The sequence below is a fragment of the Pedococcus sp. 2YAF34 genome, assembly GCF_052114585.1.
Classification (GTDB): domain Bacteria; phylum Actinomycetota; class Actinomycetes; order Actinomycetales; family Dermatophilaceae; genus Pedococcus.
In genome coordinates this window covers 1-82,030 of the sequence record NZ_JBFRFA010000014.1, presented here as the reverse complement: position 1 = coordinate 82,030, position 82,030 = coordinate 1, and the positions used below count along the sequence as shown (strand labels likewise).

Below are 82,030 nucleotides of genomic sequence, written 5' to 3'. Positions count from 1 at the left end.
CCGTGGGGGTCCGCGCCGTCCGCGGCGGCTTGTTGACGGCCGCGACCTCGGCCGGCTCGGCGGCGTGCTCGTCGAGGGCCGGCGGCGGCGGAACCGTGGGCATCCACTGCCCGAGCCGGTCCTTCTCGTGGAGCAGGTCGCGGATGTCGAGCTCGGAGTACTCGAACTCGGGGCTCCAGTGCAGCGCGTCGAACGGGCACACCTCGATGCAGATGCCGCAGTACATGCAGAGGCTGAAGTCGATGGCGAACCGGTCGAGCACGTTGCGCTGCCGGTCGCGGCCACCCGGCGTCGTCGCGGGGATCGTCTCCTTGTGCGAGTCGATGTAGATGCACCAGTCCGGGCACTCGCGGGCGCAGAGCATGCAGGAGGTGCAGTTCTCCTCCAGCAGCGCGATCACGCCGCGGCTGCGCGGAGGCAGGTGCGGCGAGACGTCGGGGTACTCCGCCGTGTGCGTCGGGCGCGCGAGCGTGCGGGCCGTGGTGGCCAGGCCCTTGAGGATGCCCGGTACGGCGCCGCCGCTGCTGCGCCTCGCCGGTCGGGCGTTCGACGACGCGGGGCTGGCTGGCTGGGGCTTGGTGGGCTCGCTCATGCGGTCAGCACCACCCAGACGCCGGTGAGGGCCAGCTGTGCGAGGGCGAGCGGCACGAGGACGAGCCAGGCGAGGCGCTGGAGCTGGTCCTCGCGCAGCCGCGGCCACGCGACCCTCAGCCAGATGACGACAACGGCGATGCAGAACCCCTTGAGCACCGTCCAGAGCCAGCCGAGCTGGTCGCTCAACGGGCCCTGCCACCCGCCGAGGTAGAGCACGGTGAACAGCAGTGACATCACGACGATCCCGGCGTACTCGCTGAGCAGGAAGAACGCGAACCGCAGCCCGGTGTACTCGGTGTAGGCGCCGAACACGATCTCGGAGTCTGCGACGGGCATGTCGAACGGCGGGCGCTGCAGCTCGGCGACGGCGGACACGAGGAACACCACGGCTCCCGGCAGCTGCCACAGCAGCCACCACGGCGACCAGGCGTGGGCGATGCCGGTGAGCGACAGCGTCCCGGCGGCCAGGCACACCGATGCGACGGCGAGGACCATCGGCAGCTCGTAGGACAGCAGCTGGGCGGCAGCACGCATGGCACCGAGCAGCGAGTACTTGTTGGCGCTGGCCCACCCGGCCATCAGGGTGCCGAGGATGCCGACGGCCGTCACCGCGAGGACGAAGACGGCGCCGGCCGGGGCGTCGGCCGCCACCACGTCCGGCGACAGCGGGATGACCGCCATCGCGACGAGGTAGGGCACGAGGGCGACGGCGGGCGCGAACCGGAAGACACCCTTGTCGGCGGCCGCCGGGGTGATGTCCTCCTTCTGCACGAACTTGACCCCGTCGGCGACGAGCTGCGCCCAGCCGTGGAAGCCACCGGCATACATGGGCCCGAGCCGTCCCTGCATGTGGGCCATGACCTTGTGCTCGGTCTGGCCCACGAGCAGCGGCAGCACGAGGAAGGCAGCGAGGACGGCCACCGCGCGGACGACGACCTCGAGGGCGTCGGCGCCGGTCACCGCGGGCCCCACTCGGGGTCGGGCACACCTGGCGCCGAGACCCGACGCCGGCCGGTCGGCTTGCTGTGCTCGCTCTCCCCCGGCTCCTTGGCGCCCGGCCACTGCTTGGACGCACGGGCCGCCAGGACGAACGACTTGCGCAGCGGCGTGCCCTCGAAGCCGTCGGGCAGCAGCAGCGGGCGCAGCCCCCGCCCGGTGCCGTCGTCGAAGCCGTCGAACGCGAGCCCGAACATCTCGTGCGTCTCGCGCTCGTGCCACGCCGCCCCGCGGAAGACCCCGGTGATGCTGCCGAGCACGGCACCGTCGGGCACGCGGGTGCGGATCATCAGCCGCCGCAACGCCGTCGGCGTCGAGGGGTCGAGCAGGTGGCAGACCACGTCGAGGCCCGGGACGTCTGTCGCGTCGGCCTGGTCGACCGCCGTGAGCCAGTCGAAGAAGGTGAAGCCCTCGGCCCTGGCGGCCTCCGCGGCGGCCACCCACTCCCGCGGCTCCACCTCGCGGCGCTGCACGGGTACGGCGTCGCTCACGAGCGTCCCCCGGTGGCCGGACCCTGGGGCGGCTTGACCAGCCCGCGGGTGACCTCACCCGCGGAGGCCGTGCGGTGCGCTGCGTACTTGCCGCGGATCCCCTTGGTGCTCAACGTCTCTGCGGCGATCTTCTCCTGCAGCTTGAGGATGCCTTGGAGGAGCGACTCGGGGCGCGGCGGGCAGCCGGGCACGTAGACGTCGACGGGGATGATCGTGTCGACGCCCTTGGTGACGCTGTAGGAGTCCCAGTAGGGGCCACCGGAGTTGGAGCAGGCACCGAACGAGATGACGTACTTCGGCTCCGGCATCTGGTCGTAGAGGCGGCGCACGGCCGGCGCCATCTTGTCCGTCACGGTGCCGGAGACGACCATGAGGTCGGCCTGGCGCGGTCCGGGCGCGAACGGGATGACGCCGAGGCGGATGAAGTCGTGCCGCGCCATCGACGCGGCGATGAACTCGATCGCACAGCAGGCGAGCCCGAAGTTGAACACCCACAGCGAGTAGCGCCGCCCCCAGTTGAGGACCACCCGGATCGGTTGCGGTGCCAGGTCGGTCGCAGGTCCGACCCGCGGCAGCGGCAGGTCGACCGGCGCCATCAGACCCACCTCAGCAGGCCGCGCCGGGCCGCGTGCACCAGGCCGACGAGCAGCACGCCGATGAACACGCCGATCTCCACCAGCGACGCCGCGCCGAGGTCGGAGGAGCGCACGACCAGCGCCCACGGGAACAGGTAGACCGCGTCGACGGCGAAGATGACGTAGAGGAACGCGTAGACGAAGTAGCGGACCTGGGTCTGCGCCCAGCCCTGCCCGACGGGGTCGACACCCGACTCGTACGTCGTGAGCTTGGCCCGCGTCGGGGCGCTCGGGGCGAGCAGCCGGCGGGCGCCCATGGCGGCGACGAACAGCAGCAGGCCGACCACGACCACTGCGGCGACGACGACGTAGGGCGACACGGTTCGCAGCCTAGTCGGAGGTCCCCCGCGACGGGCTCCACCGAGCTGGGTGCCGCTGACTGTCGCCGGCTGTCGGTGCCGGCCGCACGGGCCTACCGTGGAGGAATGGCGCGGGTCCCGCTCTTCCCCCTCGGCACCGTCCTCGTCCCCGGCGCGACCCTGCCGCTGCAGGTCTTCGAGCCGCGCTACATCGTGCTGCTCAGCGACCTGCTCAACGCGATGGACGTCCCCGAGTTCGGGGTGGTCGCCATCCGGCAGGGCCACGAGGTCGGCGCCGGCTCGGTCCACGACCTGCACGAGGTCGGCTGCCTCGCCCGGGTCGACCAGGCGGCGTCGCTCGGCGACGGCCGCTACCTCGTGGTCTCCACCGGGGTGCGGCGCTTCCACCTCGACACGCTCGAGGCGGGCACCGGCACCGCGTACGCCACCGGGGAGGTGACCGTCCTCGAGGAGCGCACCGGAGACGAGCGGCAGGTGGCCGACCTGGCCGAGCGCCTCCGGCGGGTGCTGCACACCTACGCCACGACGGTCGGCGCGAAGGAGCCGCAGTGGCCGGGCGACCCGGTTGCGCTGTCCTACGAGGTCGGTGGCGCGGTGGGCCTCGACCTCGGCGACCGGCAGCGGCTGCTGGCGGCGGCCGACACCGAGACCCGGCTGCGGCTCGCGCTGCACCTCGTCCGGCGGGAGCTGGGCCTGGCCAGCACCATGGGGCTCGTGCCACCGCCACCGGAGCGGCCCTACAACCTCAACTAACCGGTGGCGCCCGGCGCGCGGTGTGCGACAGGGTCAGGCCCATGACACCGGATGACACCCCGCCCACCTGGGACGAGCGCACCACCCTGCTCACGATGCTGCAGTACACCCGCGACGTCGCCGCCGGGAAGTGCCGTGACCTCGCCGCCCACCACGTCGGCGCCGCGCCCCTGCCGGGTTCGCCCCTGATGAGCATCGGCGGGGTGCTCAACCACCTGCGCTGGGTCGAGCACTCGTGGGTCGAGAACCGGTTCGTCGGCGGCCCCGACCTCGGGCCGTGGACGGCCACGGAGCCGGACAAGGAGTTCAGCGTCGGCGCCGAGGTGCCGATCGCCCAGACGCTCGAGGAGTATGCGGCGCAGGCCGCGCGCACCGACGCCATCGTCGCCGGGCTCGACCTCGACGACCGTTCGGCGACGCCGTTCCGCAGCGGCGAGCGGCCCACCCTGCGCTGGGTGCTGCTGCACCTCATCGAGGAGAACGCCCGGCACAACGGCCACCTCGACCTCCTGCGCGAGCTCGCCGACGGTCGCACCGGCGACTAGTCGTCGAGGCGCTCGAAGGCCGGGGCGTAGCGGAACGGGCCACTCATGCCGTCGCCCCACGCGTGCAGGCGGCGCAGCATGAAGTACTGCGGGCCCCAGTCCTGCGGTGGCGTGATCCCGTGCTCGACGGCCGGCCCGAACCCGAACCGCGGGTAGTACGTGGGGTGCCCGAGCAGGACGACTCCCCGTGCGCCGAGCGCGTCGGCGGCGGCGAGGGCGGCATGCACCAGGGCCGACCCGATCCCGCAGCGCTGGGCCTCGGGGAGGACGCCGACCGGCCCGAGGGCGACGAGCCCGGGCTCACCCCCGACGGTGGCGCGGCTGATGGCGACGTGGCCGGCGACGACGCCGTCGACCTCGACCACCAGGCAGCACTCGGGCACGAGGTCGCCGTCGGCGCGCAGCTCGTCGACGAGGTCCGCCTCGAGGGTGCCCTCGCGAGCCGGCGCCTCGTCGGTGGCCGCCTTGGCAAAGGCCGCGAGGTGCACCGCCCGTACGGCGTCGGCATCGGTGGGCAGCTCGCGGCGGACGATCATGCCCGCGACCCTAGGCGCCGACCCTGCTGGGCCGCCTCCCGTTTACCCGGTCGCGAGGGGTGGGTAGGCCACCGGGCCGGGGTCGTAGCCGGCGGCCGCCACGAGGTACCCGTCGGCATCGAGGGTGACCGGGACCGGGTCGATGATCGCGAACCCGTCCAGGCCCTTCGGCTCCACGTTGCGGAACCCGACCATCGCCCACGACCCGTCACGCCGCTGCACCAGGGGCGCCGCAAACAGGTCGGGCTCGGCCACGAAGGGACGGGCGGCGTCGACGTCCCACGGGCCGAGCGGACCCGGGCCCGGCACCGACCACGTGCAGTACTCCCCGGTGCGGTCGATGCGCTCGGGCGTCATCTCCTGGGGGTGGCAGGTGAACACGAGCACCCAGCGCCCGTCGACCTGCTTGTCCTGCAGCACCTCGAGCTGCCCGAACCCGGCGCCCGGCTCGCACAGCGGCGCGGCCAGGGTCCAGTGCTCGAGGTCGGGGCTGGTGGCGTGGGCGACGACGCCGTCGTCGTTGCGGGCCGCCTCGCGCGCACGGGCCGACAGCAGCAGGTGCCAGCCGTCACCCGCGGCGTCGGGGAAGACCAGCGGGTCGCGCCACGTCTCGCTCGAGCCCTCGAGGTCCGGGCCCTGGGTCGGTGCGGGGGTGTTGGCGAGGTTCTTGTACCAGCGGCCGTCGACGCGCACCGCCGGCTCGGTCGACACCCGCTCCCAGTGGTGCAGGTCGTCGGACACGGCGGACCCGACGCGCTGGTCGTAGACGTGGTGGCCCGCCGTCGAGACCGCGGTGTAGAACATCCGCCACCGGTCGCCGTCGCGCACGACCGAGCCGGTCCAGATCGCGAGGTCGTCGAACCCGGTCCGGGCCGGCCCGAAGCACTCCCCCAAGTAGTCCCACGTCACCAGGTCGGGCGACGTCGCATGCCCCACGGTCGCCGCCGTGTGCCGCTTGCCCGGGTCGACCAGCGACCGGGGAGCCTGCAGGAAGAACAGGTGGTAGAGGTCGCCGTCGTCGGCGATCCAGGAGTCCCAGACCCAGTGGTCCTCGAGCCGCAGCATGCGCCGAGTGTGGCAGCCGCCGCGTCCGCCGGCACGCGGTTGCCCGCAGGTCGGTCAGATGCCGTCGACGGTCCCGCCGGCGCGCCAGTACCGCCCGTCGCGCCGGTCCATGAAGCCCTCCTCGACGAGGTAGCGCCGCAGCGCCGCCACGTCGTCGTGGAACTTCCGCAGCCGGGCGTTGACCTCGGTCTCCTCGTAGACCTCCCCCACCGCGAACTCCTGGGCGATGAGGTCGAGCACGACGAGCCGCTTGCCGATCCGGGTCGGGATCGACGCGAGGCTCCCGTCGCTGCGCACGAACGCCCGCAGCACGGCGTCGCGGTCCTTGAGGGCGTCCTGCAGTGCTGGTCGGTCCATGACCAGCACCCTAGGCAGGACTGCCCAGGCCCGCGCGGCGGCACCTCGACGGGGGTGGTGAAGTACGACGGGGCCAACCGAGGTGCCTCCTCGGTGACCCGTGCCAGCCAGTCCGGCGAGGGGAAGAGACCGGCGATGTCGGCCGGGTCCCACCAGCGCGGCCACGGGGGCAGCACACCGTCCTCCTGCGGGAGGTCCGCCACGAAGGCAGCGAACCCCGGCGGTGCGAGCAGGGTCGTCGCCCCGGGGACGAGCGGGAGCGCGGCGTCGACGAACACGGCGACGTCCACCGGCGCCCGCGCACGCAGGGCCGGCACGCGGTACCCGGCGTTCCTGTGGGCGAGGAGCGCCGAGGGCCGGTGCTCGCGCGCCTGCTCGACGAACGGGGCCAGGACCTCGAGCGGGCCCCAGCGACCGCTGGGCAGGTGCGCGACGCGGGCGGGCGCGCCACGGTCGGTGCGCCGCTGCGAGCGGGTCGTACACCGCCGGCCCGAGGAGCGGGCCCGGCAGGACGAGGACGTCAGTGGCCACCCCGGCACGCTATCCGCCACCTTTTTGACGGAGGAAGCGCCGGGGGCTGCGGCGTAGCGTGGCGAGACCACCACCCCCCAGCGAAGGGAGCACCCCCATGGCCCAGTTCATGGACGTCCACACCAACATGCCGGGGGTCACGGCGCAGGCCCTGCACGAGGCGCACCAGGCGGACCTCGCGATCCAGGGTGAGGAGTCGGTCGAGTTCACCCACGCGTGGGCCGACCCCGAGACGGGCCACGTCTTCTGCCTCTCGGAGGGGCCGAGCAAGGAGGCCATCCAGCGCATCCACGAGCGGGCCGGGCACCCCTACGACGAGATCCACGAGATCACCGTCACCGCCTGACCGCAGTCACCGGTCAGGTCGGCGCGGCCTGCCGATCCATAACGTGGTGTTGGGTGTCTCAAAAGCAGGGTGGCCCATTTGCCCTGACCTGCACCGACGTACGATGGATGGGCAGGCTGCGCCAGGCGCCGTCCGTGCGCCGCGCGGCTCCGGACGACCCGGACGACAGCCCCGAGAACTGTTCGTCCACGACCGTCAGGACCGCATGAGCAGCAAGACCGTCGAGAAGCTGGACCGTGTCGTCATCCGCTTCGCCGGGGACTCCGGTGACGGCATGCAGCTGACCGGTGACCGCTTCACGTCCGAGACCGCGGCCCTCGGCAACGACCTGTCGACGCTGCCCAACTTCCCGGCCGAGATCCGCGCGCCCCAGGGCACCCTGCCGGGCGTCTCGAGCTTCCAGCTGCACTTCGCCGACCACGACGTGCTCACCCCGGGTGACGCCCCCGACGTGCTCGTCGCGATGAACCCCGCCGCCCTCAAGGCCAACCTGCGCGACCTGCCGCGCGGCGCCACGATCATCGCCAACACCGACGAGTTCACCAAGCGCAACCTCGGCAAGGTCGGCTACGCGACCAACCCGCTCGAGGACGGGTCGCTGGAGTCGTGGCACGTGCACCCGGTCGGCCTGACGTCGATCACGGTCGAGGCGCTGGCGGCGTTCGACTCCTTGTCCCGCAAGGACAAGGAGCGCGCGAAGAACATGTTCGCGCTGGGCCTGCTGTCGTGGATGTACCACCGGCCGACCACCGGCACCGAGGCGTTCCTGGCGAAGAAGTTCGGCTCCAAGCCCGACATCCTCGAGGCCAACCTCACCGCCCTGCGCGCCGGCCTCAACTACGGCGAGACGACCGAGGACTTCGCCGTCTCCTACGAGATCGCCCCGGCGGTGATGCCTGCCGGCACCTACCGCAACATCACCGGCAACGCCGCGCTCGCCTACGGCCTGGTCACCGCCGCCCACCGCGCGGGGCGGCCGATGCTGCTGGGCTCCTACCCCATCACCCCGGCCTCCGACATCCTGCACACCCTCTCGGGGCTCAAGCGCTACGGCGTGACGACCCTGCAGGCCGAGGACGAGATCGCGGGCATCGGTGCGGCGCTGGGGGCCTCGTTCGGTGGCTCGATCGGCGTGACGACCACCTCCGGCCCCGGCGTGGCACTCAAGTCCGAGACGATCGGCCTGGCCGTGTCCCTCGAGCTGCCGCTGGTCATCGTCGACGTCCAGCGCGGCGGCCCGTCGACCGGCCTGCCCACCAAGACCGAGCAGTCCGACCTGCTGCAGGCCATGTTCGGGCGCAACGGCGAGTCGCCGGTCCCGATCGTGGCCCCGCAGTCGCCCGCCGACTGCTTCGACGCGGCCCTCGAGGCCGTGCGCATCGCCACCACCTACCGCACGCCCGTCTTCGTGCTCTCCGACGGTTACCTCGCCAACGGCTCCGAGCCGTGGGCGGTCCCGAGCGTCGCCGACCTGCCCGACCTCACCGTGGAGCTCGCGTCCGAGCCCAACGCCACGGACGACAAGGGCGAGCCGGTGTTCCATCCCTACCTGCGCGACGAGCGCACGCTCGCCCGCCCGTGGGCCGTGCCCGGCACCCCCGGCCTCGAGCACCGCATCGGCGGAATCGAGAAGGCCGACGTCACCGGCAACATCTCCTACGACCCCGACAACCACGACCTCATGACCCGGCTGCGGGCGGGCAAGGTCGAGCGGGTCGCCGAGACCATCGGCGACCTCGAGGTCGACGACCCCAGCGGCGAGGCGTCGGTCCTCGTGCTCGGCTGGGGCTCCACCTACGGCCCGATCGCGGCGGCCGTACGCAGCGTGCGCAACACCGGCGCGAAGGTCGCCCGTGCCCACCTGCGCCACCTCAACCCGTTCCCGTCCAACACGGGCGAGGTGCTGCGCCGCTACGACCGCGTGCTCGTCCCCGAGATGAACATGGGCCAGCTCGCGATGCTGCTGCGCGCCAAGTACCTCGTCGACGTCCACTCGTTCACCCAGGTGCGCGGCCTGCCCTTCACGACCGTCGAGCTCGCCGACGCCATCGTGGGCCTCGCCGCCGACGTCACCACCTCCGACGGCGCCGGCTCCGCCCACACGGACCAGCCCGTCACCAGCCAGGGAGGCCACTCATGAGCACCGACCTCGGGATGCCGTCGACCGGAGTGCCCCACGGCACCGCCGGTGTGCCCCACCTCGCCGAGGACGCCACGCGCCAGACGAAGAAGGAGTTCACCTCCGACCAGGAGGTGCGCTGGTGCCCCGGCTGCGGCGACTACGCGATCCTCGCCGCGGTGCAGGGCTTCCTTCCCGACCTCGGGCTCAAGCGCGAGAACATCGTCTTCGTCTCTGGCATCGGCTGCTCCTCGCGCTTCCCCTACTACCTCGACACCTACGGCATGCACTCGATCCACGGCCGCGCGCCGGCGATCGCGACCGGGCTGGCGACGAGCCGTGAGGACCTGTCGGTGTGGGTGGTCACCGGCGACGGCGACGCGCTGTCGATCGGCGGGAACCACCTGATCCACGCGCTGCGCCGCAACGTCAACCTCACGATCCTGTTGTTCAACAACCAGATCTACGGCCTGACCAAGGGCCAGTACTCGCCGACCTCCGAGGTCGGCAAGGTCACCAAGTCCACGCCGATGGGCTCGGTCGACCACCCGTTCAACCCCGTGTCGCTGGCGCTCGGGGCCGAGGCCACCTTCGTCGCCCGGACCATGGACTCCGACCGCAAGCACCTCACCGAGATCCTCAAGGCGGCTGCCGCCCACCGCGGCACGTCGCTGGTGGAGATCTACCAGAACTGCCCGATCTTCAACGACGGCGCCTTCGACCTCATCAAGGACCGCAGCGAGCAGGAGGCACGCATCGTCCACCTCGCCGACGGCGAGCGGGTGCAGGTCGGTCCCGAGGGCGACCGGCAGGTGCTGGTGCGCGGCGAGGGCGGTGTCATGGAGTTCGTGCCCGAGGCCGAGGCGGCCGGGCGCGACGTCGTGGTGCACGACACCCACGCCGGCGACCCGACGCAGGCCTTCGCGCTCTCGCGCCTGGACTCCCCGCAGATGACGCACGTGCCCATGGGCATCTTCCGCGACGTCGTGCGGCCCACCTACGACGACCTCGTGCGCGCCCAGGTCGCGGCGGCGGTCGACACCTCGGGAGGCGTGGCCGGCGACGCCGACCTCGACCAGCTGCTGCGCGGTCGCGACACCTGGACCGTGGCCTGAGCGCCGGGCGGCCGGCGGCCCCTCCGGCCCGTGAGGAGGACCGTCACGGCGCGGCGTACGGGTTGCTCGCCTACGGCATCTGGGGCCTGTTCCCGCTGTACTTCGCGGCGCTGGCCCCCGCCGGCGCGTGGGAGATCCTGTCCCACCGCATCCTGTGGACGCTGCTGCTGTGCGCTGTGGTGCTGCTCGTGCGCCGCGACCTCGGCTGGGCACGGCAGCTGTGGCGGCGCCCGCGGCTCGGGCTCGGCGTGACGGCGGCGGCGCTGCTCATCGCCGTCAACTGGGTCGTCTACGTGGCCGCGGTGCTCGGCGGCCACACGACCGAGGCCGCGCTGGGCTACTTCCTCAACCCCATCGTCACCGTGGCCCTCGGCGTGTTCGTCCTGCGCGAGCGACTGCGCCCGCTCCAGTGGGCGGCGGTCGCCATCGGTGCCGCCGCCGGCGTCTACCTCGGTGTCGCAGCGGGCTCCGTCCCGGTCATCGCCCTCACGCTGGCGATGTCGTTCGGCCTCTACGGGCTGGTCAAGAAGAAGGTGGGGGTGTCGCTGCAGGCGATGCACTCCCTGGCGGCCGAGACGGCCGTGCTGGCGCCGATCGCAGCCGTGATGCTCGTCGTGCTCACCGCGCGCGGGGAGACGACCTTCACCACCGAGGGGGCCGCCCACACGGCCCTGCTCGTCGCTGCGGGTGCGGCCACCGCGGCACCGCTGCTGCTGTTCGCCGGCGCCGCCCGGCGGGTCCCGCTCGTCACCATCGGCCTGCTGCAGTTCATCACCCCGGTGCTGCAGCTGCTGTGCGGCGTGCTGGTGCTCGACGAGCACCTGTCCGGCACGCGCTGGGTCGGGTTCGGCATCGTCTGGCTGGCCCTCGCCCTGCTCACCGTCGACTCGGTGCGCAACCTCCCCGGCCGCACCCGGCCGGAGCTCGTCGACGCGGCCCCCTGACGTCGCGTCCGCGGGCGCTCAGCCCCGCGGCACGTGGTGCCCGGTGCCACCGTCGACGAGCTCGCGCAGGATGTCGGCGTGGCCGGCGTGCCGGACGGTGTCCTCGGCCATGTGGACCAGCACCCACCGCATGCTGACCGTGGCGCCGGCGTAGGACGTGCCGGTGGCGTCGAGCCCGAGCTCGCGCACCGAGGCGTCGGTCGCCGCCCAGGACCGACGGTAGAAGTCGACGACCTCCTGCGTGGTCTCCCCCGGCGCCGCCCGCATGTCGGCCTCGGGATCCTCGGAGATGTCGGTCAACGGCTCGGTGGGTCGCCCGAACGTCTCGCAGAACCAGCCGTACTCCGCGTTGGCGAGGTGCTTGACCAGGCCGAGGAGGTTGGTGCCGCTCGGCACCATCGGCCGACGCTGCTCCTCCTCAGACAGTCCCTCGAGCTTCCACAGCATCACGTCGCGGTGGCTCTGCAGCGCTGCCAGCAGGACCGTGGTCTCGTCACCCGTGCGCGGTTCGTCCCTCATGGCCCGTGAGGCTAGTGCCGCCTGCCGACACCCGGTGCCGGCGTCGCGTCAGTCGCCGAGGACGTGGCGCAGGTGGTCGTTGGTGAAGGTGCGCCCCGGGTCGAGCCGGTCGCGGACGGCGCGGAAGTCCCCGAACCGCGCGTAGAGCTCGCCGAGCCGGTCCGAGCCGAGCGTGTGGAGCTTGCCCCAGTGGGGGCGACCCTCGTGCTCGGCGACGATCGCCTCGAACGCCGCGAACACGCCGCCGTCGTCCATCCGGTGGTACTGGTGCACGGCCACGTAGGCGTTCTCGCGTTCGTACCCGGTCGAGAGCCAGATGTCGTCGGCGCCGGTGAACCGCAGCTCGACGGGGAACGGCAGCGAGACGTCGTGGCGGTCGACCCAGTCGCGCAGCGCCCGCACCACCTCCCCCACGGCCGCCCGCGGCACGGCGTACTCGCTCTCGCGGAAACGCACCTGGCGCGAGGAGCAGAACACCCTCCACGAGTCGTCGGTGTAGTCGCGCGCCGACAGGGTCCGTGAGGTCAGCTGGTTGAGCCGCGGCACGATGCCGGGCCACCGGGTGCTCGCCCGGTTGACCACCTCGAAGAAGCGGTTGGACAGCAGGTCGTCGTCGAGGGTCGCGCGCCACGCGGGCAGCGGCCGTCCGCCGGCGTCCTCCCCCACCCGGTCGTTGTGCTTCACCAGCACCCGGTCGGTGTGCGGGAACCAGTGCATGTCGACATGGTCGTGGCGGGCGACGTCGTCCTGCACCGAGGCGAGCACGTCCTCGAGGTCCGCGCCGTGCTCCTGCGCATGGAGGCGGAACGCGGGCACGCACTGCAGCTCGACCTCGACCACGACGCCCAGGGCGCCGAGCCCGACCCGGGCCGCCGCGAACACCTCGGGCTCCTCGGTCGCCGAGCAGCGCAGCGCGGACCCGTCGGCGAGGACCAGGACCAGGCCGGTCACCGCCGACGCGATGCCCTGGAACCGCGCGCCGGAACCGTGGGTGCCCGTGGCGATGGCACCGCTGATGGTCTGCCGGTCGATGTCACCGAGGTTGGGCAGCGCCAGACCGAGCGCCTGAAGCGCGGGGTTGAGGACGTGCAACGGCGTTCCGGCGCCGACCGTCACCCGTCCGCTCCGGGTGTCGGCGCGCAGGACCCCGACCAGGTGGTCGAGCCGGACCTGCACGCCGTCAGTGGTGGCAACCGGCGTGAACGAGTGCCCGGACCCCACCGCCTTGACCCGTACGCCGCGGGCCGAGGCCTGCGCGACCGTCGCCGCGAGCTCCTCGACGTCACGTGGCACCGCGACCTGCGCGGGGTGGCAGGTCTGGTTGCGGCCCCAGTTGGTCCACGTGGTGCTCACCCGAAGTTCCTCCCCTCGCCGCGGTAGGTGGGCACGGTCTCCACCAGCTCCTCGCCGCGGACCAGGTGCAGCGCGTCGAACCGCTCGCACAGCTCACCGGCCTTGGCGTGGCGGAACCAGACCCGGTCGCCGACGCGAAGGTCGCCGGCCCCGCTCCCTCGCAGGGGCGTCTGGACCTCCCCGGCGCCCTCGCGGCGGACCAGGGACAGGTCCCTGCGCCCGAACACCGAGGGAAGGCGGTTCCACCCAGGTGGGCCCGAAGCGATGTAGCCACCGCCCGACACGGTGGCGAACCCCGGACCCGGGCGGCGGGTGACCGCCAGGGCGAAGGCCGCCGCAGGTCTCGGGCTGAAGTCGTCGTAGCCGTCGAACAGCGTCGGCCCGTAGAGCCCGGAGCCGGCGGCCACCTCGGTCACGACCGGGTCGAGGACGGTGAGGTGGACCGAGCCCGTGCCGCCGCCGTTGACGAACCGCAGGTCGGTCAGCTCGCACACCGCGGCCACGACGGCGGCCCGGCGCTCGAGCAGCGACGCGGCCGAACGACGCTTCACCAGCCGCACCGCGGGTGAGGTGTCGGGCAGCCCGGCGATCTGGGCGTCGTAGAACATCAGGCCGACGACGTCGAGCCCGGCGGCGAGGGCGGCCTGCACCACCGCGGTGGCCTCGGCCGGGGTGCGCACCGGGGAGCGGCGCACCCCGATGTGGACCCGTCCCAGGCGCAGCGAGGCGTCGACGTCGACCGCAACCCGTAGCCCGTGCGGGCGCTCGAGGGAGGCGAGCAGCTCCACGTGCTCGAGGGAGTCGATCGTCAGCGTGACCTGGCGGGCGGCCCACGGGTCCTGGCCCAGCTCGGCGAGGGCCGGCACGTCGACGCTGGGGTAGGCGACGAACACGTCGTCGACCCCGGAGCCGACCAGCCAGCAGGCCTCACGCACGGAGTAGGCCATGACGCCGGCGAAGCCCGGCCGCCCGAGCACCCGGGTGAGCAGCGAGCGGCAGCGCACGGACTTGGACGCGACCCTGATGGGGACACCACCGGCGCGGCGGACCAGGTCGTCGGCGTTCGCCTCGAAGGCGTCGAGGTCGACCACCGCGAGCGGTGCGGGGAGGCCGGAGGTGGCCACGTCCCAGGTGCGGGTCACAGGCGCGACCCTACCTGCGGGCAGCGACGGTCGAGCCTCGTTCGCCCGACCGGACCGGGCCAGGAGGGCGACCGCGCGGCGTTCAGCCGACGCGGGTGACGACGCTGCTCGCCAGCGCGACCAGTGCGGTCCGCGCCTCGCTGTCTGGCAGCGAGTCCAGGGCGGCGACGGCCTCCTCGGCGACGGCGTTGGTCTGCTCCTGGGCGAGGTCCATCGCCGGGTGCACCCGCAGCAGCTCGAGCGCCTCCGCGAGGGACCGCTCGTCGCGCAGGTCGGAGCGCAGGAGCTCCTGCAGCCGGGCGTCGGCCGGGTCGGTGGAGGCCAGCGCGAACAGCACGGGCAGCGTGCGCTTGCCCTCGCGCAGGTCGGTGCCGGGGGTCTTGCCGGTGTCCTCGGAGGCGGACGCGATGTCGATGAGGTCGTCGGCGAGCTGGAACGCCATGCCCAGCCGCTCGCCGTACTCGCGCAGGGTCTCCACGGTCACGGGGTCGCAGCCGGCGAACATCGCGCCGTAGCGCGCCGAGGTGGCGATGAGGACGCCGGTCTTGTCGGCCAGCACCTGAAGGTAGTAGTCGACCGGGTCGACGCCCTCGGGCGCCGGGCGTGCGTCGCGGATCTGGCCCGAGCACAGCCGCACGAACGTCTGCGCCTGGATCTTCACGGCCTCCGGGCCCAGGTCGGCGATGATCGACGAGGCGGTGCCGAACAGCAGGTCGCCCACGAGGATCGCCGTCGAGTTGTCGTAGAGGGCGTTGGCGCTGGGCGCCCCTCGCCGCACGAGCGCCTCGTCCATGACGTCGTCGTGGTAGAGCGAGGCCAGGTGCGTGAGCTCGACGCCGGTGGCCGCAGCCACCACCTCGGGGTTGACGCCGGAGCCCACCTCCGACGCGAGCAGGGTGAGCAGCGGCCGGAACCGCTTGCCGCCCGCCTCGGCGAGGTGGACGTTGGCGCCGGCGATGAACGGGTCGTCGTGGTCGACCTCGCGCCGCAGCAGCGCGTCGACCTCGGCCAGCCCGTCCTGGAGCCTGCCGGCCAGCTCCTCGGAGGTGGCCGGCAGCGCCAGGACCGGCGGGGTGGGGCTCATCTGCGCAGCCCTGCTCACTTCAGCAGGAACTGCGAGGACCGCTCGGCCAGGTCGAGCACCTGCGTCGGCAGCACGCCGAGGACAAGGGTGACGAGGGTGCCGACCGTGATCGCGATCGTCGTGTAGGCCGATGCGGTCTCGGCGACCACGGCCTCACCGGCGGGGGCCTCGGTGAAGTACATGAGCACGATGAGGCGCACGTAGACGAAGGCCGTGATGACGCTGCAGAGCACACCGATGACGACCAGCGCGACACCGGAGGTGCCGCCGAAGGCGACCGCCGGGGAGAACGCCGCGAACTTGGCGGTGAAGCCGGACGTCAGCGGGATGCCCGCGAAGGCCAGCAGCAGGAACGCGAAGACGCCCGCGACCACGGGGTGGTTGCGGCCGAGGCCGGCCCACTGCGACAGGTGCGAGGCCTCGGAGCCGCCCTGGCGCACCATCGAGACGATGGCGAAACCGGCGATGGTCATGAAGCCGTAGGCGACGAGGTAGAACAGCGTGCCCGAGACACCCGTGCGGTCGAAGGACAGCACGGCCACGAGGATGAAGCCCGCGTGGGCGATCGAGGAGTAGGCCAGCAGCCGCTTGACGTCGGTCTGGGTGACCGACAGGACGGCGCCGACGACCATGGTCAGGGCGGCGACGGCGATGATGCCTCCGCGCCAGTCCCAGCGGTTGGCCTCGATGCCGACGTAGACGATGCGCAGGATCGCGCCGAACGCGGCGACCTTGGTGCAGGCAGCCATGAACCCGGTGACCGGGGTCGGGGCGCCCTGGTAGACGTCAGGGGTCCAGGAGTGGAACGGCACGGCGCCGACCTTGAACAGCAGGCCCACCATGACGAACACGACGCCCGGCAGCAGCAGGCCTTCGAGGTTGGCCGAGGCACCCGAGACCGCCGTGGCGATGTCGGCGATGTTGAGCGAGCCGGCGTAGCCGTACATGAGCGCGGCACCGAAGAGGAAGAACGCGGAGCTGAAGGCACCGAGCAGGAAGTACTTGAGGGACGCCTCCTGCGACAGCAGGCGGCGTCGGCGGGCCAGGCCGCACATGAGGTAGAGCGGCAGCGAGAGGACCTCGAGCGCGACGAACATGGTCAGCAGGTCACCGGCGGCCGGGAAGAGCATCATGCCGACCACGGCGAACAGCGTGAGCGGGAAGACCTCGCTGGTGGCGAGGCCGGCGCGCAGGGCGGCCGCCTCGTGCGCCGAGCCGGGGACCGCGGCACCCATCGGGGTGAACGCGTCGGAGCCCTGGCCGCCGAACTTCTCGGCCATGGTGAGGACACCGAGCACCGACATGAGCAGGATCGCGCCCTGCAGGAACAGCGACGGCCCGTCGATGATCACGGCCTGGGCGAGCGTGCCGCCCCGGTTGGTCGCCTTGGTCGACACGGTGACGAGGACGACGAAGGCGGCGACCAGGGTCACCAGGGCCAGCGCCACCTGGGTGGTGTGCCGCACCCGCCGCGGCGCGAACGCCTCGACGAGGACGCCGACGAGCGCACCGGCGACGACGATGAGCATCGGGGCGATGGCGCCGTAGGAGACGTCGGCGGCCTTGAAGGCAGCCGGCACCATGGGCGCGGCCAGGACAGTCACGGCGGGCATTACTTCGTGCTCCCGTCAGCGGAGGTCGGGGTGGGGTCGGAGACTCCGACGTACTGCAGGGTCTTCGACACGGCCGGGTTGAGCATGTCCAGCGCGGGCTTCGGGTAGAAGCCGAGGACCACGAACGCCGCGATGAGCGGGGCGACGACGATCTTCTCGCGCAGGCTGATGTCGCGGACCGGGCCCTCGAGCTCCGGCTTGGGACCGGTCATCATCCGCTTGTACATGAGCAGGATGTAGAGGGCGGCCAGGACGATGCCCGCCGTCGCGACGACCGCCGCGAACTTGTAGCGCTGGAACGTCCCGACGAGCACGAGGAACTCCGAGACGAACGAGCTCAGCCCCGGGAGCGCCAGGCCCGACAGACCGGCCACGAGGAACACGCCGGCGAGGCCGGGCGTGACGCGCTGCCAGCCACCGAAGTCGGGGATGCGCTTGCTGCCGCGCCGGGCCACGAGCATCGCGCCGACGAGGAACAGCGCCGCCGTCGAGAAGCCGTGGTTGAGCATGTAGAGCGTCGAGCCGGCGGCACCGGTCGTGGTGAAGGCGAAGATGCCGAGCACGATGAAGCCGAAGTGGCTGACCGAGGTGTAGGCGATCAGGCGCATGAGGTCGGTCTGCCCGATCGCGAGCAGCGCGCCGTACAGGATCGAGATGACCGCGAGCACGAGCACCACGGGAGTCGCCCAGCGGCTGGCCTCCGGGAAGAGCTGGAGGCAGAAGCGGATCATCCCGAAGGTGCCGACCTTGTCCAGGACGCCGACGAGCAGCACCGCGGTGGCGGGGCGGGCCTCGGTGGAGGCGTCGGGCAGCCAGGTGTGGACCGGCCACATCGGCGCCTTGACCGCGAACGCGAAGAAGAACGCGACGAACATGAGGCGCTCGGGGGTGGTGCCCAGGTGCAGGCCGGTCAGCTTGGAGACGAGGAAGCCGTCGGAGCCGCCGGGGCCGTAGTGGTAGAGCGCCAGGACGCCCACGAGCATGACCAGCCCACCCGCGAGGGAGAACAGCAGGAACTTCACCGCGGCGTACTGCCGGCGCGGGCCGCCGTAGGACCCGATCAGGAAGTAGACCGGGATGAGCATGGCCTCGAAGAAGACGTAGAACAGGAAGACGTCGGTGGCGGCGAACACGCCGACCATGAACGTCTCGAGCGCCAGCATCAGCGCGAAGTAGTTCTTCTCGCGCTTGCCGCCCTCGGGCACGTCGCGCCAGGCGGCGAGGATGCACACCGGCGTGAGGACCAGCGCCATGAGGATCATGACGAGCGCGATGCCGTCGACGCCCACGGCGTAGGAGACGCCGAACTGCGGGATCCACTCGTGCTGCTCGGCGAGCTGGAACTGCGTGCCGGACTTGTTCTCGAACTGCAGCGCAGCCGCGATGCCCATCACGAGCGTCACGACGGAGACACCGAGCGCGATGTGCTTCGCCCGGTCGGTCACCCCTGCCGGGAGGGCGGCCACGACGGCAGCACCGATGAGCGGGATCAACCCGATCACGGTCAGCCAGGGGAAGTTCGTCATCACTGGATCACCCACAGAGCACCGAGGATCACGACGACGCCGGCAAGCATCGTCAGGGCATAGGAACGCGCGAAGCCGTTCTGGAGGCGACGCAGGCGGCTGGACGTGCCACCGACGAGGGCCGCGAGGCCACCGAAGCCACCGTCGACCCCACGGTTGTCCGCGAACACCAGGGCCCGCGTCAGGTGGAGGCCGGGGCGCATGAACACGCCCTCGTTGACGTCGTCCTGGTAGAGGTCGCGACGCGCCGCCCGGGTGGCCAGCGAGCCCGTCGGCTGCGCCACCGGCACCGAGTCGCGCCAGTAGCGCATCCAGGCCAGGGCGATGCCGCCGATCACGAGCACCAGCGTGAGGATCGTGATGACCGGCACGGACAGCACCGGGTGCTCCTCACCGTGGGAGCCGGTGATCGGCTCCAGCCAGTGGGTGAAGGTGCCACCGATGGACAGGACCAGGCCGAGCAGGGCCGACCCGACGGCCAGCACCATCATCGGCACGGTCATCGTCAGGGGCGACTCGTGCGGGTGCACGTCGTCGGTCCAGCGCTTCTTGCCGTGGAAGGTCATGAAGAACAGGCGCGACATGTAGAAGGCGGTGATGCCGGCGCCGATGAGCGCGGTGAGCCCGAAGACCCACGGGCGCCAGCCCTCGCCGATGAACGCGGCCTCGATGATCTTGTCCTTGGACCAGAAGCCCGAGAACGGCGGGACGCCGAGGATCGCGAGCCAGCCGAGCCCGAAGGTCACCCAGGTGATCTTCATGGCGCCCGACAGGCCACCGAACCGGCGCATGTCGACCTGGTCGTTCATGCCGTGCATGACCGAGCCGGCGCCGAGGAACATGCCGGCCTTGAAGAAGCCGTGGGTCAGCAGGTGGAAGATCGCGAACGCCGCACCGACCGGGCCGAGGCCGGCGGCGAGCATCATGTAGCCGATCTGGCTCATCGTGGAGGCGGCCAGCGCCTTCTTGATGTCGTCCTTGGCGCAGCCGACGACGGCACCGAAGAGCAGCGTGATCGCGCCGACGATGACGACGACAAGCTGCGCGTTGGGGGCGCCGTGGAAGATGAAGCCGCTGCGGACCACGAGGTAGACACCGGCGGTGACCATGGTCGCCGCGTGGATGAGCGCGGACACCGGGGTCGGGCCGGCCATGGCGTCGCCGAGCCAGCTCTGGAGCGGGAACTGCGCCGACTTGCCGCAGGCGCCGAGCAGGAGCATGAGGCCGATGGCCGTGAGGACACCCTCCCCCGCACCGCCCTGGGCAGCCTGCTGGACACCGGCGAAGGAGACCGTCCCGAACGCGGCGAACATGATCATGATCGCGACGGACAGCCCGAAGTCACCGACGCGGTTGACCACGAACGCCTTGTTGGCGGCGGTGGCGTACGCGGGGTTGTGGTTCCAGAACCCGATGAGCAGGTAGGACGCCAGGCCCACGCCCTCCCAGCCGACGTAGAGCAGCAGGTAGGAGTCGGCGAGCACCAGCAGGAGCATCGCGGCGACGAAGAGGTTGAGGTAGGCGAAGAAGCGGCGCTTGTCCGGGTCGTGCTCCATGTAGCCCAGGGAGTAGACGTGGATCAGCGAGCCGACGAACGTCACCAGCAGCACGAACGTCACCGAGAGCTGGTCGACGAGCATGCCGGCGTCGACGTTGAACGACCCGGCCGGCACCCAGCTGAACAGGTGCAGCGACGCGGCCCGGGCCCCCGGGTCGCGGCCGACCATCGAGATCCAGATGATCGCGCCGACGACGAACGCCGCCCACGACATCGCGGTGGCGAACAGCGGCCCCCACTTGTCGGTGGCGCGTCCCCCGAGGAGGAGCACGGCGGCACCGAGCATGGGCAGCGCGACGAGCAGCCACGCGTAGGCCGTGATGCCGGTGGCCGCGGTGGCGGCACCGTCGGCGGCGGCGAGAGTTGCGAGGGAAGTCACCTTCGAGGCCCCTTCTACAGCTTCAGGAGGTTGGCGTCGTCGACCGAGGCCGACCGGCGGGCACGGAAGATGGCCATGATGATCGCGAGGCCGACGACCACCTCGGCGGCGGCGACCACCATGACGAACAGGGCGATCACCTGGCCGTCGAGGTTGCCGTTCATCCGCGCGAAGGTCACGAACATGAGGTTGGTGGCGTTGAGCATCAGCTCGACACCCATGAACACGATGATGGCGTTGCGCCGCATGAGGACGGTCGCGCCACCGATCGCGAACAGCAGGGTCGCGAGGTAGATGTAGTTGACGAGGTTCACCGCTGTGAGCCCTCCTCGATCTCGTGCTCGATGTCGTGCTCGGACTCGATGTGGCGGACGGGGGCGACGACCTGCTCGCGGGCGGTGAGCACTCGCGACACCGACAGCTCGCTGGGGGTGCCGTCGGGCAGCAGGGCCGGGGTGTCGACGGCGTTGCTGCGCGCGTAGACACCGGGGGCCGGCAGGCCGGCGACGTTGCGGTTGTCGCGGATGCGCCGCTCGGACCACAGCCGCTGGCTCGGCTTGGCGCCGATGCGCTCACGGTGCGCCAGGACCATCGCGCCGAGGGCGGCGGTGATCAGCAGGGCCGAGGTGATCTCGAAGACCCAGACGTACTTGCCGAAGATCAGCTCGGCGACGCCGGTGACGTTGCCGGTGCTGTCGTTGACCCCGGACAGCCCCTTCATCGGCGCGAACCGGACCCGGCCGACCGCGGTGAAGACCAGGGCGGCGAGCCCGAGGGCCAGCAGGACCGAGGCCCACTTCTGTCCCTTGAGCGTCTCCACGAGGGAGTCGGAGGAGTCGACGCCGACGAGCATCAGGACGAACAGGAACAGCATCATCACGGCGCCGGTGTAGACGAAGATCTGGATGATGCCCAGGAAGTCCGCCTCCTGCGCGATGTAGAAGACGCCGAGGTTGATCATGACCAGGGCCATGCCGAGGGCCGCGTGCACGGCCTTCTTGGCGAAGATGAGGCCGAGCGCCCCGAGGACGCTGATGGGTGCCAGGACCCAGAACATGATCTGCTCACCGAGGCCGGTCATCGGCGCACCGCCTCTCCACTGCTCTCACGGGTGGCCTGCCGGGTGGTCACGGTGTCGACGCCCTCGACGGGGTCGCCGCTCGGGGCCAGCCCGTCCTGGGGCTGGGCGTCGCGCTCGGCCACCCAGGCCTCCTGCTCGGGCGTCGCGCGGGCGACCTTGCCCTGGTAGTAGTCGCGCTCCTCCATGCCGTCCACCATCGGGTGGGGCGCGGGCAGCATGCCCTCGGCCAGCGGCGCGAGGAGCTGCTCCTTGGTGAAGATGAGGTCGCCGCGGTTGTCGTCGGCGAGCTCGTAGAAGTTGGTCATCGTCAGCGCGCGGGTCGGGCACGCCTCGATGCACAGGCCGCAGAAGATGCAGCGCAGGTAGTTGATCTGGTAGACGCGGCCGTAGCGCTCGCCGGGCGAGAACCGCCCGAGGCCGCCGTCGGTGTCGTCGTTCTGCGCGCCCTCGACGAGGATCGCGTCGGCCGGGCAGGCCCACGCGCACAGCTCGCAGCCGACGCACTTCTCGAGGCCGTCGGGGTGCCGGTTGAGCTGGTGGCGCCCATGGAACCGCGGCTGGGTGGGCCGCTTCTCCTCCGGGTACTCCTCCGTCTCGAGCTTGCGGAACATCGTGGCGAAGGTGACCCCGAAGCCACCCACCGGGGCGAAGAGGTCGGCGAGGAACCCGCCCTTCTTCTGCTCGTCAGCCACGGGTGGCCTCCTTCTCGGGTGCGCGTTCGCTGCGGTCGCTGAGGGCCATGCTCGGCTCCTTGAGTCGCTGTCCGGGCAGTGGCGGCACGGGGTAGCCACCCGCGAACGGGTCGACCTCCTCCGGCGCCGGGGCGTTGCGGACGGCCTCGCGCTCGATCTTCTTGTTGTCCCACAGCCAGACCGCGAGCAGCGCGGCGAGCGAGACGATGACGACGAAGATGATGCTGAACAGCGGGAACCGGCGGTTGCCCAGGGTCAGGGCCGCGTCACCGAAGTAGCCGAGCTGGCTGCCGCGGATGAAGGCGACGACCACGACCCAGGCCAGGGTGACGGGGATGAGGAACTTCCAGCCGAACCGCATGAACTGGTCGTAGCGGACACGGGGCAGCGAGCCGCGCAGCCACACGAAGAAGAACATGAACAGCCAGAGCTTGATGACGAACCAGAGCAGGCCCCACCAGCCGTGGTTGAACATGCCGTCGTTGATGGCGGCGATGCCGGGAGGTGCCTGCCAGCCACCGAGAAACATCGTCGTGGCCAGCGCCGAGACGGTGAACATGTTGACGTACTCGCCGAGGAAGAACATCGCGAACTTCAGCGAGGAGTACTCGGTGTGGAAGCCGCCGGTGAGCTCGCCCTCGCCCTCGGCGAGGTCGAACGGCAGCCGGTTGGTCTCGCCGACCATGGTGATGACGTAGACGAAGAAGCTGAAGAACGCCGGGATGATGTACCAGAGGTCCTTCTGCGAGGCGACGATCTGCGAGGTCGACATCGAGCCGGAGTAGAGGAAGACCGCGACGAGCGACAGACCCATGGCGATCTCGTAGGAGATGACCTGGGCGGTCGAGCGCAGGCCACCGAGCAGCGGGTAGGTCGAGCCCGACGACCAGCCGGCCAGCACGATGCCGTAGACGCCGACGCCCGCGACCGCGAGGACCAGCAGCACCGCGACGGGGATGTCGGTGAGCTGCAGCGGGGTGCGGTGGCCGAACATCGAGACCGTCGGCCCGAGCGGGATGATCGCGAACGACACGAACGCCATGGCACCCGCGATGGCCGGCGCCAGCGCGAAGACGACCTTGTCGGCGTTCTTGGGGGTCAGGTCCTCCTTGAGCGCCAGCTTCACGCCGTCGGCCAGCGTCTGCAGCAGGCCGAACGGGCCGGTGCGGTTGGGGCCGGGACGCTGCTGCATCCGCCCGATCACGCGGCGCTCGAACCAGATGACGATCAGCGTGTTGACGAGCAGGAAGACGAAGACCAGCAGCGCCTTGACCAGGTGCAGCCACCACGGGGTGTCGCTGAAGTCGACGCGGGGGTTGTCGGCGAAGGGCACGTTCGCGGCCAGCCCGGCCGTGAGGTGCGGTAGGCCGGTGACGGCCTGCGCGGCGTACGTCACGGTGCTCACTGGGTGACCTCTCGTTCCACGGTGGTGGCAGCGGTGGCGGCCTTCGCCAGGGTCACGAGGGCCCCGGCGCCGGCGCCCAGCGTGGCACGGACGGCGCTGCCCTCGGAGTTGGTGGGCAGCCAGACGACGTGGTCGACCATGTCCTCGACGACCTCCACCGGCACGATGACCGCGCCGGCGCCGGTGGCGACCCGCACGAGGTCGCCGTCGGTGAGGCCGAAGCCCTCCGCGGTAGCGGCCGACACCCGGGCGCGGGCCTCCTTGGCGGTGCCCGCCAGGAACGGCTCGCCGTCCTGCAGGGACCCGCGGTCGAGCAGGTGGTGCCAGGTCGCCAGGACGGCCTGGCCGTCACCGGCGGTCGGCACCGGGCCGACCTCGACGGCCGGCGCGGCGGGGCGCTCGCCCTGCCACGGCCCGAGCGCCTGCATCTCGGAGCGGACCTCGCTGAGGGTGCGCGTGCCGAGGAAGCCGCCCAGCTCGGAGGTGAGCATGTCGAGCACGCGGTAGTCCGACTGGTACTGGGTGTCCAGGGCCGTCGCGAACTGGCGGGTGCGGCCCTCCCAGTCGACGAACGTGCCGCCCTTCTCGGCGTGGGCGGCCACGGGCAGCACCACGTCGGCGACCGCGGTCACCGAGGAGGGACGCAGCTCGAGGGAGACGACGAACGTCTTGGCCAGGGCCTCCTCGGCCTTGGCGTCGGCCAGGTCGGCGGCGTCGACGCCACCGACGACCAGGGCGTTGATCTCCCCCGTCGTCGCGGCGGCGATGATGCCGGCGGTGTCGCGGCCGGGAGCGTCGGGCAGGCCGACGACGTCCCAGGCCTCGGCGACCTGCTGGCGGGCAGCGGGGTCGGAGACCGGTCGGCCGCCGGGCAGCAGGGTCGGGAGGGCGCCGGCCTCGAGCGCACCGCGCTCCGCCGCACGCCGGGGCACCCACGCGAGGCGGGCGCCGGTCGAGGCGGTGAGGGCGACGGCAGCGGACAGGGCACCGGGCACGGTGGCGAGGCGCTCGCCGACGAGGACGACCACGCCCGGCTCCTGCAGCGCCTGGGCCGCCTTGGCCGCGGCACCGTCGCCGGTGACGCCGTCACCGAGCGCGCGCAGCACCTCGGCCTCGGTGCCGGGAGCCGACGGGATGAGCGTGCCGCCGAGCTTGGTGAGCCCGCGGGTGGCGAAGGGCGCGACGGCGTACACGGCGGTCTTGTGCTTGCGGTGCGCCTTGCGCAGCCGCAGGAAGACGATCGGGCTCTCCTCCTCGGGCTCGAACCCGACCAGGACGACGGTCTTGGCGGTCTCGAGCTCGGCGTAGGTCACCGCAGCGCCGTGCGGGCCGGTGCCCACCACGGTGGAGGCGAGGAAGTCGGCCTCCTCCTGCGAGTGCGGACGGGCCCGGAAGTCGACGTCGTTGGTGTCGACGACGGTGCGCGCGAACTTGCCGTAGGCGTAGGCGTCCTCGGCCGACACACGGCCGCCGACGAGCACCCCGACACCCTTGGCGGCACGCAGGCCGGCAGCAGCCGCCTCGAGCGCCTCGGGCCACGACGCGACCTGCAGCTCGCCGAGCTCGTCACGGACCATCGGGAACTGGAAGCGGTCACCGGTGGTGGCGTACTGGAAGGCCCAGCGGCCCTTGTCGCAGTTCCACTCCTCGTTGACGGCCGGGTCGTTGATGGCCATGCGGCGCAGCACCACACCGCGACGGTGGTCGGTGCGGATCGAGCAGCCGGACGCACAGTGTTCGCAGACGCTCGGCGTCGACACGAGGTCGAACGGGCGGCTGCGGAAGCGGTAGGCGGCACCGGTCAGCGCGCCCACCGGGCAGATCTGGACGGTGTTGCCCGAGAAGTAGGACTCGAAGGGCTGCTCCTCGTAGATGCCGACCTGCTGCAGCGCGCCGCGCTCGACCAGCGCGATGAACGGGTCACCGGCGATCTGGTCGGAGAAGCGGGTGCAGCGGGCGCAGAGGACGCAGCGCTCACGGTCGAGCAGCACCTGCGAGGAGATGTTGATCGGCTTGGGGTACGTGCGCTTGACGTCCTCGAACCGGGATACGGCGCGGCCGTTGCTCATCGCCTGGTTCTGCAGGGGGCACTCGCCACCCTTGTCGCAGACCGGGCAGTCGAGCGGGTGGTTGATGAGCAGCATCTCCATCACGCCCTGCTGCGCCTTGTCGGCGACGGGCGAGGTCTGCTGCGTCTTGACCTGCATGCCCTCCGACACCGAGATGGTGCACGACGCCTGCGGCTTGGGCATCGGGCGCAGCGAGCCGTCGGGGCCCGGCGTCGCGACGTCGACGAGGCACTGGCGGCAGGCGCCGACCGGCTCGAGCAGCGGGTGGTCGCAGAACCGCGGGATCTGGACGCCGATCTCCTCGGCGGCACGGATCACCAGCGTGTTCTTCGGCACCGACACGTCGACACCGTCGATGGTCAGCGTGACCAGGTCGACGGCCGGCGGGGTCGAGGCGTCGCCGCCCTTGCTCACGGCGTTGCCGCCCGCACTGGGGCTCGTGGTGACAGTCATGCGGTGGCCTTCTCCTTCGCGAACAGCGACGACTCCCTCGGGTCGAAGGGGCAGCCACCGTTGGTGAGGTGGGCGAGGTACTCCTCGCGGAAGTACTGGATGCTGCTCGTGATCGGGCTGGTCGCGCCGTCGCCGAGGGCGCAGAACGCCCGGCCGAGGATGTTGTCGCAGATGTCGAGGAGCTTCTCGAGGTCCTCCTCGTCGCCCTGCCCGTGCTCGAGCCGGCCGAGGATCTGCTTGAGCCACCAGGTGCCCTCACGGCACGGGGTGCACTTGCCGCAGGACTCGTGCTTGTAGAAGTCGGTCCAGCGGTCGACGGCGCGCACCACGCAGGTGGTCTCGTCGAAGATCTGCAGCGCGCGGGTGCCGAGCATCGAGCCCGCCGCCGCGACCGACTCGAAGTCGAGCGGGACGTCGAGGTGCTCGTCGGTGAAGATCGGCGTCGATGATCCACCCGGGGTCCAGAACTTGAGCTTCTTGTTGGGGTCGCGCATGCCGCCGGCCATGTCGAGCAGCTCGCGCAGCGTGATGCCGAGCGGCGCCTCGTACTGGCCGGGACGCTTGACGTGCCCCGAGAGGCTGAAGATGCCGAAGCCCTGCGACTTCTCGGTGCCCATGCCGGTGAACCAGTCGGCGCCGTGCAGCAGGATCGGCGGGACCGAGGCGATGGACTCGACGTTGTTGACGACGGTCGGGCGCGCGTAGAGGCCCGCGACCGCGGGGAACGGCGGCTTGAGGCGCGGTTGGCCGCGGCGGCCCTCGAGGCTGTCGAGCAGCGCCGTCTCCTCACCGCAGATGTAGGCGCCGGCGCCCGCGTGGACCGTCACGTCGAGGTCGAAGCCGCTGCCCTGGATGTTCTTGCCGAGGTAGCCGGCGGCGTACGCCTCCTCCACCGCGCGCAGCAGGCGGCGGTAGACGTGCACGACCTCGCCGCGCAGGTAGATGAAGGCGTGGTTGCAGCCGATGGCGAACGACGTGATCGCGACGCCCTCGATGAGGAACTGCGGCGCAGCCATCATCAGCGGGATGTCCTTGCACGTGCCCGGCTCGGACTCGTCGGCGTTGACGACGAGGTAGCGGGGGCCGCCGTCCGGCGGGGGCAGGAAGCCCCACTTCATACCGGTCGGGAAGCCTGCGCCACCACGACCGCGCAGGCCGGAGTCCTTGGTCATCTGCACGAGGTCCGCGGGCTTCATGCCGAGCGCCTTCTTCAGCGCCTGGTAGCCCTCGTTCTTCTCGTAGGTCTCCAGCGTCCAGGACTGCGGGTCGTCCCAGAACTTGGTGAGGATCGGGGTGAGCGTGGTGGCCACGGCTGTCACTTCCCCTCGGCGGGCTTGTCGCCCGCCTGCTCGTCGGCGTCGTTGGCGGGTGCGTCGGTGGACGAGCGCAGCCCGGGTGCCAGGTCGTCGGGGTGACCCGCGCCCTGGGCGTCACCCTTGGCGTCGTCGCCCGACGGCGCGGTCCAGTGGTTGTCCTTGGCGACGCGCAGGCCCTCGAGCGAGGAGGGGCCGGCGCCGACGCCCTCGTCGGCGAGGCCGTCGTGGAAGCCGGCGAGGACGCGCGAGACCTGCTTGAAGCTGCAGACGCGCGACGGGCCGCGGGTGGGGGCGACGTCCTTGCCGGAGCGCAGGTCGTCGACGAGCTGCTTGGTCGACTCCGGCGTCTGGTTGTCGAAGAACTCCCAGTTGGCCATGACGACGGGCGCGTAGTCGCACGCGGCGTTGCACTCGACGCGCTCGAGGGTGATCTTGCCGTCGGGAGTCGTCTCGTCGTGGCCGATGCCGAGGTGCTCGGAGACCTCGTCCCAGATCTGGTCGCCGCCCATGATCGCGCAGAGCGTGTTGGTGCAGACGCCGACGGTGTACTCGCCGTTGGGGTGGCGCTTGTACTGCGTGTAGAACGTCGCGACGCCGGAGACCTCGGCGGTGGTCAGGTCGAGGACCTCGGCGCAGAAGTCGATGCCGCGGCCGGTGACGTAGCCGTCGACGCTCTGCACCAGGTGCAGCAGCGGCAGCAGCGCCGAGCGCTTCTGCGGGTAGCGGGCCACGACCTGCTCCGCGTCGGCGTGCAGCTGGGCCAGCACGTCCTCGGCGTAGGGCTCCTTGGACTCGGCCGGCACCGTGAGGTGTCCGGCCGCCGTCTGCAGTCCGTAGTGCTCCATCAGCGGTCCACGCCTCCCATGACGGGGTCGATCGAGGCCACCGCGACGATGACGTCGGCGATCTGGCTGCCTTCGCACATCGCGGCCGTGGCCTGCAGGTTGTTGAACGACGGCTCCCGGAAGTGCACGCGGTAGGGCCGCGTGCCCCCGTCGGACACCGCGTGGCAGCCGAGCTCGCCCTTGGGGCTCTCGACCGCGGCGTACGCCTGGCCCGGCGGGACCCGGAAGCCCTCGGTGACCAGCTTGAAGTGGTGGATGAGCGACTCCATGGAGGTGCCCATGATCTCGCGGATGTGGTCGAGGCTGTTGCCCATGCCGTCGCCGCCGATGGCCAGCTGGGCCGGCCACGCGATCTTCTTGTCCTCGACCATGACCGGGCCGGGCGTCGACGCCAGCCGGTCGATGGCCTGCTCGGCGATCTTCAGCGACTCGTACATCTCGTCGATGCGGATCCGCAGGCGCGAGTAGGCATCGGCCTCGGTGCGGGTGATGACCTCGAAGTCGTAGGTCTCGTAGCCGCAGTAGGGGTCGAGCTTGCGCAGGTCGTGCGGCAGGCCGGTGGAACGCAGGATCGGGCCGGTGATGCCGAGGGCCATGCAGCCGGACAGGTCGAGGTAGCCGACGTCGACGGTGCGGCCCTTGAGGATCGGGTTCTCCACCAGGAGCAGCTCGAGCTCGTGGAGCCCCCTGCGCAGCAACGGGATCGTGTCGCGCACCTTGTCGATGGCGCCCGGCGGCAGGTCCTGCGCGACACCGCCGGGGCGGATGAACGCGTGGTTCATGCGCAGACCCGTGACCATCTCGAGGATCGAGAGGATGCGCTCGCGCTCGCGGAAGCCGACCGTCATGACGGTCGTGGCGCCCATCTCCATGCCACCGGTGGCGAGGGCCACGAGGTGGGAGCCGATGCGGTTGAGCTCCATCATGAGCACGCGGATGACGCTGGCGCGCTCGGGGATCTGGTCGGTGATGCCGAGGAGCTTCTCGACGGAGAGGCAGTAGGCGGCCTCGTTGAACAGCGGCGCGAGGTAGTCCATGCGCGTGCAGAAGGTCACGCCCTGGGTCCAGGTGCGGAACTCCATGTTCTTCTCGATGCCCGTGTGCAGGTAGCCGATGCCCGCGCGGGTCTCGGTCACCGTCTCGCCGTCGATCTCGAGGATCAGGCGGAGCACGCCGTGCGTCGAGGGGTGCTGCGGACCCATGTTGACGACGATGCGCTCCTCGTGGAGGGCTGCGGCCTCGTCGACGAGCTGGTCCCAGTCGCCACCGGTGGAGTTGAAGACGTGCGCGCCCTCGGAGGCGGCCGCGTCGGCGCCGGAGGTCGCGTAGATGTCGGCGGGGCCGGTGCTGTGGGCGCCGGTCGTGCCCGTGGTGCCTGTCGTGGTGCTCATCAGTTGTACGACCTCCGCTGGTCCGGCGGTGGGACCGTCGCGCCCTTGTACTCGACGGGGATGCCGCCGAGGGGGTAGTCCTTGCGCTGGGGGTGGCCCGGCCAGTCGTCGGGCATGAGGATGCGGGTCAGGGCCGGGTGGCCGTCGAACTCGATCCCGAACATGTCCCACGTCTCGCGCTCGTGCCAGTCGTTCGCCGGGTAGGTCTCGACGATCGACGGGATGTGCGGGTCGGCGTCGGGTGCGGTGACCTCGACGCGGACCCGGCGTCCGCCGTGGGTGATCGACAGGAAGTGGTAGACGGCGTGGAGCTCGCGGCCCTCCTCCTGCGGGTAGTGCACACCGGAGACGCCGGTGCAGATCTCGAAGCGCAGGGCCGGGTCGTCGCGCAGCACGCGGGCGACGGCGCGCAGGTGCTCGCGGCGCACGAAGAGCGTCATCTCGCCGCGGTCGACGACCACTCGCTCGACGGCCTCGGCATAGGAGGCGGTACCGCCGACGAGGGAGCGCTCGAGCTGGTCGGCGACCTCGTCGAAGAAGCTGCCGTAGGGCCGCACGGCTGCGGCCGGGAACAGGATCGGGCTGACCATCCCGCCGTAGCCGGTGGTGTCACCGGTGTCGCGCGCGCCGAACATGCCGCGGCGCTCACCGACCACGACCGGGTCGGGGGTGGCGCCGGGGGCGGCGGGGAGGCGCTCGCCCGTCTCGCGGTCGGTCACCGACCCGGGCTGGGTACCGGTCGTCGGGCCGGCCACGACGGGAGCGGGGTCCTCGACGGCGTTGCCCTTGTCGGCAGCGGCGTCCGCGGCCTTGTTGCCGAGGACGTCGCTGTTGGCGGTGGCCTGCGTGGGGTCCTTCTCGGCTCCCTCGGCGCCCTGCTTCGCGTCGTGCTGGGGGTCCTTGGCGTCGCTCACGCGGCACCTCCGTGCGCGCTGCGGTCCTGGCCGACGGCCTGGTGGTGCGCCTTGTCGTGGGTGTGGTCGTGGGTGTGGCCGACGCCGGCGATCGGCAGGCTCGTGCCCGCACCTTGGGCCAGCAGGCCGGTCATCTGGTGGGTCGGGGTGGCCGAGAGCGCAGCGGCCTCGGCGGCACGGGCCGCGGCCACGCGGTTGACGCCGAGCTTGCTGCCCTGGATCTGCTCGTGCAGCGTGAGGATCGCGTTGAGCAGCATCTCCGGGCGCGGCGGGCAGCCGGGCAGGTAGACGTCGACCGGGATGATGTGGTCGACGCCCTGCACGATGGCGTAGTTGTTGAACATGCCGCCGGAGCTGGCGCAGACACCCATCGAGATGACCCACTTGGGCTCGGGCATCTGGTCGTAGACCTGGCGCACGACCGGGGCCATCTTCTGGCTCACGCGGCCGGCGACGATCATGAGGTCGGCCTGGCGCGGCGTGGCGGAGAACCGCTCCATGCCGAAGCGCGCGATGTCGTAGTCAGGCGTGCCGACGGCCATCATCTCGATGGCGCAGCAGGCGAGGCCGAACGTGGCGGGCCACACCGAGCTCTTGCGCATGTAGCCGGCGACCTGCTCGACCGTGGTCAGCAGGAAGCCCGCGGGCAGCTTCTCTTCGATTCCCATGGGTATGTCCTAGATCCTCGTCAGTCCCACTCGAGGCCGCCGCGGCGCCACACGTATGCGTAGGCCACGAAGACGGTCAGGATGAACAGCACCATCTCCACGAGCGCGAAGAGGCCGAGCTGGTTGAAGGCCACCGCGAACGGATAGAGGAACACCGACTCGATGTCGAAGACGATGAACAGCATCGCGGTCAGGTAGTACTTGATCGGCACGCGACCGCCCCCGGCAGCCTGGGGCGTCGGCTCGATACCGCACTCGTAGGCGTCGAGCTTGGCGCGGTTGTAGCGCTTGGGGCCGGCGATCGAGGCGGCGAACACCGAGAACACGGCGAAGCCACCACCGATGGCCAGCAGGAAAAGCAGGGGGACGTAGGGGTTGCTCATCGCCGTGCCACTCCCCTTCCGAAGTCGTCGTCGAGGTGATCTGTGAAGCCAGGGCCGGCGCCGGTCCCGATGCACCGGCCGGCCTCCGCGTGGGACGGGCGGACCGGCCGAGACGTGCGCGCCCCAATCCTAGGGGTGGCCTCGGGGATTGCACGACGGGTCATGCGTCGGGCGCCATCTTGGACAGGGCGGTGATGATGCGGTCGCTCGCGTCGCCCCCACGGGGCTCGGCGAGGTTGGCCATGACCTTCAGCAGGAACCTCATCAGGGTCGTCCGCGGAAGGCCGTACTTGGTCGCGAGGCGCATCACCTCGGGGTTGCCGATCATCTTGGCGAAGTAGCGACCCAGCGTGTAGTAGCCACCGAGCGCGTCGGCCATGACGCCGGGGTAGGACTGCAGCACGCGCTCGCGCTGGGCGGAGTCACCCCGGGCGAACGCCTGCGCGATGACCTCGGCAGCGAGGCGGCCGGACTCCATGGCGTAGGCGATGCCCTCGCCGTTGAACGGGTTGACCATGCCGCCGGCGTCACCGACGAGGAGCAGGCCCTTGTCGTAGTGCGGCTGGCGGTTGAAGCCCATGGGGAGCGCGGCGCCGCGGATCGGGCCGACCATGGTCTCGTCGTTGTAGGTCCAGTCCTCGGGCATGGTCGCGACCCAGCGACGCATGACGTCCTTGTAGTCGGTCTTGCCGAAGGCGCTGGAGGTGTTGAGGATGCCGAGCCCGACGTTGGAGGTGCCGTCGCCGACGCCGAAGATCCAGCCGTAGCCGGGCAGCAGCACCTTCTTGCCCTGGTCGTCGGTGGACCACAGCTCGAGCCACGACTCGAGGTAGTCGTCGTCGTGGCGGGGGCTGGTGTAGTAGGTGCGCACGGCCACGCCCATGGGGCGGTCCTCGCGCTTCTCGCGGCCCATCGACAGGCTCAGGCGCGAGGAGTTGCCGTCGGCGGCGACGACCAGCGGTGCGGTGTAGCGCAGCTCGGGACCGGTCGCGCGGCCCTTCTCGTCGCTGGCCTTGGCGGTCACGCCGACGATGGAGCCGCGGGAGTCCAGGATCGGGCCGGTGACGTTGGTGCCCTCACGCAGGCGGGCGCCGTGCTTCACGGCGTGCTTGGCGAGGATGTCGTCGAAGTCCTGCCGCGTGCGGACGAGGCCGTAGGGCGGGAAGCTCGCGAGGTCGGGCCACGGCAGCGACAGGCGCATGCCGCCGCCGATGATCCGCAGGCCGTGGTTCTTGATCCAGCCGTCCTCCTCGGGCGTGGGGATGCCGAGGGTGATGAGCTCCTTGACCGCGCGCGGGGTCAGGCCGTCGCCGCAGACCTTCTCGCGGGGGAACGTGGTCTTCTCCAGGACGAGGACGTCGAGCCCCGCCATGGCCAGGTACGCGGCGGTCGCCGACCCTGCCGGACCCGCGCCGACGACGATGACGTCGGCGGTCTCGGTGGGTGTGCCTGACACAGGACTGCCAGCCGCAGCCTGCTTGATGGTGTCTGTCACGCCTGCCTCACCCGCTTGTGAACGACTTCACGAACTACAGCTGCGGAGTCTATTCCCGCCCTGCACGCCCCTCCTAGTTAGGCAGCCCTAACCCACCTGTCCCTCGCCGTTCACCGCTCGCACCCCGGTGCCGGGTTCGCCGTTCACCGCTCGGTGCAGCGCGACGATGCCGCCGGTCAGGTTGCGCCACGCCACCTGCGACCAGCCGGCCGCCTCGATGGTGGTGGCGAGCTCGCGCTGCGCCGGCCACGCCTGGATCGACTCCGCCAGGTAGACGTAGGACTCGGGGTTGCTGCTCACGCGGCGCGCGATCGGCGGCAGCGAGCGCATGAGGTACTCGGTGTAGACCTTGCGGAACGCGCCGTTGACCGGGTGGCTGAACTCGCAGACCACCAGGCGGCCTCCCGGGCGGGTGACCCGCCGGAACTCCGCGAGCGCCGTCTCCACGGAGGCGACGTTACGCAGGCCGAACGACATGGTGACCGCGTCGAAGCTGGCGTCGGCGAAGGGCAGCCGCATCGCGTCGGCGGCGGTGAACCCGAGGTCGGGGCGACGCTGGTTGCCGACGCGCAGCATCCCGAGCGAGAAGTCGGCCGGCACGACCCGGACCCCGCCGTCGGCGAAGGGCTCGCTGCTCGTGCCGGTGCCGGCCGCGATGTCGAGGACCGTCTCGCCCGGCCGCGCGGCAACGGCCTTGAGCACGGCCCGCCGCCACAGCCGGTCCTGACCGAGGGAGAGGACGTCGTTGGTCAGGTCGTACTTGCCGGCGACGTCGTCGAACATCGCCGCGACGTCCCGGGGGTCCTTCTCGAGGCTGGCGCGCGTCATGGCGTCATCCTCCCATCCGGGGCAGGACCACGACCGGCCGCCCACCGGTCGTAGGCTGACCCCCGACATGAGCACCCTGCCCACGCCCACGGCCGCCTCCCGGCCGCACGGGACGCCCCTGGTCGCCCGTACCGTGGCACTCCCCGACCCGGGCCACCTCCTGCGCCTGCTGCCCGACGTCGCCGACCCGCGGGTGCTCGCGAGCTGGGTACGCCGTGGCGAGGGACTGGTCGGTTGGGGGCGCGCGCTGGAGTTCACCGCCCACGGCCCCGACCGGTTCGCCGAGGCCGAGGCGTGGTGGCGCGACGTCGTGGCGACCGCCGTCGTGCGCGACGAGGTGCGCAGCCCCGGCACCGGTCCCGTCACCTTCGGCTCGGTCGCGTACTCCGCCGGGTCACCCTCCGGCGCAACGCTCGTCGTGCCGGAGGTCGTCGTCGGGCACCGCGACGGCCAGTGGTGGGTGACGACCACCGGCACCGGCGCCGAGCTCCCCTCCCCCGTCGTGCCCCGGCAGTCCGAGCCCGTCGAGCCGCAGGGCATCGCCTTCGCCGACGGCGCCCTGTCGCCGACGCAGTGGGCCGGCGCCGTGGAGCAGGCCGTCGCCCGGATCACCGCCGGCGAGCTCGACAAGGTGGTGCTCGCCCGCGACCTGCGGGTCGAGGCGCAGGAGCCCATCGACTCGCGCTGGCTGCTGCAGCGGCTCGCCGAGCGCTACGACACGACCTGGGTCTTCGCCGTCGACGGCCTCGTCGGCGCGACGCCGGAGATGCTCGTGCGGCTCGAGAAGGGCCTGGTCACCTCACGCGTGCTCGCGGGCACCATCCGGCGCACCGGTGACGACGCCCACGACCTCGCCCTCGCGGGATCGCTGGCCCGGTCGAGCAAGGACCTCGAGGAGCACGAGTACGCCGTGCGCTCGGTCGCCGACGCCCTGCGCCCGCACTGCTCCTCGGTCAACGTGCCCGAGTCGCCGTTCGTGCTGCACCTGTCCAACGTCATGCACCTGGCCACCGACGTCGCCGGCGTCCTCGCCGACGGTGCCACGTCGCTGACCCTGGCCGCGTCGTTGCACCCGTCGGCCGCCGTGTGCGGCACGCCGGCCACTGCGGCCGACGCGCTCATCTCCGAGCTGGAGCACATGGACCGCGGCCGCTACGCAGGACCGGTCGGCTGGATGGACTCCTCGGGCGACGGCGAGTGGGGGATCGCGTTGCGTTGCGGCGCCTTCGAGCCCGACGACGCGGCGGCGATGCGGCTGTTCGCGGGCTGCGGCATCGTCGCCGGCTCCGACCCCGACTCCGAGGTGGCCGAGTCCGACGCCAAGCTCGTGCCCATGCGCGACGCCCTCACGGCAGGCTGACCGGTGCGGGACGACCTAGCCGCGTCTGCGGACGCCAGCGGTCCCGCTCGGGACGACGCCTGGGCTCCTCGACCCGCGGACGCCGTGGTCTTCGACCTCGGCAACGTCCTGATCCGCTGGGACCCCGTGCCCGCCATCGCCGCCGCGGTGGGCCCGGAACGGGCCGCGGCGTTCCTCGCCGACGCGGCCTTCGACTTCGCCGCGTGGAACCGCGCCAACGACGCCGGACGCAGCCTCGACGAGGCGGAACGGGTCGCCCTCGCCTCGCACCCCCACTACGAGCAGGAAGTCCTGGGCTACCGCCAGAACTTCGACGCCTCGATGGTCGAGGAGATCGCGGGCACCGTGGCCATCCTGCGCGAGCTGCACGCGGCGCAGGTGCCGCTGTTCGCCCTCACCAACTGGTCGGCCGACCTGTTCCCCTTCGCCGTCGAACGGTTCGAGTGGCTCGACCTGTTCGAGGACATCGTCGTCTCGGGTGAAGAGGGCGTCGCCAAGCCCGACCCGGAGATCTTCGAGGTGCTCGAGGAGCGGGTGCGCCACCTCGCGGGGCTCGACGACTGCATCTTCGTCGACGACAGCCCGGCCAACGTCCTGGCCGCCGAGGCGACCGGCCTCGACGCGATCCTGTTCACGGGGCCCGAGCACCTGCGCGAGGACCTCATCGCGCGGGGTATGCCGCTGCGACACCTTCCCTGAGGGCGTCGGCCGCCGCCTGGCGCAGTAGGGCGTGCTGGTCGCGGTGCAGGGACCGGTCCAACGGCACCTCCAGCACGCTCAGGCCGTCGGGGCGCGCGGCCAGTGCGTCTGCGAGCCGGGCCTGCGACGTGACCAGCTCGTGCCGCACGTGGTGCGCCGCGCAGAGGGCAGCGAGGTCGACGCCGGTGGGGGTGCCGAAGACGCGCTCGAAGTCGGCTGCCCGCGTGGGCTCGCCCGGTTCGAGCAGGGTGAAGATGCCACCACCGTCGTCGTTGACGACGACCAGGGTGAGGTCCGGGCGGGTCTCCATCGGGCCGATGAGCAGCCCGTTGGCGTCGTGCAGGAAGGTCAGGTCGCCCATCAGCGCGTAGGTCGGGTCGCTGCCCGCGAGGGCGACGCCCACGGCGGTCGACACGCAGCCGTCGATGCCCGCGAGCCCCCGGCTCGCCACGACCCTGAGGCTGCCGTCGCGAGGGGCCGAGAGGTCGAGGTCGCGCACCGAGCTGGACGACCCCACGAACACCGTCGACCCCTCGGGGAGGCTGTCGAGCACGGTCTGCGCCACGGCCAGCCCGCTGGGCCAGGGCGCTCGCTGGTCCGCCGCGGCGGCCGCCACCCGGGCGCCCGCCGCCTGCCACGACTGCAACCAGGCGGCATCCGGCTGAGCGCCGGTAGCGGTGTCGGTCTCGGTCGGTGCGTCGAGGACGGTGACCGGGTGGACCGTGTGGATGTCGGGTCGCGACTCGATCCACGCGTGGGCACCCACGGCCTCGACGCGCACACCCTGACGACGCAGCAACCCGGCGACGGGACGGGAGAGGGTCAGCCGCCCCACCGCGATGACACGGTCGGGGGCATGGGCGTCGAGCCAGCCGGGGTCGCTGAGGACGAGTGGGCCGTGGGGCAGGACGTCGGGTCGGGGATGGGTGCCGAACGGCTCGGCGAGCACCGGCCAGCCCCGGTCGGTGGCCCAGCGGACGGCGCGCTCGAGCTGGTCTGGCTCGGGCAGGTCGCCCACGACCACCACCGTCCTGGCGACGTGGTCCACGCCGGCCACGGGTGACGTCTCGACCGAGGGCTCGACGACCGCGGGGGTGGCGACCGGGGTCGCCTCGAGCGGCTCGGGCCAGGCCTCGTCGTCGGTGGGCACCAGGGGCTCGCGCAGCTGCACGTTGAGGTGGACCGGACCCGGCTCGGTACGAGCGCCGGCGCGAGCGTCGGCGCGGGCGTCGCTGCCGGAGCCCGTGCCAATGGCGTGGCGGACCGCTTGAGCAGCGAGCTCGCGCCACCTCGCCACCTCGCCGAGCGCGCGACGTGGGGCCGGCGCGTCGGCCGACCAGCGCACTGCCTCCGCGAACATCCCCGGTTGCACGGTCGTCTGGTTGGCCCCGGTCCCCCGCAGCTCCACGGGCCGGTCGGCCGACAGGACGACCAGCGGCACCACGCCGTGGTGGGCCTCGAGGACGGCCGGGTGCAGGTTGGCGACGGCGGTGCCGGAGGTCGTCACCACGACGGCCGGCACGCGGGTGAGCTTGGCCAGGCCGAGGGCGAGGAAGCCGGCCGAACGCTCGTCCACACGCACGTGCAGGGTGAGGTGCCCCGCGCGCTCGGCCTCCTGCACGGCATACGCGATCGGCGCCGAACGCGAGCCAGGGCAGAGGACCACGTGCCGCACGCCACGCAGGACCAGCTCGTCGACGAGCACGGTGGCCAGGGCGGTCGACGGGTTCACGGTCCGGATTGTGCCATCCGTGGCCAGGGCGCCCCGCGGGCGATCCGGTAGTCCCGCACCACCACCTGCGCGCCCTCTGCGGGGTGGAAGAACGCCTCACTACCGGCGCGCCAGGCGACCAGTGACGGGTCGGTGGAACGGTCGACGGCTGCCGCTGTCGCCGCGTACTCCCCCACCCCGTGGGCCGCGCTCCCGGTGCCGTCGCGGCCGTCGTCGAGGTCCCGGGTCGCGGTGACCCAGCCCGAACGGTCGGGGTTGGGGGCGCCCTCGAGCCGTGGCACCGGGTCCTGGTGGTGCTCGAGCGAGAGCACCTGGACCCCGGCCGGCACCGGCATCCGCGCCACCGGCGACCCCGCCGTCACGACGTGCGTCACCCGGTGGCGCGCGGTGAACGCCGGCGACGAGGCGAGCCCGGCCGCCACGATGCCGCCGAGGCTGTGGCCGACGAGCATGACGGGTTCGGTCGAGGCGTCCCGCCCCGGACCACCCGCGGACGCCGGCCCTGCGGCGCCCGACCCTGCGCCGCCCGACCCTGCGCCGTCCGACCCCGCCCGCGACTCCGCCTGCGCCTGGTCGAGGGCCTCCTGCACACCCCGGGCGAGCGCGGTGGACTCCTGCGCCATGGCCCGCACGTCGGTGGTGACGTCGCAGGGGTTCGCACCGGTCCGCGGGTCCCACACCTGCGTGCCGCTCACCTCCACCAACCAGACCGGTCCGGTCTCGGTGGGGACCTCCACGACACGGATGCGGCCCGGGTGGTCGGCCGGGTCACTCAGCGGACCCTGACCCCGCACGAGCTCCTGGAGCGACCTGGGCGCCGAGGCCCCCGACGGGCCCGCCGGTTCGCGCTGCACGTGCACCGGGCCGCTGTCGTCCAGCAGGCCCCACACGGCCGCCGAGTCGGCGAGCACCGCGAGGGCGTCCTCGTAGGTGCGGGGGCCGCCCCGCCCCTCGGCGTCGGCTGCCGCGCCGGGCGCCAGCAGCGGTGCCGTCAGCGGGTCGGACCGCAGGCCCGCGACCAGGCCCTCCGCGCCACCCGCCAGGTCGGCCACGGCCGGCACCTCCCAGACCGCCCGGTCCAGCGCGCCACCGACGTCCACCCCCAGAGCCTCGAGCGCGAGGACCCCGACGGCCAGCTCGGGCGCCTGCGACCCCACCACGAACATCACGGCGTCCTGCGTGAGAGCCGCCGTCCGGGCCACCTCGGCGTCGACGGCCCGGTAGGCGCTCACGGTCGCGGCAGTTGCGGTCACCAGTCCGACCAGGCGCGCGGCGTCCCCGGCCAGGCCTGCGGGACCCGCCGCCAGCGCCAGGGCCCCCTCTGCCGCGGCGGCCGTGACGACGGCCGGCGCCACCCCGGCCAGCCCGGGGTCGGCGGCGACGAGCAGGGTGCGGGCGAGGGAGGCGGCGATGTCCTGCGCGCTGCCGGCCAACCGGCCCGACGCCTCCTCGAGCGCGGCGAGGCCGACCGTGGTCCCGCCGACTCCGCCGCGGACGCGCAGCCCGCCGTCGCTCACCGGTCACCACCACGATGCCGACCATGGTGCACGGCGCCCCCGACCAGCGGCAGGGCGTCCACGACGGACTGGACCGCGGACGCGTGGGCGAGCAGGACCCGCGCAGCGGTGTCGAGCAGCTCGGCGGTGTGGTGCAGCGACAGCACGCACAGGGTGACGGAGTCACGAAAGGCGCTCGCGGTGGCTGACTGCCACGGCACGGAGCGGGTGGCGGAGACCTGCGCGGCCACCTCCCTGACCTGCTCGGCCTCGAGCGCGACGCGGCGCGCCAGCCGTCTGATGTCCTCCGGTCGACCCACCATGCTGCGACCCTTCCGCAGGGTGGGCGGCGCCGACAGGAGCCGCCCGCCCGGCTGTGGACGTCAGTCGCGCAGGACGCCACCTGTGCACGAACAGGCCAGTGGGTCAGGTGGGGCCCGATGACCGCTCGATGAGGAAGTAGCGCTGCGGCCCAGTGGATCCCGTCATCACGCCCCAGCCGGCGCAGGTGCGTCCGGGTCGAGGCCGGCGAGCTCGACGAGGAACAAGGCAAGAGCCACCGCCGTGCGCCGCAGCTCGTCGGGGTGGACCGACTCGTCGGGACCGTGGATGCGCGACGCCGGCTCCTCCACGCCGAGCAGCAGCACCTCGGCCTCGGGCACGACCTCCGCCAGCGTCGTCGCGAGCGGGATCGAGCCGCCCTGGCCAGCCGTCGCCACCTCGTGGCCGAACGCCCGCTCCATCGACCGCGTCATGGCGGCGTACGCGGGGCCGTCGGTGCGCGCGCGGAAACCGTGGCCGAGCGACACCGGGCGCACCTCCACCACGCCGTACGGCGTGTGCCTGCGCAGGTGGGCCATGAGCAGGTCCTGGGCGGCGCGGGGGTCGGTCCCGGCGGGGACCCGCAGGTTGACGACGGCACGCGCCTCGCCCTGCACGGCGGCGGTCACCTGGGAGACGCGCGGGCAGTCGATGGCGAGGACCGTCGCCGCGGGCCGTGCCCACAGGCGGTCGGCGATGCCGGCGGCGCCCCTGCCGCCACTGAGCGGTGCGACCCCGGGCACGACCGCCGTGTCGTCGGCGAAGCGATGCTCGTCGAAACCGGCGCCCTCCCAGGTGCCTTCGCGCTCGAGCCCGTCGATGGTCGTCTCCCCCTCGGCGTCCCGGAGCGAGGCCAGCGCCGTCAGGAGGGCCTGCAACGCGTCGGGAGCCGCGCCGCCGTACATGCCCGAGTGGGCGGGGTGCGCCATCGTCCGCACCGCCATGAGCACGCTGCCGGTGCCGCGCAGCGAGGTCGTCAGCGTCGGCGCGCCGAGCGCGACGTTGCCCGTGTCGGCGAGGACGAAGGCGTCGCACCGCACCAGCTCCGGGCGGCCGCGCGCCAGCGCCTCCATGCCCCCGCTCGACTGCTCCTCCGACCCCTCGCAGACGACGGCGACCTCGACCGGCCACGACCCGAGCACCTGACGGACCGCCCGCAGGGCGAGCAGGGTGGCGACGAGGTTGCCCTTGCAGTCCGCGGAACCCCTGGCGTACCAACGGCCGTCGCGTTCGGTCAGCTCCCACGGAGGGACGGACCAGGCGGCGAGGTCGCCGGCAGGCACGACGTCGTGGTGGGAGTAGAGCAGGGCCGCCGGCGCACCAGCCGGTCCCGCCGAGCGACCGACGACGGCGATCGACCCGTCGGGCGCCTCCACCTGCTCGACCCCGTCGACCCCGGCCTCGGCGAACAGCTCGGCCACCAGCGCCGCCGACGCGGCGCACTCCGACGCCGGCTCGATGACCGGGTTGGCGACAGAGCGGAACGCCACCAGGCGTGCGAGGTCGTCGCGGCCGCGCGCCATACCAGCATCGACCGCGGCAGCCAGGCGGCCGGCGACGGACCCGGGCGCGTCGCGCGGGTCGGGCACCCGGGTCACGGGACGAGGTCGTCGAGGTAGAGCGGGAGCATCTCCCACCAGGTCGGCCAGTCGTGCATGTAGCCGGGGCCCCAGTCGTCGACGCGGTTGGGGATCCCCTTGTCGCCCAGCACCTTGGCCACGGCCCAGGACTCACCGACGTCCTCGTAGTCACCGCTGCCCGAGGCCAGCAGCACGAACCGGTGGCGCAGCGTCTCCAGCGCCTCGCCCTCGAGACCGGCCACGAACTGCAGGGGCGAGGAGAAGTAGAGGTCGTCGGTGTGCGGGCCGCCGATGAACTGCTCGATGGCGTAGGTGCCGCTCATGCCTATGGCGGCGCTGAACAGGTGCGGGTAGCGGCACAGCATCGAGACCGCGTTGAACGCCCCGATCGACGCACCGGCCGTGACGATCGGCTGTGGCCCGTTGCTGTCGGCGTGGATCGCCGGGACGACCTCGTGCGCGACGGCCTGGTGGTAGGCGTTGAAGAGCCACATCCGGTACTCGGTCGAGCCGACCCGGGTGGCCATCGCCCGGCCCGCGGCGCTGTCGCACGAGTAGACCTTGATGCGCCCGGCCTCCAGGAGCGGGCCGAGCCGGGCGACCAGCTGGTTGCGCTCGACCTCCTCGGCGTCGCCGCCCGCCGTGGGGAAGAGCAGGACGGGCACGCCGTAGTGCCCCCACCGCACCAGGGACAGCTCCTGCTCCATGCGGTCGGACCACCAGTGCTCGCTGACCTTCACGTGCGCCTCCTCCAGGTCGGGCGGGTATGCCGCGCAACGGGTCTCACTCGTACACGAACTTCTGCGGGCCGGGGAAGATCCAGGACAGGCCGTCGCGGAGCCGGTCGCGCCAGTCCTCCCAGTTGTGCCCGTCGCGGGCCTCGACGTAGCGCACCGTCATCCCGGCCTGACGGAACACCGGCACCATCGAGCGGTTGGGCGTGATGAGCGGCTCGTAGGTCCCGCAGGACATGAAGATCCGGTCGACCGGGCGGCTGGGCCTGGCGCGGTAGCGGTTGACGAACTTCACCACCGGGTCGAAGTAGGGGCCGCCGCCGTGGTCGCTGCCGATGTCGGTGAAGACCATCGACGCGGACTGAAGCAGCAGCGAGCCGAACTCGCCCGGGTAGCGGACCGCCGTCGACAGGGAGGCGATCCCGCCGAAGCTCGAGCCCATGAGGCAGCGGCCCTGCGGGTCGTCGACCAGGGAGAAGCGCTCGGCCAGTCGGGGCACCAGCTCGCGGGCGATGAAGCGGGCATGCGGCGCGTGGTTGGGGTACTCCCTGAGCCGGTCTCGCGGCGGCACGAACGCCACGACGACCGGTGCGACGTCGAGGCGGTGGATCAGGTTGTCCAGCACCGTCTTCATCGCCGCGTAGTCGAGGTAGTCCGTGCCGTCGTGCACGACGAGCAGCGGGTAGCGCTGGGCGGCGGTGTAGCGCGCCGGGAGGTAGAGCCTGACGGGTTGCTCGCGACGAAGTGCTTTGGAGCGCAGCACGTCCTCGACCATCTCACCCTGCCGCGCCTCGGGGTCGTGGTGCACCCAGTCGGGCACCTCGTACCCGGTGGCGGCGCAGACCGAGCTCGACCCCATCGGCGAGTGCGCCACCTTGGGGTTGAGCGGGTCGTTGAACGTCTCGTAGTGCTCGCCGCGCCGGGTCTCGAGCTGGTACTCCACCCGCGAGCCGCTGGGCAGCGTCGTCGTCACGGCCCAGAGGTCGGTGTCGGGCAGTCGCTTCATCGGCAGCGGGTCGGCCAGGCCCACGACCCGGTGGCGGACGCGGACCTCGTCGGCGTCGCCCCGGAACAGGAAGGTCGCCCGCTCCCCCTCGACCACGGGTGACGGGTGGCGGGCCAGGAAACGGTCGATCGCGGCCCCGTCGACGGGCAGACGCTCCCGCAGCCGGTTGACGGCCAGCCTGCGCTCGTTCACGCCGTGGCCCCCTGCCCGGTGGGCGTGGACGCCGACGAGGCCGGCGGTGCGCCGGGCGAACCGCCGCCCAGCTCGTGGATGGCTCCGTCGATGCCGAGGATGCGGGCGCCCCTGGGCAGCCCGCCCTCGGGGGTGAGCTCGAGCGCGGTGCCGTCGTCGAGGAGCACACAGTGCTGGTCGGTGAACCGGCGCGCCATGACCGCGCACCGGTCGCGGTCGTCGAGGCGCAGCCGGCGCCGGGCGTGCGGCAGCGCCACGACGCCCCTCACCCGGCCGAGGCCCTTGTCGTAGACCTCCGCCTCGGCGGCACCCTCGGGACCGAAGTCGTGGAACAGCACGACGCGCTCGGTCAGGGCCATCGCGCCGGCCGACCAGGCGATCACGGGCAGCTCGTCAGGGATGCGGATCGCGAACAGCCGCAACGCCCGCAGCAGCGTGCCGACGTGCCCGCCGGTGAGCACCAGGGCGGCGCAGCCGGCAAGCGCCGCGCTGATCTCGCCACGGTGCCAGGCGATGACACCGCTGGAGTCCAGCGGTGCCGCAGCGTCGAGCTCGGCATAGAGGCTCTTGAGCTGCGCCGCATACCAGGCGTCGACGTGCCGCACCCCCTCGACGGCGTCGTCGACGGCGCCGAAGGCGGACCCCTCACCGGAGCCGGCGCCCTCGCCCCGCACCCGCCCCTCCCCCGAGCTGTCCCGGGTGCGGCGCACCACGTCGTACACGCCCTCCATGGAGTGGTTCAGTCGCAGCCGGTAGAGCGACAGGAGCGCGTCGTGGCGGTCGCGGAACGCGAGCGCCGCGGCGGCGAAGACGTCGTCCTTCGCGAGGACGTCGAACGTGCGGTGGTAGAGCCGCAGGTGGTCGGCCCGACCCTCGAGCACGGTGTCGAGCTCGTCGACGACGTCCTCGCGCTCCTCCCAGCCGGCGTTGATCGTGGCGACGGGGCCGTCGACGCCGAGCGAGCGCAGGGCGGTGCCGGCGGTGGTCATGAAGCGTTGAGGCCCCAGGAGGATGGTGCGCATGGAGTGGTTTCGCGCCTACCCGGCGTGGACGTGGATGGTGGCGCCGACGTCGTCGAGCATGCTGCGCAGGGTGTCGTAGTCGGGGTGGCGCATCCGCACGTAGGCGTTGGCCATGTAGCCCGCCTCGACCGGCTGGGTGTGGTGGCCGACTTGGGGGAAGTGCGCGTCGATGACCCACTGCCCGTGCCGCGACTGCATCTCGTCGATGCCGCTGTAGCCGGTGATCTGGCCGTCCGCCTCGGGGCGCAGGGCGACGATGCCGGCCGAGTAGGGGCGGAGCATCTGCCGCTCGGGGACGCCGTGGACGATGACGTGCGCCCACTCGCGGTAGACGTCGACGTCGTTGCTCGCGGAGTAGAGGTCCCAGCAGCCGACTCCCGGTGGGCGGCAGCCGATCTCGGAGAAGCGCAGCCCCTTCGGCCCGTGGAACCACTCCATGTGCGTCGCCGAGGTCTCGATGCCGAGGGCGGTGATGACGCGCTGTCCCATCTCGGCGACCTCGCGGTAGAAGTCGGAGTCGGCGATGCGGTTGGTGGTGATGAACTGGGGCGAGATCCAGCGGGTGCGCATCGCCTCCAGGACGTTGGGGTAGTAGTGCGTGGTCCAGTCGTGCACGACGTGCCCGTCGTGGGTGATGGTGTCGTAGAAGCCCTCGTGGCCCTCGACGAACTCCTCCACCGCGATCGAGGCCGCGCCGTGGCTGCCGAAGTCGACCAGCGCCCGGCCCAGCTGCTCGTCGTCGTCGACGCGCACGGTGTCCTTGGCGCCGGCGCCGTCGCGGGGCTTGAGGATCAGCGGGTAGCCGTGCTCCTCGGCGAAGGCCCACACCTCGTGGGCGTGGTCGACGGCACGGGAGGCCGCGGTGGGCACCCCCGCCTCGCGCAACGCCTGCTTCATCGACGGCTTGTCCCGGCAGAGCCACGTGGTGCGCACCGACGTGCCGGGGATGCCGGTGGCCTCGCGGACGTGGGCTGCGGTCATCGTGTGGGCCTCGACGGTCGCCTCCAGCCGGTCGACCCAGACCTTGGACTGGATGTAGCGCACGGCCTCGGTCATGTCGTGCAGGCTGGTGACCGAGCCGACCTTGTAGTAGCCGGCCATGGCGCCGCGCAGCTCGTCGTCCAGGGCCCACTCGTCGGACTCGCCGACGCCGATCACGTTCGCCCCCACCGAGGCGAGCGCCAGGGCGAACCTGCGCTGGTTGGCGGGGAACCCGGGCTCCACGAAGATGACGTTCACGGGTCGACCGTAGCGCCGCGCAGGTAGGGGTGGCATGCCGTGACGCGCTCCCGCCACCAGAGCTCGCGCTCCGGCGGGGCGGCCCAGCGGTCGAGCAGCGCCTCCCGGGCGTCCGCGCGCCCGACGGGCAGGTGACCGGCGGAGGGCACGAGCGAGGGGTCCGTGACGTCGCCGGCGAGCAGGGCGACGGTGCCGAGCCCGCAGGCGTGGTCGAGGTCGGGCAGGGCGGCTGCCAGCGCGACGCCGGCGGCCATGCCGACGGAGGTGTCGAGCGCCGAGCTGACCACGGCGGGGAGGCCACAGGCCTGCACCACCTCGAGCGCGCGCCGTACCCCGCCGAGGGGTGCCACCTTGACCACCACGAGGTCGGCGGCCTCCTCGCGCGCCACGCGCAGCGGGTCCTCGGCCTTGCGGATCGACTCGTCGGCGGCGACGAGCACGTCGACCCCGGCGCGGGCGAGGGCCCGCCGCAGCTCGGCGAGCTCCTCGACGCTCGCACAGGGCTGCTCGGCGTACTCGAGCCCGTAGCGGGAGAGGCGCCGCAACGCCGCGACCGCCTCGTCCACCGTCCACCCGCCGTTGGCGTCGACGCGGATCCTGCCCTCGGGCCCCATCGCGTCGCGCACGGCAGCGACCCGGTCGACGTCGTCCTGCACCGACTGCCCGCGCTCGGCGACCTTGACCTTGGCCGTCGTCGCCCCGTCGAACCGGGCGAGCACCTCCGGCACCCGCTCCGGCCCGACCGCGGGGACGGTGGCGTTGACGGGGACGGTGGTACGGCGCGGGGCCGGCCACGCGCCGTACGCCGCCTCGACGGCCGCACCGAGCCAGCGCGAGGCCTCGGCGGGTTCGTACTCCAGGAACGGCGAGAACTCGCCCCAGCCCGACGGTCCGCGCAGCAGCGCCGCCTCACGGACCTCGACGCCCCGGAAGCGGACCCGCATGGGGATGGCCACGACCCGCAGGCCCGCGATCAGGTCGTCGAGCTCGGGCACCTCGTGGCTGGGGTGGTCGCTCACCCGCCCATCCAACCGTGCCGACCCGGGCGCTGCCGCGTCAGGCACCGAGGGCCCGCCTGCCACCCGTGCGTCAGGCGCCGCCGACCGCCTTGCGCAGCTCGTTGGCCGCGAGCGCGATGAAGGCCGCCGCGCACAGGACCATCGCGATGTTGGAGGGCAGCTTGTTGCGCCACTCGCGCGGCACCCGGTCGGTGTTGAGGATCCACAGCAGGGTCACCGACAGGAACGGCATGAAGAACGCCCCGAGCACGCCGTACGCCAGGATCAGGTAGACCGGCTTGCCGAGGAACATCATCACCATCGGCGGGAACGTCAGCCAGAGGATGTAGGCGCGGTACCACTTGCCGCCCAGCCGGCTGTCGGGGTGGTCCTGGCCGTGGCCGCGGACGTGGCCCACGAAGTCGGCGAACATCATCGAGACGCCGTTCCACACGCCGACCAGCGAGGACATCGCCGCGGCCCAGAAGCCGACGAGGAACACGCTCCCGGCCCACGCGCCGTACCGGCTCGCGAGGACGTCGGAGAGGTTGAGCAGGCCCTCGTCGCCGGTCTTGATCGCGATGTTGGCGGAGTAGAGCAGCTCGGCGCCGACGATGAGGGTCGAGACGACGAAGATGCCGGTGACGAGGTAGGCGACGCCGTTGTCGAGGCGCATGACCCGCATGTGGCCGGGCGTGGTCCAGCCCTTCTCACGCAGCCAGTAGCCGTAGGCCGCCAGCGTGATCGTGCCGCCAACACCGCCGGCGACCGACAGCACGTTGACCAGGGCACCGTCGGGGATGAGCGGCACGAGGCCCTTGGCCAGCTCGGGCAGGTTGGGCACGGTCAGGACCGCGGCACCGACCATGGTCACGAACATGGTTCCGACGAGTGCGGCGCAGACCTTCTCGAAGAGCGCGTAGTGGCCCCACCAGACGAGCACCAGCCCGATGAGGCCGGAGAGGATGCCCCACGCCGGCACGGACATGAACGGCATCAGGGAGTGCAGCGGCAGCCCGGTGCCGGCCATCGCGGCGGCGCCATAGACGAAGCCCCAGACGACGATGTACGGCCCGAAGTACCAGTGCGTCCAGCGGCCCAGGCTCGACCACCCCTGGTAGATCGTGCGGCCGGTGGCGAGGGAGTATCGACCGGCACCCTCCACCAGGACGATCTTCATGACGCAGCCGACGACGACGGTCCAGAGCAGGGCGTAGCCGTACTTGCTCCCCGCGATGAGGGTGGCGACGAGGTCGGCGGCCCCGACGCCGGTGGCCGCCACCACCAGCCCCGGCCCGATGAGCGACCACCCCGGTCTGCGTCCGTCGACGGTCGTGGTGGTGGTCGTGTCGGTGGCGCTGGCCATGAGGGGGCTCCGATGTCGGCGTTGACAGGAGTGCCCACGCTACCCAGAAACGGACAAATCGGTCCATGACGACCGGCGCACGGGGCCGGTCACGTGCCTGTAGCAGCGCCCGTACCCTGTCTGCATGCCCACGTTGTCCGACTTCTCCGCCACCACCCTCGAGGGCGCCGAGCAGGACCTGTCCGCCTACGCGGGCAAGGTCGTCCTCGTCGTCAACACCGCCAGCCAGTGCGGGCTCACGCCGCAGCTCGCCGGGCTCGAGGAGCTGCAGCGCACCTACGGTGAGCAGGGGCTGGTCGTCCTCGGGTTCCCCTGCAACCAGTTCGGCGGCCAGGAGCCCGGTGACGCGGAGGAGATCGGCGCGTTCTGCCAGCGCAACTACGGCGTGAGCTTCCCGATGTTCGCCAAGGTCGAGGTCAACGGCGACGGGGCCCACCCGCTGTTCCAGTGGCTGAAGTCGGAGAAGGGCGGCCTGCTCGGCAGCGCCATCAAGTGGAACTTCGCCAAGTTCCTGGTCGGCCGCGACGGCGAGGTGCTCAAGCGGTTCGCGCCGACGACCGACCCGGGCGGCCTCACCGACGACATCGAGAAGGCGCTCGCGGCGTGACCGCGCAGCCGACCGTCAGCGAGACGTTCGACCCCTCGGCGTGGGACGTCGTCGAGGGCTTCGACTTCACCGACATCACCTACCACCGGGCCAAGGGTGTCGGCGCCGTCCGCATCGCGTTCGACCGGCCCGAGGTGCTCAACGCGTTCCGTCCGCACACCGTGGACGAGCTGTACCGCGCGCTCGACCACGCCCGACGGACCTCCGACGTCGGCGTCGTCCTCCTCACCGGCAACGGCCCGGGCCCCGACGGCTCCGGCAGCGAGGGCAAGTGGGCATTCTGCTCCGGCGGCGACCAACGCATCCGCGGCCGCTCCGGCTACCAGTACGCCGCTGACGACGGTGACGACACCGCCGCCGGCGTCGACCACCGCCGGGTCAAGGCCGAGGGCGGCCGGCTGCACATCCTCGAGGTGCAGCGCCTCATCCGCACCATGCCGAAGGTCGTCATCGCACTGGTCAACGGGTGGGCGGCCGGCGGCGGCCACTCCCTGCACGTGGTCTGCGACCTCACCATGGCCAGCCGCGAGCACGCCCGGTTCAAGCAGACCGACGCCGACGTGGGCTCCTTCGACGGCGGCTACGGCTCGGCCTACCTCGCCAAGATGGTCGGGCAGAAGTTCGCCCGCGAGATCTTCTTCCTCGGTCGCACCTACACGGCCGAGGACATGCACCGTATGGGCGCGGTCAACCTCGTCAGCGACCACGCGACGCTCGAGTCCGACGCCCTCGACGTGGCCCGCGAGATCATGGGCAAGAGCCCGCAGGCGCAGCGCATGCTGAAGTTCGCGTTCAACCTGCTCGACGACGGGCTCATGGGCCAGCAGGTCTTCGCCGGCGAGGCGACGCGGCTCGCCTACATGACCGACGAGGCCGTGGAGGGTCGCGACCAGTTCCTCGAGAAGCGCGACCCCGACTGGTCGCCCTTCCCCTGGTACTTCTAGAGATGGACCCGGCCAGGTCGTCCGACCTGGCCGGGTCCACCTCTAGCCGGAGCCGCCGAGGTCGACGTCGTACGCCTCGTAGACCAGGTCGGCGCCCTTCTGCCGGTGCCGTCCCAGCTGGCCCAGGAGGGTCGTGACCTCCTCGCGGAAGACCGGCAGGTCGGCCATGGTGCCGCCGTGCTCCAGCACCGCGAGGTAGGCGTCGATGTCCTCGCGGAAGCGTTCGTGCTCACGGCGCAGCCGCTTGACCTGCCCGCCGAGACGAGGGCTGTCGCGCCCCAACGAGTCGTAGAGGCCACCGGGCGCCTCGGTGAGCTCGACGTGGTCGCGGAAGTCGTGCGCCAGCTCGGCGAGCGCCGCGCGCACGCGTTCCCGCCAGGCCCCGCCCCGGGCCAGCGGCGAGGCGAGCGCCTCGTCGACGGCCGCGACGGAGTCACGCAGCTCGGCGCGGTGGGTCCGCACCCGGTCGAGGTATGCCGCGAAGTCGGCGTCCATGGGGCCTCCCGCACCCATGGTCCCGCCGCCCGGAGCGGGCGTCCACCGGGCGTCCACCGGGCCTCCACCGGGCGTCCTTCGTGCCGGCAGCGGACGGCTAGCCTGAGCCGGTGACCTCGCTGCGCCCCCTCGCCATCGGCTCAGGGAACGCGGCCCGGGAGGCGTTGCCCGCCCTCCGCCAGGCCCTCGACGGCGGACGCGCCGTGATCCCGTACGGCGTGGGCGGCGTCCCCACGGCGGTCCCCGAGGGCGCGACGCCCGATACCGGCACCGCGCTCGTGGTCGGCACCTCCGGCTCGACGGGCACGCCCAAGCTGGCCATGCTCCCCGGCAGCTCGCTGGTCGCCAGCGCCACCGCCACCCACGAGCGGCTCGGTGGCCCCGGGACGTGGCTGCTGTCGATGCCGCCGCACCACATCGCAGGGGTCCAGGTGCTGGTGCGCTCGGTCGTGGCCGGCACGACGCCGGGGTTCGTCGAGCTCGACGGCGGCTTCACCGGCCGGGCGTTCGTCCGGGCGTCCGAGGCCCTGGTCGGGGAACGGCGCTACACCGCGCTGGTGCCCACTCAGCTGGTCCGGCTCCTGGACGACGCCGAGGCGACGGCGGCGCTCGCGTCCTTCGACGCGGTCCTCGTCGGCGGTGCGGCCAGCGCCCCGAGCCTGCTGGCCCGGGCGGCAGACCTCGGTGTCCGCGTCGTCACGACCTACGGCATGAGCGAGACGTCGGGCGGCTGCGTCTACGACGGGGTGCCGCTGTCGGTGAGCCGGGTGCGGGTCGACGACCTCGGACGGCTCGTGCTCGGTGGCGCGACCCTGGCCACCGGCTACCTCGGCCGACCGGACCTGACGGCCGAGGCGTTCGGCACCGACGAGGAGGGCGGGCGCTGGTTCACGACCAACGATGCCGGCCACCTCGACGCCACGACCGGGCGCTGGCACGTCGACGGGCGGCTCGACGACGTCATCACCACCGGCGGCCTCAAGGTGGCGCCGCGGCTCGTCGAGGACGCGCTGACCGCTCTGTCGGGCGTGGCCGAGGCCGTCGTGGTGGGGGTGCCGGACGAGGAGTGGGGGCAGGTCGTCGCTGCGGCCGTCGTCGCCCGGGCCGGGACGCCTGCACCGACGCTGGAGGCGGTCCGCAGCTCGCTGCGGGGACGCCTCCCCGACCACGCGCTCCCCCGCCGGCTCGTCGTCGTCGACGAGCTGCCACAGCGCGGACCGGGCAAACCGGACCGCGCCGGGATCGCCGGTCTGTTCCCCAGCCGGCCATGACACGATGGGAGCATGATCCGCCTGGTCCCGTGGCTCCTGGTGATCGCGCTGACGATCTACGCCCTGGTGGACTGCCTGCAGAGCGATGAGCGTTCCGTGCGCGGCGTGCCCAAGCTGATGTGGGCGCTGGTCATCGTCGTCCTGCCGCTCATGGGGCCGATCGCCTGGTTCGTCGCCGGCCGCCCCGAGCAGCCCCGGCCCGGCACCGGTCCACGCCAGCAGCCGCAGCGCCCGCGTGGCCCCGACGACGACCCGGACTTCCTCCGTAGGCTCTGAGCCGAACCCGCGCGGCGCTCTCCCCGCCCGTGGCGACCCGCACGCCCCGTACCCCGCCCCGAACCCCGAGCAAGCGAGACCACCACCCCATGGCCACCCTGTCCCAGTGGATCGCCGGCGCGCGCCCCCGCACCCTGCCCGCCGCCATCGCCCCCGTCGTCGTCGGCACCGCCGCGGCCGTCCCCCTCGACCGGGTCGACCTCGGCCTCGCGCTGCTGGCCGTGCTCGTGTCGCTGGGGCTGCAGGTGGGCGTCAACTACGCCAACGACTACTCCGACGGCATCCGGGGCACCGACAGCGACCGTGTCGGCCCGATCCGGCTGGTGGGCCAGCACAAGGCCGCCCCGGAGAACGTCAAGCTCATGGCGTTCGCGTTCTTCGGCGCCGCCGCGCTGGTCGGACTGGCGCTCGTGGCCATCAGCGAGGCGTGGGTCATGATCCCGCTCGGCGCCCTGGCCATCCTCGCCGCCTGGCGCTACACCGGCGGCGACAACCCCTACGGCTACCGCGGGCTCGGCGAGCTCTACGTCTTCGTGTTCTTCGGCCTGATGGCGACCCTCGGCACGCTCTACACGCAGGCGAAGGAGCTGACCTGGGTCGGGCTCGCCGGTGCCGTGGGTGTCGGGGCCATCGCCTCGGCCATCCTCGTCGCCAACAACCTGCGCGACATCCCCACCGACGAGGTCAGCGGCAAGCGCACGCTCGCGGTCCGGCTCGGCGACCGCCGCACCCGCCTGCTGTACGGCGCCCTCGTGACGGTGTCGCTGCTCATGGTGGTGCTGGTCGCGTCCAGCCAGCCGTTCGTGCTGCTGGCCCTCCTCGCGCTCGCCGTGCTCTGGAAGCCGCTGCAGGCGCTGCGCGCCGGGGCCACCGGACGCGACCTCGTGCCGGTGCTCGCCGCGACCGGGCTCTTCGAGATCGCCTACGCCGCACTCTTCGCCGTCGGTATGGCGCTCAGCCAGTAGCCCGCGCCGGCCGCCGACCACGGCCCAGCTCTCAGGGAACCGGCACGACGGTCGTCACGGGAGGGGCGGTCACCGCGAAGCCTGGCGCCGTACTCGTGGCGTAGATGCGCAGGCTCAGGGCGACCGTCGGGCGCTCGACAGGAGGGACGTCCTCACTGCAGCGACACGTCGCGCTCGGGCCTGGTGCCCTTGGGGACAACCTGCACATGGACTGGGGAACCGGGCACCGGTCTCGTCCCTCGCGGAGGTGTGGTCGCTCAGGGTCGGGTGGGTCCCGTACGTCGACAGGGTTACGTCGATCGCTCGATGACTCGGCGACAGCCCGGACCTACCGTGCCGGCATGGCCGGAAACTACGCAGAGCTCCCGCTCGACGAGTACCAGGACCTGACCCACACCGTCGCCGTGGTCACCGAGCTGGTGGTCCTCGACGACGCCTGGACGCGGGAGGCGATGGCTTCGTCCGACCCGGCCACGAGAGACGACAGCCGGGTCGAGCAGCTCGGTGGCGTCGTCGACCGGCTCGACCAGCTGTACGGCGAGATCGGCGGGTTGGGGTCGCGCCTGGGCGACATCTTCCGCGCCCGGGAGGACCTGCTGCGCGAGCGCTACGAGGCGCTGGTCTCCGACGAGGCCGCTGACCGACCGCGAGCCCCGCGCACCAGGTCGCTGACCCCGGACGAGCGCAGCCGGGTCCGCGCCTTCGTCGACGACCGCGGCCAGGGGGACGTCGTCGCGCTTGCCGTGGATGCCGCCTACCAGCTCGAGCAGCAGGCCGGGACCCAGCGGCAGACCGTCCGCACGGAGTACGACCGCATCCGCGGCGGCGCATCCTCGGAAGGCGACATCGACCCGGACTTCGAGTTCTGGGTGCAGGCTGTGTCCCTCGCAGCCACCCTGGCCCTGGGCCCGGAGGCGGGCGGGGTCGTCGAGCTCATCGGTGGCATCATCGCCTGGCTCGTCGGGTGAGAGCCGGCCGCGCCGCATGACCGAGGCTCGCCCACCGTTCCCGCCGTTCGACGAGGTCAGCGCCCGCCAGAAGGTCCAGGCCGCGGAGGACGCCTGGAACACCTGTGACCCGCACCGGGTGAGCCTCGCGTACACGCCCGACTCCGTCTGGCGCAACCGCGACACCTTCGTGCGCGGGCGCGAGCAGATCGTCGAGTTCCTCACGGCCAAGTGGGAGCGGGAGCTCGACTACGCGCTGCGCAAGAGCCTGTGGAGCTTCACCGAGCACCGCATCGCCGTGCGCTTCCAGTACGAGTGCCACGACACCACCGGGCAGTGGTGGCGCAGCTACGGCAACGAGCTGTGGGAGTTCGACGACAACGGGCTCATGCGCCGGCGGGAGGCGTCGATCAACGACCTGGCCATCAGCGCGGGTGCTCGCCGCATCTTCGGCCCCCGCGCCGAGCTCGAGCGGTCGGCAGACTTCGAGATCCCCCTCGAGTGATGACGGAGGGACGGGGGCCACGGGCCCGTCCCTGTGTCGACGGACCCGTGGCCGGGGCGTGCCGGTCAGGAACCCGCGTGCAGCAGGCCGAGGAGGCCGTGCGACTCGTCCTGCGGGCCTGCGGTGAACAGCACGTCGTGGGTCGAGCCCTCGGTGCCGTTGCCGGGCAGCAGCGCCCACAGCCCGTCGATGGTGACCGCCTTGCCACCAGGACCCCGGAGCGTGCCGACGAGGTCGAGGGTCCCCGGGTCGTAGGCGTGGATCCGGCCGTCGCCGAAGTTGCCCACCAGCAGGTCACCCGAGAACCTGCCGAAGCCGGACGGCGCGATGGTCAGGCCCCAGGGCGCGTTCAGCACCGTGTGGTCCGAGGCGCGCCGGACGAGCTTGCCGCCAAGGGTGAACACGTCGACCCGGCCCAGCCCTGCACCGGCCACCTCGTCGACATGGGCACTGTCCCGCTTGGCGAACGCGACGTACACCCTGTCGCCGGACACCATCACGTTGAACGGCGCATAGCCGTGCGGCAGCCGCGCGTCGGTGAAGCTGCCCTTGGTGGCGACCCGCTTGAAGTCGCCGTTGTAGACGTCGACGACGCCGGCGGAGAAGTTGGCGGCGTACAGCCTCGGGCCGCTGGGCGTCTGCCCCATGGCCAGGCCCTTGTCGACCGCGCCGGGGGTGACGACGGCGTCGACGGCGTGGGTCGACGGCGATGCCCCGGTGGCAGCGACGGCCGGGTTCCAGCCACTGAGGTGGCCGGTCTCCCCGACGAAGAGGAACCGGGCGGGGGCGGCGTGACCGGCCGCGTCACGGACCACGAAGGACGTCGTGGGGTTCGAGACCTGGCCCGTGGGCGCGCCTCCCGGGATGCTGACGACGAGCGGCACGGTGGTCTGGGCGCTGCCGTCCACCCCGCCGGAGTACAGCGTGGTCACGCCGGTGCCGTTGTCGGAGACCCACAGGGGGCTGGTGCCGAGGTAGGAAGCACCCCAGGCGTTCACGAGGTGCGGATCGGTGACCTTGGCCATCCCCGGCACGTCGGAGACGAGGTTGACCTGGTGGTAGGCGGAGGGCGCGGAGGCGCCGGCTGGGGCGCTGACGGCGAGCAGCCCGATGGCTGCGCCGAGGCCGGCGCCGAGCGCCAGCAGCGGTGAGGGACGACGGATGTGATGCGTCATGGACAACCTCCTGGACAGAGGCGGACAGCCCGGGATGGACCGGCGCCATGAGGTAGACGAGGGCCGGCCGTGCAGAGTTCAGAGAGCGCCGCCCCGGGCGGGTGACGTTGGCCCCTGACCCCCTCATGAGGCCACGGCGACGATGACGGTATGGGTGGTGGGACCCGAGGTGCCTCGGTCGACCTGTTCTGGCTCCCCCTCGGCGCCGGCGGGCACTTCGTCCGTTGGAACGGCCGGCTCTACGAGCGGTGGAGCGCGCGGCGAGAGGGCCGGCTCCCGTCCGACCTGTACCACTGCGGGTTGATGGTCCACCTCCGCGGCACCGCCTACGCCGTCGAGATGGGCCCGGTGTGGAACGTCACCGACCCCGACCGCGGTGTCGTCGTCGAGGGGCCGGTGGGGGCGAGGTGGCTGGGCCGGTTCCGCGCCTTCCGCTACGAGATGCGCTGCTGGCCGGGAGGCCACCTCCCGGACGTGGCGGCGGCGGTGGACAGCCCGGTGCGGCTGACGGAGGACCTGCACCGCGCCGCAGCGGTGGTCCGGACGCTCCCCGACCTCCCAGTCCTGACGTGGGGACGGGACGAGCTGGGCACGGGCGAGATGTGGAACTCCAACTCGGCCGTGGCCTGGGTGCTGGCGCGCACGAGCCATGACGTGACCGCGATCCGGCCTCCTCGAGGGGGTCGAGCACCCGGGTGGGATGCAGGGCTGGCGCTGGCCGACCGGCAGTCGCGCGCCACGTCAGGCGAACCGACGGTGCGCGACGAGGCGCGCGGCGGCCAGCGTGACGAGCGCGGCGAGGAGGATCGCGACGGCCTCGGCCGGTAGGGGGCCGTAGGTCCCCGGTGAGGCGACCAGCAGGAGGACAGCGACGCCGATGGCCGTGCCGAGCTGCGCCCCCGTGTTGAGCACTCCCGTGGCCGTGGCGACCTCGTGCTCGGGCAGGTCGGTGCCGATGTCGTTGAACGCCACCGACGACGCCCCGAGCCCTGCCCCGAGGAACGCTAGGCCCACGACGGTCCCGGCCACGGTCCACCCGGTGCCCGCCCCGCCGCCGGCGACCATCGTGCCGGAGACGACCACATTGCCCACGCCCATGCTGTCCAGCCCGGCGACAGCCGGCCGACGGGGCCCTCGCGCCCGCGCCAGCCGGGCCGCCGCCGCGGACCCGACCACCACCGCGAGGCTGAGGGCCAGCAACGTCAGCCCGGCGCCGAAGGCGCTGAACCCGTGCCGGCGCTGAAGGTGGAGGGTGAGCAGGACCGCCGTCGAGCTGGTGGCTGCCGTGTTGACGAACGAGCCCAGCGTGCCGGCGAGGAGCTGTGGGGTGCGCAGCGTCGACACCGAGACCAGCGGTCGCCGAGCACGCCGCAGCCACACCGCCAGGAGCACCCCGAGGGCCGCGCCGGCAAGCACGACCAGCAGGCCTGGGACGCGCGAACCGTCCTCCTGCACCAGCGCCGCCCCCAGCACCAGGCCCATCACGGAGGTCACGAGCAGCAGCGCGCCCACCGCGTCGAGGGAGGCGGCGCGGTCCCGCGCGGGCGGCACCCGCACCCAGTACCGGACTCCCCCTGCGAGCCCGACGGCGAGCGGGACGTTGACCCAGAAGATCGCGCGCCAGCCCAGGAGCTCGGTCAGGAGGCCGCCCACGAACAGGCCGCTCGCCCCAGCCGCGGCTCCCGCTGCGCTCCACAGCCCGAGCGCCTTGGCGCGCTGACCAGTGGCGGTCGCGGCAGCCAGCAGCAGGCTCAGCGCTGCCGGCACCGTCAGGGCCGACGCGGCTCCCTGGACCGCTCGGGCGAGCACGAGCTGCCACGCGTGCCCTGCCAGCGCGCCGACACCGCCCGCGACGGCGAAGACCAGAAGGCCGACCAACAGCATCCTGACGTGGCCGTACCGGTGGCCGAGCCGCGCTCCGACCACGAGCAGGCCGCCGAAGAACATCGCGTAGGCCGTCGCGATCGGCCCCGCCACAGCGTCTCCTGCGCCCACTCCGTCGAGCATCGACGGGATCGCGACGATGGCGGCGGTGACGCCCAGCACGTCGACGAACTGCACCAGGCACAGGACGACGACCGTGGCGCTGGAGCCAGGGGTACGACGAGCCATGCCGACGAAGCTACCCACGACGTCGGACATCTCGGGCGCGACCGCTGGTCCCGCGTCAGGTCCCCGGACCGGTGGCCGCTGTCGGCGCGCCGGCGGGCGCGGAACCACCCTCGGCGCCACGCAGCCTCCGTGGCCAGGCGCTGAGGCCACCGAGGACGCTGAGGAGGGCGGGCACCAGGACCGAACGCACGACCAGCGCGTCGATGAGCACCCCCAGCGCCATGACGAACGCCAGCTCCCGGAACTGGCGAAGCGGCACCAGGGCGAGCATCCCGAAGCTGGCCGCCAGGGTGATGCCGGCCGCCGTGATGGCGCCTGATGTCTCGGGCACCCGTTCGGCGATCGCCTTGCGCAGGGTCGTGTGCCTGGCGCGGGTCCAGACGTGACCGACCCCGTAGATGTTGTAGTCGGAGCCCAGGGACAGGAGCAGCACCGAGGCGGCGAACGGCACGTAGAAGGCCACCCCTTCGTGGCCGAGCCGGTCCTGGAAGAGCAGCGTCAGGCACCCCAGGGATGCGGCGAGGGCGAGCAGGCTGCAACCGAGCAGCAGCACGGGCGCGACGACGGCGCGCAGGAAGACCATGAGCAGGAGCAGGTTGACCGCCAGGACGGCGATCGCGATGCGGCGCAGGTCGGCGTTGGTGGCTGCCACGAGCTCGCCCGCGACGGCGGTGTCGCCGGCCACGCCGTGCTGCGCCCCGCCCAGCCCCGCGCGCTGGAGCAGGGTCGGCATGGTGGCCGAGAGGTGGTCGAGGTCACTGATCGCCCTGGGGCCCAGCGGGTCGTGGTCCAGGATGACGAGGAAGCGCGCGGCGTCCCCCGTACGGCTCACCAACGCACCGCGCACCACCTCGTCCGGGAGCGCGCTCGGGCTCACCACACCGGCCACACCGGGCTGTCCCTGCAGCTCGCGCGCCAACCGGGTGAGCTTCGCCGGGTCGTTGCCGACGGCCGGGCCCTGCAGCAGCACCTCGGTCGGCGCCACGATGCCGGGCGCAAAGCCGGCGGCCGCCGCAGTCGCGGCCTCGTGGGCCGGGTTGTCGGATGGGAGGGCAGCCACGAACGACACCCCCAGCCGCAGCCGCCCCGCGTCGGCACCCAGCACGGCCAGCCCGACGACGCACGCGGCCCCCAGGACGAACGCCACCACCCGGACGGTCAGGACCCTGGCGGCCCCGCGGGCCACGCTGATCCGTCGGGCCTTCCTCGGTCGTGAGGGCCAGAACAGCGCGCGCCCGAAGATGGCCAGCAGGGCCGGCAGCAGCGTCACCGAGACGACCACGGACACCAGCACCGACAGGGACAGCACCGGGCCGAAGGCACGGAAGAAGCCGGAGTGGGCGACGAGCATCGCCGCGCTGCCCGCCGCCACGGCGAGACCGGCCACGAGGACGATCCGGCCCGTCTGCGCGGCTGAGTTCTTCGCGGCGGTCAACCGGTCTGCCCCGTCGTCGAGCCCCGTGCGCATGCTGGAGAGGAAGAAGATCGCGTAGTCCGTGACGATGCCGAGCACCAGTGCCAGCACGAGCGGCTTGAGCTCGTCAGGCACCCCGCCGCGCACGAACCCGCCGACGTAGTTGGTCACCCGGACCGCCAGGAAGTAGGAGACCGCGGCGGTCAGCAGGGCCACGAACGGTGCGATGAGCGACCGGAACTTCAGGGCGACGATGCCGATGACGACTGCGAGCGTGGCGCACTCGAGCAGCAGGAGCCGGCCGTAGAGGATCTTGGACTGCGCGACCTGCGCCGGCACCGTCCCGGTCACCCCGACGAGGTGGTCGTCCGGCTGGTTGACGTGCACGCGCCCGAACCGCTGCGCCGCGGCGACCTCGTCGCCGAAGGTGGTGTGGGGCTTGGTGAACACGAAGCTCAGCGCCGTCGTGCCCACCTCGGACGACGACGGGAAGACACCCACCGTGTTGACGACCGGGATCACGGCGGCGATGTCGCCGACGTCGCGCTCCTCGCCCTTGGTCACCGCCACGGCCCGTTCCACCACCCGTCGCTGGGCAGCCTCCGAGAGGCCATGAGGGTCGCGTTGCACCAGGAGCGTGCGCGACAGGATCGGGAACCCGAAGGCCTCGGCCGATGCGGTCTCCGTCGCGATCGCGCGGCTGTCCGGCGGCGCGAAACCGCCGAGGTCGGCGTTCGGGATCGTGGCAGGGAGCCATACGGCGGCTGCGACCGCGCCCACCGCCCACCCCAGCACGACGAACCACCGGAAGGTGACCACCAGCCAGGCGTAGGCCCGCGCCAGGAAGCCGGCCTCGGACCTGCGCCACGACCTCATCGACCAGCCCCTTTCCTCGGCGAGGTACTTCTACCCCGAAGTGGGTGGCGCACACCACCGACGCACGGTGGGACGCGTGGTGGCAGCGGAGCCCGGCAGCGCCAGCCGCCTTTTCTTGCGAGGCTGGACCCGTGACAGGACGAGAACGCGACCGGGACACCCAGGGCAGGGCCCGCCAGGCGAGGCCCCGCGACGCGCTCGGGCGCCCGTTGCCGTATGGAGCCGAAGGGGTCGAGCCCGTACCCGAGGACCCGCTGCCACCGGCCGAGACGCTGACCGTGGCGAGAGGGCTGGTCGAGGCCGGGCGCCCGTTCGCGGCGCACGAGGTGCTGGAGGCGCGGTGGAAGGCCGGCCCCGACACTGAACGCGACCTGTGGCAGGGGCTCGCGCAGCTGTGCGTCGCCATCACCCACGCGGCACGGGGCAACCAGGTGGGCGCGGACCGGTTGTTCGACCGGGCGGCCCAGAGGCTGGAGGCGTTCGCTGCGACCGGGCACGATGCCTACGGTCTCGACGTCGGCTCCGTCGCCGAGCGCGCACGAAGGCACGAGGGATGCTTCTGACCGTGCACCGTCAGGTGCGCGGTGCCTGAGGGTGCACCTCGTGACTCGAGCGCTCCATACCCGGCTGTGGCAACCTTGCGGAGGTGAACCTTCCTCGCCACGACGTCGACCCTGATGGACTGCTCGAGTACTCGGTGGTCTTCACCGACCGGTCCCTCAACCACATGTCCCAACGCTTCGTGGGCGTCATGCAGGACATCATCGACGTCCTGCGCACGACCTACAGCGCCCACACGGTCGCGCTCGTGCCCGGCGGCGGCACGTTCGGCATGGAGGCAGTGGCGCGCCAGCTCGCGACCGGCCAACGCTGCCTCGTCGTGCGCAACGGCCTGTTCTCCTACCGCTGGTCGCAGATCCTCGACGCCGGCTCGGTGGCGAGCGGGACGACCGTGTGCCGTGCGCGCCCGGCCTCCGACGAGCCCCAGGCCGCATGGGCCCCGGCTCCCGTCGCCGAGGTCGTCGAGGCGATCGAGCGAGACCGCCCCGGGGTCGTCTTCGCCCCCCACGTCGAGACGGCAGCCGGGATCCTGCTGCCCGACGACTACGTCCGCGCCGTCGCCGACGCGACTCACGCGGTCGGTGGGCTGTTCGTCCTCGACTGCATCGCGTCAGGGGCGATGTGGGTCGACATGGAGGCGCTCGGTGTCGACGTGCTGCTGAGCGCCCCGCAGAAGGGGTGGAGCGGCTCGCCGTGCGCCGGGTTCGTGATGCTGGGCGAGACCGCTCGGGAGCGGGTCATGGCGACCACCTCCTCCAGCTTCGCGATCGACCTGCAGAAGTGGCTGACGATCACCGAGGCCTACACCGAGGGCCACACGCCGTACCACGCGACGATGCCCACGGACGCCCTCGCGCGCGACGCCGCCATCATGCTCGAGACCCGTTCGCTGGGCCTCGACGTACTGCGCGACGCCCAGGTCTCGCTCGGCGCCCAGGTGCGAGCGATGCTGGGAGAGCACGGCTTTTCTTCGGTCGCCGCCGAGGGTTTCGCGGCCCCCAGCGTGGTGGTGTCCTTCACCGACGACCCGGACGTCCGCAGCGGCGCGAAGTTCAAGAAGCGTGGCCTCCAGGTGGCGGCCGGTGTGCCGCTGATGTGTGGCGAGCGGGACGACTTCTCCACGTTCAGGATCGGGCTGTTCGGACTCGACAAGCTCACCGACGTCGACGGCACCGTCGAGCGGCTCCGGGCCCAGCTCGACGGCTGACCGAGGGACAGGGCCGCCGACTGCAACGGACCCGAGCCGAGCAGCGAACCTCTGGCCGCGGCATACCTCACGGAGGCATCCTTGGCTCAGGAGGTCGGCCATGGGCAAGAAGGGCAAGGGCAAGGGCGGCAAGGGGACCAAGGGCGGCGGGCACTACCTGTCGCCGGGGGTCTACATCGAGGAAGGCCCCTCCGGCAGCAGACCGATCGAGGCCGTCGGGACGTCCATCGCCGCGTTCGTGGGGTTGTCGCCCTTCAGCCCCCTGCGGCTGGTCCGGACCGTCGCCCTGGCCACGGCCCTGGCGGTGGTGGTGCGACGGGTCCGCTGAGGGGCCAGTGCGAGAAGTGCCTCCGCGAGCCGGGGTTGGGCGGGGCGCCGTCCGGGTAGCAAGGAGCCGGACCCTCGAGGAAGGAGGCCGACATGTCGAAGGACCTCAGTGACAGCGAGAACCGCAAGAAGCTGAAGAAGTCTTCGTTCGCGCTGCCGGACCAGGAGAAGTACCCGATCCCTGACATCGAGCACGCCCGCAACGCCTTGGCCCGGGTGGCCCAGCACGGGTCGGAGGCCGAGAAGAAGAAGGTCCGTGCAGCGGTCGAGAAGAAGTACCCGAGCCTGAAGAAGGACGACTGATCAGCGACGAGGACCATCGACGAGGACCATCGCCCCTAGGCCGGGGTCCGACCGGCGGACGACCCTGAGGTGCCGAACCCGGGAGGACCGGATACCGGGCAGGAGCGACATCTGGGAGCCGCATGGCCAGCAGCACGCGCAGGCGGACGGAGCCGGTGGACGCGATCTGGCTCAGCATGGACCGTCCCAGCAACCGCATGGTCATCGTCACGCTGATGTTCCTGGCGTCCGCGCCCGACTGGGACGAGGTCGTCCACGTGCTCCGGACCCGGGTGCTGGACTGCTACCCCGTGTTCAGGCAGCGACCTGTCGCCGCCCCGCTGGGGTTCGGCCTCCCGCAGTGGGAGGACGACCCCACGTTCGATGTCGACCACCACATCAAGAGGCTGACGCTCGCCGCACCGGGTGACGACCACGCGCTGCAGTCGCACGTGGAGGAGCACCTCCACCTGCCGATCGACCCCCACCATCCGCTGTGGGAGGTGCAGCTCATCGACGGTCACGGGGACGGCGCGGTGGTGTTCAGCCGCGTCCACCACGCGATGGCGGACGGCATCTCGCTGGCTCGCGTGCTCCTGTCCCTGACCGACGGGGACGAGGACGTGGGGGCAGCGGACGTGGGGGCAGCGGACGTGGGGGCGGCAGACGAAGGACCCGCGCGAGGCCGGCGCAGCCCCGTCGGGGCATCGGCAGCCCTGGCCCGTGACGGCCTCGGTCAGCTCATGAGGCTGGGCACCCTGTCGGGAGGAGCAGCCCTCCTGCGAGGCGGGATCCGCACGACCGAGGTCGTGGCCCAGCTGTTGTCGACGCACAGCTCGCCGAGCGTGCTGGATGGCGCCCCGTCCACGTACAAGCGGGTGGTGTGGACCGGCCCGCTGCCCCTGGACGAGCTCAAGGAGGTTGCGCACCTCCAAGGGGGCACGCTCAACGACGTGCTGATGAGCGCGATGGCGGGGGCGTTGTGCCGCTACCAGCAGGAGCACGGTGCGGGCCCGGTCGACCTCGTGACGATGGTGCCGGTCAACCTCCGCCCGCTGGACCGGCCGCTCCCGCCGACGCTCGGAAACCGTTTCGCCCTGGTGTTCTTCACCTATCCCAGCGGCACCACCCAGCTGCTGGCCCGGCTCGCCGAGACCAAACGCCGGATGGACTGGCTCAAGCGCTCACCCGAGGCGCCGCTGACCTTCGCGCTCATGGGCGTCATCGCGCGGACGGTTCCCGCCGTGGAACGAGTCCTGGTGGACTTCTTCGCGAACAAGGCGATCGGCGTGACGACCAATGTCGCCGGCCCCACGTCGCAACGCCTGCTCGCAGGGGTGCCGGTGACCGGGGTGCTCGGCTGGGTCCCGGGATCGGGTCGTCAGACCCTCGGGACCTGCATCTTTACGTATGCCGGCAACGTCCAGGTCGGCCTCATGGCCGACGCTGCGGTGGTGCACGATCCGGAGGCCCTGCTGGCGGCCTTCGAGGACGAAGCGGCGGCGCTGGTCCGTCTGGCCAAGTGGCATTGAGCTTCATTGATCTCTACCTAGGGCCTAGGTAGATTACGAGTGTGGGCCGCCAACCGCGCATGACCATCCCGACCCAGCTGGTGCTGCAGGCCTTCCTCGGGGAGGCCACGCGCGAGCGGTACGGCAGCGACATCGGCGCGGAGGCCGGCCTCGCGAGCGGCACCGTCCACCCGATCCTCGCCAGGCTCGAGGGCATCGGCTGGCTGGAGTCGCGGTGGGAGGACATCGACCCCCGGGTCGCAGGTCGCCCCGCCCGCCGGTACTACCGCCTCACCGAGTCGGGCGCCGTGTCGGCGCCGACCGCACTGGCCAGGGCACACCGGCCGCGTCGCCCCTTCGCGGTGCCGCTACCCGCTAGCAGGGAGGCGTGAGGTGCGCACCCTGCCGCCGTCACTGGCAGGTCAGGTCGGCCACGGCCACCCTTCCTCGCGGCCCGGTACGGGACCGCTACCGCGCAGAGCTCCTCGCCGAGCTCGACCCGCTGACCGTGAGCGCCCAGGCGAAGTTCGCCACGGGCGTCCTCGCCAGCTCTCTCGCACTGCGCAGGGCGGTGTCGTCACATCCGAGCCCGACACCCGTGGAGGTCGCCATGACCACTCCCCGAAAGCCTCTCCTCTGCCGCACCAACCTCCACCACGACTGGGAGTCGGCGCACACCCCGGACGGCCAGCGGTTCGTCCGCTGCGCCAACTGCCACAAGGAACGCGGCGACGGCCGGACCGGCATGTCCGGAGCGGGGATCAGCATCGGTGGCATGGGCTGAGCGGTGCTGTTCGTCAGGGGTACCGCGCAGGTCGACGTCTTCGACGAGATGGTGCCCGAGTACGCCGCTGCGGCGACCCGGTACCTCGGCCCCGACGCGGCAGCCGCCTGGCTGGAGCCGCTGCGCTCCCAGCCCATGGCGCGCATACGGGTCACGCCCACGGCGGCGCGCATCCTCGACTTAGAGACCCGCTTCCCCAGCGCCATGTCGGCCTGAGGTCCGGTTCAGGGCGAGAAGAGCGGCGGAGCGGCGGCTGCGACCAGGGGGTCAGCGGTACTCGGCGGGCCCGCGCTCGTCCTCGGCGTCCTCTGCGGCCTCGTCGTCGCCGTGCACCGTGCCGTGGCCGGCCGCAGCAGCCGCCTGCTTGGCCTCGGTGCGCCGCTGCACGCGTTCAGCCAGCTGGCGGGTGCTCTCCTCGCGGAACCGGGCGAGCACGAAGTACGACAGGACCATCGACACCAGCGCGGAGAGGACGAGCAGCATCCACTGCTGGTCGCGGTCGCGCAGGCCGAGGAGCCAGAAGAGCGACAGCACCCCGAAGAAGATGAGCAGGCGCAGGACGGTGTAGCGGAGCATGGTGGTGCGCGTTCCTCACAAGCCGGAGTAGGAGTGCTGGCCCACGAAGAACACGTTGACCACGGCGAAGTTGACGATGATGCAGGCGTAGCCGGCCAGGGCGATGTAGCTGGCGGTCTGGCGGCTGATGCCGCTGGTCGCCCGCGAGTGCAGGAAGGCCGCGTAGACCACCCAGATCACGAACGTCCAGACCTCCTTGGGGTCCCAGTTCCAGTAGGACGCCCACGCCTGGCGCGCCCAGATGGCGCCGGCGATCAGGGTGAAGGTCCACAGCGGGAACGCCACGATGTACAGGCCGTACGCCGTGCGCTCCAGCGACGCGGCGTCAGGGAACCGGTCGAGCACGCTGGAGCGGCCGGAGCGGGCGAAGGCGTCCTTGACCAGGTACACCGCGGTCGCCGCCGCACCGATGGTGAACACGGCGGTGGCGAGGACGGCGACGGTGACGTGGATGACGAGCCAGTAGCTCTGCAGCGACGGCAGGAGCTCGGCGGCCTCGGTGTACCAGACGCGGACGGCCATGCCGAGCACGAGCAGGATCGGGCCGGTGATGAACAGGCCCAGCCAGCGCAGGTCGCGCCTCGTCGACCAGATCGAGTAGGCCAGCGAGGTGAACATCGAGCCCATCACCGCGAACTCGAACATGTTGCCCAGCGGCCACCGGTCGACCGACAGGCCGCGCAGGACCACCGACAGGAGCAGCAGCATCCCTCCGAGCCACGTCGTGGTGGAGCCGATCCCGGCCGCGGCGCGGGCCCGGGACGGCACCTCGGCGGCACCACCGGCGACCGGTGCGGCGCCATTCGGTTCCGCGTCGGCCGGTGCGACATCGGCCGACGCGGCGTCGACCGATGCGCTCGTGGCCCCTGCTCCGACGAGCTCACGCTCCGCGGAGCGGTCGCCAGCACGCTCGGCGGCACGGTCGGTGGCGCGGTCGCGCGCCGGCAGCAGCCCGGCGAGGTAGACGGCGTGGCACAGCATGGCGATCGTGAAGACCGCCATCGCGGAGTACAGGCTCACGTTGGCGTATCCGGCGAGCGTCTCGTTCGTCATGTGCTGCTGCCCAATCGTCGTTCCACGGCGGCGAGGACGTCCTCGACCACCTCTTGAAGCCCGTCGTCGTCGCCCTTGGCGAGACCGCCGACCGTCACCACGGTACGTCCGCCGTCCTGCGCAGGCGAAACGCGCACGAACACCCGTCGGCGCCGGATGACGAGTGAGGCGATGAGACCGCCCAGTGCCAGCAGCGCCGCCACGAGCGTGACGTACTTGCCGGGGTCGTGCCGGATCGACAGCCCCGCGAACCGGTCGACGCCGTCGAAGGTGATGGTGCCGCGGTCGCCGGGAAGGGTGAAGGTCTTGCCCGGCTCGAGCCAGATCCGCAGCGGCTGGTCCTTGGCGGTCTTGACCTGCGTCATCTCGGCGGTGTCGAGCACGTAGACCGACTGCGGCCGCCCACCCGGGAAGAGGGTGCCCTCGAAGAGCGTCAGGGCCAGGGCCGGCTTCTTCGCGTCCGGGAAGATCGACGTGGGGCCCTTCTCCTTGTCGATCACCGCGGTCGGCAGGAAGAGCCCCGAGAACCCGAGCTGCTTCGGCTGCGCACCGGGGATCTTCACGGCCCCGACCGAGGTGTAGTTGTTGTCCTGGGCGAGGAAGGGCACCGGCCCGCTGAAGGTCGGGTTGCCGTCCTTGTCACGGACGGTGATGACGGGCGCGTAGCCGTTGCCCAGCAGGAAGACGCCCGCGCCCTTCATCTCCAGCGGGTGGTTGACCTTGATCGTCGCCTGCTTCGGCGTCGCGCCCGGCTCGGCGACCGTCGTCACGTGGGCGGTGAAGTCACGCGGCTGGCCGAACTGGCCACGCCCGGTGACGTTCTCCTCGAAGGTCGCGTCGAGCTTGTCGACCTTGATCCGGAACGGCGACAGGCTGGAGGGGTCGACCCAGGGGCCGGGGCTGAACGTGTCGTACTGGATCAGCGAGTTCGCAAACGTCTTGCCGACCGGCACGATGACGTCGCCCTTCCACCCGAACAGGTGGCCCACCGCGACACCGACGATGACGAAGATCAGGGCCAGGTGGAAGACGAGGTTGCCGGTCTCCTTGAGGTAGCCCTTCTCCGCGCTGACGGAGGTCGAGTCGTGCGCGTGCGTGCGGAACCGCTTGCCCTGGAACACCTCCCGCGCGGCGGCCAGGACGGCCTCGGCGTCGGCCCCGGTCTCGGCGGTGGCCGACGAGGGCAGCCGATCCGGTCGGGCGGGAGCGCGCGGCGGCGTCGAGCGCATCGCCTTCCAGTGCACCTTGCTGCGCGGCAGGACACAGCCGACGAGGGAGATGAAGAGCAGCAGGTAGATCGCCGCGAACCACGGCGACGCGTAGACCTCGAAGAACCCCAGCCGGTCCAGCCACGGGCCGGACCTGGGGTGGTTGGCGATCCAGTCGGCGGTGCGCGCGGAGTCGATGCTGCGCTGCGGCCAGATGGAGCCGGGCAGGGCGCCGATCGCGAGGAGGAGCAACAGGAACAGCGCGGTGCGCATGCTCGTCAGCTGCCGCCACATCCAGCGCAGCCAGCCGACCGCGCCGAGGCTCGGCTGGGTGATGCCCTCGGTGACGTCCTTGGTCTGCTGTGCCATGGTCAGATCACCGTCTGGAAGCCGTTGACGAGGGAGGTCTGCACGTACCGCGTCCACGACTCCCAGAGGCCGGTCACGAGGAGCAGGCCGATGACGAGCAGCAGCCCGCCGCCGAAGAGCTGGATGCCGCGCTGGTGCCGCCGCAGGAACGCCGAGACCCCGCCGAACCGCTCGAAGCCGGCGGCGATCAGGACGAACGGCAGCCCCAGGCCGAGCGAGTAGGCCAGCGCCAGCACGATGCCGCGCACCACGGCGGGCTGGTCGCCCGTGGTGGTCGCGAGGAGCACGACGGCGCCGAGGGTCGGGCCGGTGCAGGGCGCCCACCCGAGCCCGAACACAGCCCCCAGGAACGGCGCCCCGGCCAGGCCCGATGCCGGGCGGCGGTGGAGCTTGACCTCGCGCTGGGAGCCGATCCGGCTCCCTACCCCGATGAACACCAGGGCCATGAGGATGACGAGCACGCCGCCGAGCCGCATGAGCCCCTGACGGTGCTCGACCAGGGTTGCCCCGACGCCGGCGAGGAAGGCGGTCGTGGCCATGAAGACCACGGTGAACCCCAGCACGAACAGCAGGGCGCCGGCCACCATGCGGTGACGCGAGCGCTGGGCCAGCGACTCGTCGGACAGGCCGGTGACGTAGCCGAGGAAGCCGGGCACGAGGGGCAGCACGCACGGCGACGCGAACGACACCGCGCCGGCGAGGAGCGCGACGACGAGGGCGACCGGGAGGGCACCCGTGGTGACCGTGTCCGTGACGTCTGCGATCAAGGCGCCGGCCTACTTCTCGGCCAGGACGTCGTCGACCAGCCCGTCGAGCGTGGACGAGGTCACCTCACCCAGGACGCGGGCGGCGATGCGCCCCTTCGGGTCGAGCACCAGCGTCACGGGAGGCGTGGGCGCCTTGCCCTGCAGCGCCAGGATCAGCTGGCCGTCCTGGTCGTCGAGCGAGGGGTACGGGATGCCCTGGCGCTTGGCGGTCGCCTTGCCCGAGGACGGGTTGTCGCGGGTGTTGATGCCCATGAAGACGACCGGCTTGGCGGCTGCGGCGACGGCCTCGGCCGACTTCTTCAGCTCGGGCGCCTCCTTCTCGCACGGAGGGCACCACGAGGCCCAGACGTTGAGCACCACGACCTTGCCGGCCTGCCCCGCGACCGACCAGGACGCGCCGTCGAGGGTGGTCCCGGAGAGTGCGACCGGCTTGTTGCGCTTGGCGGCGGGGATCTGCTCGACGGTGCCGTCACCGGAGACGTAGCCCTGCCGGTTGCCCGACTTCGCCTGGGCGGCGATGGAGTTGGGGTCCTGCGAGCACGCGGCGAGGGACAGCGCGAGGACGGGGGCCGCGAGCAGCGCGACCGTCCGCACCGTACGGCGTGGGGTGTGCGACCTCATCCGGTGCCACCCCGCGACTCCGCGACCAGGGCTGCGGCGGGCTCGCTGTAGGTGATGGACTCCAGCTCGTCGCCGACGTAGGTGAACGTCGTCAGCGACGCGAGGCGGCACTCACGGCGGCGCGGGTCGTGCCACAGGTGCTTGCCGGCGAGCTGGTTGCGCAGGGTCCAGATGGGCAGCTGGTGGGAGACGATGACGGCTTCGTGGCCGCGGGCGTGCTCGCGGGCGTCCGCGACAGCCTCGACCATGCGGGTCGCGATCTCGCTGTAGGGCTCGCCCCACGAGGGCCGCAGCGGGTTGACGATCCGCCCCCAGTAACGCGGGTGCACGAAGGCGAGCGGGCTCATCGAGCCGACCTGCTCGCCCTCGAAGGAGTTGCCTGCCTCGATGACCCGGTCGTCCACCGTGATGTCGACGCCGTGCGACGACGCGACGGGCGCGGCGGTCTCCTTCGCCCGGGTCAGCGACGAGGCGACGACGTGCGTGACGTCGTGGTCCTCGAGGTGCCGGGCCGCGGCCTGTGCCATCCGTGTGCCGAGCTCGGAGAGGTGGTAGCCGTCGAGGCGTCCGTAGAGCACGCCGTCGGGGTTGTGGACCTCCCCGTGGCGCAGCAGGTGCACCACGGTGCGGGGGGCGGAGGTCATGAGTCGATTGTCGCAAACGCCTCGGCCGCCGCTGCCGCTGCAGCGGGCACCGCCGAGACGACCCGGTCGACCGCGGCGTCGTCGTGCGCCCCGCTGACGAACCACGACTCGAACGCGCTCGGCGGTAGGTAGACGCCCTGGCTGAGCATCGAGTGGAAGAACGCGCCGAACGCCGGCACGTGCTGGGCACGGGCTCCGTCGTAGTCGGTGACGGCGCCGTCACGGAAGAAGACGCTGAACATGCTCCCCGCGCGCTGGATGGTGTGCGGCACGCCGGCCCGCCCGAGCTCGGTGTCGAGCGCTGCCGTGATGGCGTCGGCCACCTCGTCGAGGCGCTGGTACAGCGCGGGCGTGCACTGCTCGAGGGTCGCCCGGCCCGCCGCGGTCGCCACCGGGTTACCCGACAGGGTGCCCGCCTGGTAGACCGGGCCGACGGGCGCGAGCAGCGCCATGACGTCCGCGCGGCCGCCGAACGCCGCCGCCGGGAAGCCACCACCCATGACCTTGCCGAAGGTGAACAGGTCAGGCGCCCCCGCGTCGTACGGGCCCTCGAGGCCGTACCAGCCGGCGGCCGAGCAGCGGAACCCCGTCATGACCTCGTCGGAGATGAGCAGCGCACCGTGGGCGGCCGTGATGCGGCGCAGCCCCTCGGTGAAGCCGGGTGCCGGCGGGACGACGCCCATGTTGCCGGGCGAGGCCTCGGTGATGACGGCCGCGATCTCGGCGCCCTGGGCGGCGAACGCCTGCTCCACCGCGGCGAGGTCGTTGTAGGGCAGCACGATCGTCTCGGCAGCCATCTCCTTGGGCACGCCCGCAGAGTCCGGCAGCGCGAACGTCGCGACGCCCGAGCCCGCCTGCGCGAGCAGGGAGTCGACGTGGCCGTGGTAGCAGCCGGCGAACTTCACGATGAGCGAGCGCCCCGTGTAGCCGCGCGCCAGGCGGATGGCGCTCATGGTGGCCTCGGTGCCGCTGGACACCAGGCGCACCTGCTCCACCGGCTCGACCCGGGCGACGATCTCCTCGCAGAGCCGCACCTCGTTCTCGCTCGGGGTGCCGAACGAGAAGCCGTCGGCGGCGGCAGCCTGCACCGCCTCGACCACGGCCGGGTGGCGGTGTCCCAAGATCATCGGGCCCCACGAGCCGACCAGGTCGACGTACTCGCGGCCGTCGACGTCGGTCAGGTATGGGCCGTTGCCGGAGGCCATGAACCGCGGCGTGCCCCCGACGGCGCGGAACGCACGGACCGGCGAGTTGACGCCTCCCGGGGTGACGGCGAGGGCGCGCTCGAGCAGGGCCTGCGAAGCCGGGGCGTCGAAGGGGTATGGCGTCATGCCCCCCATTGTCACAGCCCTACCTGAGCGCCCGAGCCCGGGTGCTGCGGCCGGCGTGCGCAGGCTCACAGGCACGGCCGTGTGTGGGATCAGACCTCGCTGCAGGAGGGCAGGCCCCCGGCCAGGATGGCGTCGCGGACGGCGGCCATGGCGAGGCCGAGGCCGGCGAACTGCTCGGGCGTCATGGTGTCGACGATGTTGCGCCGGACGCTCTCGATGTGGACCTGGGCCATCTCGCGGACGGCCTCCAGCCCGCGCTCGGTGAGCACGAGCTCGACGCCGCGGCGGTCCTCCAGGCAGGACTCGCGCCGGACCCAGCCGCGCTTCTCGAGCCGCGCGGCGGTGTGGGTGAGGCGGCTGCGCGACTGCACGACGAGGTCGGCCAGCCCGGACATGCGCAGGCGGCGGCCCGGTGCCTCGGAGAGCATCGAGATGATCTCGTACTCGCTCAGCTGGACGCCGTGGGACTGCAGGTCGCGGTCGAGGGCGGCCTCCAGCAGGCGGCTCCCGCGCAGGTAGGCACGCCAGGCCTCCTGCTGCTCGGTGGTCAGCCAGCGCGGTGGCGCGGTCACGGTGGTGCTCATGGTGGTCAGTATCCCATCTCGACTAGTTGGTTGAAATATAAATCAACTCTGCTATGTTCAACCCAGTGACGCCGCGGGAAAGTCCCGCGGACCACCCCTCGATCCAAGGAGAACCCCCATGGCCAGCATCAACGACCTCCCCGCCGGCACCTGGAACATCGACGCCTCGCACAGCGAGCTCGGCTTCACCGCGCGTCACCTCATGGTGACCAAGGTCCGCGGCAAGTTCAACGAGTTCGAGGGCGCGGCCAAGGTCGCCGACGACGTCACCGCCTCGCAGGTCACCGCCGTCGTCCAGCTCGGCTCGGTCGACACCGGCTCCGCCGACCGCGACGCCCACCTGAAGTCCGGCGACTTCTTCGACGTGGAGAACAACCCCACGATGAGCTTCACCTCCACCGAGGTCAGCGAGGACACCCTCAAGGGCGACCTCACCATCAAGGGCGTCACCAAGCCGGTCGCGTTCGACCTCGAGTTCAACGGCCTGGCCACCGACCCGTGGGGCAACCAGAAGGCCGGCTTCGAGGCCACCACCGAGATCAACCGCAAGGACTTCGGCCTGGAGTGGAACGTCGCCCTGGAGGGTGGCGGCGTGCTCGTCTCCGAGAAGATCAAGATCAACCTCGACGTCCAGCTCGTCAAGGCCGCCTGAGCACCAGCCGACAGGCACCACCAGGGCGCGAAGCACGGCGACCCCGTACGCAGAGGGGCCGGTTCCGCGAGGAACCGGCCCCTCTGGCATGCCCGCGGTGGTGGCCTACGGGTACCCCTCGACGTCCACGTGGCGGGCGATCGTGGCCGTGGCACGGCGGCCGGCCCCGAGCGGGATCGTGGGGACGAGTTCGTCGAGGAAGCCGTAACGGCGCAGCAGCGACTGGTGGTAGGACGTGCGGTCGCCCGACGCCCGCTGGTGGGTCCACCAGTCGGCGATGTCGCCCCAGCCCGGTGCCGCGAGGCTGCCGCCGAACTGCTGCACCGACAGCGACGAGCACAGGGCCGCGAACGCCAGCCGCTGCTGCAGCGGCCACCCCGCCAGCGTCCCGAGCACCATCGAGGCGCCGAAGACGTCGCCCGCACCCGTCGGGTCCATGGCCGGCACGCGCAGCGCCGGCACGACCGCCTCCTCCCCCGTCGCCGAGTCGATCGCGAGGGCACCGGACTCGCCGTTGGTGACCACGGCGAGCGGCACCCGGTCGGCGAGGGCGTAGAGCGCCTCGTGCGGAGTGCTGGTGCGGGTGTAGGCCATCGCCTCGCCCGCGTTGGGCAGGAAGCCGTGCACCACCGAGAGCTGGTCGAGAACCTCGGGCGACCAGCGACCGCTCGGGTCCCAGCCGACGTCGGCGAAGACCAGTGCACCACCGGCCTGCGCCTGCTGGACCCAGGTCGCCTCGGCCCCGTCGACCAGCGGCCGCTCCTCCGACAGCTCGACCATGACAGCCCTCGAGCGGGGCGGGGTCCCGATGAGCTCCGACGGCCCCAGCGGCGGGGCGTGGCCGTGGCTGACCATGCCGCGGTCCCGGTTGACCGCCATAGACACCGTGACGGGCGAGTGCCACCCCTCGAACCGGCGCGAGCGGCTGAGGTCCACGTGCTCGAAGTCGGCCAGGGTCTCCCAGCAGAAGTCGCCGTAGGCGTCGTCCCCGAACGCTGCGGCCAGCGAGGTCCGCAGACCCAGCCGACGGGCCGCGACAGCGAGGTTGGCGATGCCGCCGGGGCACGACCCCATACCGTCTGCCCACACCTCCTGGCCGTCCTCGGGGAGCGCGGCCAGGCCGGTGAAGATGATGTCGAGGAACACCGTGCCCCAGATGAGCACGTCGAGCTCGGGGGCGTCCGGGGTCCGCAGCGCGGCCAAGGGGTCGTAGGCCTGCTCCTCGGCCTGCTCGGGCACGGCGCGGCTCCTGTCGTCGGTGTGCGGCCAGAATGCCGTGCGGCCACGGCAGTGACAAGCAGCCGGTGGGCACGCGGGGCTAGGTTGCCTGCATGAGGCTGACGATCCTGGGCGGCGGCGGCTTCCGCACGCCGCTGGTCTACGGCGCGCTGCTCACCGACCACCACGAGCGGCGCGTCGACGAGGTGCGGCTGCACGACGTCGACGGGTCACGGCTGGAGGCGATCGGCCGGGTGCTCGCACAGATGGGCGCCGGCCAGGACGACGCCCCGACGGTCCTCACGACGACCGACCTCGACGAGGCGCTGGAGGGCGCCGACTTCGTGTTCTCCGCCATCCGCGTCGGAGGGCTCGAGGGGCGGACCGCCGACGAGCGGGTCGCCCTCGACCTCGGGGTCCTGGGGCAGGAGACGACCGGACCGGGTGGGCTGTCGTTCGGGCTGCGCACCCTGCCCGTCGCCCGCCACGTCGCCGAACGCGTCCGGGCTGTCGCCCCCGGTGCGTGGGTCATCAACTTCACCAACCCGGCCGGCATGGTGACCGAGGCGATGCAGCAGGTCCTCGGCGACCGCGTCGTCGGGATCTGCGACTCCCCCATCGCGCTCGCCCGCCGCGCCGCCGTCACCCTCGGGCTCGACCCCGCCGGCACGAGGGTCGACTACGTCGGCCTCAACCACCTCGGCTGGCTGCGTGGTCTGCACTCCGGCGGCCGCGACGTGCTGCCCGACCTGCTCGCCGACGACCGGATGCTCGGCTCCATGGAGGAGGCACACCTCTTCGGGCCGGAGTGGCTGCGGACGCTCGGCGCGATCCCCAACGAGTACCTCTACTACTACTACTTCACCCGTGACGCGGTCGCCTCGATCCGCAGCGCCGACCAGACCCGCGGCGAGTACCTCCTGGCCCAGCAGCGCGGCTTCTACGAGGCGCTGGCGCGGGCGGGCGACGACCCGTACGGCGAGTGGGACCGGGTCCGCCGGGAACGCAACGCGACCTACATGCAGGAGGCGCGTGACGAGGGCCAGGAGCGCGGTGAGGACGACGTCCAGGGCGGTGGGTACGAGGGGGTGGCGCTGGCCATCATGGCCGCCATCGCCAGGGGCGAGGCCACCTCACTGATCCTCAACGTACGCAGCGCCGGCGCCGTCCCGGGCGTGCCCGAGGACGCCGTGGTCGAGGTGCCGTGCACCGTCGACGGCGACGGGCCGCGGCCCCTGGCCGTCAGCCCGCTCACGACCCACCAGCTGGGACTCGTGCTGCAGGTCAAGGCCGTGGAGCGCCTCACGATCTCCGCGTCGGCCACCGGTGACGAGCGCGAGGCCGTGGAGGCGTTCGCGCTCCACCCGCTCGTCGACTCCGTGACCGTGGCGCGCGACCTGCTGCGCGGCTACCGCGCCCGGATCCCCGAGGTCGACGCGGTCTTCACGCGCCGGGACTGAGGTCAGAGCAGCGCGGCGGCGTCGAACGCGAAGTAGGTCAGGATGATCTGCGCACCGGCCCGACGGATGCCGATGAGCGACTCCATCATGACCCGCTCGCGGTCGATCCAGCCGTTGTCGGCGGCAGCGACGATCTGGGCGTACTCGCCCGAGATCTGGTACGCAGCAACGGGAAGCGGCGACATGGCCGCGGCTGCCGCGACGATGTCGAGGTGTGGGCCGGCCGGCTTCACCATGACGATGTCGGCGCCCTCGGCGATGTCGAGCTCGAGCTCGAGCAGCGACTCCGTCGCGTTGGCCGGGTCCTGCTGGTAGGTCGCGCGGTCACCCTGGAGGGACGACTGCACCGCCTCGCGGAACGGGCCGTAGAGCCCCGAGGTGTACTTCGCGGAGTAGGCGAGGATGACGGTGTCGGTGAAGCCCTCGGCGTCGAGCGCGTCGCGGACGTAGGCCACCTGGCCGTCCATCATCCCGGACAGGCCGAGCACCTCGGCGCCGGCGCGGGCCTGCGCGAGCCCCATCGCGGCATACCGCTCGAGGGTGGCGTCGTTGTCCACGCGGCCGTCAGCGGTGAGGACCCCGCAGTGGCCGTGGTCGGTGAACTCGTCGAGGCACAGGTCGGCCATGACGACGAGCCGGTCGCCGACGGCGTCAGCCACCGCTCGCAGGCCGACGTTGAGGATCCCCCGCGGGTCGTCGGCGCCGCTGCCGGTGGCGTCCTTCTGCTCGGGGACGCCGAACAGCATGATCCCGCCGAGCCCGGCTTCGGCTGCGCGCTGCGCCTCGGCGACGAGCGACTCGACGGTGTGCTGGACGACACCCGGCATGGCCGAGATCGCGACCGGCTCGGTGATGCCCTCACGGACGAACACCGGCAGGACGAGCTCGGCCGGGTGCAGGCGCGTCTCGGCGACGAGCCGGCGGATGGCCGGCGACTGGCGCAGCCGCCGGGGCCGGAGGACCGGACCCGACGGCTGGGCTGCTGGGGTGCTCACGACCGGCTCAGCGCGCGCGGCGGCGCGACGAGGACTTCTTGGCGCTCGGCCGCACGACCGTCTCGCCGGCCTCGGCGGCCGCGACGGCGAGCCCGAGGCCGTAGTCGGCGAGGGCGTCGACGAGCGCGTCCGAGGAGGCCTCGGGGGCAAGGACGTCGACCCTCAGGCCGTGCTCCTCGGCCGCCTTGGCCGTCGCCGGCCCGATGCACGCGATCACCGTCGACGGGTGCGGCTTGCCGGCGATGCCGACGAGGTTGCGCACCGTCGAGGACGAGGTGAAGACCGCGGCGTCGAACTGCCCGCCCTTGATGGCCTCACGGATCGGCGCCGCCGGCGGGGCGGCCCGCACCGTGCGGTAGGCCGTCACGTCGTCGACCTCCCAGCCGGAGGCCTGCAGGCCGGCGACCAGGGTGTCCGTGGCGATGTCGGCGCGCGGGAGGAAGACCCGGTTGATGGGGTCGAGCACCTCGTCGAACGGCGGCCAGTCGGCGAGCAGCCCGTTGGCCGACTTCTCACCCGACGGCACGAGGTCGGGGACGATGCCCCACTCGTGCAGCGCCTCGGCGGTGACCCCGCCGACGGCGGCGACCTTGAGCCCGGCGAAGGCGCGGGCATCGAGCCCGAACTCCTCGAACTTCTCACGGACCGCCTTGACGGCGTTGACGGAGGTGAAGCCGATCCACTCGTAGCGACCGGTCACCAGGCCCTTGACTGCACGCTCCATCTGCTGGGGCGTGCGCGGCGGCTCGACGCTGATCGTCGGCACGACCTCGGCGGTGGCGCCGTAGGACTCCAGGCGCGAGATCGTCGAGCCCGACTGCTCCTTGGTGCGCGGGACCAGGACGTTCCACCCGAACAGCGGCTTGGTCTCGAACCACGACAGCTCCTCTCGCAGGGCCACGGTGGAGCCGACGACGGCCAGGGCCGGGAACTCCACGGTCTTCATGACCTTGGCGACCTCGCCGAGCGTGGTGACCCGGGTCGACTGGCGGATCGTGGTGCCCCGCTCGGTCAGCGCGACCGGGGCGGACTCGGCGCGGCCGGCGGCCAGCAGCTTGGCGAGCGCCCCGCTGAGGTCCTCGGGCGCCCCGAGGAGCACCACGGTCACCGACTCGGCGACCGAGGCCGTCCAGTCGACGGACCGGTCGTTGGCCGAGATCACGTGGACGGCGGGCGAGCTGCTCGAGGTGAGCGGGATGCCTGCGTAGGCGGGCACCGCGGACACGGCGCTGACGCCGGGGACGATGTCGAAGCCGACACCGGCCTTGCGGCAGGCGAGGGCTTCCTCGGCGAGGCCGTTGAAGGTCGCAGGGTCGCCATCCATGAGCCGCACGACGAGGCCGCCGTGGGCTCCCTTCGCGGCCTTGACGACGAGCTTGGCCCGCATGGCGTGGGTCAGCGGCTGGCCGTGGTCGCCGTGGCCGGCGTCGACGACCTCGACGTCGGCGCGGCAGTAGCGCTCGACGACGGACTCGCGGGCGACCTGGTCGATGACGACGACGTCGGCCCTGGCGAGCAGCTCGAGCGAGCGCACGGTCATGAGGCCGGCGTCGCCGGGGCCGGCGCCGACGAAGGCGACGCGGCCGGGCTGGCGGGTGGTGGGCTTGGTGGGCTGGGTCGAGCGCGTGGGGCTCACGTGGCACGCTCCGTGCTGTCGTGTTCTGGGCGGCGGTCGGGGGCGGCGAGCGGATGAGTTCCGTTCGCCCCGGCTGGGTCGGGGGGCCAGCTGTCGGCGGTGTGCTCCCGTATGGCGTCCACGGCCGACGGCCCGTCGGCGGCGGGCGGCCGCTCCTCGGGCCCGCGCAACAGGTCGGCGCCGTCCTCGAGCAGCACGGCGGCCAGCCGGTGGCCGAGGGACTCGGCGTCCGTGACGGGGCCGACGAGCGAGCGACGCAGGTCGACGGCTCCGTCGACGCTGCCGACGAACGCGCGCAGCGACAGCTCGAGGCCGTCCTCGCCGTCGACGACCTCGGCGAGGGCGCCGACGGGTGCGGAGCAGCCGGCCTCGAGGGCGGCGAGCAGCGCGCGCTCGGCGGTGACGCAGGCCCGGGTGTCGGCGTCGTCGAGGACGGCGAGCGCCTCGCGGGTCACGGTGTCGTCGGTGCGGCACTCGACGGCGAGGGCGCCCTGACCGGGCGCCGGGAGCACCTGCAGCGGGTCGAGCGCCTCGGTGACCTCGTTGAGCCGGCCGAGCCGGGCCAGGCCGGCCCTGGCGAGGACGACGGCGTCGAGGGCGCCGTCGTGCACCATCGAGATGCGGGTGTCGACGTTGCCGCGGATGTCCTTGAAGCCCAGGCCCATCCCGAGGGCCGCGAGCTGGGCGACGCGTCGCGGGGACCCGGTGCCGACGACGGCGCCCTCCCCCAGCTCGCCGAGCGTGCGGCCACCGGAGGCGACGAGCACGTCGCGCGGGTCCTCACGCCCCGGCACCGCGACCACGGTGAGCCCGGGCTCGGGCGAGGTGGGCAGGTCCTTGAGGGAGTGCACGGCGAAGTCGACCTCGCCGTCGAGCAGGGCCCGGCGCAGCGCTGCCGCGAAGACACCGGTGCCGCCGAGGCTGGCGAGCGACTCGGTGGACGTGTCGCCCTCGGTGACGATGGTGACCAGGTCGACGGTGTGGCCGAGGGCGCGCAGGCGGTCGGCGACCCAGCTCGACTGGGTCGTGGCCAGCGCACTGCGGCGGGTGCCGAGGCGCAGGGTGAGGGGCGAGGTCGCGGTGCTCACGGCATACCCCCCGTCCTGGGCGGCGGGACGGAGGCGGTGGCCGCCTCGCCCGGACCGAGGTCGAACAGCTCGCGCAGCGCCTGGGCGTAGCCGTCGCCCTGGCCGCCGACGGCGAGCTCCTTCACGCGCACGGTCGGGGTGTGCAGGAGCTTCTCGACGATGCGGTGCACCGCGAGCTGCACCTCGGCCCGCGAGGTGTCGTCGAGGTCGGGCAGGCGCTGGTCGAGCCGGCTGAGCTCGCCGGCGACCACGTCGGCGGCGTGCGAGCGCAGCGCGGCAACGGTCGGCGCGACTGTCTCGGCGGCACGGGAGGTGAGGTAGGTGGCCACCTCGCCGATGACGAGGTCGGCCACCTGCTGCACCTCGCTGGAGGTCTTCCCGCCGGACAGGTCCTCCCCGAGCGAGGCGAGGCCGGCAAGGCTGACACCGTTGAGGGAGTCGACCTCGGGGGCCACGTCGTGGGGCAGGGCAAGGTCGACGTAGGCCTGCGGGCGGCCGCCACGGGCGACCTGGGCGTCGGCGGCACAGGCGAGGCTGACCACGACGCCGGTGGACCCGGTGCAGGAGATGACGACGTCGGCGGCCGCGAGGGCGGGGCCCAGCTCGTCGAGCGGCCTGGCCGTGCCGCCGGTGCGCTCGGCGAGGCGGGTCGCCTTGGACAGGGTGCGGTTGAGGATGGCCAGCGAGCGGACGCCGCGGCGGGCCACCGTGGTGGCGGCCAGCGAGCTCATGCCCCCGGCGCCGACGACGAGCACGTCGAGCCCGTCCAGCGGCCCGAGGTCGCGCTCGGCCCGGGCGAGGCCCGCCTCGACCAGCGAGACGCTCACGGCGTCGATCCCGGTCTCGGTGTGGGCGCGCTTGCCGACGCGGAGCGCCTGCTGGAAGAGGGTGTTGAGCGAGGACCCGGCGTGGCCGGCGCGCTGGGCCTCCCGCAGCGAGGTGCGCATCTGGCCGAGGATCTGCGCCTCGCCCACGGCCATCGAGTCGAGCCCGCAGGCGACCGTGAACGCGTGCGCGATCGCGCGGTCCTCGTAGTGCACGTAGAGGTGCTCGCGCAGCTCCTCGCGGCCCACGCCCGTGACCTCGGTGAGCGCGTCGGTGATGTCGGTGACCGCACCGTGGAAGGTGAGGGACTCGGCGTACACCTCCGTGCGGTTGCAGGTGGACACCACGGTGACCTCGGAGAGGTTGTCGCGCGCGAAGAGGCCCGCGGCCAGGCGGTGGCGGCCGGCCGGGTCGAGGGACATCGACTCGAGCAGGGACAGCGGCGCCGTGTGGTGCGAGAGGCCGAGGACGACGAGGCTCACCCGGACACCACCGCCGCGACGTCGAGCGCGCCCTGGGCCGCGAGCGCCTTGCGCTGCTCGTGGAAGGCGAGGATCTGCAGCTCGGTGGACAGGTCGACCTTGCGGACGTCGACGCCCTCCGGCACGACCAGCACGCACGGCGCGAAGTTGAGGATCGAGCGGACGCCGGCGGCGACGAGCTGGTCGCAGACGCCCTGCGCCGAGGCCGCGGGGGTGGCGATGACGCCGATCGCGAGGCCCTCGTCGCTGACCAGGGAGTCGAGGGTGTCCATCGGCTGCACCGCGATGCCGGCGATCTCCTGGCCGTGCAGGCTGGCGTCCTGGTCGAGCAGGGCGACGACGCGGAAGCCGCGCGTGGCGAAGCCGCTGTACGCCGCGAGCGCGTGGCCGAGGTTGCCCATCCCGATGATGGCCACGGGCCAGTCCTGGGTGAGGCCGAGCTCGCGCGAGATCTGGTAGGCGAGGTGGTCCACCTCGTAGCCGACGCCGCGCACGCCGTACGAGCCGAGGTGCGAGAGGTCCTTGCGGAGCTTGGCGCTGCGTACGCCGGCGGCGGTGGCGAGCTCCTCGGAGGAGACGGAGGTGATCCCCCGCTCGGCGAGCCCGGTGAGGGCACGCAGGTACTCCGGCAGCCGGGCCACCGTGGCGTCGGGGATACCCCGACGAGCGCTCGGTTCGGCGGACAACGTCTTCTCCGGCTCCTTCTCGACCCACAGGGTCCGCACCTGGCTGATGCGGGCTGCCCACGGCAGATTACGCTTTTGTGAACGGATGCACAAAGTCACAAGCGGCCGTCCCGAAGGGTGGTGACGGCGCCTGTGACCCAGGTCACCGAAGGGGTCGAGCGACGCCGGCCGTGGACGCGAACGGCGTCCCCCGCTGCGGCGGTTCAGGCCTGCAGCGCCGCCCGGAGCCGGGCCTCGTCGACGCGCCAGTAGTCGTGCTGCAGGCCGTCCACGAAGGTCACCGGGATCTGCTCGCCGTACTGCTCCAGGAGAGCCCGGTCACCCACGACCGACTGCTCCTCCCACCCGACACCCAGCTCGTCCGCGACCCTCGCGATCACGGCTCGCGCCTCGTCGCACAGGTGGCACCCGGGGCGCCCCAGCATGCGGATGCGGGGCGCCGCGTCCGCGGTGCGGGGGTCGGGTAGGTGCTCGGGCACCCCACCAGCGTAGGCGGACGTGTCCGGGGTGTGACGTGGGTCTCCTGACAAACGGCGCGAGATCGGCGAAACTGTCCCGCCAGGAGGTCCCCCATCAGGATGCGCCCACGTCGTCGTGCCGCGAAGCCGTTCGCGGGGCTCAGTGACGCCCTGATCCGGCTGTCGCAGCCGGTGACCGTCACGGCAGACCACGGCATGGGCGCCGCGACAGCGCAGTTCCTCGACTCGCTGCGCCTCGTCCTCAGCATCGCCGGCGACGCCGGGACCCTCGACGGCTCCGGCCGGGGCTCGAGCGGCGGCTCGGGACCGGGTGACGCCGACGGTGGCCGTGCCGCGCGTGCCGGGTTCGCCCCCGGCGAGGCGCCGCAGGACTTCGTCCGCATCTCCGCCCTCGTCGACCTCGCCCAGCGCGGTGACTCCGAGGCGTTCGGGATGCTCTACGAGCGCTACGTCGACGTGGTCTACCGCTACGTCTACGTGCGCGTCGGCAGCCAGCAGCTCGCGGAGGACCTCACCTCCGAGACGTTCCTGCGCGCCCTGCGACGCATGGACTCCTTCTCGTGGCAGGGCCGGGACATCGCCGCCTGGTTCATCACCATCGCGCGCAACCTGATCACCGACAACGCCAAGTCGGCGCGTTTCCGCATGGAGGTCACGACGGCCGACATGCTCGACGCCGACACCCGGGTGGAGGCAGCCCCCGACCACGAGGTGCTCGAGCGGCTGCGCGACGAGCGGTTGCTGACGGCGGTGAAGAACCTCAAGCCCGAGCAGGCCGAGTGTGTCGTCCTGCGGTTCCTGCAGGGGCTGACCCTGGCCGAGACCGCCAAGGTCCTCGGCAAGTCCGAGGGTGCCGTCAAGCAGCTCCAGCTGCGCGCCGTCCGCGCCCTGCACCGGGAGCTGGCCGATGCCGACCTCTAGGCGTCACCCGTCCCGGGAATTTCGCTACGGCGCGGCGCGTAACTTCTGCGCACCCGGGTCGTTCTCAGCGCGACAGACCGCGACCGAGCTGGGGAGGGAGGTGTCGGCATGCCACTGATCAACCGCTCCGCCGATCGGTTCCAGCGCGCCCTGGAGGGAGAACGCTTCACCGACGACGAGCTCCAGCGCCTGCTCGAGACCAGTCGCCGGCTCGCCTCCGTGGCGTCGCTGGGTCCCGGCCCCGACGCGGTGTTCGTCGCCACCCTGCGCGAGCGCCTGGCCACCGAGGCCGCCAGCCTGCCCACCCCGTCACCCTCGGCCCGCGGCGCCGCGGCGGCCCGGTCCGCCACACGCCCGGCCCCCGCCGTGC

The 82,030-nt window shown here is 72.2% G+C and carries 84 protein-coding genes and 1 pseudogene; 28 read left to right on the top strand and 57 right to left on the bottom strand.

Features of this window, described 5'->3' with window-relative positions; translation table 11 throughout:
- The 5 genes from AB4Z02_RS09955 to AB4Z02_RS09935 form a co-directional block, all read right to left on the bottom strand.
- Positions 1-592 (bottom strand): NuoI/complex I 23 kDa subunit family protein (locus tag AB4Z02_RS09955; protein WP_441970673.1); only part of this gene is annotated, 592 nt, incomplete at its 3' end.
- Positions 589-1,554 carry an NADH-quinone oxidoreductase subunit NuoH gene (gene nuoH / locus AB4Z02_RS09950; protein WP_156399769.1) on the bottom strand — a complete coding sequence of 322 codons (966 nt, stop codon included), beginning with the start codon at positions 1,552-1,554 and terminating at the stop codon, positions 589-591. The genes AB4Z02_RS09955 and nuoH (AB4Z02_RS09950), both read right to left, overlap by 4 nt.
- Entirely contained in the window at positions 1,551-2,081 is a 531-nt protein-coding gene (locus AB4Z02_RS09945; RefSeq protein WP_441970671.1) for an NADH-quinone oxidoreductase subunit C, read from the bottom strand. Before AB4Z02_RS09945 ends, nuoH (AB4Z02_RS09950) begins: the two co-directional genes overlap by 4 nt.
- Entirely contained in the window at positions 2,078-2,677 is a 600-nt protein-coding gene (locus AB4Z02_RS09940) for an NADH-quinone oxidoreductase subunit B (RefSeq protein ID WP_056882177.1), read from the bottom strand. Before AB4Z02_RS09940 ends, AB4Z02_RS09945 begins: the two co-directional genes overlap by 4 nt.
- The gene (locus AB4Z02_RS09935) at positions 2,677-3,036 is read right to left on the bottom strand and encodes an NADH-quinone oxidoreductase subunit A (RefSeq protein WP_056882176.1); all 360 of its coding nucleotides are present in this window, start codon (positions 3,034-3,036) and stop codon (positions 2,677-2,679) included. Before AB4Z02_RS09935 ends, AB4Z02_RS09940 begins: the two co-directional genes overlap by 1 nt.
- Before the next feature lie 105 nt (positions 3,037-3,141).
- Here AB4Z02_RS09935 and AB4Z02_RS09930 point away from each other — a divergent pair, with 105 nt between their 5' ends.
- Together AB4Z02_RS09930 and AB4Z02_RS09925 are read left to right on the top strand one after the other, a co-directional pair.
- On the top strand, positions 3,142-3,789 hold the full coding sequence (locus tag AB4Z02_RS09930; RefSeq protein WP_441970669.1) for an LON peptidase substrate-binding domain-containing protein: 648 nt from the start codon (positions 3,142-3,144) through the stop codon (positions 3,787-3,789).
- Between the two features lie 41 nt (positions 3,790-3,830).
- Positions 3,831-4,334: a DinB family protein gene (locus AB4Z02_RS09925; RefSeq protein ID WP_056882174.1), complete on the top strand. Its 504-nt coding sequence runs from the start codon at positions 3,831-3,833 to the stop codon at positions 4,332-4,334.
- On the opposite strand, the gene AB4Z02_RS09920 is transcribed toward AB4Z02_RS09925, so the two are convergent.
- The 3 genes from AB4Z02_RS09920 to AB4Z02_RS09910 are packed head-to-tail and all read right to left on the bottom strand — an operon-like array spanning position 4,331 to position 6,292.
- Positions 4,331-4,870, bottom strand: coding sequence for a GNAT family N-acetyltransferase (locus tag AB4Z02_RS09920; protein ID WP_056882173.1), 540 nt, complete (start codon positions 4,868-4,870; stop codon positions 4,331-4,333). The two genes, AB4Z02_RS09925 and AB4Z02_RS09920, sit on opposite strands and share 4 nt — an antisense overlap.
- Positions 4,871-4,912: 42 nt before the next feature.
- Entirely contained in the window at positions 4,913-5,935 is a 1,023-nt protein-coding gene (locus AB4Z02_RS09915) for a glycosyl hydrolase (protein WP_441970666.1), read from the bottom strand.
- A gap of 54 nt (positions 5,936-5,989) precedes the next feature.
- The gene (locus AB4Z02_RS09910; RefSeq protein ID WP_441970665.1) at positions 5,990-6,292 is read right to left on the bottom strand and encodes a DUF2087 domain-containing protein; all 303 of its coding nucleotides are present in this window, start codon (positions 6,290-6,292) and stop codon (positions 5,990-5,992) included.
- 628 nt (positions 6,293-6,920) lie between these two features.
- On the opposite strand from AB4Z02_RS09910, the gene AB4Z02_RS09905 reads away from it, so the two are divergent.
- From AB4Z02_RS09905 to rarD, 4 genes are all read left to right on the top strand, one after another.
- Positions 6,921-7,169 carry an SCO4226 family nickel-binding protein gene (locus AB4Z02_RS09905; RefSeq protein WP_056882170.1) on the top strand — a complete coding sequence of 83 codons (249 nt, stop codon included), beginning with the start codon at positions 6,921-6,923 and terminating at the stop codon, positions 7,167-7,169.
- Between the two features lie 205 nt (positions 7,170-7,374).
- Positions 7,375-9,309: a 2-oxoacid:acceptor oxidoreductase subunit alpha gene (locus tag AB4Z02_RS09900; protein WP_441970663.1), complete on the top strand. Its 1,935-nt coding sequence runs from the start codon at positions 7,375-7,377 to the stop codon at positions 9,307-9,309.
- Positions 9,306-10,403: a 2-oxoacid:ferredoxin oxidoreductase subunit beta gene (locus AB4Z02_RS09895; protein WP_441970661.1), complete on the top strand. Its 1,098-nt coding sequence runs from the start codon at positions 9,306-9,308 to the stop codon at positions 10,401-10,403. Before AB4Z02_RS09900 ends, AB4Z02_RS09895 begins: the two co-directional genes overlap by 4 nt.
- A complete protein-coding gene (gene rarD, locus AB4Z02_RS09890) occupies positions 10,388-11,347 on the top strand; it encodes an EamA family transporter RarD (protein WP_441970681.1) in 960 nt (319 codons plus the stop codon). The genes AB4Z02_RS09895 and rarD overlap by 16 nt, the downstream gene beginning before the upstream one ends.
- An 18-nt stretch (positions 11,348-11,365) precedes the next feature.
- On the opposite strand, the gene AB4Z02_RS09885 is transcribed toward rarD, so the two are convergent.
- From AB4Z02_RS09885 to AB4Z02_RS09790, 20 genes and pseudogenes are all read right to left on the bottom strand, one after another.
- Complete coding sequence (locus tag AB4Z02_RS09885; protein ID WP_441970659.1) at positions 11,366-11,866, bottom strand: DinB family protein; 501 nt, start codon at positions 11,864-11,866, stop codon at positions 11,366-11,368.
- Positions 11,867-11,914: 48 nt separating this feature from the next.
- On the bottom strand, positions 11,915-13,219 hold the full coding sequence (locus tag AB4Z02_RS09880; RefSeq protein ID WP_441970657.1) for a D-arabinono-1,4-lactone oxidase: 1,305 nt from the start codon (positions 13,217-13,219) through the stop codon (positions 11,915-11,917).
- Entirely contained in the window at positions 13,216-14,361 is a 1,146-nt protein-coding gene (locus AB4Z02_RS09875; RefSeq protein ID WP_441970655.1) for an amino acid deaminase/aldolase, read from the bottom strand. Before AB4Z02_RS09875 ends, AB4Z02_RS09880 begins: the two co-directional genes overlap by 4 nt.
- Before the next feature lie 82 nt (positions 14,362-14,443).
- Complete coding sequence (locus tag AB4Z02_RS09870) at positions 14,444-15,445, bottom strand: polyprenyl synthetase family protein (RefSeq protein ID WP_441970654.1); 1,002 nt, start codon at positions 15,443-15,445, stop codon at positions 14,444-14,446.
- 14 nt (positions 15,446-15,459) lie between these two features.
- Positions 15,460-17,058, bottom strand: coding sequence for an NADH-quinone oxidoreductase subunit NuoN (gene nuoN, locus AB4Z02_RS09865; RefSeq protein WP_441970652.1), 1,599 nt, complete (start codon positions 17,056-17,058; stop codon positions 15,460-15,462).
- Positions 17,058-18,584, bottom strand: coding sequence for an NADH-quinone oxidoreductase subunit M (locus AB4Z02_RS09860; RefSeq protein ID WP_056882243.1), 1,527 nt, complete (start codon positions 18,582-18,584; stop codon positions 17,058-17,060). The genes nuoN and AB4Z02_RS09860 overlap by 1 nt, the downstream gene beginning before the upstream one ends.
- Positions 18,584-20,521, bottom strand: coding sequence for an NADH-quinone oxidoreductase subunit L (gene nuoL, locus AB4Z02_RS09855; protein WP_441970650.1), 1,938 nt, complete (start codon positions 20,519-20,521; stop codon positions 18,584-18,586). The genes AB4Z02_RS09860 and nuoL overlap by 1 nt, the downstream gene beginning before the upstream one ends.
- Before the next feature lie 14 nt (positions 20,522-20,535).
- Positions 20,536-20,835 carry an NADH-quinone oxidoreductase subunit NuoK gene (gene nuoK / locus AB4Z02_RS09850; RefSeq protein WP_056882160.1) on the bottom strand — a complete coding sequence of 100 codons (300 nt, stop codon included), beginning with the start codon at positions 20,833-20,835 and terminating at the stop codon, positions 20,536-20,538.
- A complete protein-coding gene (locus AB4Z02_RS09845; protein ID WP_056882159.1) occupies positions 20,832-21,602 on the bottom strand; it encodes an NADH-quinone oxidoreductase subunit J in 771 nt (256 codons plus the stop codon). The genes nuoK and AB4Z02_RS09845 overlap by 4 nt, the downstream gene beginning before the upstream one ends.
- Complete coding sequence (nuoI, locus tag AB4Z02_RS09840) at positions 21,599-22,294, bottom strand: NADH-quinone oxidoreductase subunit NuoI (RefSeq protein ID WP_056882158.1); 696 nt, start codon at positions 22,292-22,294, stop codon at positions 21,599-21,601. Before nuoI ends, AB4Z02_RS09845 begins: the two co-directional genes overlap by 4 nt.
- Positions 22,287-23,639 carry an NADH-quinone oxidoreductase subunit NuoH gene (gene nuoH, locus AB4Z02_RS09835; RefSeq protein WP_056882242.1) on the bottom strand — a complete coding sequence of 451 codons (1,353 nt, stop codon included), beginning with the start codon at positions 23,637-23,639 and terminating at the stop codon, positions 22,287-22,289. Before nuoH (AB4Z02_RS09835) ends, nuoI begins: the two co-directional genes overlap by 8 nt.
- Before the next feature lie 56 nt (positions 23,640-23,695).
- Positions 23,696-26,221 (bottom strand): NADH-quinone oxidoreductase subunit G, encoded by a 2,526-nt coding sequence (locus AB4Z02_RS09830; RefSeq protein ID WP_441970647.1) that lies wholly within the window; start codon positions 26,219-26,221, stop codon positions 23,696-23,698.
- Positions 26,218-27,531 carry an NADH-quinone oxidoreductase subunit NuoF gene (gene nuoF / locus AB4Z02_RS09825; RefSeq protein WP_441970646.1) on the bottom strand — a complete coding sequence of 438 codons (1,314 nt, stop codon included), beginning with the start codon at positions 27,529-27,531 and terminating at the stop codon, positions 26,218-26,220. Before nuoF ends, AB4Z02_RS09830 begins: the two co-directional genes overlap by 4 nt.
- A gap of 5 nt (positions 27,532-27,536) precedes the next feature.
- Positions 27,537-28,382, bottom strand: coding sequence for an NADH-quinone oxidoreductase subunit NuoE (gene nuoE / locus AB4Z02_RS09820; protein WP_056882156.1), 846 nt, complete (start codon positions 28,380-28,382; stop codon positions 27,537-27,539).
- Positions 28,382-29,773: an NADH-quinone oxidoreductase subunit D gene (locus tag AB4Z02_RS09815; RefSeq protein ID WP_441970643.1), complete on the bottom strand. Its 1,392-nt coding sequence runs from the start codon at positions 29,771-29,773 to the stop codon at positions 28,382-28,384. Before AB4Z02_RS09815 ends, nuoE begins: the two co-directional genes overlap by 1 nt.
- Positions 29,773-30,492: an NADH-quinone oxidoreductase subunit C gene (locus AB4Z02_RS09810; RefSeq protein ID WP_441970679.1), complete on the bottom strand. Its 720-nt coding sequence runs from the start codon at positions 30,490-30,492 to the stop codon at positions 29,773-29,775. The genes AB4Z02_RS09815 and AB4Z02_RS09810 overlap by 1 nt, the downstream gene beginning before the upstream one ends.
- A 311-nt stretch (positions 30,493-30,803) precedes the next feature.
- Positions 30,804-31,355, bottom strand: a pseudogene (locus AB4Z02_RS09805) (NuoB/complex I 20 kDa subunit family protein); the annotation flags it as partial.
- Positions 31,356-31,375: 20 nt separating this feature from the next.
- Complete coding sequence (locus AB4Z02_RS09800; RefSeq protein ID WP_056882154.1) at positions 31,376-31,738, bottom strand: NADH-quinone oxidoreductase subunit A; 363 nt, start codon at positions 31,736-31,738, stop codon at positions 31,376-31,378.
- 160 nt (positions 31,739-31,898) lie between these two features.
- Positions 31,899-33,233: a geranylgeranyl reductase family protein gene (locus AB4Z02_RS09795; RefSeq protein ID WP_441970641.1), complete on the bottom strand. Its 1,335-nt coding sequence runs from the start codon at positions 33,231-33,233 to the stop codon at positions 31,899-31,901.
- 87 nt (positions 33,234-33,320) lie between these two features.
- Complete coding sequence (locus AB4Z02_RS09790) at positions 33,321-34,061, bottom strand: demethylmenaquinone methyltransferase (RefSeq protein ID WP_441970639.1); 741 nt, start codon at positions 34,059-34,061, stop codon at positions 33,321-33,323.
- 67 nt (positions 34,062-34,128) lie between these two features.
- Here AB4Z02_RS09790 and AB4Z02_RS09785 point away from each other — a divergent pair, with 67 nt between their 5' ends.
- On the top strand, positions 34,129-35,421 hold the full coding sequence (locus AB4Z02_RS09785; protein WP_441970638.1) for an isochorismate synthase: 1,293 nt from the start codon (positions 34,129-34,131) through the stop codon (positions 35,419-35,421).
- 3 nt (positions 35,422-35,424) lie between these two features.
- On the top strand, positions 35,425-36,120 hold the full coding sequence (locus AB4Z02_RS09780) for an HAD family hydrolase (RefSeq protein WP_056882150.1): 696 nt from the start codon (positions 35,425-35,427) through the stop codon (positions 36,118-36,120).
- Here AB4Z02_RS09780 and menD read toward each other — a convergent pair.
- The 10 genes from menD to AB4Z02_RS09730 form a co-directional block, all read right to left on the bottom strand.
- A complete protein-coding gene (gene menD / locus AB4Z02_RS09775) occupies positions 36,083-37,852 on the bottom strand; it encodes a 2-succinyl-5-enolpyruvyl-6-hydroxy-3-cyclohexene-1-carboxylic-acid synthase (protein WP_441970635.1) in 1,770 nt (589 codons plus the stop codon). The two genes, AB4Z02_RS09780 and menD, sit on opposite strands and share 38 nt — an antisense overlap.
- The gene (locus AB4Z02_RS09770) at positions 37,849-39,369 is read right to left on the bottom strand and encodes a PGAP1-like alpha/beta domain-containing protein (RefSeq protein WP_441970634.1); all 1,521 of its coding nucleotides are present in this window, start codon (positions 39,367-39,369) and stop codon (positions 37,849-37,851) included. The genes menD and AB4Z02_RS09770 overlap by 4 nt, the downstream gene beginning before the upstream one ends.
- Positions 39,366-39,671 carry a hypothetical protein gene (locus AB4Z02_RS09765; protein WP_441970632.1) on the bottom strand — a complete coding sequence of 102 codons (306 nt, stop codon included), beginning with the start codon at positions 39,669-39,671 and terminating at the stop codon, positions 39,366-39,368. The genes AB4Z02_RS09770 and AB4Z02_RS09765 overlap by 4 nt, the downstream gene beginning before the upstream one ends.
- A 165-nt stretch (positions 39,672-39,836) precedes the next feature.
- Complete coding sequence (locus tag AB4Z02_RS09760) at positions 39,837-41,267, bottom strand: M20/M25/M40 family metallo-hydrolase (RefSeq protein ID WP_441970631.1); 1,431 nt, start codon at positions 41,265-41,267, stop codon at positions 39,837-39,839.
- Positions 41,264-41,989, bottom strand: coding sequence for an esterase family protein (locus tag AB4Z02_RS09755; protein ID WP_441970630.1), 726 nt, complete (start codon positions 41,987-41,989; stop codon positions 41,264-41,266). Before AB4Z02_RS09755 ends, AB4Z02_RS09760 begins: the two co-directional genes overlap by 4 nt.
- A gap of 43 nt (positions 41,990-42,032) precedes the next feature.
- Positions 42,033-43,181 carry an alpha/beta hydrolase-fold protein gene (locus AB4Z02_RS09750; RefSeq protein WP_441970629.1) on the bottom strand — a complete coding sequence of 383 codons (1,149 nt, stop codon included), beginning with the start codon at positions 43,179-43,181 and terminating at the stop codon, positions 42,033-42,035.
- Positions 43,178-44,203, bottom strand: a complete 1,026-nt coding sequence (locus AB4Z02_RS09745; RefSeq protein ID WP_441970628.1) for a hypothetical protein — start codon at positions 44,201-44,203, stop codon at positions 43,178-43,180. Before AB4Z02_RS09745 ends, AB4Z02_RS09750 begins: the two co-directional genes overlap by 4 nt.
- A 15-nt stretch (positions 44,204-44,218) precedes the next feature.
- Positions 44,219-45,442, bottom strand: coding sequence for an ATP-grasp domain-containing protein (locus AB4Z02_RS09740; RefSeq protein WP_441970626.1), 1,224 nt, complete (start codon positions 45,440-45,442; stop codon positions 44,219-44,221).
- Complete coding sequence (locus AB4Z02_RS09735; protein ID WP_441970677.1) at positions 45,439-46,386, bottom strand: o-succinylbenzoate synthase; 948 nt, start codon at positions 46,384-46,386, stop codon at positions 45,439-45,441. Before AB4Z02_RS09735 ends, AB4Z02_RS09740 begins: the two co-directional genes overlap by 4 nt.
- Before the next feature lie 145 nt (positions 46,387-46,531).
- Positions 46,532-47,806, bottom strand: coding sequence for an Nramp family divalent metal transporter (locus tag AB4Z02_RS09730; protein WP_441970624.1), 1,275 nt, complete (start codon positions 47,804-47,806; stop codon positions 46,532-46,534).
- 124 nt (positions 47,807-47,930) lie between these two features.
- On the opposite strand from AB4Z02_RS09730, the gene AB4Z02_RS09725 reads away from it, so the two are divergent.
- Together AB4Z02_RS09725 and AB4Z02_RS09720 are read left to right on the top strand one after the other, a co-directional pair.
- Positions 47,931-48,413 carry a glutathione peroxidase gene (locus tag AB4Z02_RS09725; RefSeq protein ID WP_056882142.1) on the top strand — a complete coding sequence of 161 codons (483 nt, stop codon included), beginning with the start codon at positions 47,931-47,933 and terminating at the stop codon, positions 48,411-48,413.
- Positions 48,410-49,357 (top strand): 1,4-dihydroxy-2-naphthoyl-CoA synthase, encoded by a 948-nt coding sequence (locus tag AB4Z02_RS09720; protein ID WP_056882141.1) that lies wholly within the window; start codon positions 48,410-48,412, stop codon positions 49,355-49,357. The genes AB4Z02_RS09725 and AB4Z02_RS09720 overlap by 4 nt, the downstream gene beginning before the upstream one ends.
- 42 nt (positions 49,358-49,399) lie before the next feature.
- On the opposite strand, the gene AB4Z02_RS09715 is transcribed toward AB4Z02_RS09720, so the two are convergent.
- Positions 49,400-49,852: a hemerythrin domain-containing protein gene (locus tag AB4Z02_RS09715; RefSeq protein WP_441970622.1), complete on the bottom strand. Its 453-nt coding sequence runs from the start codon at positions 49,850-49,852 to the stop codon at positions 49,400-49,402.
- 110 nt (positions 49,853-49,962) lie between these two features.
- On the opposite strand from AB4Z02_RS09715, the gene menE reads away from it, so the two are divergent.
- From menE to AB4Z02_RS09690, 5 genes are all read left to right on the top strand, one after another.
- Positions 49,963-51,123: an o-succinylbenzoate--CoA ligase gene (gene menE, locus AB4Z02_RS09710; protein ID WP_441970620.1), complete on the top strand. Its 1,161-nt coding sequence runs from the start codon at positions 49,963-49,965 to the stop codon at positions 51,121-51,123.
- A 12-nt stretch (positions 51,124-51,135) separates the two neighbouring features.
- The gene (locus AB4Z02_RS09705; protein ID WP_441970618.1) at positions 51,136-51,399 is read left to right on the top strand and encodes a PLD nuclease N-terminal domain-containing protein; all 264 of its coding nucleotides are present in this window, start codon (positions 51,136-51,138) and stop codon (positions 51,397-51,399) included.
- 89 nt (positions 51,400-51,488) lie between these two features.
- Entirely contained in the window at positions 51,489-52,364 is an 876-nt protein-coding gene (locus AB4Z02_RS09700) for a 1,4-dihydroxy-2-naphthoate polyprenyltransferase (RefSeq protein ID WP_441970616.1), read from the top strand.
- 341 nt (positions 52,365-52,705) lie between these two features.
- Positions 52,706-53,332 carry a hypothetical protein gene (locus tag AB4Z02_RS09695; protein WP_441970615.1) on the top strand — a complete coding sequence of 209 codons (627 nt, stop codon included), beginning with the start codon at positions 52,706-52,708 and terminating at the stop codon, positions 53,330-53,332.
- A 16-nt stretch (positions 53,333-53,348) separates the two neighbouring features.
- Complete coding sequence (locus AB4Z02_RS09690) at positions 53,349-53,816, top strand: nuclear transport factor 2 family protein (RefSeq protein ID WP_056882135.1); 468 nt, start codon at positions 53,349-53,351, stop codon at positions 53,814-53,816.
- Positions 53,817-53,881: 65 nt separating this feature from the next.
- On the opposite strand, the gene AB4Z02_RS09685 is transcribed toward AB4Z02_RS09690, so the two are convergent.
- Positions 53,882-54,991 (bottom strand): TIGR03118 family protein, encoded by a 1,110-nt coding sequence (locus AB4Z02_RS09685; RefSeq protein WP_056882134.1) that lies wholly within the window; start codon positions 54,989-54,991, stop codon positions 53,882-53,884.
- Positions 54,992-55,141: 150 nt separating this feature from the next.
- Between AB4Z02_RS09685 and AB4Z02_RS09680 the strand changes: the two genes are divergently transcribed.
- Positions 55,142-55,819: a hypothetical protein gene (locus tag AB4Z02_RS09680; RefSeq protein ID WP_200949168.1), complete on the top strand. Its 678-nt coding sequence runs from the start codon at positions 55,142-55,144 to the stop codon at positions 55,817-55,819.
- Here the strand turns inward: AB4Z02_RS09680 and AB4Z02_RS09675 are convergent.
- Both AB4Z02_RS09675 and AB4Z02_RS09670 read right to left on the bottom strand, forming a co-directional pair.
- Positions 55,733-57,103, bottom strand: coding sequence for an MFS transporter (locus AB4Z02_RS09675; RefSeq protein WP_441970613.1), 1,371 nt, complete (start codon positions 57,101-57,103; stop codon positions 55,733-55,735). The two genes, AB4Z02_RS09680 and AB4Z02_RS09675, sit on opposite strands and share 87 nt — an antisense overlap.
- A 55-nt stretch (positions 57,104-57,158) precedes the next feature.
- The gene (locus AB4Z02_RS09670; RefSeq protein ID WP_441970612.1) at positions 57,159-59,393 is read right to left on the bottom strand and encodes an MMPL family transporter; all 2,235 of its coding nucleotides are present in this window, start codon (positions 59,391-59,393) and stop codon (positions 57,159-57,161) included.
- A gap of 131 nt (positions 59,394-59,524) precedes the next feature.
- On the opposite strand from AB4Z02_RS09670, the gene AB4Z02_RS09665 reads away from it, so the two are divergent.
- The 8 genes from AB4Z02_RS09665 (at position 59,525) to AB4Z02_RS09630 (ending at position 64,281) form a co-directional block, all read left to right on the top strand.
- On the top strand, positions 59,525-59,956 hold the full coding sequence (locus AB4Z02_RS09665) for a DUF309 domain-containing protein (protein WP_441970610.1): 432 nt from the start codon (positions 59,525-59,527) through the stop codon (positions 59,954-59,956).
- Positions 59,957-60,039: 83 nt separating this feature from the next.
- A complete protein-coding gene (locus AB4Z02_RS09660) occupies positions 60,040-61,161 on the top strand; it encodes an alanine--glyoxylate aminotransferase family protein (protein ID WP_441970608.1) in 1,122 nt (373 codons plus the stop codon).
- A 100-nt stretch (positions 61,162-61,261) separates the two neighbouring features.
- Complete coding sequence (locus AB4Z02_RS09655; RefSeq protein ID WP_056882129.1) at positions 61,262-61,489, top strand: hypothetical protein; 228 nt, start codon at positions 61,262-61,264, stop codon at positions 61,487-61,489.
- A gap of 92 nt (positions 61,490-61,581) precedes the next feature.
- Positions 61,582-61,791 carry a DUF6582 domain-containing protein gene (locus AB4Z02_RS09650; RefSeq protein WP_056882128.1) on the top strand — a complete coding sequence of 70 codons (210 nt, stop codon included), beginning with the start codon at positions 61,582-61,584 and terminating at the stop codon, positions 61,789-61,791.
- Positions 61,792-61,913: 122 nt separating this feature from the next.
- Positions 61,914-63,302 (top strand): wax ester/triacylglycerol synthase family O-acyltransferase, encoded by a 1,389-nt coding sequence (locus AB4Z02_RS09645; RefSeq protein ID WP_441970606.1) that lies wholly within the window; start codon positions 61,914-61,916, stop codon positions 63,300-63,302.
- Between the two features lie 59 nt (positions 63,303-63,361).
- Positions 63,362-63,673, top strand: coding sequence for a PadR family transcriptional regulator (locus AB4Z02_RS09640; RefSeq protein WP_441970605.1), 312 nt, complete (start codon positions 63,362-63,364; stop codon positions 63,671-63,673).
- Entirely contained in the window at positions 63,670-64,065 is a 396-nt protein-coding gene (locus tag AB4Z02_RS09635; protein WP_441970603.1) for a hypothetical protein, read from the top strand. Before AB4Z02_RS09640 ends, AB4Z02_RS09635 begins: the two co-directional genes overlap by 4 nt.
- A 3-nt stretch (positions 64,066-64,068) precedes the next feature.
- Positions 64,069-64,281 carry a hypothetical protein gene (locus AB4Z02_RS09630; RefSeq protein WP_441970601.1) on the top strand — a complete coding sequence of 71 codons (213 nt, stop codon included), beginning with the start codon at positions 64,069-64,071 and terminating at the stop codon, positions 64,279-64,281.
- Positions 64,282-64,332: 51 nt separating this feature from the next.
- On the opposite strand, the gene AB4Z02_RS09625 is transcribed toward AB4Z02_RS09630, so the two are convergent.
- From AB4Z02_RS09625 to AB4Z02_RS09590, 8 genes are all read right to left on the bottom strand, one after another.
- Entirely contained in the window at positions 64,333-64,641 is a 309-nt protein-coding gene (locus AB4Z02_RS09625) for a DUF4229 domain-containing protein (protein WP_056882123.1), read from the bottom strand.
- Between the two features lie 15 nt (positions 64,642-64,656).
- The gene (ccsB, locus tag AB4Z02_RS09620; RefSeq protein ID WP_441970599.1) at positions 64,657-65,694 is read right to left on the bottom strand and encodes a c-type cytochrome biogenesis protein CcsB; all 1,038 of its coding nucleotides are present in this window, start codon (positions 65,692-65,694) and stop codon (positions 64,657-64,659) included.
- Positions 65,691-67,271, bottom strand: a complete 1,581-nt coding sequence (resB, locus tag AB4Z02_RS09615; protein WP_441970598.1) for a cytochrome c biogenesis protein ResB — start codon at positions 67,269-67,271, stop codon at positions 65,691-65,693. The genes ccsB and resB overlap by 4 nt, the downstream gene beginning before the upstream one ends.
- A 2-nt stretch (positions 67,272-67,273) precedes the next feature.
- Entirely contained in the window at positions 67,274-68,038 is a 765-nt protein-coding gene (locus AB4Z02_RS09610) for a cytochrome c biogenesis CcdA family protein (RefSeq protein ID WP_056882120.1), read from the bottom strand.
- Between the two features lie 9 nt (positions 68,039-68,047).
- Positions 68,048-68,659 carry a TlpA family protein disulfide reductase gene (locus tag AB4Z02_RS09605; protein ID WP_441970597.1) on the bottom strand — a complete coding sequence of 204 codons (612 nt, stop codon included), beginning with the start codon at positions 68,657-68,659 and terminating at the stop codon, positions 68,048-68,050.
- Positions 68,656-69,303: a histidine phosphatase family protein gene (locus AB4Z02_RS09600; protein ID WP_441970596.1), complete on the bottom strand. Its 648-nt coding sequence runs from the start codon at positions 69,301-69,303 to the stop codon at positions 68,656-68,658. Before AB4Z02_RS09600 ends, AB4Z02_RS09605 begins: the two co-directional genes overlap by 4 nt.
- Positions 69,300-70,634 carry a glutamate-1-semialdehyde 2,1-aminomutase gene (gene hemL / locus AB4Z02_RS09595; protein WP_441970595.1) on the bottom strand — a complete coding sequence of 445 codons (1,335 nt, stop codon included), beginning with the start codon at positions 70,632-70,634 and terminating at the stop codon, positions 69,300-69,302. Before hemL ends, AB4Z02_RS09600 begins: the two co-directional genes overlap by 4 nt.
- A gap of 89 nt (positions 70,635-70,723) precedes the next feature.
- The gene (locus AB4Z02_RS09590; RefSeq protein WP_056882116.1) at positions 70,724-71,218 is read right to left on the bottom strand and encodes a MarR family winged helix-turn-helix transcriptional regulator; all 495 of its coding nucleotides are present in this window, start codon (positions 71,216-71,218) and stop codon (positions 70,724-70,726) included.
- A gap of 118 nt (positions 71,219-71,336) precedes the next feature.
- Here AB4Z02_RS09590 and AB4Z02_RS09585 point away from each other — a divergent pair, with 118 nt between their 5' ends.
- On the top strand, positions 71,337-71,870 hold the full coding sequence (locus AB4Z02_RS09585; RefSeq protein ID WP_056882115.1) for a YceI family protein: 534 nt from the start codon (positions 71,337-71,339) through the stop codon (positions 71,868-71,870).
- 105 nt (positions 71,871-71,975) lie between these two features.
- Here the strand turns inward: AB4Z02_RS09585 and AB4Z02_RS09580 are convergent, their stop codons facing one another.
- Positions 71,976-73,109, bottom strand: a complete 1,134-nt coding sequence (locus AB4Z02_RS09580; protein WP_441970593.1) for a carbohydrate kinase family protein — start codon at positions 73,107-73,109, stop codon at positions 71,976-71,978.
- A 92-nt stretch (positions 73,110-73,201) separates the two neighbouring features.
- Here AB4Z02_RS09580 and AB4Z02_RS09575 point away from each other — a divergent pair, with 92 nt between their 5' ends.
- Entirely contained in the window at positions 73,202-74,548 is a 1,347-nt protein-coding gene (locus AB4Z02_RS09575; protein WP_441970591.1) for a 6-phospho-beta-glucosidase, read from the top strand.
- 2 nt (positions 74,549-74,550) lie between these two features.
- On the opposite strand, the gene hemB is transcribed toward AB4Z02_RS09575, so the two are convergent.
- The 6 genes from hemB to AB4Z02_RS09545 all read right to left on the bottom strand — a co-directional run bounded on the left by hemB (position 74,551) and on the right by AB4Z02_RS09545 (position 80,739).
- On the bottom strand, positions 74,551-75,543 hold the full coding sequence (gene hemB, locus AB4Z02_RS09570; protein ID WP_441970589.1) for a porphobilinogen synthase: 993 nt from the start codon (positions 75,541-75,543) through the stop codon (positions 74,551-74,553).
- A gap of 7 nt (positions 75,544-75,550) precedes the next feature.
- Positions 75,551-77,179, bottom strand: a complete 1,629-nt coding sequence (locus tag AB4Z02_RS09565) for a uroporphyrinogen-III synthase (RefSeq protein ID WP_441970587.1) — start codon at positions 77,177-77,179, stop codon at positions 75,551-75,553.
- Positions 77,176-78,267, bottom strand: a complete 1,092-nt coding sequence (hemC, locus tag AB4Z02_RS09560; protein WP_441970586.1) for a hydroxymethylbilane synthase — start codon at positions 78,265-78,267, stop codon at positions 77,176-77,178. Before hemC ends, AB4Z02_RS09565 begins: the two co-directional genes overlap by 4 nt.
- Positions 78,264-79,574, bottom strand: a complete 1,311-nt coding sequence (locus tag AB4Z02_RS09555) for a glutamyl-tRNA reductase (protein WP_441970584.1) — start codon at positions 79,572-79,574, stop codon at positions 78,264-78,266. Before AB4Z02_RS09555 ends, hemC begins: the two co-directional genes overlap by 4 nt.
- Complete coding sequence (locus AB4Z02_RS09550) at positions 79,571-80,260, bottom strand: redox-sensing transcriptional repressor Rex (RefSeq protein ID WP_441970675.1); 690 nt, start codon at positions 80,258-80,260, stop codon at positions 79,571-79,573. The genes AB4Z02_RS09555 and AB4Z02_RS09550 overlap by 4 nt, the downstream gene beginning before the upstream one ends.
- A gap of 203 nt (positions 80,261-80,463) precedes the next feature.
- Complete coding sequence (locus tag AB4Z02_RS09545) at positions 80,464-80,739, bottom strand: glutaredoxin family protein (RefSeq protein ID WP_441970582.1); 276 nt, start codon at positions 80,737-80,739, stop codon at positions 80,464-80,466.
- Positions 80,740-80,838: 99 nt separating this feature from the next.
- On the opposite strand from AB4Z02_RS09545, the gene AB4Z02_RS09540 reads away from it, so the two are divergent.
- Positions 80,839-81,660, top strand: a complete 822-nt coding sequence (locus tag AB4Z02_RS09540) for a sigma-70 family RNA polymerase sigma factor (RefSeq protein ID WP_441970580.1) — start codon at positions 80,839-80,841, stop codon at positions 81,658-81,660.
- A gap of 108 nt (positions 81,661-81,768) precedes the next feature.
- Positions 81,769-82,030: hypothetical protein (locus AB4Z02_RS09535; RefSeq protein WP_441970579.1), on the top strand; the 262-nt coding region annotated here is incomplete at its 3' end.

Excerpts from the sequence above, each read along its gene's own strand:
- AB4Z02_RS09940 (WP_056882177.1), bottom strand. The coding sequence starts at position 2,677 with ATGGCGCCGGTCGACCTGCCGCTGCCGCGGGTCGGACCTGCGACCGAC.
- AB4Z02_RS09930 (WP_441970669.1), top strand. The coding sequence starts at position 3,142 with ATGGCGCGGGTCCCGCTCTTCCCCCTCGGCACCGTCCTCGTCCCCGGC.
- AB4Z02_RS09925 (WP_056882174.1), top strand. The coding sequence starts at position 3,831 with ATGACACCGGATGACACCCCGCCCACCTGGGACGAGCGCACCACCCTG.
- AB4Z02_RS09920 (WP_056882173.1), bottom strand. The coding sequence starts at position 4,870 with ATGATCGTCCGCCGCGAGCTGCCCACCGATGCCGACGCCGTACGGGCG.
- AB4Z02_RS09915 (WP_441970666.1), bottom strand. The coding sequence starts at position 5,935 with ATGCTGCGGCTCGAGGACCACTGGGTCTGGGACTCCTGGATCGCCGAC.
- AB4Z02_RS09910 (WP_441970665.1), bottom strand. The coding sequence starts at position 6,292 with ATGGACCGACCAGCACTGCAGGACGCCCTCAAGGACCGCGACGCCGTG.
- AB4Z02_RS09905 (WP_056882170.1), top strand. The coding sequence starts at position 6,921 with ATGGCCCAGTTCATGGACGTCCACACCAACATGCCGGGGGTCACGGCG.
- AB4Z02_RS09900 (WP_441970663.1), top strand. The coding sequence starts at position 7,375 with ATGAGCAGCAAGACCGTCGAGAAGCTGGACCGTGTCGTCATCCGCTTC.
- AB4Z02_RS09895 (WP_441970661.1), top strand. The coding sequence starts at position 9,306 with ATGAGCACCGACCTCGGGATGCCGTCGACCGGAGTGCCCCACGGCACC.
- AB4Z02_RS09885 (WP_441970659.1), bottom strand. The coding sequence starts at position 11,866 with ATGAGGGACGAACCGCGCACGGGTGACGAGACCACGGTCCTGCTGGCA.
- AB4Z02_RS09870 (WP_441970654.1), bottom strand. The coding sequence starts at position 15,445 with ATGAGCCCCACCCCGCCGGTCCTGGCGCTGCCGGCCACCTCCGAGGAG.
- nuoN (WP_441970652.1), bottom strand. The coding sequence starts at position 17,058 with ATGCCCGCCGTGACTGTCCTGGCCGCGCCCATGGTGCCGGCTGCCTTC.
- AB4Z02_RS09860 (WP_056882243.1), bottom strand. The coding sequence starts at position 18,584 with ATGACGAACTTCCCCTGGCTGACCGTGATCGGGTTGATCCCGCTCATC.
- AB4Z02_RS09845 (WP_056882159.1), bottom strand. The coding sequence starts at position 21,602 with ATGACCGGCCTCGGTGAGCAGATCATGTTCTGGGTCCTGGCACCCATC.
- AB4Z02_RS09830 (WP_441970647.1), bottom strand. The coding sequence starts at position 26,221 with ATGACTGTCACCACGAGCCCCAGTGCGGGCGGCAACGCCGTGAGCAAG.
- nuoE (WP_056882156.1), bottom strand. The coding sequence starts at position 28,382 with ATGGAGCACTACGGACTGCAGACGGCGGCCGGACACCTCACGGTGCCG.
- AB4Z02_RS09815 (WP_441970643.1), bottom strand. The coding sequence starts at position 29,773 with ATGAGCACCACGACAGGCACCACGGGCACGACCGGCGCCCACAGCACC.
- AB4Z02_RS09800 (WP_056882154.1), bottom strand. The coding sequence starts at position 31,738 with ATGAGCAACCCCTACGTCCCCCTGCTTTTCCTGCTGGCCATCGGTGGT.
- AB4Z02_RS09790 (WP_441970639.1), bottom strand. The coding sequence starts at position 34,061 with ATGACGCGCGCCAGCCTCGAGAAGGACCCCCGGGACGTCGCGGCGATG.
- AB4Z02_RS09785 (WP_441970638.1), top strand. The coding sequence starts at position 34,129 with ATGAGCACCCTGCCCACGCCCACGGCCGCCTCCCGGCCGCACGGGACG.
- AB4Z02_RS09765 (WP_441970632.1), bottom strand. The coding sequence starts at position 39,671 with ATGGTGGGTCGACCGGAGGACATCAGACGGCTGGCGCGCCGCGTCGCG.
- AB4Z02_RS09745 (WP_441970628.1), bottom strand. The coding sequence starts at position 44,203 with ATGCGCACCATCCTCCTGGGGCCTCAACGCTTCATGACCACCGCCGGC.
- AB4Z02_RS09735 (WP_441970677.1), bottom strand. The coding sequence starts at position 46,386 with ATGCGGGTCCGCTTCCGGGGCGTCGAGGTCCGTGAGGCGGCGCTGCTG.
- AB4Z02_RS09730 (WP_441970624.1), bottom strand. The coding sequence starts at position 47,806 with ATGGCCAGCGCCACCGACACGACCACCACCACGACCGTCGACGGACGC.
- AB4Z02_RS09725 (WP_056882142.1), top strand. The coding sequence starts at position 47,931 with ATGCCCACGTTGTCCGACTTCTCCGCCACCACCCTCGAGGGCGCCGAG.
- AB4Z02_RS09715 (WP_441970622.1), bottom strand. The coding sequence starts at position 49,852 with ATGGACGCCGACTTCGCGGCATACCTCGACCGGGTGCGGACCCACCGC.
- AB4Z02_RS09705 (WP_441970618.1), top strand. The coding sequence starts at position 51,136 with ATGATCCGCCTGGTCCCGTGGCTCCTGGTGATCGCGCTGACGATCTAC.
- AB4Z02_RS09700 (WP_441970616.1), top strand. The coding sequence starts at position 51,489 with ATGGCCACCCTGTCCCAGTGGATCGCCGGCGCGCGCCCCCGCACCCTG.
- AB4Z02_RS09695 (WP_441970615.1), top strand. The coding sequence starts at position 52,706 with ATGGCCGGAAACTACGCAGAGCTCCCGCTCGACGAGTACCAGGACCTG.
- AB4Z02_RS09690 (WP_056882135.1), top strand. The coding sequence starts at position 53,349 with ATGACCGAGGCTCGCCCACCGTTCCCGCCGTTCGACGAGGTCAGCGCC.
- AB4Z02_RS09685 (WP_056882134.1), bottom strand. The coding sequence starts at position 54,991 with ATGACGCATCACATCCGTCGTCCCTCACCGCTGCTGGCGCTCGGCGCC.
- AB4Z02_RS09680 (WP_200949168.1), top strand. The coding sequence starts at position 55,142 with ATGGGTGGTGGGACCCGAGGTGCCTCGGTCGACCTGTTCTGGCTCCCC.
- AB4Z02_RS09675 (WP_441970613.1), bottom strand. The coding sequence starts at position 57,103 with ATGGCTCGTCGTACCCCTGGCTCCAGCGCCACGGTCGTCGTCCTGTGC.
- AB4Z02_RS09670 (WP_441970612.1), bottom strand. The coding sequence starts at position 59,393 with ATGAGGTCGTGGCGCAGGTCCGAGGCCGGCTTCCTGGCGCGGGCCTAC.
- AB4Z02_RS09655 (WP_056882129.1), top strand. The coding sequence starts at position 61,262 with ATGGGCAAGAAGGGCAAGGGCAAGGGCGGCAAGGGGACCAAGGGCGGC.
- AB4Z02_RS09650 (WP_056882128.1), top strand. The coding sequence starts at position 61,582 with ATGTCGAAGGACCTCAGTGACAGCGAGAACCGCAAGAAGCTGAAGAAG.
- AB4Z02_RS09645 (WP_441970606.1), top strand. The coding sequence starts at position 61,914 with ATGGCCAGCAGCACGCGCAGGCGGACGGAGCCGGTGGACGCGATCTGG.
- AB4Z02_RS09640 (WP_441970605.1), top strand. The coding sequence starts at position 63,362 with ATGACCATCCCGACCCAGCTGGTGCTGCAGGCCTTCCTCGGGGAGGCC.
- AB4Z02_RS09625 (WP_056882123.1), bottom strand. The coding sequence starts at position 64,641 with ATGCTCCGCTACACCGTCCTGCGCCTGCTCATCTTCTTCGGGGTGCTG.
- ccsB (WP_441970599.1), bottom strand. The coding sequence starts at position 65,694 with ATGACGAACGAGACGCTCGCCGGATACGCCAACGTGAGCCTGTACTCC.
- resB (WP_441970598.1), bottom strand. The coding sequence starts at position 67,271 with ATGGCACAGCAGACCAAGGACGTCACCGAGGGCATCACCCAGCCGAGC.
- AB4Z02_RS09605 (WP_441970597.1), bottom strand. The coding sequence starts at position 68,659 with ATGAGGTCGCACACCCCACGCCGTACGGTGCGGACGGTCGCGCTGCTC.
- AB4Z02_RS09600 (WP_441970596.1), bottom strand. The coding sequence starts at position 69,303 with ATGACCTCCGCCCCCCGCACCGTGGTGCACCTGCTGCGCCACGGGGAG.
- hemL (WP_441970595.1), bottom strand. The coding sequence starts at position 70,634 with ATGACGCCATACCCCTTCGACGCCCCGGCTTCGCAGGCCCTGCTCGAG.
- AB4Z02_RS09590 (WP_056882116.1), bottom strand. The coding sequence starts at position 71,218 with ATGAGCACCACCGTGACCGCGCCACCGCGCTGGCTGACCACCGAGCAG.
- AB4Z02_RS09585 (WP_056882115.1), top strand. The coding sequence starts at position 71,337 with ATGGCCAGCATCAACGACCTCCCCGCCGGCACCTGGAACATCGACGCC.
- AB4Z02_RS09575 (WP_441970591.1), top strand. The coding sequence starts at position 73,202 with ATGAGGCTGACGATCCTGGGCGGCGGCGGCTTCCGCACGCCGCTGGTC.
- AB4Z02_RS09540 (WP_441970580.1), top strand. The coding sequence starts at position 80,839 with ATGCGCCCACGTCGTCGTGCCGCGAAGCCGTTCGCGGGGCTCAGTGAC.